The sequence below is a fragment of the Paenibacillus sp. 7523-1 genome (assembly GCF_002276415.1).
GTDB classification, from domain to species: domain Bacteria; phylum Bacillota; class Bacilli; order Paenibacillales; family Paenibacillaceae; genus Paenibacillus; species Paenibacillus illinoisensis_A.
On record NZ_NPBR01000024.1, the window covers coordinates 1 to 115,343 of the forward strand.

Annotated in this window: 100 protein-coding genes and 1 riboswitch (1 of these 101 running past the window's edge); of the genes, 22 read left to right on the forward strand and 78 right to left on the reverse strand. The window is 43.5% G+C overall.

Going from position 1 to position 115,343, the window contains the following annotated elements; genetic code table 11:
* Positions 1 to 485: 485 nt before the first annotated feature.
* From CHH60_RS23620 to CHH60_RS23705, 18 genes are all read right to left on the reverse strand, one after another.
* Positions 486 to 1,703, reverse strand: coding sequence for a TraB/GumN family protein (locus CHH60_RS23620; protein WP_095361445.1), 1,218 nt, complete (start codon positions 1,701 to 1,703; stop codon positions 486 to 488).
* A gap of 135 nt (positions 1,704 to 1,838) precedes the next feature.
* Positions 1,839 to 2,021, reverse strand: coding sequence for a hypothetical protein (locus CHH60_RS23625; RefSeq protein WP_095361446.1), 183 nt, complete (start codon positions 2,019 to 2,021; stop codon positions 1,839 to 1,841).
* Between the two features lie 1,600 nt (positions 2,022 to 3,621).
* The gene (locus CHH60_RS30400) at positions 3,622 to 3,957 is read right to left on the reverse strand and encodes a tyrosine-type recombinase/integrase (RefSeq protein WP_369680203.1); all 336 of its coding nucleotides are present in this window, start codon (positions 3,955 to 3,957) and stop codon (positions 3,622 to 3,624) included.
* A 193-nt stretch (positions 3,958 to 4,150) separates the two neighbouring features.
* Complete coding sequence (locus CHH60_RS23635) at positions 4,151 to 4,615, reverse strand: GDSL-type esterase/lipase family protein (RefSeq protein ID WP_095361447.1); 465 nt, start codon at positions 4,613 to 4,615, stop codon at positions 4,151 to 4,153.
* 772 nt (positions 4,616 to 5,387) lie between these two features.
* A complete protein-coding gene (locus CHH60_RS23640; protein ID WP_095361448.1) occupies positions 5,388 to 5,609 on the reverse strand; it encodes a hypothetical protein in 222 nt (73 codons plus the stop codon).
* 101 nt (positions 5,610 to 5,710) lie between these two features.
* The gene (locus CHH60_RS23645) at positions 5,711 to 7,495 is read right to left on the reverse strand and encodes an ABC transporter ATP-binding protein (protein ID WP_095361449.1); all 1,785 of its coding nucleotides are present in this window, start codon (positions 7,493 to 7,495) and stop codon (positions 5,711 to 5,713) included.
* The gene (locus CHH60_RS23650) at positions 7,496 to 9,253 is read right to left on the reverse strand and encodes an ABC transporter ATP-binding protein (protein ID WP_095361450.1); all 1,758 of its coding nucleotides are present in this window, start codon (positions 9,251 to 9,253) and stop codon (positions 7,496 to 7,498) included.
* Between the two features lie 93 nt (positions 9,254 to 9,346).
* Positions 9,347 to 10,402 (reverse strand): sensor histidine kinase, encoded by a 1,056-nt coding sequence (locus tag CHH60_RS23655; RefSeq protein ID WP_095361451.1) that lies wholly within the window; start codon positions 10,400 to 10,402, stop codon positions 9,347 to 9,349.
* Positions 10,392 to 11,072, reverse strand: coding sequence for a response regulator transcription factor (locus CHH60_RS23660; protein ID WP_095361452.1), 681 nt, complete (start codon positions 11,070 to 11,072; stop codon positions 10,392 to 10,394). The genes CHH60_RS23655 and CHH60_RS23660 overlap by 11 nt, the downstream gene beginning before the upstream one ends.
* 202 nt (positions 11,073 to 11,274) lie before the next feature.
* Entirely contained in the window at positions 11,275 to 12,600 is a 1,326-nt protein-coding gene (locus CHH60_RS23665; protein ID WP_095361453.1) for an MFS transporter, read from the reverse strand.
* 252 nt (positions 12,601 to 12,852) lie between these two features.
* On the reverse strand, positions 12,853 to 15,309 hold the full coding sequence (locus tag CHH60_RS23670; protein ID WP_095361454.1) for a glycoside hydrolase family 2 TIM barrel-domain containing protein: 2,457 nt from the start codon (positions 15,307 to 15,309) through the stop codon (positions 12,853 to 12,855).
* A gap of 306 nt (positions 15,310 to 15,615) precedes the next feature.
* Positions 15,616 to 15,861: a ferredoxin gene (locus tag CHH60_RS23675; protein WP_095361455.1), complete on the reverse strand. Its 246-nt coding sequence runs from the start codon at positions 15,859 to 15,861 to the stop codon at positions 15,616 to 15,618.
* 23 nt (positions 15,862 to 15,884) lie between these two features.
* Complete coding sequence (locus CHH60_RS23680; RefSeq protein WP_095361456.1) at positions 15,885 to 16,874, reverse strand: NAD(P)/FAD-dependent oxidoreductase; 990 nt, start codon at positions 16,872 to 16,874, stop codon at positions 15,885 to 15,887.
* Between the two features lie 52 nt (positions 16,875 to 16,926).
* Entirely contained in the window at positions 16,927 to 18,171 is a 1,245-nt protein-coding gene (locus CHH60_RS23685) for a cytochrome P450 (RefSeq protein WP_095361457.1), read from the reverse strand.
* 64 nt (positions 18,172 to 18,235) lie between these two features.
* Positions 18,236 to 18,997 (reverse strand): SDR family oxidoreductase, encoded by a 762-nt coding sequence (locus CHH60_RS23690; RefSeq protein WP_255248067.1) that lies wholly within the window; start codon positions 18,995 to 18,997, stop codon positions 18,236 to 18,238.
* 222 nt (positions 18,998 to 19,219) lie between these two features.
* Entirely contained in the window at positions 19,220 to 21,643 is a 2,424-nt protein-coding gene (locus tag CHH60_RS23695; protein WP_095361459.1) for a glycoside hydrolase family 3 N-terminal domain-containing protein, read from the reverse strand.
* Between the two features lie 63 nt (positions 21,644 to 21,706).
* Positions 21,707 to 24,124 carry a glycoside hydrolase family 3 N-terminal domain-containing protein gene (locus CHH60_RS23700; protein ID WP_095361460.1) on the reverse strand — a complete coding sequence of 806 codons (2,418 nt, stop codon included), beginning with the start codon at positions 24,122 to 24,124 and terminating at the stop codon, positions 21,707 to 21,709.
* Positions 24,125 to 24,158: 34 nt separating this feature from the next.
* Positions 24,159 to 26,483 carry a glycoside hydrolase family 3 N-terminal domain-containing protein gene (locus CHH60_RS23705; protein WP_176476184.1) on the reverse strand — a complete coding sequence of 775 codons (2,325 nt, stop codon included), beginning with the start codon at positions 26,481 to 26,483 and terminating at the stop codon, positions 24,159 to 24,161.
* Between the two features lie 387 nt (positions 26,484 to 26,870).
* On the opposite strand from CHH60_RS23705, the gene CHH60_RS23710 reads away from it, so the two are divergent.
* Positions 26,871 to 27,782, forward strand: a complete 912-nt coding sequence (locus CHH60_RS23710) for a helix-turn-helix domain-containing protein (protein ID WP_095361462.1) — start codon at positions 26,871 to 26,873, stop codon at positions 27,780 to 27,782.
* Between the two features lie 88 nt (positions 27,783 to 27,870).
* Here the strand turns inward: CHH60_RS23710 and CHH60_RS23715 are convergent, their stop codons facing one another.
* From CHH60_RS23715 to CHH60_RS23750, 9 genes are all read right to left on the reverse strand, one after another.
* Positions 27,871 to 28,728, reverse strand: coding sequence for a tyrosine-type recombinase/integrase (locus CHH60_RS23715; protein ID WP_095361463.1), 858 nt, complete (start codon positions 28,726 to 28,728; stop codon positions 27,871 to 27,873).
* A 177-nt stretch (positions 28,729 to 28,905) separates the two neighbouring features.
* Complete coding sequence (locus CHH60_RS23720; RefSeq protein ID WP_095361464.1) at positions 28,906 to 30,048, reverse strand: AI-2E family transporter; 1,143 nt, start codon at positions 30,046 to 30,048, stop codon at positions 28,906 to 28,908.
* A gap of 1,441 nt (positions 30,049 to 31,489) precedes the next feature.
* Entirely contained in the window at positions 31,490 to 31,654 is a 165-nt protein-coding gene (locus CHH60_RS29960) for a hypothetical protein (protein WP_176476185.1), read from the reverse strand.
* Between the two features lie 482 nt (positions 31,655 to 32,136).
* Entirely contained in the window at positions 32,137 to 33,168 is a 1,032-nt protein-coding gene (locus CHH60_RS23725; protein WP_095361465.1) for a TniB family NTP-binding protein, read from the reverse strand.
* A complete protein-coding gene (locus CHH60_RS23730) occupies positions 33,168 to 35,258 on the reverse strand; it encodes a DDE-type integrase/transposase/recombinase (RefSeq protein ID WP_095361466.1) in 2,091 nt (696 codons plus the stop codon). Before CHH60_RS23730 ends, CHH60_RS23725 begins: the two co-directional genes overlap by 1 nt.
* 6 nt (positions 35,259 to 35,264) lie before the next feature.
* Positions 35,265 to 35,903, reverse strand: a complete 639-nt coding sequence (locus CHH60_RS23735) for a TnsA endonuclease N-terminal domain-containing protein (RefSeq protein WP_095361467.1) — start codon at positions 35,901 to 35,903, stop codon at positions 35,265 to 35,267.
* Between the two features lie 64 nt (positions 35,904 to 35,967).
* Complete coding sequence (locus CHH60_RS23740; protein WP_095361468.1) at positions 35,968 to 37,536, reverse strand: TniQ family protein; 1,569 nt, start codon at positions 37,534 to 37,536, stop codon at positions 35,968 to 35,970.
* 132 nt (positions 37,537 to 37,668) lie between these two features.
* Complete coding sequence (locus CHH60_RS23745) at positions 37,669 to 39,429, reverse strand: TniQ family protein (RefSeq protein WP_369680204.1); 1,761 nt, start codon at positions 39,427 to 39,429, stop codon at positions 37,669 to 37,671.
* A gap of 21 nt (positions 39,430 to 39,450) precedes the next feature.
* The gene (locus CHH60_RS23750; RefSeq protein ID WP_255248068.1) at positions 39,451 to 40,413 is read right to left on the reverse strand and encodes a DGQHR domain-containing protein; all 963 of its coding nucleotides are present in this window, start codon (positions 40,411 to 40,413) and stop codon (positions 39,451 to 39,453) included.
* 169 nt (positions 40,414 to 40,582) lie between these two features.
* Between CHH60_RS23750 and CHH60_RS23755 the strand changes: the two genes are divergently transcribed.
* Positions 40,583 to 40,927 (forward strand): helix-turn-helix domain-containing protein, encoded by a 345-nt coding sequence (locus CHH60_RS23755; protein WP_095361471.1) that lies wholly within the window; start codon positions 40,583 to 40,585, stop codon positions 40,925 to 40,927.
* A gap of 287 nt (positions 40,928 to 41,214) precedes the next feature.
* Here CHH60_RS23755 and CHH60_RS23760 read toward each other — a convergent pair whose 3' ends face one another.
* The 20 genes from CHH60_RS23760 to CHH60_RS23855 all read right to left on the reverse strand — a co-directional run bounded on the left by CHH60_RS23760 (position 41,215) and on the right by CHH60_RS23855 (position 61,772).
* The gene (locus CHH60_RS23760) at positions 41,215 to 42,291 is read right to left on the reverse strand and encodes a DUF3298 and DUF4163 domain-containing protein (protein ID WP_095361472.1); all 1,077 of its coding nucleotides are present in this window, start codon (positions 42,289 to 42,291) and stop codon (positions 41,215 to 41,217) included.
* Positions 42,292 to 42,393: 102 nt separating this feature from the next.
* Entirely contained in the window at positions 42,394 to 43,023 is a 630-nt protein-coding gene (locus tag CHH60_RS23765) for a copper amine oxidase N-terminal domain-containing protein (protein WP_095361473.1), read from the reverse strand.
* A gap of 323 nt (positions 43,024 to 43,346) precedes the next feature.
* On the reverse strand, positions 43,347 to 45,185 hold the full coding sequence (locus CHH60_RS23770; RefSeq protein ID WP_255248069.1) for a UvrD-helicase domain-containing protein: 1,839 nt from the start codon (positions 45,183 to 45,185) through the stop codon (positions 43,347 to 43,349).
* A gap of 5 nt (positions 45,186 to 45,190) precedes the next feature.
* A complete protein-coding gene (locus CHH60_RS23775; RefSeq protein ID WP_095361475.1) occupies positions 45,191 to 47,224 on the reverse strand; it encodes an ATP-dependent nuclease in 2,034 nt (677 codons plus the stop codon).
* A 471-nt stretch (positions 47,225 to 47,695) separates the two neighbouring features.
* Entirely contained in the window at positions 47,696 to 48,916 is a 1,221-nt protein-coding gene (locus CHH60_RS23780; RefSeq protein ID WP_095361476.1) for a TraB/GumN family protein, read from the reverse strand.
* Positions 48,917 to 49,047: 131 nt separating this feature from the next.
* Positions 49,048 to 49,230 carry a hypothetical protein gene (locus CHH60_RS23785; protein ID WP_095361477.1) on the reverse strand — a complete coding sequence of 61 codons (183 nt, stop codon included), beginning with the start codon at positions 49,228 to 49,230 and terminating at the stop codon, positions 49,048 to 49,050.
* Positions 49,231 to 49,448: 218 nt separating this feature from the next.
* Positions 49,449 to 50,747: an ABC transporter permease gene (locus CHH60_RS23790; RefSeq protein WP_095361478.1), complete on the reverse strand. Its 1,299-nt coding sequence runs from the start codon at positions 50,745 to 50,747 to the stop codon at positions 49,449 to 49,451.
* Positions 50,740 to 51,642: an ABC transporter ATP-binding protein gene (locus CHH60_RS23795; RefSeq protein WP_095291910.1), complete on the reverse strand. Its 903-nt coding sequence runs from the start codon at positions 51,640 to 51,642 to the stop codon at positions 50,740 to 50,742. Before CHH60_RS23795 ends, CHH60_RS23790 begins: the two co-directional genes overlap by 8 nt.
* Positions 51,643 to 51,662: 20 nt before the next feature.
* Entirely contained in the window at positions 51,663 to 52,556 is an 894-nt protein-coding gene (locus tag CHH60_RS23800; RefSeq protein ID WP_095361479.1) for an ATP-binding cassette domain-containing protein, read from the reverse strand.
* Positions 52,557 to 52,562: 6 nt separating this feature from the next.
* Positions 52,563 to 52,961: a GntR family transcriptional regulator gene (locus CHH60_RS23805; protein ID WP_095361480.1), complete on the reverse strand. Its 399-nt coding sequence runs from the start codon at positions 52,959 to 52,961 to the stop codon at positions 52,563 to 52,565.
* An 87-nt stretch (positions 52,962 to 53,048) separates the two neighbouring features.
* On the reverse strand, positions 53,049 to 53,762 hold the full coding sequence (locus CHH60_RS23810; RefSeq protein WP_095361481.1) for a hypothetical protein: 714 nt from the start codon (positions 53,760 to 53,762) through the stop codon (positions 53,049 to 53,051).
* Positions 53,763 to 54,111: 349 nt separating this feature from the next.
* A complete protein-coding gene (locus CHH60_RS23815) occupies positions 54,112 to 54,483 on the reverse strand; it encodes a hypothetical protein (RefSeq protein WP_095291899.1) in 372 nt (123 codons plus the stop codon).
* A gap of 112 nt (positions 54,484 to 54,595) precedes the next feature.
* The gene (locus CHH60_RS23820; RefSeq protein ID WP_095361482.1) at positions 54,596 to 55,060 is read right to left on the reverse strand and encodes a DUF420 domain-containing protein; all 465 of its coding nucleotides are present in this window, start codon (positions 55,058 to 55,060) and stop codon (positions 54,596 to 54,598) included.
* Positions 55,061 to 55,096: 36 nt separating this feature from the next.
* Positions 55,097 to 56,017: a cytochrome c oxidase assembly factor CtaG gene (gene ctaG, locus CHH60_RS23825; protein WP_095361483.1), complete on the reverse strand. Its 921-nt coding sequence runs from the start codon at positions 56,015 to 56,017 to the stop codon at positions 55,097 to 55,099.
* Positions 56,018 to 56,124: 107 nt separating this feature from the next.
* Positions 56,125 to 56,445 carry a cytochrome C oxidase subunit IV family protein gene (locus CHH60_RS23830; protein WP_095291893.1) on the reverse strand — a complete coding sequence of 107 codons (321 nt, stop codon included), beginning with the start codon at positions 56,443 to 56,445 and terminating at the stop codon, positions 56,125 to 56,127.
* A gap of 3 nt (positions 56,446 to 56,448) precedes the next feature.
* On the reverse strand, positions 56,449 to 57,075 hold the full coding sequence (locus CHH60_RS23835; RefSeq protein ID WP_095291892.1) for a cytochrome (ubi)quinol oxidase subunit III: 627 nt from the start codon (positions 57,073 to 57,075) through the stop codon (positions 56,449 to 56,451).
* A complete protein-coding gene (gene ctaD / locus CHH60_RS23840; RefSeq protein WP_426643393.1) occupies positions 57,072 to 58,922 on the reverse strand; it encodes a cytochrome c oxidase subunit I in 1,851 nt (616 codons plus the stop codon). The genes CHH60_RS23835 and ctaD overlap by 4 nt, the downstream gene beginning before the upstream one ends.
* Positions 58,923 to 58,993: 71 nt before the next feature.
* Entirely contained in the window at positions 58,994 to 60,046 is a 1,053-nt protein-coding gene (coxB, locus tag CHH60_RS23845; protein WP_095361485.1) for a cytochrome c oxidase subunit II, read from the reverse strand.
* A gap of 583 nt (positions 60,047 to 60,629) precedes the next feature.
* Positions 60,630 to 61,391, reverse strand: a complete 762-nt coding sequence (gene map / locus CHH60_RS23850) for a type I methionyl aminopeptidase (RefSeq protein WP_095361486.1) — start codon at positions 61,389 to 61,391, stop codon at positions 60,630 to 60,632.
* A gap of 192 nt (positions 61,392 to 61,583) precedes the next feature.
* The gene (locus CHH60_RS23855) at positions 61,584 to 61,772 is read right to left on the reverse strand and encodes a hypothetical protein (protein WP_017690840.1); all 189 of its coding nucleotides are present in this window, start codon (positions 61,770 to 61,772) and stop codon (positions 61,584 to 61,586) included.
* 397 nt (positions 61,773 to 62,169) lie between these two features.
* Here CHH60_RS23855 and CHH60_RS23860 point away from each other — a divergent pair, with 397 nt between their 5' ends.
* The gene (locus CHH60_RS23860) at positions 62,170 to 62,451 is read left to right on the forward strand and encodes a transposase (RefSeq protein ID WP_095361487.1); all 282 of its coding nucleotides are present in this window, start codon (positions 62,170 to 62,172) and stop codon (positions 62,449 to 62,451) included.
* 243 nt (positions 62,452 to 62,694) lie between these two features.
* Positions 62,695 to 63,033, forward strand: coding sequence for a DUF4870 domain-containing protein (locus tag CHH60_RS23865; protein WP_095361488.1), 339 nt, complete (start codon positions 62,695 to 62,697; stop codon positions 63,031 to 63,033).
* A gap of 193 nt (positions 63,034 to 63,226) precedes the next feature.
* On the opposite strand, the gene CHH60_RS23870 is transcribed toward CHH60_RS23865, so the two are convergent.
* Positions 63,227 to 64,588, reverse strand: a complete 1,362-nt coding sequence (locus tag CHH60_RS23870; RefSeq protein WP_095361489.1) for a nucleobase:cation symporter-2 family protein — start codon at positions 64,586 to 64,588, stop codon at positions 63,227 to 63,229.
* A gap of 1 nt (position 64,589) precedes the next feature.
* Positions 64,590 to 65,177: a xanthine phosphoribosyltransferase gene (locus tag CHH60_RS23875; RefSeq protein ID WP_095361490.1), complete on the reverse strand. Its 588-nt coding sequence runs from the start codon at positions 65,175 to 65,177 to the stop codon at positions 64,590 to 64,592.
* Between the two features lie 250 nt (positions 65,178 to 65,427).
* A riboswitch (purine riboswitch) is annotated at positions 65,428 to 65,527 on the reverse strand.
* Between the two features lie 245 nt (positions 65,528 to 65,772).
* Between CHH60_RS23875 and mscL the strand changes: the two genes are divergently transcribed.
* Positions 65,773 to 66,267 carry a large conductance mechanosensitive channel protein MscL gene (mscL, locus tag CHH60_RS23880; protein ID WP_095291881.1) on the forward strand — a complete coding sequence of 165 codons (495 nt, stop codon included), beginning with the start codon at positions 65,773 to 65,775 and terminating at the stop codon, positions 66,265 to 66,267.
* A gap of 153 nt (positions 66,268 to 66,420) precedes the next feature.
* On the opposite strand, the gene CHH60_RS23885 is transcribed toward mscL, so the two are convergent.
* Positions 66,421 to 66,723, reverse strand: coding sequence for a hypothetical protein (locus CHH60_RS23885; RefSeq protein WP_095291879.1), 303 nt, complete (start codon positions 66,721 to 66,723; stop codon positions 66,421 to 66,423).
* 80 nt (positions 66,724 to 66,803) lie between these two features.
* Here CHH60_RS23885 and CHH60_RS23890 point away from each other — a divergent pair, with 80 nt between their 5' ends.
* A complete protein-coding gene (locus CHH60_RS23890; protein ID WP_095361491.1) occupies positions 66,804 to 67,463 on the forward strand; it encodes an NUDIX hydrolase in 660 nt (219 codons plus the stop codon).
* Between the two features lie 228 nt (positions 67,464 to 67,691).
* Here the strand turns inward: CHH60_RS23890 and CHH60_RS23895 are convergent, their stop codons facing one another.
* Positions 67,692 to 68,495 (reverse strand): TrmB family transcriptional regulator, encoded by an 804-nt coding sequence (locus CHH60_RS23895; protein ID WP_095361492.1) that lies wholly within the window; start codon positions 68,493 to 68,495, stop codon positions 67,692 to 67,694.
* 67 nt (positions 68,496 to 68,562) lie between these two features.
* Positions 68,563 to 69,357: a zinc ribbon domain-containing protein gene (locus CHH60_RS23900; protein ID WP_095361493.1), complete on the reverse strand. Its 795-nt coding sequence runs from the start codon at positions 69,355 to 69,357 to the stop codon at positions 68,563 to 68,565.
* A 338-nt stretch (positions 69,358 to 69,695) separates the two neighbouring features.
* Between CHH60_RS23900 and CHH60_RS23905 the strand changes: the two genes are divergently transcribed.
* The 3 genes from CHH60_RS23905 (at position 69,696) to CHH60_RS23915 (ending at position 73,252) form a co-directional block, all read left to right on the forward strand.
* Positions 69,696 to 72,272: a UvrD-helicase domain-containing protein gene (locus CHH60_RS23905; protein ID WP_095361494.1), complete on the forward strand. Its 2,577-nt coding sequence runs from the start codon at positions 69,696 to 69,698 to the stop codon at positions 72,270 to 72,272.
* Between the two features lie 199 nt (positions 72,273 to 72,471).
* Entirely contained in the window at positions 72,472 to 72,789 is a 318-nt protein-coding gene (locus CHH60_RS23910) for a hypothetical protein (RefSeq protein ID WP_095361495.1), read from the forward strand.
* A gap of 94 nt (positions 72,790 to 72,883) precedes the next feature.
* The gene (locus CHH60_RS23915) at positions 72,884 to 73,252 is read left to right on the forward strand and encodes a hypothetical protein (RefSeq protein ID WP_095361496.1); all 369 of its coding nucleotides are present in this window, start codon (positions 72,884 to 72,886) and stop codon (positions 73,250 to 73,252) included.
* 85 nt (positions 73,253 to 73,337) lie between these two features.
* Here CHH60_RS23915 and CHH60_RS23920 read toward each other — a convergent pair whose 3' ends face one another.
* Both CHH60_RS23920 and CHH60_RS23925 read right to left on the reverse strand, forming a co-directional pair.
* Complete coding sequence (locus tag CHH60_RS23920) at positions 73,338 to 74,408, reverse strand: Gfo/Idh/MocA family protein (RefSeq protein ID WP_095361497.1); 1,071 nt, start codon at positions 74,406 to 74,408, stop codon at positions 73,338 to 73,340.
* Between the two features lie 41 nt (positions 74,409 to 74,449).
* On the reverse strand, positions 74,450 to 74,926 hold the full coding sequence (locus CHH60_RS23925; RefSeq protein ID WP_095361661.1) for a GNAT family N-acetyltransferase: 477 nt from the start codon (positions 74,924 to 74,926) through the stop codon (positions 74,450 to 74,452).
* A gap of 280 nt (positions 74,927 to 75,206) precedes the next feature.
* Between CHH60_RS23925 and CHH60_RS23930 the strand changes: the two genes are divergently transcribed.
* Positions 75,207 to 76,283, forward strand: coding sequence for a copper amine oxidase N-terminal domain-containing protein (locus CHH60_RS23930; RefSeq protein ID WP_095361498.1), 1,077 nt, complete (start codon positions 75,207 to 75,209; stop codon positions 76,281 to 76,283).
* A gap of 138 nt (positions 76,284 to 76,421) precedes the next feature.
* On the opposite strand, the gene CHH60_RS23935 is transcribed toward CHH60_RS23930, so the two are convergent.
* The 4 genes from CHH60_RS23935 to CHH60_RS29970 form a co-directional block, all read right to left on the reverse strand.
* The gene (locus CHH60_RS23935) at positions 76,422 to 76,823 is read right to left on the reverse strand and encodes a RidA family protein (protein ID WP_095291863.1); all 402 of its coding nucleotides are present in this window, start codon (positions 76,821 to 76,823) and stop codon (positions 76,422 to 76,424) included.
* Between the two features lie 216 nt (positions 76,824 to 77,039).
* Positions 77,040 to 78,005, reverse strand: a complete 966-nt coding sequence (locus CHH60_RS23940; RefSeq protein ID WP_095361499.1) for a M15 family metallopeptidase — start codon at positions 78,003 to 78,005, stop codon at positions 77,040 to 77,042.
* An 80-nt stretch (positions 78,006 to 78,085) separates the two neighbouring features.
* Positions 78,086 to 78,259 carry a hypothetical protein gene (locus CHH60_RS29965; RefSeq protein WP_176476187.1) on the reverse strand — a complete coding sequence of 58 codons (174 nt, stop codon included), beginning with the start codon at positions 78,257 to 78,259 and terminating at the stop codon, positions 78,086 to 78,088.
* A 12-nt stretch (positions 78,260 to 78,271) separates the two neighbouring features.
* Positions 78,272 to 78,556: a hypothetical protein gene (locus tag CHH60_RS29970; RefSeq protein ID WP_176476188.1), complete on the reverse strand. Its 285-nt coding sequence runs from the start codon at positions 78,554 to 78,556 to the stop codon at positions 78,272 to 78,274.
* Positions 78,557 to 78,632: 76 nt separating this feature from the next.
* On the opposite strand from CHH60_RS29970, the gene CHH60_RS29975 reads away from it, so the two are divergent.
* Complete coding sequence (locus CHH60_RS29975; protein WP_176476189.1) at positions 78,633 to 78,962, forward strand: hypothetical protein; 330 nt, start codon at positions 78,633 to 78,635, stop codon at positions 78,960 to 78,962.
* Positions 78,963 to 79,139: 177 nt separating this feature from the next.
* Here CHH60_RS29975 and CHH60_RS23950 read toward each other — a convergent pair whose 3' ends face one another.
* Both CHH60_RS23950 and CHH60_RS23955 read right to left on the reverse strand, forming a co-directional pair.
* The gene (locus tag CHH60_RS23950) at positions 79,140 to 82,340 is read right to left on the reverse strand and encodes a DEAD/DEAH box helicase (RefSeq protein ID WP_095361501.1); all 3,201 of its coding nucleotides are present in this window, start codon (positions 82,338 to 82,340) and stop codon (positions 79,140 to 79,142) included.
* A 230-nt stretch (positions 82,341 to 82,570) separates the two neighbouring features.
* Positions 82,571 to 83,014 (reverse strand): chemotaxis protein CheW, encoded by a 444-nt coding sequence (locus tag CHH60_RS23955; protein WP_176476190.1) that lies wholly within the window; start codon positions 83,012 to 83,014, stop codon positions 82,571 to 82,573.
* Positions 83,015 to 83,312: 298 nt separating this feature from the next.
* Here CHH60_RS23955 and CHH60_RS23960 point away from each other — a divergent pair, with 298 nt between their 5' ends.
* Positions 83,313 to 85,292 (forward strand): methyl-accepting chemotaxis protein, encoded by a 1,980-nt coding sequence (locus CHH60_RS23960; protein WP_095361503.1) that lies wholly within the window; start codon positions 83,313 to 83,315, stop codon positions 85,290 to 85,292.
* Positions 85,293 to 85,643: 351 nt separating this feature from the next.
* On the opposite strand, the gene CHH60_RS23965 is transcribed toward CHH60_RS23960, so the two are convergent.
* The 6 genes from CHH60_RS23965 to CHH60_RS23990 form a co-directional block, all read right to left on the reverse strand.
* On the reverse strand, positions 85,644 to 86,591 hold the full coding sequence (locus CHH60_RS23965) for an aminopeptidase (RefSeq protein WP_095361504.1): 948 nt from the start codon (positions 86,589 to 86,591) through the stop codon (positions 85,644 to 85,646).
* A 117-nt stretch (positions 86,592 to 86,708) separates the two neighbouring features.
* Positions 86,709 to 88,676, reverse strand: a complete 1,968-nt coding sequence (locus CHH60_RS23970; protein ID WP_095361505.1) for an alpha/beta fold hydrolase — start codon at positions 88,674 to 88,676, stop codon at positions 86,709 to 86,711.
* 60 nt (positions 88,677 to 88,736) lie between these two features.
* Positions 88,737 to 89,357, reverse strand: coding sequence for a TetR/AcrR family transcriptional regulator (locus CHH60_RS23975; protein WP_095361506.1), 621 nt, complete (start codon positions 89,355 to 89,357; stop codon positions 88,737 to 88,739).
* A 406-nt stretch (positions 89,358 to 89,763) separates the two neighbouring features.
* Positions 89,764 to 91,065, reverse strand: coding sequence for an ABC transporter substrate-binding protein (locus CHH60_RS23980; protein WP_095361507.1), 1,302 nt, complete (start codon positions 91,063 to 91,065; stop codon positions 89,764 to 89,766).
* 311 nt (positions 91,066 to 91,376) lie between these two features.
* On the reverse strand, positions 91,377 to 92,213 hold the full coding sequence (locus CHH60_RS23985) for a carbohydrate ABC transporter permease (RefSeq protein WP_095361508.1): 837 nt from the start codon (positions 92,211 to 92,213) through the stop codon (positions 91,377 to 91,379).
* Positions 92,214 to 93,095, reverse strand: coding sequence for a carbohydrate ABC transporter permease (locus CHH60_RS23990; RefSeq protein ID WP_095361509.1), 882 nt, complete (start codon positions 93,093 to 93,095; stop codon positions 92,214 to 92,216).
* A 143-nt stretch (positions 93,096 to 93,238) separates the two neighbouring features.
* On the opposite strand from CHH60_RS23990, the gene CHH60_RS23995 reads away from it, so the two are divergent.
* From CHH60_RS23995 to CHH60_RS24005, 3 genes are read left to right on the forward strand one after another with little or no spacing between them, the layout of a single operon-like run.
* The gene (locus CHH60_RS23995; protein WP_095361510.1) at positions 93,239 to 95,068 is read left to right on the forward strand and encodes a cache domain-containing sensor histidine kinase; all 1,830 of its coding nucleotides are present in this window, start codon (positions 93,239 to 93,241) and stop codon (positions 95,066 to 95,068) included.
* Between the two features lie 5 nt (positions 95,069 to 95,073).
* Positions 95,074 to 96,708, forward strand: a complete 1,635-nt coding sequence (locus CHH60_RS24000; RefSeq protein ID WP_095361511.1) for a response regulator — start codon at positions 95,074 to 95,076, stop codon at positions 96,706 to 96,708.
* A 4-nt stretch (positions 96,709 to 96,712) separates the two neighbouring features.
* On the forward strand, positions 96,713 to 97,198 hold the full coding sequence (locus CHH60_RS24005) for an AAA family ATPase (RefSeq protein ID WP_095361512.1): 486 nt from the start codon (positions 96,713 to 96,715) through the stop codon (positions 97,196 to 97,198).
* Positions 97,199 to 97,207: 9 nt separating this feature from the next.
* Here the strand turns inward: CHH60_RS24005 and CHH60_RS24010 are convergent, their stop codons facing one another.
* On the reverse strand, positions 97,208 to 98,155 hold the full coding sequence (locus CHH60_RS24010) for an arsenic resistance protein (protein ID WP_176476197.1): 948 nt from the start codon (positions 98,153 to 98,155) through the stop codon (positions 97,208 to 97,210).
* Positions 98,156 to 98,380: 225 nt separating this feature from the next.
* Between CHH60_RS24010 and CHH60_RS24015 the strand changes: the two genes are divergently transcribed.
* Positions 98,381 to 99,139: a tryptophan-rich sensory protein gene (locus CHH60_RS24015; protein WP_095361514.1), complete on the forward strand. Its 759-nt coding sequence runs from the start codon at positions 98,381 to 98,383 to the stop codon at positions 99,137 to 99,139.
* Positions 99,140 to 99,232: 93 nt separating this feature from the next.
* Here CHH60_RS24015 and CHH60_RS24020 read toward each other — a convergent pair whose 3' ends face one another.
* The 4 genes from CHH60_RS24020 to CHH60_RS24035 all read right to left on the reverse strand — a co-directional run bounded on the left by CHH60_RS24020 (position 99,233) and on the right by CHH60_RS24035 (position 103,167).
* Positions 99,233 to 99,607, reverse strand: coding sequence for a RidA family protein (locus tag CHH60_RS24020; RefSeq protein ID WP_095291831.1), 375 nt, complete (start codon positions 99,605 to 99,607; stop codon positions 99,233 to 99,235).
* Positions 99,608 to 99,679: 72 nt separating this feature from the next.
* Positions 99,680 to 100,366 carry an oxidoreductase gene (locus CHH60_RS24025; RefSeq protein ID WP_255248070.1) on the reverse strand — a complete coding sequence of 229 codons (687 nt, stop codon included), beginning with the start codon at positions 100,364 to 100,366 and terminating at the stop codon, positions 99,680 to 99,682.
* Between the two features lie 19 nt (positions 100,367 to 100,385).
* Positions 100,386 to 101,660: an MFS transporter gene (locus tag CHH60_RS24030; RefSeq protein ID WP_095361516.1), complete on the reverse strand. Its 1,275-nt coding sequence runs from the start codon at positions 101,658 to 101,660 to the stop codon at positions 100,386 to 100,388.
* Positions 101,661 to 101,751: 91 nt separating this feature from the next.
* On the reverse strand, positions 101,752 to 103,167 hold the full coding sequence (locus CHH60_RS24035; RefSeq protein ID WP_095361517.1) for a sensor histidine kinase: 1,416 nt from the start codon (positions 103,165 to 103,167) through the stop codon (positions 101,752 to 101,754).
* Positions 103,168 to 103,399: 232 nt separating this feature from the next.
* Here CHH60_RS24035 and CHH60_RS24040 point away from each other — a divergent pair, with 232 nt between their 5' ends.
* Positions 103,400 to 104,053 (forward strand): phosphatase PAP2 family protein, encoded by a 654-nt coding sequence (locus tag CHH60_RS24040; RefSeq protein ID WP_095361518.1) that lies wholly within the window; start codon positions 103,400 to 103,402, stop codon positions 104,051 to 104,053.
* Here the strand turns inward: CHH60_RS24040 and CHH60_RS24045 are convergent.
* From CHH60_RS24045 to CHH60_RS30120, 6 genes are all read right to left on the reverse strand, one after another.
* Entirely contained in the window at positions 104,046 to 105,569 is a 1,524-nt protein-coding gene (locus tag CHH60_RS24045; RefSeq protein ID WP_095361519.1) for an HD-GYP domain-containing protein, read from the reverse strand. The genes CHH60_RS24040 and CHH60_RS24045 overlap by 8 nt on opposite strands.
* A 231-nt stretch (positions 105,570 to 105,800) precedes the next feature.
* Positions 105,801 to 106,784, reverse strand: coding sequence for an anti-sigma factor (locus tag CHH60_RS24050; protein WP_095361520.1), 984 nt, complete (start codon positions 106,782 to 106,784; stop codon positions 105,801 to 105,803).
* Entirely contained in the window at positions 106,781 to 107,377 is a 597-nt protein-coding gene (locus tag CHH60_RS24055) for an RNA polymerase sigma factor (protein ID WP_095361521.1), read from the reverse strand. The genes CHH60_RS24050 and CHH60_RS24055 overlap by 4 nt, the downstream gene beginning before the upstream one ends.
* Before the next feature lie 518 nt (positions 107,378 to 107,895).
* Positions 107,896 to 108,213, reverse strand: coding sequence for a hypothetical protein (locus CHH60_RS30620; protein WP_095361522.1), 318 nt, complete (start codon positions 108,211 to 108,213; stop codon positions 107,896 to 107,898).
* A gap of 232 nt (positions 108,214 to 108,445) precedes the next feature.
* Positions 108,446 to 108,550, reverse strand: coding sequence for a YjcZ family sporulation protein (locus CHH60_RS30115; RefSeq protein WP_212677023.1), 105 nt, complete (start codon positions 108,548 to 108,550; stop codon positions 108,446 to 108,448).
* A 50-nt stretch (positions 108,551 to 108,600) separates the two neighbouring features.
* Positions 108,601 to 108,705, reverse strand: coding sequence for a sporulation protein YjcZ (locus CHH60_RS30120; RefSeq protein ID WP_192262833.1), 105 nt, complete (start codon positions 108,703 to 108,705; stop codon positions 108,601 to 108,603).
* 391 nt (positions 108,706 to 109,096) lie between these two features.
* On the opposite strand from CHH60_RS30120, the gene CHH60_RS24065 reads away from it, so the two are divergent.
* The 3 genes from CHH60_RS24065 (at position 109,097) to CHH60_RS24075 (ending at position 111,498) form a co-directional block, all read left to right on the forward strand.
* Positions 109,097 to 109,498 carry a helix-turn-helix domain-containing protein gene (locus CHH60_RS24065; RefSeq protein ID WP_095361523.1) on the forward strand — a complete coding sequence of 134 codons (402 nt, stop codon included), beginning with the start codon at positions 109,097 to 109,099 and terminating at the stop codon, positions 109,496 to 109,498.
* A 47-nt stretch (positions 109,499 to 109,545) separates the two neighbouring features.
* Positions 109,546 to 110,658 carry a PsbP-related protein gene (locus tag CHH60_RS24070; RefSeq protein ID WP_095361524.1) on the forward strand — a complete coding sequence of 371 codons (1,113 nt, stop codon included), beginning with the start codon at positions 109,546 to 109,548 and terminating at the stop codon, positions 110,656 to 110,658.
* A gap of 318 nt (positions 110,659 to 110,976) precedes the next feature.
* Positions 110,977 to 111,498, forward strand: a complete 522-nt coding sequence (locus tag CHH60_RS24075; RefSeq protein ID WP_249281219.1) for a stalk domain-containing protein — start codon at positions 110,977 to 110,979, stop codon at positions 111,496 to 111,498.
* 145 nt (positions 111,499 to 111,643) lie between these two features.
* Here CHH60_RS24075 and CHH60_RS24080 read toward each other — a convergent pair whose 3' ends face one another.
* Positions 111,644 to 111,970 carry an MTH1187 family thiamine-binding protein gene (locus CHH60_RS24080; protein ID WP_095291795.1) on the reverse strand — a complete coding sequence of 109 codons (327 nt, stop codon included), beginning with the start codon at positions 111,968 to 111,970 and terminating at the stop codon, positions 111,644 to 111,646.
* 750 nt (positions 111,971 to 112,720) lie between these two features.
* Here CHH60_RS24080 and CHH60_RS24085 point away from each other — a divergent pair.
* Together CHH60_RS24085 and CHH60_RS24090 are read left to right on the forward strand one after the other, a co-directional pair.
* Positions 112,721 to 115,054 carry a ribonucleoside-diphosphate reductase subunit alpha gene (locus CHH60_RS24085; protein WP_095361525.1) on the forward strand — a complete coding sequence of 778 codons (2,334 nt, stop codon included), beginning with the start codon at positions 112,721 to 112,723 and terminating at the stop codon, positions 115,052 to 115,054.
* Positions 115,055 to 115,209: 155 nt separating this feature from the next.
* Positions 115,210 to 115,343, forward strand: the 5' end (the start) of a protein-coding gene (locus CHH60_RS24090; RefSeq protein ID WP_095361526.1) for a ribonucleotide-diphosphate reductase subunit beta. 898 nt of this gene lie beyond the right edge of the window; only the first 134 of its 1,032 coding nucleotides appear in the window; its start codon is at positions 115,210 to 115,212; its stop codon lies off the right edge, out of view.

A 115,343-nucleotide genomic window follows, 5' to 3' on the forward strand; every position in this document is an offset into this window, starting at 1 on the left:
GATTAAAAATCTCATTTTCGCTTCAAAATCATACAGTCAGATGACTTGTACCGATTTTTCAGCATCGATCTTACAAAGTAAGATCGTTACTCACTCGTTGTTCAGTTTTCAAAGATCAAACTTGTTTGCATCCGAGTGTTGTTCTCTTCAGCAACTCTTATATATTATCACGTCCGAACCAATTTAGCAAGCATTTTTTTAAGTTTCTTTCGAAGCTTTTCAGTTTGCTTACCGCACCGTGTTTCTCGTGTTTTCTTGGCCGGAAAATTAATATATCATATATCAAAACATCTTGTAAAGTCTTTTTATAAAAATAATTTGTATATTAGATATCCTGTTGTTATTCAAAGTTCCACATTTTTTTAATAACTTGGGACACGAGCATGTATCAGCCCTCCATATATCTTGTCTTTCTTCTATATAAAGATAACAACCCTCCGCTTCTACTCAGAAGTGAGAGGGTTGTATCTTATAATGATATAATGTTATTTACGTTCTACAGTATAACCCTTGTCTTCAAGCAGCTTGACGATGCCGTGCTCACCTAGGTAGTGGGCAGCACCTACAACGATAAAGTACTCCTCTTTCTTATCACTCTTCAGGTATCCATCAATTTTGTCGGCCATGCCGATGTTACGGTCGATCAGCATTGCTTTGTTGTACTCCTCGTTATCAGAGAAGTTATTGGTCAGATCAAGCAACTGCTCATCATTACCCGTTTTCCACATCTCAGCCATTTGGTTCACACTATCATCAAGAACATCGAAGTTGTCTAATGTTGCTTTCAATGTTTCCTCTTGCAGCTCTTTGGAGAAGTCGTTAAACATGCCCAGTTGGGACTCGTACGATTCTAGCTCGATAATAGGCAGTTTGCTTTCAATAGCCTTTTGAATGAAATACAAATCCACGCCCGCCGATGCTTCATATCCAGCCGTCGTAGACTTCAGGCTAGCAAGCGTACTCTCTGCAACCCAAGGCTTGAATGCGTCCAGCGCATTAGGCTCCAGTCCGTTTTTCTTCAGGATATCCCCCAACTTGCTATAAGTCTCGCTTGAGACATGGTCCTTCAGCGTACTTCCATCCTGGTAAGATCCCAGATCCAGTATCAACTTCTGTTGTGCCTCATCAGCCGCTTTACTGATGTCGATCTCAACACCCAGGTAATCCGCTTCAGCAAAAGCTTCTTCAAATTCCTCGCGCAATGGGTAGAAACTATCATCAGCAATATGCATGGAGCCTACCAGATATACCGTGTTTCCGTTGCTCTCCACTTCCCACATGAAGCCGCGGCCACCTGTTTGTGCAGCTGTTTCCGCTCCCTTGGAGACAAGCAAAACGGTACGTGTCTTCGCATCCCAGTTTACTTCATAACCTGCAGCGTCCCCAACAATACGAATCGGTGCATAGGTTACGCCATTAATGCGTGTAAGCTTGCTTTTGAGTGTAATCGTTTTGCCGTCCACCACAGCCGTAATTGTATCATCTGTCGCAGTCGTCAGCTTCACGTCCATTGCTTCAAGCGTGGAGCGAAGCGGAACCAATGTTGTTCCCTTGTTATTCATTGGCGCCCCTACAGTGTACTCTACTGTCTGGTCATTGACTTTAATGGAAGTCTCTTGAGGCGCAGCCATAGCCGGTACCGCTGAAGCGAGCAAACCAACCGAGATGGTGAGAGACAAGAGCATGCGTTTCCAGTTTTTCATATTATGTATTCTCCTTTAGATATAAAGTAGGGTGAATCTATTCGTTCAAAGAATGAACATCCATCATTTTTACGATAATAGACTGAGAAGGGTTCCGCCTTTTTCCTGAGATGGCCCCCTTCTCCCTTTTGATAGTTACTTCTTACTTCCAGCCATCCACAGCCCTGCAACAGCAATAACAGCTCCAGCACCCATCAGAAACCCCTGCACAGCATCCTTTATGGAAGATCCTTCTGCACTTACTAGCGATCCTAGCAAAAGTACGGCTGCACCAACACTTAACATCATGAATGATTTTGAATCTATGCTTTTAATCATGCTCAACGCCTCCAGTGATTTATTATTAAGTTGGACCATTTCTTTTCTAAAGCAGTAGTAGTATAGTAGTGTGTGGTGTCATAATTAGTGAGAGAAACGATTGATAAGGGCAAGTAAATCAAGACATTTTTTCATATTTACTGAGAGGAGTTTTACGCTAACGTTATAAAATATCCTTCTTTTTCACAAATACTGAGAAAAACAGCAAATCCCCATTTGTATATTTATGCATGAAATTGGTGACGAACTAACACGGATAATCCTAGGGCATCAATAGCAAAAAACCGCTCTCTTTTAACTCTAAGAAGCGGTCTTTTGCTATTGTTTTAACTTTAACTTTAACTGTTTATTTCAATAACTGTCTCTCTTATTGCGTTATAATACTGAGAATTTTGATTCTCATAGTATGATCGAGTAAATCTTATTCAAGAAAAACTAATTTGAACATGCAATTCTACTATCCGTAAAAACCTCTAGAAACACATTATGTAATTGTTAACATTCGATCTCTTCAAAATAAAGTGCAATCCTTCTATACTGCTAGGATCTATTAGAAAGGCAATTCATGAAATATTGCTTACTTCTATTACCTATTTAAAAAGTAGTTTTCTAATATGACAGAATACTCTTTAGTAGATCCTTTTCATTTATTTAAACTTATACGAAGGAATTACACTGTGAATTCTCTGCACGAAAACAACGAATATAAAAACGCCGCTAAAATGGCGATCTTCAATAGGAGCACATTCTTGTCCCCTCACAGATCGGGACCCAATATCCGCACCAATATTAGTAATCTTAAAGTTATTCTCTAGCCTTATTCCGCTTCGTTCTCAACTCTGAGATATACTGATCCAAACATAGGAATCATAAATTGTTTAGTCTTGTCATTGACTTGATTTAATTGGCGAGCTATTTCAGATTCTTTGAAAACTGTCTACTTTTCCGCCCATCGAAAAGTTCCATTCCCTGTTATATCCTACCTTTAAATCTGAAAGTATCTGGATCTAAATGTAAACTTAGATCCGAATCTTGCACTATTACTGCTATTAGTACGAAGATTACTAATTGAATTCATTTTATCCGTTTTAGGTTATAATACTGAAGTTATCTGATGAGACAGACCATCGTGTTGATCAACAATAAATTTATAGGCTGTGTCATTCCAGATATCATCATCATTAATACAAAAACATTAAAAATTGTTTTTACCATAATACCTTCCCCATCGTATGGCCCCATACAATAAATTATTTCCACTAAATCATAATATATTCATCATTCAGTCCCATTTTTATATAAATAAATGAGAAAATTGAATTTTATTCATATCAGTAAGACTAAGAATAAATAAAAACCGTCCTATTGAGTTGGATTTATTGGCTTACAATCTAAAAAAATCGCCAGTATAGTTCTCTACGTCGTTCACCGCGTAGTTGAGCATAGATTTGTGTGGTCGATGCTTTTTCATGTCCTAACATACCTTGGATAAAACTATTGGTGCACCATTATCGAGCAACTGACATGCATAGGTATGACGAAAACGGTGAGGATACACATTTGCAGCAACCGCCCCGCGCGATGCTAGTCGCTTTAATGCCTATCTCAGTGTCGGTATTGCCATACGTTTCACTGGATTGGTATCTGTTACAAATAAGGCTTTACACGAGTCTTCGCGACTGTCTAAATACTTCTTCAACCATACTTTGCACTCCGTCGTGAAGTAAACCTCCCTTTGCTTTGCCCCCTTGCCGTTTACAATAGCCGAGCAGTTTTCCCAGTTCAAGTCCTCAATGTTTAACTTCTCCACCTCACCTATACGACATCCTGTACAATATAGAAATTCAAGAAGACCTCTTTCCCGTAAGGTCTGACAAGAGATCTTTAAATGAATCACATCTTCTTCCATCAAAAACTTAGGTACCCGCTTCTCCATTTTTGGCTCACGCAGTTTGATAGAAGGATTGCTAGATAGATAGGTTTCTTCATATGCAAAACGAAATAAGGAATGTACAAAAAGGATACGGTACCCTACTAAGCTGCTTAGTTTTAGACGATTCGTTTGCTTTGCTAAGTTCCTTCAGGAGATTTAAAGTTATCTGTGCGTATGTCTTCATTGTTACGGTATCCTACCATATATGACTGGCTTTATGATTACTTCTGTTATTGACCGGGTAGATTGATTGAACAAGGATTTCAGTATCCGGTAACTTTTTCTTTATTTCTTTACATATTGCTTCGATCCGGTTAACAATTCTCACCTTGTTTTCAAGTAAATCATTAATACCAATTAAGAGTATGACCCGTGAAGGTTCCAAGTCGTAAACGATATCCTGAAGATTCTGAAGTAATCCTTGATTCATGTCGCCTGCTATCCCTCGATTGTAGATAGGTTTGATGCCATAATACATTTCGTAAAGCGGAAACCCTTCCATTATGGAATCTCCGATAAAAACAATGCCCTCTTTTTTTGCAAGTCGATTCACCCCTTTAAAAGTTGCTACTCTTTTTTTCCTATTATTATCTGCTGACTGCTTTCCCATTTCAAATAACAAGGTTTGCACTTCTTTAGGAAATTGCCCAAAGGCCTGCATTCACATACCACCATCCGTCCTAATCATGCTTAATTTGAGATGGAGCCTATCAATTATGAATCCGCTACTCTAGAGCAGCCATTACATAGCCTTCTAACTTAACCAAGTAAAATATAAACTTATTACGATAATAAAAATAGGTTTTAATTATTTAAAACATAGTTACATTTAATAATTCTTCTCAAAAAGTACCACGAATACTCCTATAATTCCTCAATTTTGTCTCTCATCAATCACAAATAGAATAGCTATTTCTAGTTGCATTATACTTTTCTCCTTCAAACTCTTCCTGCATTATTATGTCTATTTATCACCCATGTCTCTAGTGATTTCATAACTTCAAAAGAGGTGCACGAATGGCGTATACCTTCTCTCTCTTCATGTACACCTCCAGCTCAATTCTTATTGAACATCTTTTCATAATGAAGCAGTATTCCAGATTGAAAACTAACTGTAATAAAAATAATGACAGTAATTGCTAGAAGTATAAAAGACAATATTTTTAAAAATTTCAAAGAAGACCTCCATTCCGAAAGGTAACTTGGTGCTCGTAAATTTAAAAAATTAATTTGTATTAGTGAACAGTTGACATGTATCTATACCAACTGATCTACCTTGGTAAAATAAGTTGCATTCAAAGTTATCCTTCAGCGTACTTAACCATAGTAAATAAAGAAATAGCTATCCTTGTAAATTAAGTTCAGGAGAACAATATGCTATATATCTTAGATCTATCTACTTAAAAGAACTCATTCGTCTCGGAAAAAATTACTTACTCTGGTGATGATATTGGCCAGTTCCATTGACCACCAGCATCCCCATTCATGACATTTAAGTAAAAGGCCTGCCCTGTTGGCTCGAGAACGCATAAGTGTACTGTTTCCCTGTCTATAACTTCCATAATAATCGCAGCAAAGGTTTGTCTGTTTCCTTCAGCGTCCCATGAGCTATAGCTGTGGTAACGCACAATACTTCCTACTAATGGTTTCTGCATATCTGTGCCTCCAAATGATTAAAGAGTAAAATAATTGAGCCCCGATTTAAAATTGCTCTGATAGTGTATAAGAAGCAGAATATGCTGTTTTTTTGTAAGAATCATGAAACTTCTTTAAACTGACTGTTATACAAGTCTGCATAGAATCCGTTCTTTGCCAACAACTCCGTATGACTCCCTTTTTCTAATATGTCCCCGTCTTTGAGTACAAGAATGACATCAGCATTCCGTATGGTTGAAAGTCTATGAGCAATAACAAAGGACGTTCGTTCCTCCATCAGATTATCCATAGCTTCCTGAATTAAAAGTTCAGTCCGTGTGTCAACAGAGCTTGTTGCTTCATCAAGAATAAGCATTGGAGCTTTTTTCAGCATGGCCCGCGCAATGGTAACTTGTTGTTTTTGACCAACCGACAATTTGATTTTGTCATTTAAGATCGTGTCGTAACCTAAGTAAAGGGATTGAATAAAATTATGAAGTCCAACTGCTCTGCAAACTTCCTCGATGTCTTGATCTGTAATATTTTGCTGATTATAAACTAGATTTTCCTTAATAGTTCCTTCGAAAATCCAAGTTTCTTGGAGGACCATACAAAACAAGTCATGAACATTATCTCTAGTTAAACTGCTAATCGGAACGTCATCGATATAAATCTCTCCGCTGTTTAACTCATTGAACTTCATAAGTAAATTGACTAAGGTTGTTTTACCTGCCCCCGTTGGACCAACGATAGCAATTTTTTGACCAGGCTTTACTTCGGTAGAAAAATCTTTAATTATGGGTTTACTTGAACTTTCGTATCCAAATTGAACATGGTCAAAGGTGACTTTACCCTCTGCAGTCTCTAGGATGGTTTCTTTGTTATGCTCCTCTTCCATTTCATTTTCGTCCAACAATTCAAATACACGTTTGGCTGCTGCACTTGCGGATTGCAAACTTTGTGCAGCCTGCGCTATTTGAGACAGAGGTTGAGTGAAGTAACGAATATACAGCATAAAAGCTACAATAACTCCAATCGAAATGGAGCCATTAACTACTAGAACTGCACCAACAATACAGACAACGACATATCCTAAATTCCCTATAAAAGTCATCAGTGGCATCATAAGCCCTGAAAGAAACTGCGCCTTGTATCCACTTTCTTTCAGCATTTCATTGTATAAGTCAAACACTTTCCTTGTTTGATCTTCTCCGTTATAAGCTTTCACAACAGTATGACCAGAATATATCTCCTCCACATGGCCATTTATTCTGCCTAAATACTCTTGTTGCTCCTGAAAGTATTTTTGTGATTTTTTTATGATTTGTTTGATTAAAACAAGTCCTAAAATAGTTGCAAGAATCGCTGAAAGCGTCATAATTCCATTTGTTTTAAACATCATCATCAAGGAACCCACAAAAAAAGCTACTGCGGTTACCAAAGAACCTATGCTTTGATTCATTGCTTGCCCAAGCGTATCTATATCATTTGTGACCCGAGACAAAATATCACCTGTTGTTGATTTGTTATAGTAGGACAATGGAAGTTTATTTATTTTTCTTGAAAGATCTTTTCTTAAATTTTTGGATACTTTTTGTGTAACAACCGACATAATTAAACCTTGCCCGAGTGATAAAGCGTAACTTATGACGTAAATGGAAATTAGAAATAAGCCAATTTTCACAATGCTATCAAGGTCAATGTTGTTAAGGATGCCTTGTGCTATCTTATCCGTCATTTCAGAAATTCTTCCAGGACCCAATAAAGTTAGTAGTGTACCAGCGGCAGCACTTATCAATGCAAGCAAGATCATAGGAATGAATGATCGACAATAAATCAGCAATCTTGTCCACGTGTTTTGTGTGTCTGGTATTTTCAATTTTTTTGAGTTTTTGTCATCTACCATTTATGTAATCTCCTCCTTAGATAGTTGTGAATAGGCAATTTCTTGGTACACATCACATGTCTTCAACAAATCATCATGAGTTCCTAAACCAGCCATTCGTCCAGCATCAAGAACGATAATTTGATCTGCTTCCTTAATAGTAGAAATTCGCTGGGCAACTATAATTTTTGTCATTTCCTTAGAATCCTTTTTCAGTGCGTTTCGCAAATTGCGATCTGTTTTGTAATCAAGTGCGGAAAAGGAATCATCAAAAATAAGCACTTCAGGACGCCGGGCTATAGCCCTTGCGATTGAAATCCTCTGTTTTTGACCGCCGGATAAGTTAGTCCCACCTTGCGATATATCTGCCTCATAGTTATTGTTCATACTCTCCACGAAGTCTGCAGCTTGTGCTGTGTATACGGAATCAACAACGTCCGAAACCAAAATGTCCCCTTTACCGTTGCTACCAAAAGCTATATTGGATGTGATAGTTCCACCAAATAACACAGCGTTTTGAGAGACATATCCCAAGTTGTTTCGAAGCACGCGTAAGTCGTACTCTTTTACATTTATACCGTTCATTAGTACTTCTCCAGATGTGACATCATAAAAACGAGGGATTAGATTTACCAATGTGCTTTTTCCTGAGCCTATAGATCCAATTATGGCAATCGTTTCTCCTTTTTTCGCAGTGAAACTTATATCTTGCAATACACGTTCTTCTGCATCGGGATATGTGAAACTGACGTTTTTAAACTCAATCTCTCCCGATCTTTCTGAAGGCCATTTCGTTTGAGACCCATCCTTGAGTTGAGGTACTGTTTCCAGCACTTCGTTAATTCTATTAGCTGATACTTGAGCACGTGGTATCATAATGAAGATCATGATAAGCATCATAAAAGCCATTACAACTTGTATTGCGTAAGAAGAAAAGACAATCATATCTGAAAATAACGTCATCTTGACCCCTGAATCAGCATATTGAATAATGAATGCGCCAATCCAGTAAATTGCTAAGCTTAATCCGCTCATAATCAGCGTTATAGTAGGCATAAGGGTAGCGAGCACATTATTCGCAAACAAGTTAGTGCTTGTGAATTCATCATTTGCGTTATTAAACTTGGATTCTTGATATGGTTCGGCGTTATACGCACGCACGACACGTAGACCAGTAAGATTCTCACGTGTTACTCGATTCAAGTTATCCATTAATCGCTGAAGCTTTTGAAACTTCGGTAATACAAGAACAATACAAATTCCAACTATTAGAATTAGGAGCCCAATAGCAAGACCAGTAGTAAGTGACCAATGCCAATCCTTATCCATAATTTTCATTAAGGCCCAAACAGCTAAAATTGGTGCTTTAATTAAAAGTTGAAGTCCAATCACGATAAGCATTTGGATCTGTATTACGTCGTTAGTTGAACGTGTGATGAGACTGGGCTTTGAAAAGCTGTTGATTTCCTCCAGGGAAAAAGATTGAATTTTATTGAATAATTTGGAACGTACATCAAAAGAGAAATTTGCCGCAATTCTAGCAGCTATTCCCGCTACAAATACAGAAGTACTAAAACTGGCTAGTGCACAGAGAAGCATCCAGCTTCCGACAAGCAAAATATCGTTCATTTCACTCGTAGGGGATTGTATAAGGTAAGTAATGTCACCCATGAAATCTGGTATTTTAAGATCAAGCCATACTTGTATCACTATAAAGATCAGACTTAAAGCAAGTAAATATCTGTCTTTTTGATTAAAATTCTTAAGTATTTTCAGCATGAGACTGCTCCTTTAATTGTTTGTACGCCTATATTAAAAGAGAAAAATTAACTGAACATTAACAAAAAACCTTAATTAAGCCCCTAGGCTTAATTAAGGTTTTTTAGAAAAAGTAGAAGGTAACGAAATGATAAAGACTGTACCTTCCGTCGCCTTACTATAGCAATTAATCTCACCTTTATGGAGATCAAGAATCTTTCTTACAATTGTAAGACCGAGTCCGTTTCCTACTGTTGTGTGAGAAATATCTTGCTGATAGAATTTATCAAATACTTTAGGAATATCTTCTTGAGGGATACCACAACCACTGTCCTTGAAGCAAAAAATGTTACTACTCCCTTGTTTTTTCAATGAAATTTCAATTGTCCCTCCCGGCGGAGTAAACTTAATCGCATTATCAAGTATATTTAGCCAAACTTGATTTAACATTTCTTTGTTACCAGAGATATGCTCATCTTTAATATCAAGATCCAAGCTGATTTTCTTGTTCTCAATTTCAGAGTGCATTAGAAGGATGCATTGACGGATTTGTTCTCCTACATTATAAACTTGAGTTTCCGCCAAAATCATTTGTGATTCAATTTTGGAAAGATGAAGAACGTTGAAAGCTAGACTAGATAGTCGAGAAGATTCTTTTATAATGATATCTAAATATTGGTTCCTTTCCTCTATAGTAAGATCATCGTACTTCAATACCTCTGCGAATCCTTTAATAGAGACAATTGGAGTTTTGAACTCGTGAGAGAAATTGTTAATAAAGTCACTTCGTAAGATTTCAATACTCTCTAACTCTTCTGCCATTCGATTAAAGTTATCGGAAAGCGTTTTTAATTCTGGTGGGTTTTTCAAATGAATACGTTTTGAAAAATCACCGTTAGCAAGATGATTAGTTACTAGTACAAATTTATTAATAATTTTAGTCAACCATCTGCTGGTGAAAATTGAAATGATCGTTCCAATAATCGTGCATGAAAAGAGAGTTATCAAGATAAGGACTGTTTGATTTTGTAGTATCTTCTCACTGAATAGTTCCAGCAAATAAGCTAAATACAAAAACAGCCCGGTAATCGTCACAGTGATAATAAAAATGATAAATAATGTTATCGAGGCATAGATGGAAAAATTCAGTTTGACTCTTCTAGACTTCATTTGTTTTAACCACCTTATACCCCAGTCCTCTAACAGAAACAATTTCAAATTCCGGGTATGATTCAAAGCGTTTCCTTAAACGATTAATATGAACATTCACTGTCGTATCTGAAGTTTCACTTTCCATACCCCATATCTCATCCATTAGTTGAATACGAGTAAATATACGTTCAGGGTATGAAAGAAGCTTATAAAGCAAGTAAAACTCTTTTTGGGGTAGTGTCTGTTTATCCAGATCGCGGGTTACTGTCAGTGTGTCATAGTCCAAATTCACTCTACCTAGGACTATCTTACGAGCATCGGCAATATGAGCACGTCTTAGAATCGCACGCATTCGAAGGAGCATCTCTTCAGTATCTAGGGGTTTAGTCATATAATCATCTATTCCAAGACGAAATCCTCTTTTTTTCTCTTCAGGAAGATGTTTGGCTGTTGCCATAAGGATAGGTGTCATTATATTTACATCTCTAAGTTCCTTAACAAATTCAAATCCGTCCATGTTTGGCATCATAATATCTAAAATAATTAGATCAATAAATTGTACTTTAAGAATTTCAAGAGCTTCTACCCCATCTTCAGCTTGATATACATTGTAACCTTCTCTTGTTAAAACAGTGTCTAAAAGTTTCCTTACATGTTTCTCGTCCTCTACAACAAGAATGCTATTCATCTTCATATCACTCCAAAATCTTAACTCAATTCATCTTGAATTAAAGTTAGTTATCTTCTTACCGTACCAAAATACAAAAAAACGAAGCAACTGCTTCCCATAGCTTGCCTGAGAAACAGTTGCAACCGTAGTCAATTAAAACTAAATGGTATTACAAACTAATTGTAGATTCATAAAAATCATTTCAAAGTTCTAATGTTATTTAGATAACTTCTAAATCATTTGTATGAGTATTACCATTACCTTTTTCTTCATTTTTCTCACGTGACAAATCGGGAATAGGCATACAAGTAAAGGCTGCAATTAATCCACATACTGCTAAGACGCAATAAATAAAAGACCAACTTCCTATCCCTAAAAGCACTGGTACAATTAAGGGTACAATTGTTTGTGGAATTGTACGTGCTATGTTCATTATTCCCATATCCTTAGCTGCGTCTTCTTTCCTCGGCAGGATTCGTGCTACCATCGCAAGATCTACGCCTACATAAAGTCCATAACCAAATTGTAAAATTATATTGGCTACTAATACAGTAGCAAAACCAGGTGCAAAAGCAAATATGACAAGAGCCGAGCCAGCAATAATTGACGATAGGATGATAAACACTTTTTGTCTTCTTAACTTGTCAGAAAGGATTCCTCCAACAATACAAGCAACCATCATCGCAGGAATACCTGCAAAAGATACAATTGCAGTCAATTGTGTGGTATCTTCGGGTGAATATCCAAAACGCTCAATAAACATCATAGCGTTATATGTCGTGCTCATTGCTGCTATTGATAAAAAAAGCCTTGTTAACATTGCCCAAGTGAATACTGGATACTTGCGAGGACTAGGATAGATACCTGAAATAACTTTAGCTATTTGAACCTTTCCCTCGTTCGACTTGATTAGATTTCTTCGTTCAGCCGGTGTATCTTTGATCAGTATACATGCAATAATTGTTCCAATAATCAGAATAACACTCAGGGAACCATATTTTTCTATGTTCGACGAGTTCGTCATTACGGCCATGAGAGTCAGTCCTATCAGCATGCCTAACATACCCAATACCCCTAGTATACCTGAGATTGAGCCACGTTTTGCTTCTGGAACCTGGTCTACTAATAACGCCGAATATCCAGCCTGAGTCATGTTTAAACCAATGCACACCACGCAATTGAAAAAACTCAACATTAACAAGTTGGTTGAAAGAGCAATACCCATAAGTGCTACTATGCCCATTAAAACCCCAATCACAATAATTGTTTTTCTTTTGCCGAATTTTAAACGGATGCGATCACTTATATAGCCTCCAATTGGCATCGCGAAGATCGCTGTTAATGATCCAATTCCAGCAATTAGACCGTAAGAATTAATAGCATTCTGAGGATCAATCTCCTTCACTCTTAATGTTAATAAGATTGAGCCGAGTGTCAACAAGGCAATATATACCCCAAGATCACCTATGATCAAAGCAGGAACTAGTCTCTTCATTGGAGTAGCTGTATTTTTTATCGTTGAGGAGTTTACTGTATCCGCACTCATTTTTATCCTCCTTATTTGCTACCTAATACGATAGAAACGTAATATATTGAGATAGCGTGGTACTTTTAAGCGCTTACATGAGATCGACTTTTTAAAAAAACCCATCTATTGTAGATGGGAATAAAATTTGTATAATCCCAGCTAAGCAGACTTAACACTTCTAATTAACTGGGTGACAATCATATTTTTTAAAAAAAACATCTTGTTATGGAAGATATTTCTCTATAATTTAAAAGAGCAACTTAACTGTCCTTAAATGATGGGGATGTCTACTTTGATTGTTTCTAATCCTTCTGAAGAAACCGTTAATTGTGCAACTCCTGTTTCCTCAGTTCCACGAATTACGGTAAGCATTCTTCCATAGTAAGTCTCATGTGAAAGATCAAAAAAGTTTGCTGTTGTCTTAGATCTTCCAGTTCCACTGCCCATAATACTTGCAGGCCCCTCAATACTTATTGTTACTTTCCTGTCTTCTGCTGTATTCAATATTCCATTCTCATCCACCAACTCAATATTGATATAACAAAGATCATTCGAACCTGCACGAAGGCTTTCGCATTCTTTTGTTACCTTCAATTTTGGAGTAGCAGCAGAGCTGAGGCTAAATCGTCCTACTTCCTTACCTTTTATATATGCAACCGCCTCTATCATTCCTGGTTCATACACCGTATCCCATTCGCAATAAAACTTCTTGGATGCAGTCCCAACATTTTTCTTACCTCTTGATTTCCCGTTTATTATTAAATCTACTTCTTCTGCATCTGAATACACTTCTACTACAACACCTTTACCTTCATAACCTGGGTGCGTCCAACTACTAATAGATTCTGTCCAGCTCCACTGGCTATATGTTACCTTTTGTCCATAACGATCTGGTTTCTGTACTGCGATATAGGGAATATGATTGCGTCCCCCCCACACGATTTCTCTCCAATAAGAAATTGGTAATCTGTGTCCTGTTATATCGAAATCTCCCGTTTGCGCTGTAATATATGGAAATGGTGCATATACCGAGAGACGCGGCTCTTCCTCATATCCGTATCTTCCAATTCCAACTTCACCAAGATAATCCCAAGCTGTCCAGGCGAAATCACCTAATACATAGCTATTGTTCGTAACGATCTCCCAGTTTTTATCTAATTGTGGAGGGTTTGTCTCAGTTCCTACAAATGTTTTATGAGGAGATTTCTGATGTTCAATAACATATTTATCTGGTGAATAATTATATCCATCAATATCCAACAACCCAAAAGCTTCTTCGACTAACTCTTGAATCACGCTTGACTCTGTAAGTTCATTCATCATTGGGCCAATTGCGTTCATAACTTCATTAATTTCGCCGCTCGCCATTGCTTCCAAATTATCCATACCGAGATCATCAGCAAGATCCTCTAATTGATCTAAGGCTGGCATTAATAAATTCACAGCATTAGTGATGTACCGTGTATCGTCTAGAGAACGAATCTTACTAACAATTTTTCGTCCCAAACTATTTCCATGAGGCGTACCGTTTTCAAGAAGCTCATTACCTATTGAGTACATAATGACACATGGATGGTTGTAGTTTTTACGAATCATGTGTTCAACATCTTTTTCCCATGTGGTAGTAAAAATAGCCGCATAATCAAATGCCTGCTTGGCATGTGTCCAGGCATCTGCTAGTTCGTCCATAACTAGTATTCCATATCGATCACAGGCATCAAGGAGCGCTCGGCTAATTGGATTATGTGCAGAACGTATAGCATTGTAGCCTGCTTCTTTTAATTTTCTAATCCGTCTCTCCTCAGCAACCTCAAATGTGGCTGCCCCAATGACACCATTATCATGATGAATACAACCGCCCTTTAGTTTCACTGTCTTTCCGTTGATCCGCAATCCATTCACACTGTCGAGTTGTAGCTTACGGATACCAAAGGTACTAATATCTGTATCCAACACTTTATTGTTGATTTGTATCACTGTTTCGCACGTATATAAATATGGATTATCGATGTCCCACAATTGAGGATATTGTAATGTAATTCTCTGTCTAGCTGTGATCTGTTCACCCGTCTTAATACTAAACTTTGTAGAATGTTCACTCACAATTCGCCCTTCTGCATCCCTGATTTTAGTTGAAACATAACCAGTATGAAGACCCATATTTTCATTCTTTATTTCCATATCAATTTTAAGAACAGCAAGTTCCGAATCTGCATCTATCGTTGTTATCTGGACACCGTCTGGAACAATGTATATTGGCTCTGCTTTCATAAAGTTTACATTTCTATATATGCCGGATCCTGAGTACCAACGTGCATTGGGTTGTGAACTATTTTGTACAATGACTTTCAGCTCATTCTCTTTGCCATAACGAACAAAATCATTGATCTGAACATAAAAATTTGAGTAACCGTAAAAATACTTACAAGCTAAACTTCCATTAATATAAACGTAAGCGTTCATATATACTCCCTCGAATTCCAGGAATAAAACTTTACCCTGATCTTCTTGAGGTACTACGAATTTTTTCACATATTGGTATGTCCCACCTTGAAAATATCCACCACCAGGCCCAAGCGGGCTATCCTCAGTCCGTTCGGTTAGAATCATTGCATCATGAGGCAAAAAAACTTCTTTCGGTTTGTCATTGTTTCCCGTAAATACAGCTTCCAGTTTGCTTATCTGTTTACCCAATGTCCATCCTTTATTAAAACTTTCTTTAAGCATGCAGATCCCTCCGGTATAGTTCTCTTGAAGTTGCAGAGTGTTTTGTATACGGTTTCAATTTATTTCTCATCTACACTTTATTTATATCACTGTTGTTTCTCATTTACTTCTCAAAAATCACCAATCGCACTCTCATTTATGTTCAATTTTCTTTATAACGATTAAAGTGAATGATACATCATAGTTAGATATGAGAATTGTTAGTGCTAAAAAGCCTTGATATGGAGAAAACTCCATATCAAGGCTTTTAGCTAGCCCTTGCACCCAAGTGGCCCTAAAAACGGGTAGCGTGAGTACTAACAAAAATCATTCATTCGTATTGAATGGAGCTTCTTGTATTTTTATGGACTCAGTAGGACAACTATCTGCAGCTTCGATAAGGTCGTCTATGAGATCTTCATCTTGGATAGGGGTAATTCCTTGATTACGATCGTTCTTATAACTTACCTCAGAAAATCCCTCATCATCGTAATCAAAAATATCAGGAGCTGAAGCCCCACAAGCACCGCAGGCGATGCAGGTTTCTTTATCTACATATGTGTATTTGGTCATAGACTCCTCCTAATAAATATATACTATTTGAGTAATTTCATATGGCTACTGTGTCCTGGAGAGAGTTTAGCAAGAGGATCAATATATGTCATTGCATTATTGACTGCTGTAGCAACCTCTCCAAAACCTACAGTAATCAGTTTCACCTTTCCCTTGTACCGAGCAATATCACCAGCTGCATATACCCCTGGCAAGCTTGTCTCCATATTACTGTTTACCAATATGGAATTTTTTTCTATATCTAGTCCCCATTTTTGAATCGGGCCCAGAGAAGATATGAAACCGTAATTTATAATAACTTCATCAACAGAAAGTTGTTTTATTTCTGACGTATTAACGTGTTTAAGTCTAACATCGTTAATACGTTCGTTTCCTTCAAGAGAATAGATTTCCCATGGAGTCTGTACTTGAACAGATGAATTATATAGTTGCTTAACACTGTGCTCGTGTGCACGAAATTTATCTCTACGGTGAACTAAAGTTATACTCTTCGCAACGCCTTCTAACATTAAAGCCCAATCGACTGCAGAATCGCCCCCCCCACTAATCAGTATATTTTTATCTTTAAAACGTTCCATTTCAAGCACAGAATAATGAAGGTTAGTGTTTTCGTATTGATCTGAATTCGGTAAATCCAATCGTTTTGGCTGAAAAGCCCCTGCCCCAGCTGCTAAGATGACCGACTTGCAATAATGTTGTCCTTTGTCTGTAATTACTTTAAACCACTGTTCATCTAGTTTAACTATGTTAAGGACTTGCTGATTTAGAATAACTTCATTTGGGAACTGCTTAGTTTGTTCAGTTAAGCGATTAATTAATTCCTGAGCAGTAACCTTAGGAAATCCAGCAATATCATAAATATATTTCTCAGGATAAAGTGCAGAAAGTTGGCCCCCTAATTGAGGCATACTGTCTATGATCTTTACACTAGCATTACGCATTCCACTATAGAAACATCCGAACAAACCTACGGGGCCGCCCCCTATTATCAATAAATCAGTCCATTCTTTCATGATTTCCTCCTTGTCTAGACAAGCTACCCTACCCTCCTTTTCATCATTCTATTTAACGAATAACGTGCAGTGGCAGACGAATGAGGCTTTGTCCCGGAGCAGATGGCGCTAAATTTTCCTCTAAAGTAAATGATGGCTCTTGGCGTATTTCTGAAAAACGTTCAATGAAAGTGGAAAAGGCAATTTTTGCTTCCATTCTTGCTAAAGGTGCTCCTAAGCAAAAATGTGGGCCGATTCCAAAAGTCAGATTCTTTTTATTGTTCTTACGAGTAATATCTAGTTTATAAGAATTTTCAAAGACTTCTCCATCTACGTTAGCAGCACTCATCCATGCAATGACGAGATCGCCTTTCTTCATTTTCACCCCCAGTACATCGTTATCTTCCTTAACGTTCCGATGTCTCTTGGAGATATGAAAGCGATAACGCAACATTTCCTCTACCATGTTATCTACCAATTCTGGATCTTGCTTAAGTTGTTGGTATATGGAAGTATCTTCGTATAACATGGAGTAGAAAGCACTTGATATTAGATGACTTGTTGTTTCAATTCCAGCCCCTAACAACTGCATTGTTGTTCTAACGACTTCATCGTCAGTAAATTTTTCATTTTCTACTTCTGCAGATATCAAATCAGAAATAATGTCATCTCCTGGGTTTAGTCTTTTACGTTCAACAATGGGGTAGATGTGTTGATAATATTCTTTGGCAGCGTTTTGCTTCTGGATCTGAACTTCTTCTTCATTTTCTTTGTTGAATGGCTGAAATAGAATGTCTACCCAATTTTTAAAAAGATGACTGTCCTCTACAGGTACTCCCATAATGTCGGCCATTACCATGGAAGGTAAAGGACCTGCATAAGATTCTACAATATCAATCATTGAGTGATTTGTAGCTTTATCTTCAATCTTATTGACTAATTCAGTTATTACTTGTTGTATACGAGGTTCCCAACTAGTTAGACTACGTGGTGTAAATGCTGCCGAAACAAGGGAACGATACTTTTGATGTTGTGGTGGATCCATATCTAAAAACCTGAGTTTTTTCGGTACAGAGCCTTCTTTATTATTCGCACCTACTTGAACAATCGTTCTATTGCCACCAGAAGAAAATAATTTGTGATCACTCAATACTTTTTTCACATGATTATATCCAAAAACATTCCAGCTATTCGTTTCCTCGTGATAGAAAACGGGGTTTTCTTCAAGCATATTTCTGTACCATTGAATAGGGAAGAATTCCTCAGATTTTGTTTTAAAATTCGGAATCGCCGCAGCGGAGACAACTTCAACGTTCATATCCTTGCACCTCCATAATTTTATTTACAAAATGAAAAAAGAATATATTTAAATTTCCAGAACATTAATAGGCTAAATTTCCAGCGTCGGCTGTAATTACTGTGCCATTAACAAAGCTGGATTCATCTGATGCTAAAAACAATGCAATTTTAGCAACCTCTTCTGGTTCACCTAACCGTATACCAATTCCAGATCCGGCCATCACATTTTCAGCACCAAATGAATTAGGATTTGTCAGAGATGTACCTATATTCGTGTTTACTCCACCTGGTGCTACTGCATTGCATCGAATGCCCAATTTGGCGTATTGAAAACCTACATTCTTCGTAATTCCGATTAGAGCATGCTTCGATGCTGTGTAGGCCACACCTGCACGAGAACCAGCTAGCCCCCCGACCGAAGCAATATTAACGATTACACCTGCTTTTTTCTCCGTGAATATAGGTATTACTTTTCGAATGGTTCTCATACATCCTGTTGTATTAACTGCGAGAACCTTATCCCATAACTCATCGCTTACATCTTCCACAGGTTCAAAATTATCCATGATTCCAGCATTATTGATCAGGATATCTACTGTTCCAAAATGTTTTATTGCATCTTCTATTAATCTATCTACGTCCTGCTCAACGGCAACATTAGCTGAATGGGCAATAGCGCAACCACCTTTTTCGGTGATCTCATGAACTACTTTAGCTGCATCATCTAGGTTTATGTCTGAAACAATAACATTTGATCCTTCTGCAGCAAATAGTTTAGCAATTGACTTGCCCATACCCGATGCTGCTCCAGTAACAACTGCTACTTTTCCTGATAGTTTTCTCAAAATCATTACCTCCTTAACATTCTCTAAGTGTCTACGCATCAACTTAAAAATTCTTAAACTAACCTTCTTTTCAAATAGTTTTTTATTTCAGTTGTGAACGTAATTTCAGCCTCCTTAACTTGGTATATACTGAGAAGAATCCAAGCTATCGGGTAGATACCCTCATTAAAGTAGTATGTGACTCGATAGCTTAAATGTAGTAGTGAACAAAATTTATATCTATTAAAAAGTAATTGATTTGGCAAAGAAGCCACGTTTGTGTCCAACTATTCTTGCTGTATTAGTTATTCGGAATTTCCCTTCCAACCTTAAATCAGCTGAAGAACTACCTAACCTTACGGTCATATCCCCTTCTTCTACAATCCATTCCATTTCCTTGCTCAAAAATGCAAACTGATCTGCTCTCATTTCAAACTGAACTGTCTTTTCTTGACCCGCTGCTAGAAATACTCGAGCAAATCCAGCAAGTTCTTTTGCAGGTCGAATCATTGAAGCCAGTTCATCCGTAACATAAACCTGGACAACTTCTTCTCCGTTCATTTCTCCTACATTTTTAAGTTTACAACTCACTGTAACAGTACCGTCGGAAGTTGTTTCACTATCAATCTGAATGTCACTGTATTCAAATTTTGTATAACTAAGCCCGTGTCCAAAGTGAAAAAGAGGTTCTTTTGTGCTATCCACATATTTGTTAAGGATAATCTTTGTATTTTGGTAACCGTTACCTTGGTATTGTCCGGAAAATACCGGAATTTGCCCAGTATGACGAGCCGCTGTAACAGGCAGTCTTCCTGCAGGATTATATTCACCAAAGAGGATATTAGCTAAAGCGCTCCCACCTGTCGTGCCTGGGAACCAATATTCAATAACTGCGGAGAAGTTTTCCGCAATAAACTCGCTACTTAATGGTCGAGCATCCATATGAACCATTACGGCAGGTGTACCGGTAGCAACAACTTCTTTTGCCAGTTCTTCCTGGATACCCGTCAATCCGATGTCGTCACTGTCTATCCCTTCGCCAATGGTACAGCTTCCACCCCAACCATATTTACCGCCAAGTGTTAAAATTACAACATCTGCTTCTTTTGCAATATCAATGGCCTCCTCAAACATGCTGCGATCATTGCCCGCAATGTCGCAACCTTTAGCATAAATCACCTCTGCTTCTGGGCACTTCTCCTGAATTGCGGCTAGAATAGTTGGTGTGACTGAACCATATAGTGCTTGAATTGCCTCCATTGCATCTGGATGCTCGCGAAGAACACTACTACCAGGGAATGGGTCAGCCGGTACAAAGTTATCTTCCGGACCATCAAAATTTGAAAGTTCATCTCCAAACCCAGCATCTTGAGCTAGACCAGCCATATCTCCCATCGACCGAGAAATCATCATCTCTAAACCAGCAGGCCTTGTATAGCCGCCAAACATCAATCTAACACTATTTCCATGTGGTCCGATGACAGCAATTTTTGAGGTTGCTTTAGATAATGGAAGAAGTCCATCATTCTTAAGCAGAATAGTCGATTCAAGAGCTGCTTTTAGGCTGTGTTGCTCGTTAGCCGGGTTATAATATGCAGAATCCTGCTTTTCAACTCGCGGGTGTGGATCCTCAAATAGTCCCAGCTTGAATTTCGTTGATAATACTCGTCGAACTGCCCTGTCAATTACAGTTTCATCAAGTTCTCCTCTCTCAATGGCTTCAACTAAGTTGTTCACCGTATAAGCCTGTGGGTAAGGACATTCCACATCCAAGCCAGCTTTTAACGCGGTCACTCCAGCTTTTGACATGCTTGGTTCTAGGTAGCGATCCACTAAATGTTCAATGGATGTATAATCCGACACGACCACGCCATCAAAGGCCATTTCATCTCGAAGTAAATCGTTTAGGACATGCTCCGAACCAACAATCATTTCGCCATCAATTACCCCATAAGAGTTCATGATAGATTGAAGACCGGCTTCACTAATCGCTGCCTGAAAAGGCTTAGCATAAACTTCGCGTAATTCTCTTGCCGGGATAGGATTAGTAGTCATGTTAAGTCCACCCTCAGAGAGGCCATATCCAAGGAAGTGTTTACCCGTAGCGGCAACTCCGTTTCTTAGATCATCACTTTGTAGTCCTTTCGTGAATGCAACACTCATTGCCGCAGCTAACGTTGGATCTTCACCATAAGTTTCTCCAATCCGTCCCCACCTTGGATCTCTACATATGTCCATGACTGGAGACAGCGCCTGTCTGTACCCTACCGCCATCATCTGTTCACGAATAATATCAGCCATTTTTTGCACCGTTTCGGGGTTAAAAGTAGCACCCAGTCCAATGGCTGAAGGGAAGATAGTCGCATCCGGTGCGCTCAAGCCCGTAATCGCTTCATTATGAATGATTGGCGGGATCTCTAAATCATTTGCCATAAAAGCATTAATAATAGATTGATTTTCTTCTGCTACTTCTTTCGCATTCACACCCTTAGTAAATGCTGCAACCTCTCCAATCCCATTTGGGAAAGAGGTTATTGGGAGAACTGGCTCGGATCCAGCTGCAATTGTACATTGAAGTTGTGCAATTTTTTGCTCTAAAGTCATTTTTGAAAGTAGATTTTCAACACGTGCCTCAACAGTAAGTTCAGTATCCTTGTAATTACTCATTTTCCCCTCCGCTTTGTTCGTGATAAAATAGTATTTATAAACATTTATATTATAGAAAAGGCATTATTCTACAACAGTTGCTAAAGCATAGAAACCTCTAGTTTTCGGATCTATTTTGCAAGTATCCTCTATCTCAAACACACCTCTCAGCCGAATATCCTCTGATGAGGCTCCGATGCCCACACTCATTCTGCCAGCTTCTACAATCCATTTCATATCTTTATTAATAAAGGCAAACTGATCTGCCTTCATTTCAAAAACAATCTTCTTTGTTACACCAGCAGGAATTGACACTCGCTTAAATCCTGCTAGCTCTTTATTTGGTCTAAGCATACTTGAATGTTCATCCGTCACATACAACTGGACCACTTCTTCACCGTCGCGTTCTCCTGTATTGGACACTTTACAAGAAACTACTATAGTGCCTTGTGAACTTACGGTTTTACTAATTTCAATATCGGAATACGAGAAGGTGGTGTAACTTAGTCCCTCGCCAAAATAATGTAGTGGCGTTTTGGCACCCTGAACGTATTTACTTAATACATTTCCCTTGGCTCCCGCATAACCGCTTCCGTATCTTTGCGAAGCGTATATAGGGATCTGACCAGCATTTCTTGCTACGGTCATCGGCAACCGTCCAGCAGGGTTGTAATCACCAAACAATACATCAGCTAGTGCTTGGCCTCCCGTTTCACCAGGGAACCAACTCTCAATAATTGCTGGATAATGAGTGCTAATGTACTCGCTGGATAACGGCTTGGCATCCATATGAACAAGTATAGAAGGAGTACCCGTCTCGTATATCCTTTTCGCAAATTCTTCTTGAATACCGGTCAAGCCTATAATATCTGTATCGATGCCTTCTCCCGTGGTGCAGTTCGTTCCCCAGCCATATTTTCCTCCAAGTGTGAGTATGACTACATCAGCTTCCTGTGCAGCTTGGACCGCAGCCTGAAATCCGTCCCGATTCGTTCCAGCGATATCGCAGCCTTTCTCATAAATGACTTGTGCATTTGGACATTTTGCTTGAATAGCAGATACAATAGTTGGAACCTTATCTCTGTACATTCGATCAAGTGTTTGTATTAATTCAGGAGAATCTTGTCGTACTGTACTTCCTTCATAGTATGGTACTCTGTTATTCAACGATTGACCGTTATTATCTAGATTATCTAGTCCAGCCATATCTGTCATACTTCCACTTATAAACATGTCGAGCATCGCTGGATAAGTATAGCAGCCAAATAAGAGACGGATAGAATCAGCGTGTGGACCGACTACAGCTATTTTTTTGAGATCTTTTCTTAATGGCAGAACATTATTGTTTTTGACAAGTACGATAGATTCACGTGCTGCCCTGAGACTAAGTGGTTTTGTAATTGCTACGTCATACGCCTCTAGAAGTAGCTCCTCTGCGGGATACGGATTATCAAATAAACCCAACTTAAATTTAGCTGCTAATACTCTACGTACAGCTCTATTGATATAATCCTCTTTCAACAAACCGGTTTTAACCTCTTCTAACAATTCCTCTGTATATCCATATGGAGTTGGAAGTTCAACATCCATTCCAGCTATTAATGTATCAATTGCTGCAGTTACGGGTGTTTCGTGAGTGTGCCACTCTACTGCTTTATCAATAGACATATAATCAGAAACAGTTAATCCATCGAATCCCATCTCGTCACGTAATAACTCATCTAAAATATGTTTAGAAGTAATAATGAGTTCCCCATCTATTGAACCGTAGGAATTCATGACAGAAGCTAAGTTTGCTTCGGTGATGGCAGCCTGGAAAGGTTTTGCATAAACTTCGCGTAGCTCTCGAGGAGGGATGGGATTGGCACTCATATTTAATCCACCCTCGCTAAGTCCGTATCCTAAGAAGTGCTTTGCAGTTGCTATTGCTCCTCTCTTGAGATCATCACTTTGAAGTCCTTTAGTAAACGCTACACTCATAGCGGCACAAAGAGTGGGATCTTCACCGTAACTTTCACCAACTCTACCCCATCTTGGATCACGTGCCACGTCCATAACAGGGGACAAGGCTTGGCGAATTCCTACAGACACCATTTGTTTCCGAATCAAATCAGCCATCTTCTCAACTGTCTCAGGGTTCCACATTGCTCCTAGACCAATTGCTGAAGGGAATATTGTTGCCTGTGCAAGATTGGCCCCTGTGATCGATTCACAATGGAGCAGTATAGGAATCTGCAGTTCATTCTTATTCAATGCTATATTTTGAATCTGACTTACAAACCGAACATTCTCTTCTGGACTAGGTTTACCGTTCATTGAGGTAGCATGTCCCAATGAATGAGGGAAATATTTTTCCAGTGAGTCATCATTTTCTACCATTCCTACAAATGAACATTGTAGCTGTGCTAATTTTTGCTCCAACGTCATTCTCATGAGCAAATCCTCAACGCGTTCTGAAACAGACTGATTAGGATCTTGATAGATAGGGTTTGCGGTGTTCATTTCTAATCTCCTTTCAGCTACTACGCATTAGCGGTCATTGCGGGATTGAAAGCGAACTAATTTCTCTTGTCTCGGCAAAAAATCCACGTTTGGTATAATCTACTTCGATGTTGTTTTCTAAGTTATACTCAACCTCATAAACTGCGTCATTGCTTCCTTTCCCAATAAAGAAGGAAAACAGTCCCTTTTCAACAACCCATTTCTTATCTCGATTCTGAAAAGCAAGTTGGTCAATTCGGAACGTTAGTTCCACCTTCTTAGTTTCACCTGCTTTTAATGTAATTCTCTTAAACCCAATTAACTCTTTTTGGGGTCTAACGACAGAAGCAATTTTATCTATCCCATACAACTGCACAACTTCATCGCCATCCATGTCACCAATATTGGCAACATTTATTGAGATCGTAAGATGAGGTATCCCTTCCATAGAATACGCTTCTAATTTACCGTCAGAGTACTCAAACTCCGTATAGGAAAGTCCATAACCAAACGGTAACTGAGAGGCACAGGTTTCAGTTCCATAACCGTTTGGATTAATTGACTTCATTAGTGCATCTGAACGGCTTCCATTAGGTTGATAAAAATACACAGGAGTTTGGCCTACATGCCTTGGCACATCTACAGGTAATTTTCCTCCGGGATTGGTGATTCCCGAGATAGCCTTAGCAATTGCATTCCCCCCAAAAGGTCCAGGTAACCAGCCCTCTAAAATAGCAGGGACGTTTTCATAAATAAATGGATCCACAAGAGGTTTATTATCTGTATGGATTACAATCATATTCTTGTTCACAGCGAACACTTCACGGACTAACTCAGCCTGGCGTCCTGGTAAGGTAATATCGACATTGTCCCTACCCTCCCCTGCTGAGCATTCCACCATCATTCCTATTTTCCCTCCAACAGTCATGATCACAATATCAGCAGCAGCTGCTGCTTCAACAGCTGTTTTAAAATCGTATTCACGATTATCAATCACGTGGCATCCCTTAACATAAGAAATGTTGGAGTATATTTTTTGTAAGGCTTCAAAAATAGTTTGTGCTCCCGGGTGCTGTTCTTTAATTTCATTATCTACAGCTAATGTATAATCACGTTTGGAGTGTGACCCATCCTCAGAAGGCACAAAACTTTCTAGATTAACGCCTTCCATTCCAATTTTTCCAGATCCCATAAGTTCCATAAACATTTCTGAGTTAGCAGGGTAGGAATATGCTCCGTTCAACATTAGGAGATTGTCTCCTGTAGGACCTATCACAGCGATTGAAATATCTTTATTCATCAAAGGAAGTATCCCCGTGTTTTTTGTCAGGGTTAAAACTTTATCTGAGATGTATGCTGACTGCTTGTCATGTTCGGAATTATCCATTTCCATAAACTTCCCATATGGATTATCAAAGAGACCCAATTCAAATTTTAGTCTGAGCATCCTCTCTAAAGAACGATCGATATAGTACTCATCAATTTTCCCTTCAAGTACAGCTTCTCTTAAGTTAGCACCATATCCATACTGAGTAGGTAACTCAACATCCAAACCAGCAGTAAGACACTGAATTGCAGCATCTGTAGGATCTTCTGCCGTAGCAAATTTCTCAACTAGATTATTTATAGACGTATAATCACTAACGACCACACCATCAAAACCAAGATCGTCTCGTAATAAATCAGTGAGCAATTCCTTAGAGGCACATATTGGTTGGCCATTGTATTCAGAATATGAATTCATAACCGATTTTAAATTTGATTTTCGTATTGCAGCCTCAAACGGTCTTGAGAAGTTTTCTCGTATATCCTTCCAGTCTGTTTGAGTTCGTGTACCGTTAAGTCCACCTTCAGTCATGGAATACCCTATAAAATGCTTAGCAGTTGCAGCTACACCTTCCCTCAAATCTTGTCCCTGAAGTCCAGAAACAAATGCACACGCCATAGCTGAAACTAAAGTAGGATCATTTCCGTAATCCTCACTTGTTCGCCCAAATCGGAAATCTCTTGCAAGATCCAATACAGGAGAGAGTGCTTGACGTATGCCCAAATTGACCATTTGTTTTCGTATCCTATCGGCCATATCCTCGACTAACTCTGGAGAAAATGTTGCACCTAAGCTGATTGAAGTTGGAAATACTGCACATTCGGAAACCATTGCACCGCTTAACGCTTCCGCATGAATGAGTGCAGGTATTGAAAACTCCGTCTGAGACATTACGTCATCTTGAATACTACGAATCATGGCTGCAACCTCGCGTGCTGGAGCTGAGCCCGAAAACACAATAATTTCACCAATACCATCTTCAAAAACCCTTTTGTCTGTCTCCCCAGCAACCAAAGTGCTTGTTAATTGGCGGACTTTTTGGTTCAATGTCATTCGTTTCATTAGATCACGTACACGTTGTTCTATCGGCAAAGATTTATCTTGGTATGGATATCGAATCATTTGAATGCCCCTTCCGTTTATCTTTTGGATACGTTTTCATTTTTAATTCAACAGCATATTCAATTTATACCATTGATTTTTCTTGTATTCTTCTCAAAAAGCTTCAATTACACTCCTATAATGTTCATTTCAAAACGTGAGTATTTTGTTATCTTCCCTATACGCAAGCTATTTCATTATTGGGTGACCACAAATCATGTATATTTTAGGAGTAAATTCGATAAACTAAATTCTTAATAGTATAATAATAATAACTTGGTTAATAAGTTGACTTCTTAACACGTAGAGACTCAACTTTCAGAAAGAAGGTGTGATTTTATGGTTAGACCAGAATTGGAGTATATTGTTTACTCTAGTGAAGCACCAATGAAATGTAGAGTAATATCAATGGAGAATTCCAGTCCACATTGGCATAATGAATATGAAGTTTTTTTTATGCTACGAGGATCACTAACTTTAAATGTTGAAGGAGAATCTTATAGATTAGAAAAGGGAGATATCGTTCTTATTAATTCATGCGAGTTACACTCTATGAATTCACCAGAAAAAGGAAACATCTGCCTCACGCTACAGTTCAGTCCTGAACTCATATCTGAAGTTTATAAAGACTTATATCATTTTAATTTGAACACAAAACTAGACCTACCTTCAAAAACAAGCGTAATTTTAGACATTCGTACTATCCTTGCAGAAATTGGTTTGCTGTTGTTTGAGAAACCTGGTGGATACCCATTTATGATTAAGAGTTCACTCTATAAATTCATTGGTTTACTGTTTCGCCATATTCATTTTTCAAAAAACAAAAAAGAAACCACATTGTCCAATGCAGATCTAGATGAATTCGATCGTGTACAACAGTATATAAAAATGAACTTTAGACAAGAACTTAAACAAGGGCAGATATGCAAGGCATTAGGGCTCAGCCGATCAAAGTTGTATCGACTCTTGAAGGCTTCAGGTTCTGTTTCCACCACAGAATTGACAAACTTTCACAGAATTGAACATGCTAAAACACAATTATTAAACACTAAATGGCATATTTTGGACATTGCTGCTGAAAGCGGATTTGAGAGTGAATCTTCTTTCTATAGAGTTTTCAAAGATTTGACTGGCGTGTCACCGAATCAGTACCGGGAATCACCCATTCCTCAGAAAGCACCTTTTGGGATCCAAGGCTATGTTGATTATCCAATACCAGATGCTATCACTCTTCTCCAAAAATATATCTAGACAGAATCACCATTAGATATACTCCAAAAAAAAAAGTGATATTAATTATAGTAGATGTTAACTATTTTCACCGATTAAGAAACGGGGATTAGTTAACATAGCGCTGGATCATGGCTGGATTTGGTTCACCGTTCTTTTTATACAATCCCATCAGTTTTGCAATTGTCTGATGCTCGTAACCTGCCAAAACCAGTTCTCGGGCGAATGTATTCCTTAAAACTTGGCAGTTTAAATGCTCTAGGTCCGCCAGCTTTTGATACTTTTTTATTATATGTTGGATTCCACGTATAGAAATGGCGCTAGACCGTTCGGAATTGAAGACATTTGTAAAATGATCTCTTCCACGAGAGTACAAATAACTATGCAACGCAGAATAGAGTTGAGGGTGAAGAGGGATATATCTCCCTCCCTTACCATTTCCTTTAACAAAAATAAACCCTGATTTTGGGTTTATAAAAAGATCAGTTTCATGGAGTTGGCAAATCTCGTGCACCTTTAAACCTGCGAATAACATTAATAGAATAATTGTATATTCCTTCTCATTAATGTATTCTTGCAATACAATCATTAATAATTTTTGTTCTTCTTTTGTAAGCCACCTAGGGTGATTTTTTTTTGTTGAACTCATTTTCACTAAACTAACTGGGTTTTCAGTTATGAATTGCATGGTTGTGAAATACTTAAAGATTCGATTTAATTGTACAAAAGTAAGATTTAATGTGTTTGGTTTAATAGCTCCTCCTCTCTTTCCACCGTATTTCTCCAAATATTCTTTGAACATTCGGATATCCTTTTCATTTGCTAAGCTCGGATTCTTAGGCAAGCAACCCGAACTTACTCCCCATTTTCTGAATTTATCCCAAGTTGTCCTATAATTATTAATTGTCCGAACTGAAATGTTCGAATGTTCAAGATGTTTTATAAATAAATTAAATATTTCTTCCATCAATAGGCTCCTCTCGCTTTTAAATCATTCATTGTAAAAAGAGTATGTTTAGAAGATAAACTGAAAATAAACTATAAATTTTTTTTCATAACTCCATTCACTTGATATAAATCAAAAATAAAAAACCAACACAAATTTTTGTATTGGCTTTTTTATAAATCACGCAATATGTTCATTTTATGAGTTATAGAGACCCGATCTATCTTTGAAGCTTTCGAACGCATGGGTAACACAAACCTTTATCACAGCATAACCTGGGACAGCAAACAATACTCCAGTAATTCCAAAAAGGTTCCCCGCAGTTAATATGACAAAAATAATGGTGATTGGATGGATTTGAAGTGTCCGGCCCATAATCTGTGGTGATATAAATTTCCCTTCAGTGAGCTGTACTACAGTCCATACGATAATCATCTTAAGAAGCATAATTGGTGACGTAACCAAAGCCACAATTAATGCAGGTATTATCGCTATAGCTGGCCCGATATAGGGCACGACATTAGTCAAAGATGCAAAGATTGCCAAAGCAAGCGGATAATCTAGACCAATTATTATATATCCTAAGTACAGCATTAGACCAATACAAAAACTAATAAAAATCTGGCCACGGATAAAGGAGCTTATCTGATGGTTGATATCAACTAGAACATTCATGAATCTTGATCGAAGGTTTATTGGTAAAAAGGATAGTATTTTGTCAGGTAGTTTCCTCCCATCCTTCAGCAAGTAAAACAGGATGAATGGCACCGTTATAATAGATATAATTTTTTCCACAAAGCTGCCTATCGTACCTATAACCCCTAAAACCCCAGTAAAAATACTATCCAGAAATTTTCCAGCCTCTGTAGTTAAAGTGTCCAATGTTTTCTGCGAATAGAAATCTCCTGTGACCTGAAGTTGACTTAAAATTGAGCTGTTAAACCATTTTTCAAACTTAGAAAAAAAACGGTCAGATAAAGACGGAAAATTGTTTATTAAACCTGTTATTTGATTTTGCAATATAGGGCTAATTTTCATAACAACGATAGCAATGAATCCAACGATGGCTAAATATACAATGAGGATCCCCCATGTACGACTAATCTTATATTTTTCTAATTGATTAATAATTGGGTTGAGTAAGTAAAATGCTATTCCTGATAGGATTAGCGGCAAAACTATTGTCTTCATCAATATTACAAAAGGCGTAAAAACATAAGAAACATTATGAATTACAAAAATATTAAGCCCGATTAACAATGTAATTAGTAAAAGTAGAACCAATCTTTTTCTTAGGAAGAATAATTTAGTCCTTTCACAACGTATCTGTTCATGTTCCATCAGTATTTGTCCCTCTCTTTGAAGATTTATATTATTCATATGACTTTACTAGAAACTGATAAAGTTGAGGTCATCATATATAAATATTTCTCTAGAAGACTTTTTCCCTTTCCTTTATACGCACTAAGATTATTTACTTGAATTAAGCGAAAATTCTTAATATGCTTGCATTAGATATTTTTAGTGATATTCCTCAGTGATTGCTTATTTCCTAGATCAAACACTATAGCCAAGTATAATTGTAACTTTTCAATCTTTACTGCATCTAAATTCAATCTAAAGATATTCTAAATTGAATCGAAAATTATGGGTTATAATTTTTAAATCCACACTTTGTTACTATTCATGGTCTCTTTGATATGCAGGAGTCTCTCTTCCAGTTAGTTCTTACAACTTGATCACACTGAGCTCAGGCATAAAAATATGAACACTGTGAGCTCTAGCTACCTATTCCCGAACAGTTTGCTCGAAATTCTCTCATGCACGAGAAGTTCAGATTTTCTTTATTTAATACGACTATATTGCTCTACGATCGGTTACCCACTGAGTGGTTGATTCGCGTTCATCGCATGGTTAACCTTAGTGAATTTACATATAATAGATATTTAACAGACCTGTAAGAATGTATGCGTAAAACTTAATAAGTCATAAAAATAGCCCACCAAATAAATAATCCTTAGGTGGGCTTCAGATAATATATTCATTTTTTTTCATAGGCTACATTTGAACCCGGTTTTAAAGTACAACGCCAGTGGGAATTACGAACTTTACTATTGGCAGGATCGTGGAGTTGTATTTGACAACTTTGGTAATGAGTAAGAGCACCAGAACGAGGGGTGCGCGTGCTGATCTTATTCTCATAAATGGTAATCCGACCACTAATATTTCTGATACCTTATCAATCAAATCCGTGTGGTTCAATCGTTCGCAACAACTAGGTTAAATTTTCAGTAGCGATGTCCAGATCAATGTTCCTCCAAGAACAATCTAACCTATTTATTTCATTGGAATATACAACTTAGTCATTGTTTGAAAAACCTGCTACTTCAGGTTAATTGCCCGCTGATTTCGTGATGTTTGAACTAAAGGCCTCCTTATTTTAGCTTTCTGCTCTATATCTCTTTTTTATTTGACAGGAGCATATGCCCTGCGGGTTTGAAGCATGGACTAAACCATTTTAATAAGGTGAATTGTTGATAATAAATTATAAACTAACCTGCTCGTTAGTTGAATAAAAGCAGCCGATCTTATGGAATCAGCTGCTTTCTTGGTAACACTGAGTTATCGTATGTACGTTAGCGTAATCCAAATCATTGGCAATTCCTAAGACCAGTGCTACAAGTCTCAAGATTTTTTATTCTGACACTTTAATTACGATCTTACCAAATCCATCGCTTCCCAAGTATTCTACATTTAAGCGCTGGATTTATTATAAATTGTTTTATTTAACTTTAAGGAATGACGGCATACCATAATTCGCTTTTCGCTGGTAAACAACGGTTACTTCACGATCAGGACCACCATTAACCGAAGGAGCCATGAGTTTCACTTTTGAGAGGTCATCAGCTTGCTTTTGTTTAATAAACTCCTCATTCGTTTTACTCATCTTAATCACCCCCAAAGAAATAATCTAATGTGGTACGTTGTCTTGATTTCTTCAATGTAAACTCTCTTCCTGATCACGGATATGATACAATACTTTACCCGAAAGATAACACAATATATATTCAAGCGCAAATATGGCTCTGCCATAAAAAATGTGATGCCTAAATTCATATTCAATAATAAAAAAGCTAGTTTTATCTTTACACTTGGCCACGGACATTTTAAGCAGTTGAGACTGTGTTAAACTTACATTATATGTAGTTTGCATTTCTCATTTTTAATACCAATTCCTAATAAGGCAGTCAATTATATCGTTATGATTATAATCCTCGTTTCTTATTACTCAATAAAAAAGAACACTGCTTCATTCCAAAGATTAGCGGTGTTCTCGTTTAGGCAACTTGTTCGCCATTTTAGGCCAATCAAAAATTTGCCTAGTGTAGTGGAATTAATAATATTTAGTTAGTGAATTCAATTATTAATTCATACTTTATTACGTGAACGCCGCTTCATAGTAGTAGTGTTTAGTTTTAGTTTTTCTTCTTGTGCCGATTCTTTGGCTAATTCATCAATCAAATTAAAGTCGTCTCTATTAAAAGGATTTACTCTGAATGGTCTAGTGATTTGTTTTAATTTTCTTAGCGCTTGCTGCAGATGTAGCTCTGTTAATTTATCTTCTCCCTTTTTCGACGCATCTTCTGTAGCAAACTCTAATACTTTCATTACATAGAAAGGGACACCTAGTGATATATAAAAAAATTTATCAGCCATTTGAACATTAGCTAGGTTTATATTGGAAGGATCAGCGAAAGGAAGGTCATCTTCTATTTTGTTAAGAAAAGCTCGGAAAAGGATCTTTTCTTCTGCAGTTGAATATTTAAAAGGCTCCATCCATATTTTATATGAATATCTACGATCAAGTTGTTCTTCCTTCGCGAAAATTTTAACTGAATTCGGCATTCCACAAAGTACAATCGGAATACCACTTTCTTCTGAAAATGTCTTCACCCAATTTGCAGCTGTTGTAAGTACGTGATCTGTATCCGCATCAATCAAGTGTTGAAACTCATCTAATACAATCATCCTGATCTCCAATTCTCGGATGTAATGATGGATTCGGCGAGTTAATAAAATTTCAGTACCACTACTATATAGAACATCTCCCATTTTCTCTAGCATTTTTGCTGCTAATGACTTAGGTGTTGCTTTGGGTGGAACTCGCAAATATAAAACGGGGATTTTTTTGAATTTCCTAGTTGTCGTTTCCACTTCAAAAGAAGGGTATCGTTTAGTAAATTCCTTCGTTACAGTACTTTTCCCCATTCCTGTTGGTCCATAAATAAATAACTGTTCAGGGGACACTGAGCCATCACTCATATACAGTATATCTTCAAGTTGTTGCAATATTTCATCATATTGAGGGTGGTGTATTATTATCTTTTTGACATGTTCTGTTCGAAGTTTTACTTCTTCTCTGCATGCCGCTATTCCTCCAAGTCGCTTAAATCCATTCATTATTTAGACTTCCTTCCAACACTCCATTTAGAGTTAATTTTTTTAAAATCAATCTCCTCTGCTGCAATTAAGGATGAAAGTTCTGTGGCATCTGTATGAATATCATTGTCAGGAGTATGATCCAGCTTACCGCTTTCCAATGCCACAACGGGCAACTCCGAATCAATTATAATAATATTTGGATTGTCCGGAATATTGAATGCTCGATTTTGGAAACTACTAACGGCACTTGGAATGTTACTGTTAAGAGCTTCTTTTCTATTCCTACTACGTTTGATTTGAGCATACTCTTTCCTTCCTTGAATCACGATCTGCTCTAGAACCTTTAAGGCGTGTGTTACATTCTCCTGTTCTTCCAAAAATGAGTAATTATCCCTGTTGTTCTTATTACAAAGATAAGTGAGGTGATCAATATGAACTGGAAACCTTTGATCAATCCGATATCGTTTTGTTCGAGCGCTTTGCTTTAAAAAAGCCATCAGATACCGCTTATTAGATTCGTCATAAACATAGATATGTCTCATATCAATTCCATAACGAACACGGACTTTTCGAGATCTCCCTTCATTCTTAATTTTTATACGCAATTGATTGACTTCTTCACTGTAAAAAAATTCGCCCTTGAGTTCTATGCCCGTTGGCTTGAGTACTCGATAACCTGATTCAGAAGCTAATAAAAGTTCAATGTAATCCCTCTGTTGCGGCATTTTCCTTAGAACTTTAGCATTATTTAAACCTTCACGCCAAATTTGCTCAGGAATGCCTCCTATGCCTCGGTTGTATTTGTTTGCAACTAATTCGACTAACACAATATGAATCATGTGATGTAATCCATTAATATCTACACATGCCTTTTCTCTTGAATTATAATTCCCTCGCTCTTCATTATTGGAGAATGTTGTACCTGGATAAGCATGAAATATTCGATTAATATTACCCAGTGCGTTCTCAACAGTCCCCTTTTGATGTCCAGAACCCTTTTCGTTAAAAATAAATCCTATACCTAAGATTCCGCATACTTCTTCAATTTCTTCGCAATCATTTACTGAGGCATTGTCTAAGATAATGTTTTCTGGTTTCCCAAAACCCGACCAATCACTCATAACCATAGGATATAACTCTTTGATCCCTGTCTTTGGTGTCATAACTTGAAGTAACAATTGCTTCCAATCCCCAGCATTTGGTTGTGCTTTGAAAATAATAATGTAGCCTAAAGGCATATCAGAAAATTTATCGACCGCATGCATTACAATAGGCCTAAAAGTTTCATCCGTATCAAAATTAACGATGATATAGTCAATTGGCGTCCAGTCCAATTCAACATACTGTAGTGGCCTTTCTGCTATTATTGACCCACGAACACCGTTGGCTTCCAAATCTGCATGAGCGAGCCCCATGATTTGAATATTCCTCGGTCTTGGATCATGCATTTCTTTATAGACTCTACGAAATGTTGATTCTTTGATTAGCGGAAGTTGTTGATTCTTAAGAGCAAACAAATTATCATTTTTAATTTCATCTCGATAAAGAAGCCACTTATTTCTTATGGTCTGATTTTCCGCTTTTTTATCCCTTTGTTTGATAAAAGCTCGGAGTTTTTCTAGTTCGAAGTCTTTGAGCTGCCTACCTTTCGGTCCTCTGCTTAGGGGAAATAAGCCAACTTTTCCGTATTTATTATACCGGTTCACCCAACGATAAAATGTCGCTAGGGAAAGTTTCGGAGTTGATTTGGGAAGTAGTTCATTAGAGTAATTTTCCAAATAGGTCTGCACGTCTTTCAACAAACCTGAGATGTATGGTTCTATTACCGCGTACCTTCTCTCCATATCATGTATTTGTTCTAATGTATATAATTCAAGGTCCCACTTAGCAGGCTCTGCATAGGGATCTTTTTCATCAATGTTAAATAATAACTTTCTTGATTTGTTTTTTTCGTTATACGCTATTTTTATCTCATCAAGACCAATTACTTCTATCGTGTCATAAGATAAGTTATACACTTCAAACTCTTCTGACCCATTTACTTTTTTAATCTCATACTCTTGGACACCGATGCGAAAACGAGTACCCACTTTTAAAGTGACAAACATTATTGATCACTCCTTAGACCAAATTCTAGAGTTTCCTGTAATGGAATATAGGATCATATCGCAATGAACTTCTTGGAAATAAATTAATTGATAAATTGACCGATAGTATTCTTCTTCGGATAGCTCAGAACACATTTTTTGCAACTCTTTAATTGAGCATTCTTCAATTTTTGCGAGATGTGTTAAGACAATATCCAATATTGAAGTCTCAACCTCTTCAATTCCGAGTCCTCGTAGCAGATCTAGGTTATCTTGTAGATAACCTGGGCGAATATCCTCTTCCGTCATGACGAGGTAGGTCCATCCCCTTTCTTCACAATAAGCTCTCCCTGCCAAAAACTTAATTTGATTTTCCTCTTTATGTACAAATGCCGTCGGTTTAACTTCAACTATCCATACGAGATTATCGTCAGTCACTACTTTAAAATCAGGATAATGCTCGTGGAGCTTCCCGTTGTAAAGATACGTAATCTTTACATTTTGTGCATATATGTCTTCAACACATAAATCAAAGTCTGCAAGTCGAATAAAGTCTCTCTCCAAAAAACTGTCCCAAGGAATCATAACCCCTGTAGTCAAAAATGGCTCTTTACCACGAAATCCTTTTGTCTTTGGTTTAATTTTCCTTACTGGTTGATCAAACAAATCAAACACCTCTAACGAAGTTTATTGTATAATCAGTCATTTAGTTGATAGCTAAATGCAAATCTTAATCTATAGAATGAAAATGGTCAAAAAATTGTTTTAGCTCTTCTTTCTTAAGAAAATATCGATTAAAGCCCGCCTCTCCATTACGATAAAGTTTAGACTTTTCAGTAATTAAGTATTTTAAGACATCAATGTAGGAGTAATGTTTTTTAGACTTTCTATCACCATATAATTGAAGAACCATAAATGCTGATTCCTTTAATGGAAGATATCCAATAATACTATCTATAAATTCTGCCTTCCTATCTAATAGGGACAACAATTTATAAACTGATGACTTGTTGAACGATGCTCCTCTTTCTTTAGAAACCTCTCCCTGTATCATTCCCTCATTTAATAGCTGCAGTATAAATATAGGATTTGTTTTTAGGATATCCTGTAATTCCACCATGGAAATACTGTTTATTTTGTTATCTAGGTAATCCTCCATATCTGTTCGTTTAATTGCTATATGCTCATTATTTCCAACTTTTTGTACCAACGCTTTTAACTTTCCTATATTAATTAATTGATGAATTCCCTCTACATTCTCTCCTAATAGCTCCGATGCCTCTGGTATCGTCAGTAGATCCGAATCATTTTTTATTCTTTTACCTTTAATATGGAGCCGTCTTTTTAGCATTTCAAATGCATAAGTATTTAAGGCATCCTCCAAAAAGGTAAATGATTTTTCTTTTAAGAACGTATTTAAGCCATAACGTAACGTTGCAAATTGCGTAATTTTGTGCCCACTCCTCGTTCTCTTTTCAAATCGATCATAGTTATCTAAAAAGGAATTAAAGTTACTAGGCCAATTTAAAAACATGTTAACAACTTGATGCATTAATTCATGTATTAGTTGATTACTAGTTGTTGATGAGAGAATATTCGGAATATGGTATGTCTTTTTATTCATTTCAAAGAATCTTCCCATAAATAAGAATAGCTTTATCAAATCTGTTATACTTAACTTTTCTATCGGCCAGTTTTCGAAAACATACTCAAAACGAGGATTTATTTTTGAATAAATCACCTTCGAAAGTACACATTCATTCAAGGGTACATTAATGACGGGCAACTCCCTAAATTTTAAACCACAGTTACAACCCAGGAAACTTTGTCTGAAGATGGGGATATATTTACCACATGCCGGACATTGGTCTACTAACTTACAATGATGCAGAGGGCATACAGTTACTAAGGTCAGGCTCCATTCTTTTTTTAAATATTCGTTCTCCGTGAAACATTGTGGGCATATTTTCAACTTAAGTGTTTGAATTCCTAAATGAATCATGTTTACTTCTGGGCGGTCCCCATTATTGAAAGATAACATCGACTTAAGGAGGTTGACTGGAGTCCCAATTAGCTTAGAAATAATCAGCAATTTTTCTTTACTAACATTATAAATGTTATATTCTTCTGCTTTAGCTAGGTAACCTATGATTGTGATCAATCTCCTAAGTGTCATACAATTAGCCTCAGCTGTCCTGGCTATAAAACTATAAAAGCTCTCATCGTCATATGGTATTAATTGAATTAGTATTTTCTTCAGAGAAATCCCCTTCCGTTCGCAAATTAACTCTACTGTCATTCGTTATCATTCGTTAAATACCCAGGAATTTCATACAAGGTTACATATACCTTTTTTAACCCCCTCTCAACAATCTAGTTAAAATCTATTATTTCCATTTATCTTGATGCTAAACAAAAAAAGCAGCCAAGTTTATGAACTTGGCTGCTTTTTTTGTTTATTACCATTTCTATACTTCTTAATGCTTTGCGATACGTGTTCTGTAACTTCCGGATATACACTTAACATATAGGAATGACTCACGCGAAGATATTCATAAACATCCTTTGACTTGAGATTGCGTCCTTTTTGTGACAACAGAAATTCATTTATCTGTGTTTTGAAATGCACTTTGCGTTGCTCTAGAACCTCTACGTTTTGTTGCATTTTTGCATTCAAATATATATTATACCCCTGTTCCCATAACCTAAGAGTTCCAGTAGACATACCTATTTTATTTGCGAGGAAACTTAAAGTAATAATTTCATTCTTGGGTAACTGTTCTTCAATACATTTGTTTAGTTCAATTAACTTAGCATTATAGTCTATACGCTTCTTACTATTCCTTTTCTTAAATTGCTGACTTCTTAGCACTTCTACATGATATCTATACATTAGATATTGATCTTCTGATACCCAACAATTCCATTTCTTTATTTGATTTAAACCAATATTACTTTGAATCGCATAAACAAATCTATTTAACAAGTTTATATCAATTGATGCTTTGTTCTGCGAGGGAAGTCTTGATTGGAAGTAAGCTTTTATTTCCTTTGCTTTTGGAATTAATATATCAGTATGGGTATTTGGGCAGAGTTTCCTCACTTCAAAATCATAGAATCCCTGCAAAAATCCATCTCTTTCTATTTGTCTTCCAGCTGAATTGAAAAAATAAGTGCAGCCACACTGAGAACAAAATAAGTACTTCTTCCGGACTCCCCCATCTTTAAGTTTTTTGTAATTAGTGCCTGTTTCTACTAAATGATCTTTTAGTTGATAGGAAGAACACCACGGAGCAATACATACAGCCTCAATATAATCGGTAAATTCATTTGTAACATATTGATTTAAAAATTGTTCTGTAGGTTTAGTAGTTAATAATACTTCCAGATCAACGTCCAACTTAATCATAAAACTCAATAAGATAGATAAATGAGTACTTCGTCTTATACCCTGAGTATTACGTGCGGACTGCATAAGGCCCTGATAGTCTACGCCTAAATTCTCACAAGATTCGCGCAATATACTACTAGGCTTCCTATCGTAGATCAAAAAGGCTATTTTCTGAGCCACTTCTTGTGGTGTATAACGAATCGAATTGGCGCTCAGTAATATACTCCATTGGTTGTATAACCACTGTTGGCTAGCAATATGATCTTCATCTTCTACCTTTTTATATGATGGATCCCCCAAAAACACATTGCAATGAGAACAACAATTTTTATAACCAAGATCTTGAAAACTATTTCGGTTGTTGCAATTCTGACAAGCTGAAACTAGATAACATCGATGTTCTAAACATATATCTATGTCACTTAACTTCCAATAAAGACGAATGTAATTATTATTAAAAAGACATTGGGGACAATAATATGCTTGATGACGAATTAAACCCTTCATTAATCTAGAATCCGAATTCTTTTCACTATGACTAAATTTATAGTGTGCATAGTAAAACGTCATCTGAAGAATTCCCTCTGCTTGCAATTGTGTACGTTTTGTAAGCAAGTCCAGATTTAATACAGATTCTGGATAGATGTCAACGAGATAAATTCGATCAGTTCGTAAATTATAATCTTTATTTTTCACTTCTTTCAGTAGTTCAATTAATGAGGTTTTATTGGCTGCAGCAGTTCGATTCAGATAACTCAACAACGACTCGTTTGGGTAGGGACTCAAGCGTATTAGATACAACCATATTCCCCCAGTCTAAATTCATTTTGTAGGAATAACCTCCGAAATCAAATCTTGAGCAAGCATTCTGGATCCACTAATTCCTTTCAAATACTTTAATGGTCCTTCTGCAGACCATTCTGTATTCCTCATCTTTTTGACACTCTTCTCGATGAAAGAGTAATCCATCTTTCCCTTTGATCGGCTTATGGCTTCATTCAGAATCTCTGCCCCAGCAATAGCCAAGGCATTGAGACAAACGATATGCGTTAAACGGTATTCTTTATAGCTAAGCCATTCCGTATTGAACTGTTCCTTAATTGCATTAAAGTAAACCAAACCTAGCGTTAGTTTTGTTTCTTTATTCAAGTTGTTAACGGCCTCTGACTTTGTAAGCAGCTCAATAACCTTATACAAATTCTGAAGGGTAACATGACGATCAGAGCTGCGTTTCCCGGTTAATGTCCCAATAAAATGGAATGCACTATCTCCTCTAGTAATCAGTTGCGTGGCAATCCAGCTATGTTCATCCGTATTACGATGAAGGTACTTACTAAGTGATGTTCCAATTCCCTTAGCCTTTGTATTGATCGTGTCAAACAAATGAATCTCTTCATCTTCATCCAGATAATGAAAAGCCAGGAACGGCACATTGATTTCCGAGTTTGTATCCTGCGTGTACCTTTTGATACCTCCTACCCGGTGTTGGCCATCCATTAATGATGCTTTTCCTCTACATAGCAATCGGCCTAAGTTCGGTCTTGATTTGTCATAAGCAACGAATTCCCAATGAGATTCAGCATTCAACATAATTGGTGCAAAGAGTGCATCCTCTCCTTTCGAGAGATACAAAGCAAAGTCATTACACCGCTTGCTATCCACAGGTCGTTGATACCCTTTTCCAGATGGGTGGTCATAGGGCTTTACATAGGTTAGTTGTAATACCGATGTGGCAGTGAAATTTCCAAGATAGGAAACTTTCCCTCGCATTTTATATTGCAGCACGTTCTCGATTACATGTTGTTGGGTCATGGATGTCATTGAGATTCTCCTTAGGATTTAAATATCACTTCCATTTTAGAATATATATATTCTATTTTCAATTGGGATTATATAGTTAAACAATCTTCAATCCAATGGGAAAGTTGCCTACTCTAAAATAGAGGTGGCATTGATGTCCAACATTTATCTCCAAGTGGGTAAGAAGATTCGACTTTATCGAAAAGCAAGGAAATTGACCCAAGAGGAATTAGGGGAACAGTTACAGATTGCTCAGACATACCTGGGCAGAATTGAACGTGGAGAGGTTAACATCACAATAGAAACTCTAGCTAAAATCGCAGATGCTCTAAGAGTTAAACCTTCACAACTTATAGAAGATGAAAAAAATGTTTTACTGGATAATACGAAGAACGAAATCATGGATAAAATCGATATAACGCTCCTATCTCTATCAGCTAGAGAACTTGAAGCAATACATCGAATAATTAAAGATGCTCTTGTACTGAGAGATATCTAGTTTAAGGTATATCAACAGAAATGCACCCTCCTGTCTCAAGTTTTGAGTGTAGGAGGGTGCATCTCATTTAATTGAATACACTTAGCAAAAACATTAACTTTAAACATCCCGTGAAGACAGTAACGGTTAATTTGTGAGAACGGCCTACATCCTTTGCTCTTCTCGTGGTAAACCCTCAATTTACATATTGAACAAAAAAAGACCGAGATTCACATCTCGATCTTTTAAAGCGGTGCTTCCGCTTATACATATATCTTACACAAATATGGAATATTTATCGATTGAATCTATCGTTTTGATATCATAATCCCATTAATGGTTTCGGTATCATCATATGAATCTGAGGTGAATTCAATAAAAACACCCCCAACTTTATAGGAAATCAAGGTATCCCCTTCATAATTCGAGCTTTCATATCGTTTTGTTTTGCCTAAGATCTGTTCAACATCCTTGAAGGTTTTCATAGGAAAGGCTTTTGCCCCAAGGTATATATCTCTGAGTTGGTCTAAATTACTATCATCATCAAAATTAAATGATGCATAGCTTAGATCTTTCAAAATCCAAAACAGCCCACCACTCTCGTAGTACGACTCTTTTGTATTACTATTCAAAATCCGAGTAACCTCTGCCTTGGTTTGTCCAAATCGCACACCATTGAATCCTGGTATTATTCCTTGGCTCAGTGTTTCGAGAGTAGCCTTATTCAACTTGAAAATAGGTTCATCGGAGGCATGATTGATTTTTTTAAAGGGCACCTTGACTTCTATGAAGCCAGCGGCATAAGGTCCTACTTCGTAAGGGTTAAACACCACTACAACTCCATCATTATAGAAATAAAAACTGGATTTATTCATCAATGGAAAGTTCTGTAGAACATCCGGAAAGGCTTTTTTATTCACTTTTAAGCTGGCTTCAATGCTATCGAATAGATTGTATTTTTGTTGATCGTTTTCGGCGATATTATTTAGAAATAGTTGTTTCCCAGTCTTTAGATCAAAGTTATACGTTGTTGCTATTTCATTACTATGGGCCCCGCCACTATACAGCGAGTTTTCATATACCACTGATAACTTTTCTGGCGATGTATATTTTGTCTTGGCGGTTGAATTCAGGTAGTAATGTTTTTGTATTTTCTTTACTTCAGCATTACTTTTAGCTGCTGCTACAGCATGAAGCTTCAAGGTTTTATTTATTTTTTCAGATATCTTTTTATCCCCCCCAATGATTTGAACATATTGTTGACCCTTGTATGTGTAGACTTTTGTTTTTATTGAAGCTGAACTAGCTGCATTAATACTAGGATTGGGTATAAGCAAAACAAACAAAAAAACTAAAACAATACTCACAATCGACTTACCTTTCATTCCTTTGATCTCCTCAATAATTTGAATTGTTATATAAATTTATGTTTTTCTTACTCAACAAATGCAGAAAAGAGTCATTCTCTATATCTACCCACCACTGTCTTAGATCTGGATGTCCAGTATGTTATTACTTGAGTCAAATTTCATAGTTGCACCGAGGCCTTTTATGGACTGTACTGGGATGTATGTAATGCCGTTAATGACTTTTGGAGCTACGCTTAATGTGCTACTATCTCCATTATAAAATGCTTTTTTGCTTCCTAATGTTAGCGTAACCTTGTGTTTATCTTTTGTAATGCCAATCGTCCCACTTTCAGGGTAGTAAGCAAACGTCGCTTTCAATGCTCCTGCAATATCACGTAAAGGAACTAGATTACTCTCCTCATATTGTAAAGGCTTATTCGAAAAATCCACTTTCTTATCATTGATATACACTTTTAAATTCGATTGTGTATATTTTGATTTTGACTCTTTAGGTTTTGTAGTTTTTGTAGTGGATGAAGAACTCGAGCTATTGGACGAAGAACTACTCGAAGATTTGGTAGAACTTGATGAAGAACCCCCTCCATTATGGTAGTGATACTCGCCATACTCCAATCCCCACTTTGCACAATTAGTCCAGCAAGTGTGGCCACCATTTGCATCTGTTCTACCTGGGTGAGCCAAAGCAGTTGTTGCATTTAACAGAAGAGACACTGAGACCAAAGTAGTGAAAACCGTCTTTTTCTTCACTATAACATCCTCCTAAGGAACTATTTACCTTATACTATCATAAGGTTTCTGTTAATTAAACATCCAAATTAAATTAAGAAACTATAAAAGAAAAACCCGTCAGAACCTAACGGATTTTGAAAGAATAATATGGTCAACTATGTAACCTATAACAATTTTAGTATTGACAATTGTAAAAGGTGGCGGTTACTTGATTAGCTATACAATCGCATTCCCTTAAATTCAAATTATCGTTTCATGTTAAATTTCAAAATTGCAAACTTCTCTTAGCATGAGAGATAATTCCAATACTTGATCGTATCTAAGTCATTAAAGTATATAAATCAATCGGTATCTAGATATTTCTCCTCAACTACACCAGACTCTCTTAGCATTTTATATAAGATTGAAATATTAGAGTTGGTACGCCTTCTTCCAAAACGATTTTCTGAAAATGTAAAATATAAATGTCTTTTTGAACGCGACAAACCTACAAAAAATGTACATTTATCTTCATCCTCTTGATTAGCAAAACTCCAAAAAGAATTATCATCAAAACCTACAAAAAACACTGCATCGAACTCAAGTCCCTTACTTTTATGAATTGTCATTATTGGAATTGAGTCAGCACCTTGAAAGGAATGTATAGCACCCATCCAATCACCATTATTTTGCTGGAGATATTCATATAAATAATCAGTAAAGTTCTGAAGTGAATTATTTAAATGCTCTCCTTGTGAGTATTGAGGAAAATGTCTCTTTATTTTGTCAATCTCGTAAAAATTCATAATATCTGAAATCAATAAACCTAATTCATCTTTAAGAGTAACCTTTTGTAATTCTTTCTTTATATTAATCAACTTTTTCCTAACGCTTTTTCTGATTTCATTAACTTGATTTACTGTACCAGACTTACCCTCAAAAAAGATCTTTGCCTCCCAAATAAATGACCAAGCGTCACTATCCCTGTTATCAAGAGCAGATTTAAAAGTAAAGATAATGAGCATCACTATATCTTCTTTCAGTAAATCTTGAAATTCCGCCTCATTTCTAGCTTGTATACTTGATTTTCCTAAAATTTTAATAACTTCCTTACTAAATTGATTAACACTTTGTTTTACTATAATACATATATCTCTAAACGGTATTTGCTGATCATTAACTAATTCAATTATTTTATGGGCAATATGCTCTGCTTCGATTACAGAGTTTTTAAAATACCATATTTCCGCAACTCCCTCATCCTCATTCCATTTTGGATTTGCAAGAGGCGAGAACGGCACCTCTTGTAAATAATTATTAACTATCTTTTGTATTTCAAGTAGTCTTGGAGCTGATCTATGGTTCATTAGTAATGTATATTTAATCGAATTAAAATCCTTCTTATAAGCATCAAATACATCAACTTTTGCTCCTGCCCATAACATAATTCTTTGTCTGTTATCTCCAACGGCTGTGAGAGAAACATCGGAGTTATAAAAACATACCTTCACTAAAGCATATTGCACGCCTGTGGTATCCTGAAATTCATCTAAAAACACATGGGAATAGGTTTTCCTTAGAGAATTTAAGATTAATGGATTAGTTTCTAAAATATATATGGCTAAAATAGAAATCATCCCAAAACTCAAGGTTGGTTGAATTTCGCTATCTCCTTTAAGCAATTTATGCCAAACGCTTTTAAAAACCCCTGTTACATTCTCCAATCTTTTTTTAGTTAAATAGTTAATGTGTCTCTTTCTATCATTAGCGTTACTTAAGTTTAGTCCTAATTTCGAGAATGCCCTCACAAATTCATTATCATTTCCAGCTATTTTATAGTTGGGATCAGGCCTAAATTCCTCAGGTAACGAATATAAAAATCTATCTAAAATACTTTTTGCAAATGAATCGAATGTTTGAGATATGAATCTAGATCCTAAGTCCTTAGGCAGCCTTTTTTTCACTCTCTCCTTTAAGTTTAATGCTGCATCTTTTTTGAAACTTATCGCTAATATTTTTCTTGGGTTTACACACATATTCGTCTCTAACAAAAAACTCGCCTTTTGAGCTAATAATTCGGTCTTTCCAGCTCCTGGCCCTGCAATAACTAAAGAATTATCTAAATCCCTAACAGCTTCCATTGCATTCGGCTCTAGTGTTAAACCACCACTTGGTTTCCATTCGCTCATTAATGTCGCCATATTGTTCATTCCTCTTTATTTAGTAATAGCTTGATTTTCTCAGCTATGTTAATAAACACTTCTGGAATTTTTTCAAGTAAAACATCTTCATCTATATAGTTTATTGCTTGCAAATGTGTCACGGGCTTACCTCTTGTTAAAAAGAAATAACCGTACCATACCATTAGTTCCTTTTGTTCTTTAGTATACGTCTTGCCATCTCCACCGTTCTTCTTTAAAGCTCTTCTTACGTCACTATTTACCCGCTCTTGATAAGCTGTGCTTTTCTTATCATCTTCACTTAACTCATTAACTCTTTTTTGTTTCTCACCTTCCGTTATTTTGATCAGTGGCCCCTCATTTTTTTCTAGAGTTGCTAAATAAGCATCCAAATAGTTTTCAAGCATCAAAAAATCCACATCTAGAGGATTTGAAAAATAAACATTTTGTAGTTCAAGTACTTTAATCCACCCATCAATAAGGTCATTTGTCTCCCAATTATGCATATTATCCAAGTCATGTACTGAAAGAACACTTCCATCTTCGAGTTTTAATAAATCCTCTCTGGTTGAACCATTTTCAAGAAGTTGTTTTAAAGCATATTTAATCCTTCCCCAGCCACCACCATCCCTTTCTCTATCTAAATCTAACAAGGTAATGTATGGAATATTTAATTGATTTAAAAGTTTCCAAAAGTGATTCACATGTCGACCACCTAAAGGAACAACAGAAATATCTACATCATCTAATTCTTCCATATACAAACCTAAAAATTTTGGTATTAATATCTCTTCACTGTCGCCCTCTCCTAATAAAACTAAAGATGCAAAATATAATTCTGGATATGCTTTAATCGCTTCTTTTACATATTTATATGACTCATCTATTTTTTTAGGAAGCAAAATCTCGTTAACAATAGTTTTACCATTTTCTATCCTTAAGTGACGGATTTCGGTGGGGTCTACACGTTTAATAATTGATGGGCTATGTGATGTTATAAGCACTTGCGAGTTGTTTTTGCTACGTATGTTATTCAAATTCTTTATAACCTTACCTAGTAAATGCGGACTTACGTGATTTTCTGGTTCTTCGACTAAAATGAGAGTTAGAGCTGGCGGATCAATATTTAAAACTCGCTCTTCTTGAACTATTTTATTCTTAATTTCTGTTATAGCCTCATTTTCTAGTTCAAGAAGAGAATCTATTAATGTTAAGTAAAATAATGACTTTAACCCATCCCCTAGGTCATTCACTTTGAAGGATTTTTCCGTATGTGAAGGTGTGAATTCTACTTCTAGCTTTTGAAGAATACTATCTAAATCACTACTGCCGAATTTTATATTGGCCTCATTGTATCTAGAATCACTATGATAATTTCTCCATTGAGAAGAAACTACTTTCCTAACTTGACTTATTCCAGATTGTTCAGCAACTTGTTTATCCAACTCATCAATTTTATTGTTTATCAATTCTTTATCTGAATCTTTCCAATTAATCTGATTTAAAATTCTCCATAGTATAGTTCCAGTAGCATTCTTTAGTTGTTCGGATGGATTCCTCACTGCTGGAATATATAAAACTTGAATTTTGTCTCTATCATTTGCAGAAATGGGTTTTAGGCCGTTTTCTCCTTTATTCACTACGTAATAATATTTACAATCTATTATCCCTTCAGGTGAACTTCCTTTTTTAAAACTTGCATCTAGACGTATAACAATATATGGATTCCCCCCTGGTTGGTCTACTATAAAATTTTCGAAATACTGAGCTATCCCATAATCATCCTCATCTTCACCTTCACTATCTTCATCAAAGAAATCAAAATAAGATTCTATGTAAAAATTACTTTCAACTATCTCATCTGAGGTTTTATCTAACGGAATATGAAAATCAGATTTATTAATTCTCGAATTCCCGAACAACTTTTGAAGTGCGCTTAGTATTGTAGTTTTTCCGGAACTATTATGCCCGACAAAAGCTGTAAGATCAGTAATATTGATTGTTGTATCATTTGGCCCAAAACTACGATAATTATTCAATACTAATTTAGTTAATTTCATATTCAAGTCCCTTTCTTTCTTCTATTTATTAGCTTCATGGTGAAACAAAGATAACCTATAATATCTTATCTGTCTGGAATCTTAAATTATCTGGCAAAGACGATTTTATTCCCTTAAGTGAAACCAAAATCCATCCATGCTTGACTTCTGCTGAACTTGTAACACCATGATAACGTACCAATCATATTAGTATCCCTCCAGAAAACAAATGAATTAAAAAAACCTAATTTCAAAATTCTAGTCAACGCATAACTGATTGTGAATAGCTGCCCTCTATAATCTCAATGCTAGCATAAAATTCCTACATGTTCAGTCACTGTTCCTATTTTTTTAAAAAATAAATTATCCTTACAAAGTTATTTTTTATAAAATAAAAAGATCGAGATTGACTTCTCGATCTTTCTTTCATGACATACACCTTTAAATTGTCTTATTTATAAACAATGGACCATCAGCTTGACAGTAAATAATTTATTTACGTGCCACTGCATACCCCTTATTTTCTAACAACTTCACAATCCCATGTTCCCCCAGGTAGTGAGCTGCACCAACTACAATGAAATACTCCTCGCCTTTGCCGTTTTTCAAATAACCATCAATCTTGTCAGCCATGCCGACATTACGGTCGATCAACATTGCTTTGTTGTATTCTTCATCATCGGAGAAGCTGTTTGTCAGCTCCAACAGTTGCTCGTCATTACCCGTTATCCACATTTTGGCCATATGATCCACGCTGTCATTTAACACATCGAAATTATCTAAGGTCGCTTTAAGCGTTTTCTCTTGCAGCTCTTTCGAGAAGTTATTGAACATTCCTAATTGGGATTCATACGATTCCAACTCGATGACCGGAATTTTGCTCTCTATTGCCTTCTGGATGAAGTACAGATCTACTCCGGCAGAAGCATCATATCCTGCTTTCATAGATTTCAGGCTAGCCAACGTACTCTCTACCACCCAAGGCTTGAAGGTATCAAGGGCATTCGCTTCCAATCCATTCTTCTTCAAAATGTCTCCTACCTGAGTATACGTCTCGCTGGAAATGTGATCTTTCAGGGTGGTGCCATCCTGGTACGTGCCCAGATCCAGTACAATCTTTTGTTGCGCTTCATCTGCCGCTTTGCTTATATCGATCTCTACACCAAGGTAATCCGACTCGGCAAAAGCTTCCTCAAACTCCTTGCGCAATGGATAGAAGCTATCATTAGCGATATGCATCGAACCTACCAGGTAAACTGTGTTGCCATTACTTTCGACTTCCCACATGAAGCCGCGTCCACCGGTTTGAACGGTTTCTGTCTCTCCACCTTTAGATACCAGCAATACTGTACGCGTAACAGCATCCCAACGAACCTCATAACCAGCGGCATCACCGACAATACGGATCGGCGCGTACGTTACGCCATTGATGCGAGTAAGTTTACTTTTCAGCGTAATCGTCTTGCCGTTAACCACTGCTCTAATCGTATCATCTGTTGCTGTCGTCAGTTTCACGTCCATGGCGTCCAGTGTGGAGCGCAGCGGCACAAGGGTTGTTCCTTTATCGTTAATCGGTGCGCCCACCATGTATTGAACCGTTTCGTCATTCACTTTTACGGATGTCTGTTGCGGAGCAGCCATTGCCGGCACTGCCGATGCTAGCAAACCTACGGAGATCGTCAGGGACAAGAGCATACGTTTCCAGTTTTTCATAGTATGTACTCTCCTTTAAGTAAAATAATAGTTTGAAACCTGTTAGTATAAAAGAAGACACAACCTAAATGAATAGGATCAAGTTGGGGATCGGTGCCACCCCGAATCCAGTGCAGCACCTCCCTCGTCATTTACTTCTTACTTCCAGCGAGCCATAAACCAGCTACAGCAATCACAGCACCAGCACCCATCAGGGCACCTTGAAAAGCATCTTTTAGTGCAGATCCTTCCGTATTCCCCATCGATCCTAACAATAGAATGATTGCGGCTACACTTAACATCATGAATGATTTTGAACTCATGTTTCTAATCATGTTCAACGCCTCCATATATTCAGTAAAAACCTCAAGGAATTTTGCTACTATAGGTCCATTAAATCATCAAAACAACTTATAAAACGGAATTCCATCAAATTAACTGAATGTTATTGCATAAATATACATTTCTCAGTAATTATGCAAAAGCTATCTCAGTAATTATGAAAACATTCTCACTATTTATGACACCGCACAAGTAGTAGCCTGCTTGAGACTTAAATTTTGTAAGCTTTCATCGCCTTGAACAATTCCTTGAAAGTTGGGCGCTTACCATACATCAACACACCCGTGCGATAGATTTTGGCAGCCAGCCAGCCGAAGATAAAGATCGATACGACCAGAATGGCCAAAGACACTAGGATCTCCCATGTTGGAGCAACCCCTGCCCCGATTCGCACCAAGATAGCCGTAGGTGAGGTAAACGGTATGAAACTGGCCACTTTTAATAGCAGAATGTTCGGTGTTGCGATACTGAAGATTGCAATATAGAAGGAAACGAGTGAAAGCATCGTAATCGGCAGCACCGCTTGACCCAGTTCTTCTGTACGGCTAACCATCGAACCAATTGCAGCAAACATCACTGCGTATAGGAAGTAACCCAGGATATAGAAGATTAGTCCGTATACAATAACGGCGATGTTTACATCACTTAGGTTCAAACTGAAATCACTCAGGACGTCACGGTTGTGAGGAAGCAGCACATTCCCTGCAACCACTGCACCGAAGATACCGATCTGAAGCATACCTACCATAAATATCCCGATGATTTTACCAAACATCTGACTCAGTGGAGACACGCTGGTAATCAAAATCTCCATAATGCGGGAACTCTTCTCCGCTGTGATTTCGGATGCGATCATATTACCTGTCATCATAGTAGATGTGAACAGAAGGATGATCAGCAGGTATACCACAATATAGTTAATCGGGCTCATGCCATTCTCTGACTCTGCCCCAGCTCCTGCTTCTTCAGTACTCAAGCTTTGCTCACTAACCTTAACAGGTGTATTAATCAATTCCTTTTGTTCAGCCGTGAGTACGTCCTTCACAACGACATCCAGCTTCACACTTTGCAGCGCTGCTTCTATAGAAGCAATAATCTGAGGGGACACCTCTTCTGTTGAATACAGGATCGGCTGTGGGAACTCCTGTCCTTGGACCGTTTCAAATTTCAGATACCCATTAGTAAGTCCGGATTCCGCGTCTGCTTTCAGCGCAGCTTCATCTTTAGTACCATCAGCAATGAATCGGTACGCCTGATCTCCTTGTGCGGACGAGAACTTCTCCAGCTTCTCCGATACTTCCGGCTGTCCCGCACTTAGAAGCCCAATATTTACAGGATGGTCTCCTGCAGCTCCACCTCCGATTGATCCACCGTTAAACAGAGTAATGAAATAAGGTACATTAAGTCCGATTGAAATTAAAAGTGCGAGCACAATGGTCGTAACTACAAATGATTTCGTTTTGACTTTGTTTTTGAACGTAAATCCGATGATTGTTCCCATTTTATTCATTCGACTCACCCACCTCACGAATAAAGATTTGGTTAAGCGTTGGTTCTTTGATCTCAAAATGCTCTACAGTCGTCTGATTCATTGCATGCTTCAATATCTCCTGGGCAGCCTCAACCTGCGCAATATGAATAAGATATCCACGCTCATTCCGCTCCACCTTATTCACACCGGCCAATTGATCCAAACCATCCACATTGCCAGTGGTATTCAGGAAAACCTGTTCACGCGGATAGCGGTTCTTGATCTCCTTGATCTCTCCCTGAACTACGGTATTGGAGCGATGTAGAATTGTTATCTGACGACAAAGCTCTTCAACATGCTCCATGCGATGTGTCGAGAACAGGATAGCCGTTCCTTCATCACGCAATTCCTTAACAGTGGATTTGAGCAATTCTACGTTTACTGGATCTAAGCCGCTAAACGCCTCGTCAAGAATAAGAATCTGAGGACGGTGCACCACCGCAGCGATAAAGCCCATCTTTTGCTGGTTACCCTTCGATAACTCCTCGATCTTTTTGTCGTAATACTCAGGGACCTCGAATCGATCCAGCCAGTATCTTAGGCTTTTGTCTGCATCCTTGCCATTCATGCCGCGAAGGCGGGCCAAATAATTGATCTGGTCACTGACCTTTACCTTGGGATACAATCCGCGTTCTTCCGGAAGATAACCCATGATCTGCTGCAGCTCGGTACTATACGGCTTGCCATTGTATCGAATCTCTCCACCATCGGGATGAATCAGACCAAGTACCATGCGCATCGTTGTTGTTTTACCCGCACCATTGGCACCCAGCAATCCATAGATTTCTCCTTCTTCCACATTAAGCGTGACACCATTAACAGCCGTCTTATCTGCATATTGCTTGACTACCTGCTTTAGTTCCAATCTGTTCATCATCTATCATCCTCCTTCGTTTATCTCCACAGTGTCGGAGCGTACCCTGCAATCCAATATTGCAGCACTTCGTCCAGCTCCAGGTTTCGGATTTTCATGATGCGGTTACCCGCAAGCTCCAGCCTCTCCTGTGCTTCAACTACCCGGGTCGTAATCACCCGTATGGCTCCAGCCTCCTGCTTCGACTCAACAGCTCCTGGTATACTTTCCGGTCTTAGATCGCCTTCGTACCAGATTTCTCTCCATTGATCGAGCACGACATCTTTTTCCGCCATTCCAAGTGATTGGCCCCGGTGCATCAGTACAATGTAATCCGCCAGACGCTTCACTTCATCTGCTATATGTGTTGCTATTAAAATGGTGGTATCCCCATCCGCCATGAAATTGCGGAACTGCTCGACCATGACCTTCCAGGCAAATGGATCAAGCCCAGAAGAAGGCTCATCCAGCAGGAGCAATCTCGGCCGTGCAGCAAGCGCAGCCGCTATTTCGAATTTGCGACGCTCTCCTTTGGACAACTTCTTCAGTTTCACATCATAGGGAACATCCATATCATCCATTAGCTGGTTGAACAGCTTCGCATCCCAACGGGTATACCAATGTGCCCGGAATCTGGCAGCTTCAACAGCGGTTATATTGTCTTCTTCCGAACCTCCACCGTCTGCAACAAAACCAATATGCTCTCTAAGCTCTGTAGGAAGTTCACCTTCGTGGTGCTGTCCAAACCACATGATCTGACCGGAATCCGGTAGTACTACCCGCTGAAGCATATTCAGCAGCGTGCTTTTGCCCGAACCGTTATGACCCAATATGGCAACCACGTATCCCTCGGGAATGACGAGATCAATAGGGCCAATGATTCTACGCTTGCGCATTTTGGATACACCGTTTAGCTGAACCGCAATTGGTTCCATGTTTGGTCACCCCTTATTCGGATAGTAGATTGACTGCAAAATCTCTTGAAACAATCCTGCCATTTCCTCTTCACTGCATCCAACGGATTTACCAGACTGCACGGCTGCTTGCAACGCTTCTCTTGCTGCTGTCAATTTGTAGTTCTCCCGATCTCCTGCCTCAACCTTGGCTACAAACGTGCCCGTACCCTGCTTCGTTCGAAGCAAGCCTTCATTCTCCAGATCCTGGTAAACCCGGCGAACAGTAATCACGCTGCAATTCAACGAACCTGCAAATTCGCGAATGGATGGCAAATGCGTCCCCTCCCCCAATTGACCCGTTATAATTAAAGATCTTAGCTGGTTTTCAATTTGGTGATATAAAGGTTCAGCACTATTTTCATTAATTTGAATCGGTATATTCAAGCCCTGCACCTCACCCTCGCGTACACTTCAGTTCACTTGCACGATAGTGCCGGTCATCCTCGATGTCGTTCTATATTTGACTTACCATTAACTTAAATCCCGTTTCGATAACTTCCTTAGTGTTAAGCGACTAAGCAACCATAACACCGCAAATCCCAATATTAGCGAACCCCACATAAATGGTGATAACAATCCCCAGGTTTTGCTGATTTCTACGGCATATTGCAATCCGTTTCCACCCATGATTCGAATGAAGAGCGCAATGAGGACAATTACGGGTACAAACAGCATGCTGATTAACAAATACTTTTTGCCCGTGTGTAGAAATTCCCCAAAGATATAGAATCCTGTAATCAGTATCCCGTATCCTGTGCACGTTAGGGCAAAGGCTAGATACTGATCCCATCGAAACCCTTCCAGATGCATCACCGAGACATACAACGCGCCATAGTAGAATATGCCATTAAAGATGAAGGCCAGCAAAGCCTGCTGAATGCGTCCCCACATGACGGTCTCTGCCGAGATGGGAAGTCTGCGATAGTAGGTCAGCATCTGTGTATACGAATCTTCCTGTATGTAGCGGAAAGAGCGTCTGGAGAAGATAAATCCCTGAAATGGAATCATAAGCAAGAAGTAGGAATCGGAAATGATGTTAAGCGCACTTTCCTCCCTCTGTCCATATAACATGACACCACCCATAGCTCCAACATAGATCATAAACATCGCAGACCATAACCATTGATACCGGTCCTTGCTCCATTCGCTGCGGGTTAGCCACCAAGCTTGCTTCCAATCATTCATAACATTGCCTGCCTTTCCATCTCACACTTTTACTATGCAAGCTGTGTTCACTGTGTTTACTGTATATATCAATATACACAGTATACAGACCTCCACTTCGTACCGTCAACCCTTTTTTTCCTGAATCAGGAATATAGCAGGAATTTATTCCCTTGGACATTGAAATGATGCAGTATGAAAGGCTGGCTTAGGGCAGTTACCACAATGTACGTTTAACAACTGTTTCGAACTAAAGGCCTGCAGACAAAAAGCAGGCAAAAAAAGAGAGCTGACTCCGATATTGTGCGAACACAAAACGGAATCAACTCTTTCAATTTTCCGGCACCTGTATGCAGAAGAGGTCAAACTTTTACACCAAATTGTAGCCGCTTGGCAAACTGCGATTACTGCGGATGGCACGAATTTCGGCTAGTGTCAGCCGTTGATTGGTGGAGATCAGGGATTCTACATCATTTCCCCGGATCAGATCATCCAGATCTCTCAGATTGGTATTGCCACGATAGACGCGGAATCCACCCTGAAAGTTCGGTCTCGTAAACACAACCAGCGTTGCATTGGAACTTGTCGAGAAAAAGCGCAGGCTCTCTACCCCATCCAGAATGTTATCCAGATTGCGCAGACCCGTGTTACCACGGTAAATCCGGCTTCTCCCTCTGTAGTTCTCTTCTGAATACACCGTGAGACGTGGATACGTTTGACTGACTTGGACTGTTTTTTTCACTTGTTGTTTCCCCCTCTCGATCTCATTCTATGTAAGGATGAGAGAGAAGGTATGGACGATTGAACGAATCCATTCATCCATTTTCATATTTTCAAAGAATTTGTTTACTGTTCTACACCCCGAGGATGACTTCCCATACAGGGCGCGTATGCCCGCCAGGATAAAGGAGATATAACAGGACATATACGATGACGCCTGTAAGTGCGCTGCTGAACCAGATCATGGATGTAAACCGTCCCCAGCGACGATGTGTAGCAAATTTCTTCTTAAAGCCCAGCACTAGGGTAGAGATACCGAAGACCGCAGCTGCTGTGGCGAGAATAATATGAAAGATTAGAAAGATTCGATAGAAGATCTCCATCTCCGGATCACCGCCCCAAGCGGTATTTCCTACAAATATAGTCCGGGACATGTAGATGATAAAGAATAGCAGAGCCGCCACAGCTCCTGCTATCATCATGGACTGATGAGCCTCCTTTTTGCCGCGAACGATTAACACCCACCCGATCCCAACCAGTACAGCGCTAATCACAATGAAAGAAGTACTGATCGTAGGTAGCAAAAAATGCATATCCATCGTGTGTTCCCCCTCTTGTCTGAACATAACTAAGGCTTATTTCGCAGGATTGAGCGGTCCACCTGAACGTTCTACAGGATACGGATCATCATCATCTTCGCGTTTTTCCTTGCGGTACCATTGAAAGAAAACATATGCCAGCATGGATACGAAGATACCCTCCTGAATAAACTTCATCAAAATACCACCCACCTGCTGATCTTCTTTGGCAGAAGACAGGAAGTTAAAGAAACCCGGACCTCCGAATGTACGCAATAATGCCGAGGAGTCCCCTGACACGCAATATCTCATTGCTTCCGCCCATACGGCAGGATTGCTATACGTTGCATATAATGGCTCGGACGCAAAAATGATCAGGCCGCAGGCTGGTGTTAGCAGCACCATATTAAGAAAGATAAATCCAATCTTCGACAGTCCTGACGCCTGTCTTGCCTCCGGCAGCGGATTAAGAAGTGTCCACCACATGAGCATAGAGGTAATAAAGAGAACCAAGTAATACAGTCGGTGAACCGTAAAATTCAGCATGACATAGTCATGGACAACGGGCAGATGATACAGCGAAAATAAACCATTAAAGAGTAATGCCGCGACAATCGGATGAGCTAAAAAGGATAACTGCCGCGCTGGCAGCCACTGAATGATCTTTCGCCACAACCAGAGGGGCAGCCCTTTCATCAATAAAGGTGGAGCAACCAGATAAGACAGAGCCATGCTTACCATGTGAAAGCTGAACATGACGTGCCCCAGCAAATTAAATGGTCCAGCCTGGGCAAGATAGAACACGGCCAGACCCGTAATAAACATGATTTTCTGTGCAGCGTTAGCAGGTTCTGCATCAGTAACCCTTTCACTTAACGGACCTACGACAAACAGATACACAGCTGCAATGAGCAAAAATAACGCAAGAATGAAGGGACTCCATAAATCGTTGAAACTGAAGTATTGCAACCCGAGCATACGGGAAACCTCCCGGTGACCTGATTTGGTTGTAGCCTTAAACCATCTTTTTCATTCCATCGCCTAAAAGGGGAAAAGACGGCGGCACTGCGCCGCCGCCATCTCATTTACCACCAAACCCAATAGAGTGCCATGATGATGCACGTGAATGCTACGAAAAATCCGAAAGCCATAAACAGGATGGGCATCAGATGGCCTTTATCCTTCATGTGCATCCAGTATCCCAGCTGGACAAACACCTGAAGAATGGCCATAACCACCAATAGAATGATGGTAAAGGATGTATTGACGCCCCCTGCCTTAACGGCTGCAAACGCTATGAGTGTCAGGATGATGGAGAATATAAACACAACGACATGCTTCTGCGGTCCTTCTGTCCGGTGACGATGTTTCACAGGTTGTTGATCACTCTTATCCTGTACCGACATGTGTTAACCCACCTTTCCGAGCAGGTAGACGACCGTAAAGATAAACACCCAGACCACGTCAATAAAGTGCCAGTACATTGCGGAGACGTATACCTTTGGTGCAGTTACGACCGTTAATCCTTTTCTGAACAGCTGCCCGATAATAAGTCCGATCCACAGAATACCGAATGCAACGTGGGCTCCATGGAATCCAACCAGCGTGTAAAAAGCGGAGCTGAATGCACTGGTGGTCATCCCGAACTCTTTGTGCACCACATATTCATAGAACTCATAAATTTCAATACCAAGGAATCCAAGGCCCAGCACTACCGTAATTCCGAGCCAAAGTGCCAATGCACTTCGGTTACCCCGATGCATGGCCTGGATCGCAAATACACTTGTCAGACTGCTGACGAGGAGTATGAAGGTCGCTGCTGCCACAAGCGGCAGATGGAACAGTTCATTCGCCGATGGCCCTTCATTTGTCTGGCCACGAAGCGCCAGGAAAGTTGCGAAGAGTGTACCGAACAATACCGTCTCGCCGCCAAGGAACAACCAGAAGCCAATGAGCTTGTTGCGTCCCTCCAGCGTTGCTTTCTCCGGTTCATGCGGCAGTTGGCCACTTACCGGTTCGGCATGTGAAGTTGTCATGTTCTAACCCCCTTCTCATCCTGATCCTCGGGCTCGATATGCCAGCCATGGTCATCATAAAGTGAACGCATTGCCATCGCTCCGAATGTAATCAGAAGGCCGATAATGACCACAATATAATTATTGAAGAGTCCGTTCATAAAAGCATTGCCAAAATCGTCTTTGCTGAACATCAGGCCCAGTCCGGCAATGAAAATACCGACAGACATGATAAACGGCAGCGGTGTTGCAGATGGCATATGAATCGAACCTACCGGTTCAGCAGGAGTCATCTCCGTGTGTCCTGCCATCTTTTCCTTCCAATATGCATCGATTCCGCGAACAAGCGGAGTCTGCTTGAAGTTATATTCCGGCGGCGGAGACGGGATGGACCATTCCAACGTACGGCCATCTTCCCACGGATCATTTGGCGCATTCACCGGTTTTCTTGTTGTAATGACGATGTTCACGAGGAACATAATCACACCTACACCCATCAGGAATGCTCCAACGGAGCTGACCAGGTTAAGCAGGTCAAAGTCCTGATTCGGCAAGTATGTAACGATCCGGCGTTGCATCCCCATGAGACCGAGGAAATGCTGCACGAAGAACGTTAATTGGAAACCGATCATGAATGTCCAGAATGTCCATTTCCCAAGTGTTTCGCTCAAAATGCGACCGAACATCTTCGGCCACCAGTAATGCAGGCCCGAGAACAATCCAAGAACCAAACCACCAACGATTACATAGTGGAAGTGGGCTACGACAAAGTACGTATCATGAAACTGGAAATCAGCTGGTGCAGAAGCAAGCATGACACCAGTGACACCACCCATGACGAAGGTTGGAACGAATCCTACAGCAAACAGGTTCGCAGCCGTAAAACGGATCTGTCCACCCCACATCGTAAAGAGCCAGTTAAATATTTTGATCCCTGTCGGTACGGCAATTAGCATGGTTGAGATTGAAAAGAGTGCGTTGGCCACATTGCCGAGACCCGTTGTAAACATGTGGTGTGCCCATACCATGAATCCCAGGAAGGCAATCAGGATGGTTGCAAACACCATGGAACTGTAACCAAACAATCTCTTACGGGCAAAGGTCGGAATAACTTCCGAGATAATTCCAAACGCCGGCAAGATGAGTATGTACACTTCCGGATGTCCGAAGATCCAGAAAATGTGCTGCCAGAGTACAGGGTTACCACCATTTGCGACATCGAAGAAGTTGGCTCCCAGAATACGATCAAACGTCAACAGTACGAGTCCTACCGTAATGGCAGGGAATGCAAAAAGGATAATGGCTGAAGTAATAAATGTTGTCCATGTAAACATCGGCATCCGCATATAGGACATGCCGGGTGCTCGCATCGTAATGATCGTGGCGAGAAAGTTAATGCCACCGATGAGTGTTCCTAGACCAGCTATCTGTAGACCAATCGTATAGAAGTCCACACCATGGGTTCCGCTGTACTCACTACTGGAGAGCGGCGTGTATGACGTCCAGCCTGCATCAGGCGCCCCGCCCATGATCCAGCTCAGGTTCAGCAGCAGTCCGCCAAACAGGAACGTCCAGAATCCTAGTGCATTAATAAATGGAAAGGCGACGTCCCGGGCACCAATCTGCAAAGGAACGACAGCATTCATGATGGCAAATATGATTGGCATGACACCAAGGAAGATCATCGTTGTTCCGTGCATCGTAATCAATTCGTTGAAGACCTGAGCCGTCACAAAACTATTCATCGGCTTCATCAGCTGAATTCGGATTAAGATGGCTTCAATACCGCCAATACCGAAGAAAAATCCACCTGCAATTAAATAAAGAATAGCAATCTTTTTGTGATCGACGGTGGTGATCCAATCCATCAAGCCCCTGTACCGCTTGACGCTATGAGCATGAGCCAAGGTAGTGTACCCCCTTCTTCGTCCTTGCTGTTCTATTCATAGTCCAATTTGTAGTTGGCTAGATATTCGGCAATTCCGTCGATTTCTTCATCCGTAAGGCCAAGATCTTTTGGATTCGGCATCGTATTGCCCGGCTTCACGGATTGTGGATCATGGAGCCATTGTTTCATGTTATCCAGCACCGGATTGCCTTCTTCCTGTCCCTCACGCTGGTTCAGCAAAATACCTGCGACAGCTTCCTTGCCGCCGATTCCTGTGAGATTCGGGGCAACTGGTCCGCCTTGATCGCCAACTGCGTGGCAAGACAGGCAGTTCGTTTTGAACTTTTCAGCAAGCTGTGTATCTTCCGGCAGCACTGCCGGTGCCTTCATCTCATTGACCCATCTGTCAAAGGATTCCTGGCTGACTGCTTTTACTTTGAATTCCATAAAGGCATGCGACCTTCCGCATAGCTCCGCACATTTCCCGCGGTAAACGCCTTCATTAGGTGCTGAGAAACTAAATCTGTTCACTGTTCCATCCGGGTTTGTGTCCATTTTACCCGCAAGTGACGGCACCCAGAAGGAGTGAAGCACGTCTGCGGTTTTTAATTCGAATGCGATTTTTTTGCCGGTCGGGATGATAAGATCTTGAGAGGTGGTAACATCATATTGAGGATAAGTGAATTCCCACCAATACTGATGTGAGGTAACTTTGACCTGAATTGCATTTTTGTCCTTGGACAAATCTTCGCCTTGGGCAAAGATCGTCTGAACTGTCGGTACAGCCAGTACAATAACCAGCAAAAGCGGAATGGCTGTCCAAATCACTTCCAGCTTGAAATTGCCTTCAACCTGTTCGGGAACTTCATTCTGCCCGGCACGTCTGCGAAACCGGATCAGCACATACGCAGCAATGGCAAATACAATGATGAGCACTACGATCATAATCGCAATGGACAGCTTCATCAGATCATATTGGCCTTGTGCCACAGGACCCTGAGGTTTCATTACCGACAAGTCTTCCCGCCCGCATGCGGATAGCAGCAAAGAGAACACCGCCAGCAAGGGGAGAATTCGCTTTGCAACCTGCCACTGTTTCATCATTGATCTACCCCACTTTTTTAACATTTTCGTAGACTACCGTTATCGTTCGAAGTTTAGCCTGATAAGGTCACTTCAGCCCGATCCGCATAATCCTGTCCGTCATACAGAACGCTTCCAAAAATAACGCTTCCAGAACCCCCTTCATTTCCTTCAAAGGGCATGTCTGCGCATTCTTCCAATTCATTCTATATGGTTCAATCACTTATTAAATATAAGTTGAGGGTATGATTTTGTCAATCTTTGGACACATGTTCACAAAATGTTCACTTATGTATAAAAACCGCACCACAACTTAGTTTGCAAACGATTTCAGTTATAAATGTAAACCTCATAATTTGAAAATATTTGCCATATTTCGGCGATTTATCGTGAATTTTCAGTGACTTTTCTCACGCAAAAAACATGCAGTATTATGCAAAAGAATAAGAGCTTTTCTCAGCTTCCCTTTTTCCAGCTTCTACAGGGCCAAATCCTACACTCTGTTCTATTCACATCGATGAACTGGCTTTGGCGTCTGACCCTGCATGTTGGCTTCACTCCTAAACGATCATTTGAACAAACCTAACCAGCCTAGTCAAAGGACTTACGTTCCATCGGTTAGTATAAGCGGTCCATCTCGGGTTATCGCAATCGTATGTTCATACTGGACTCCCCATGTTCCGTCGACCGTTCGGACAGTCCATCCATCTTCATCCCAAAACACGGCTCCTGAACTGCCTCTCGTAAATATGGGCTCAATTGTAATAACCATGCCTTCCGTAAGCATCATGCCGGTCCTGCGTTTACCATAAGGCAGTACGTTGGGTGGTTCATGAATATACTGACCAATCCCATGACCGATGAGCGGCTTAACAATGCCATAGCGGTACAATCTCGCAGTCCGTTCAATCGCGTTGCCGATATCCCCCAGCGTATTTCCTGGTACAGCCTGTGCTATAGCCCGGTGGAGGGCCCTTTCTGTGCGTTTCATCAGCTTGCGAATGGATCTGCGTTGTTCGCCAATTCCGTAAGTCCATGCCGAGTCAGCAAGCCAGCCATCCTTGTTTACCACCATATCAATGGTCACAACATCCCCTGCAACCAACTCCCGTTCATCCGGGAAGCCGTGACAGACAACCTCATTCACTGAAGCACAAGTCGCATACGGATAGCCTTTATATCCCTTTTGCTCCGGAGTGGCCCCTCGTTCGGCCAGAAATGCCTCTACCCGTCTGTCAATCTCACCTGTGGTTATGCCAGGGGTAAGCCATTGTTCAATATGCTCGTGGCAGCTTCGCAGAATCCGGCCTGCTTCCCGCATGTAGCCAATCTCTTCTCTCGTTTTCAAAATAGGGTCCACATGCATTCATCCTTCCTGCCTATGTGTACTTCCATGTATATGCAAAAGAAATGCCACACAGCCCAAAAGTGATGCAATGCTTCATGTCCTTTCATTTCAAGAGTAAATCCCAGGACAGCAAAAAAAACCGTCTGCCGGAGCATATCGCCCGGGAGACGGTTCTATTCATATCGGAACAGTATAATTCAATGATGTGTTTCAGGACACGGAAGAATCCATCTTGACAAGCTCGTGCTCGACCACAGAAGTCAATTCTTCCTCATATCCACCCGTAATCCGGTATTTTCTCACGTACTCCTTCACGAATTTTTTTGGATCCTTAGGACGGAAAATCCGAGTCATTTCCCTCAAACTTTCTTTGACCTCATTGTGACCTTTCGTTGCCATTGTAATTCCCTCCCAAAACGTTGAAAGTGAATGCTCCGTTTAGAGAACGCCGAATAAGTCTTAAATGCCATCCATGAAGTTGTGTGCGCGGCTTAAAGCAAGCTTAGGTCGGGAACCTCGCTGAAAGCAAGTACCTGACACTATAAATACCCGATATGATTCAGTTTGAATCATAATCTTATTGTAGCATATTCGGGAGTATGTTACGACTTGACGATTTTGCTTATTATTTATAACGGTTTTTACGCCCAAAAAGTTTAATCCCGAATCATATTTTATGAATATGTCCCTTCTGTACGGAATTAATTCTATCCAGCATAACACGGAACTATTCGGGGGATATTATCACGGACAACCCATACAGTTAAATTATTGGTATCAAAGGAGGCGCTGTTTCATGGACCGCGAAGAACAGGATATGCTGCCCCTTTCGCATGAAAAGGTGGAAGTCGACGGAGTTTACATCAATGAAGCGGGTCGCGAGGAACATCTGCACCGTGGTCAACATTTCCCTGCTGATCCGGTTCTGGGCAAATCGGAATGGAAGCTGACGGAGTTCATGTTTGAGAATCATCACGAAGGCCGCACGGACGAACGTCTGGTACCCAAAGAGAACGATACCGATAAAATCGGCAAAGTGACTTCTCCACGCAGAAACTTTCAACGAAAAGATCTTTAGATTCGTTTAAGCCTGTTGAATATCTCGCAAACATGACCGGGGCACATCACGCCATTAACTATGGCTGGTGCGCCCTTGTTTTCCATATGAGTCGATTGCACAGTCTAACCCGCTTTTCCTCCTAGGGCGTCCATAAGTTTCCGTATCTTATGCTTTATCTCATAACATTCGTTATTAAACCCGGTTCAGTTCTGTCCACCTTCTTCATAATGTATAGAAAAAGGACAAAGGAGGCTGGACCGGATGTCCCCCATGAAATCCTCAAGCGGTCTGGATGAGAATATCGCCGGCATGCTCTGTTATCTGTTTACCTTTGTAGGTGGAATCGTCTTCCTGGCAGTGGAGAAACGCAGCCGGTTTGTACTGTTTCACGCTCTTCAATCCGTCACGGTCTTTGGCATTATTATGATCGGTCATGTTTTGTCGGCATTTCTGCCTCTATTCGGACCTCTGGTCGCATCCTTGTTATCGTTGCTGGGAATCGTCGTCTGGATTATCATGGTCGTCACCAGCTTGCAGGGAAAATGGCTGAAACTGCCTTGGGTAGGGGATTTTGCTGAAAAACAGATGAGACATCTGTAGCATCCACTCCTAAAATAAAACAAAAAAACATCCGAATCACTGCTCTCGTGCAGCGATTCGGATGTTAAGGTGGTATATCATTTATTCCGTGAATTAATCATGTCATTAACTTCATTCATTCATCACGTGACTTATTCATCTTGTGAGTTAACATAGCATCCATTCCGGATACCACCTAACCACATTTACATATTTATGCTGATTTCTCCGTCTCTCCAAGAATCGCATCTGCCTGCTTCTCAGCCATTTTCGCAGCTGTCGCCTTCGTACCAAGGCCATTAAACAGCAAATTCATGAAGATGGCGGTGAAGCTGCCGGCAATGATTCCGTTACCCAGCATAATTTGTGCCCAGTCCGGTGCACCCGCGAACAGTTCAGGTACTACGGTAACTCCCAAGCCCATGCCTACGGAACAAGCAATGATAAACAGGTTCTCATGCCGATTCAGATCGACCTGACTGCCAATGATGCGAATACCGGATGAAACAACCATCCCGAACAGCGCAACCATCGCTCCGCCCAGTACAGAACCAGGTACAAGCTGTGCGAGTGCTGCAATTTTCGGCACGAATCCGATTACGACCAGCAAGCCACCTGCTACCACGATGACATCCCGTGTTTTAACACGAGTCATCTGTACAAGCCCTACATTTTGTGAATAGGTGGTATATGGGAACGAGTTGAAAATCCCTCCAAGTACGATTGCGAGCCCTTCCGCTCGATACCCCCGGGCCAAATCCTTGGAGGACAGATCCTTGTCCAGAATTTTGCCGAGAGCCATAAATACACCTGTCGATTCAGCTACGCTCACAATGGCCACCAGGATCATCGTCAATATGGGAACAATCTCGAACGTTGGCGTACCGAAATAAAATGGCTTCACCACGTGGAACCAGCTTGCTTCACGAATCGGAGCAAAATTAACCTCACCCATAAACCCGGCTGCTACCGTACCCGCAAGAAGACCGACCAGAACGGCGATTGAACGGATAAATCCTTTCGTAAAACGAGTCATAAGAATAATAAACACCAATACGCCAAAGCCGAGCAGAAGATTCGTCCCGCTGCCGAAATCTGGTTCATTCTGACCGCCTCCCAGATCTCTGAATGCTACAGGAATCAGTGTCAGACCAATAATGGTCACAACCGAACCTGTCACAACCGGTGGAAACAGACGGATCAGTTTGCCGAACAGCCCCGAGAATAACACTACAAAAATTCCTGACGCAATGACCGCCCCGTAAATGGCAGACACCCCGCTGTTCAGACCAATCAAGATCATTGGAGATACTGCTTGGAACGCACAGCCGAGCATAACTGGCAGCCCAACTCCAAAATAACGATTCCCCCATACTTGGAGGAGTGTTGCTACACCACAGGCAAGCAGGTCAATCGCAATAAGATATGTCAGCTGTTCCTGAGTGAAGCCCAATGCATTACTAACAATAAGTGGTACGACTACCGCTCCCGCGTACATCGCAAGGACATGCTGCAGACCAAGCGAGAACGTTTTGATGGGATGCCGGTGCCGCTGGAAAATGCGCTCGCGTGCCATATTAGTCCAAGCCCTCCTCATCCGCAAATGTGACCTGTCCATTCGACAGAGCCCCAATGCGAACCAGCGATTCCACGCGGTATCCTGCTTCTTGCAGCAAGCGACCTCCCGGCTGGAATGCCTTCTCAATGACGATTCCGATACCGACCACTTCAGCTCCGACCTGCTCAACGATGCGCGCCAGACCAAAGGCCGCTTCACCATTTGCCAGAAAATCATCAATAATCAGCACACGATCACCAGGCTGCATGAACTTCTTGGCTACCGTAATTTCATTCGTTTCCTGCTTCGTGAATGAGTACACCTTCTCAACCAGAATATCTTCTGTGAGTGTGAGCGACTTCTGCTTCCGTGCAAAAATCAGCGGCACATTCAGTTCCAGTGCAGTCATGATCCCCGGTGCAATCCCGGACGATTCAATGGTAAGCACCCGTGTAATGTTCTCTCCTTCAAAGCGGCGGATGAATTCCTTGCCCACTTCCTTCATGAGAACCGGGTCCATCTGGTGATTCAGGAATGAATCCACTTTGAGTACTTGCTCTGACAGGACGATTCCTTCCTGTCTTACTTTGTCTTTTAACAATTGCATTGAGATTCTTCCCCCTGTGTGCCCTCTATACAGCCTGCCAGCATGTCCTTCTCCGATGGTAAAAAAGCAAAAAGCCCGCCTTTTCACACGCTGCGGAAAAACCGGAGACGGGAAAAGACGGACTTGTACTTATCAGGACAAGCCGTATAAAATGCTGCATGTGCGCATGGATATAATGGACATCCGAATATGGTAACCTCTAGGCTTACACCTTCAGGGTCATTGCCTGTATAGGTAGCCCAACCATAGCGATCATGCAGATCTTTCCCGTAGTCCGATCATTCCGGTGATCGGGTAGAGACATGCAGGCCTATTCCTGCACATATACGAGTAACGGCATATTCAATTCATTTTTGGCTCCAAGATTCGTTACAATATATGATCGCGAACCTGAATATAAAAGTGTAAACGTAACTGACAATGTTAGAAGTATACCGAATCGGCGGCGTGAAATAAAGAAGTATTTTCATGGAAATTGTGAAAACATGTCTTAATTTGTAGACAGGGGGGTGATTGGAGCGTGTTTTTTTTGTACAATATGATAACGGATGCGCGGCCTACACTATGAATTTATTGGTTAAAGGAGATTGCAGAGATGAAAGGCATACTTAAGGAGTTTAAGGAATTCGCCGTACGCGGCAACGTGATAGACCTGGCAGTCGGTGTCATCATCGGGGCTGCTTTTGGTAAAATCGTCACATCCCTCGTGAATGATATCATCATGCCCCCTGTCGGGAAGCTGCTTGGAGGCATTGATTTCAGTCAAAAAATCATTAATCTGGATCGGGATATGACTACTGCGAGCGGTCAGGAAATTACAACATTGGCTCAAGCCAATGAGGCAGGCGCTACAGTCATCGCCTATGGTCAATTTATCAACATCCTCATTGATTTTCTGATCGTTGCATTTTGCATTTTCATGCTCGTCAAGGGCGTCAATTATATTAAAAGTAAAGAGCACAAAAAGCCCGAGCCGAAAAAAACAACCAAGGCTTGCAAGTACTGTTTATCCGAAATACCGGCTGCAGCTACCCGCTGTTCACACTGTACTTCAGAGCTGGAGGCAGAAGGCAGCGGCGCTCCCGCATAATCAACAGGTTTACTCCTGTTTAGACCCTTTTTATGTAAGGAAACCGCTCCGACATGAAAGGTCTCACCCTAGAGGTGGGGCCTTTTTTTCATTATGACTAAGAGCAAATGAAGGCTGCAGGAACTTATACTCTCTTATTACATTCCTTATGGACTAGAATCGGCGCGGCAGCAGATGCTCCAGAATCGACTTCAGATCCTTATCTTCCTTGTATACTTCTTCCCCGGTATCGAGTTCGGTTACCCGAATATATTCAAAGTTGGCCGAAGCATCCACTGGTTTAAACAGTAATTGCGCTTCATCTTCGAGACGTACATTGAATCCCATATCCTTAAACATGGTCGTCAACTGGTTGTTGGCCGGTTCCTGACCTTGCCCGACAAATATAAGTCCTCTTAGACTTTTACGTTCCTGTGGTTGCGGATAGATAACCTGAAAGTGTACAATGCATTCCATACGTTCGTTCCCCTTTCATTTAAAAACATACTTTGTGAAATTTTGAACTTTAAAACTTGCTATATAAGGAGATACGTATCATGACCCCAGAACGTTTCGACATTTATGATGATCAGCAAAATTGGATCGGCACAGAGCTCCGCAGTGTGGTACATGCCAAAGGCTATTGGCACCGTTCATTCCATTGCTGGATCGTGCGTGATGACGTTGATCAGCGGATGGTTCTTTTTCAGCGTCGCCGTGATATCAAGGATACCTTCCCGGGTTGTTACGACATTACAGCAGCGGGACATCTCACTGCGGGTGAGCAGCTTGAGGAGGCAAGTCGTGAACTGGAGGAAGAACTGGGCGTACACGCTCCATTTGAATCCCTGTCTTATCTACTTACTGCCAAACAGCAGCTGCAAGGCGAGGTTCGAGGTGTACCATTTATGGACCGGGAATTCAGCTCGGTATACGGCCTATGTCTTAACCAGCCACTCGAGGCGTACACCCTGCAGGCCAGTGAAGTGCACAGCCTATATGAAGCACCTCTGTATGATCTGCTCGCCTTGTTTCGTGGTGAAACGGATGCGATTCAGGCCACTGGAGTTTATGCGGAACAGGCTTCTACCCTGGATTCTTCTTCTCCCATTCCGGAACGTCATACTCGCTCAATCCATGCTTCCGAGTTCGTCCCTCATGGGACAGAGTATTACACTGGCGTACTCGAAGCTCTGTATCACGTGCCCAAAGGCTGATTCAGCATCTACTCAAATCGAGTGCTGTACTTATAACTCCAGTTTCTCAAAATTAGTATAACTTCATACCTTAACTCTAACTCAACAGGACAGCGGTGCCGTGATGAACATCACTGATTTGCTTCAAAACACAAAACAGGCGACTGCCCAAAGGCAGCGCCTGCACTATTTTAGTCTCCGATTCTTACGCTGTTCCAGCTTGCCAGGCCAGATTCTAGCAACCTTTGCTCAGCCCTGATCGCCTGCCGCAGGAACAGACCAATAACGAGCGGACAGCTGTTCAAAACGGCGTCCATAGCGGGACTCCAGCTCCTCACTCATATCCTGTTCCAGCTCGTACAGTACCAATTCCTGTGCAAAATGATTCAGCAGCAAACCTGTCATGACGGGATGTTCTGTTACAACAGCCTGAGTTGCACAGGATTCCCCGCGCATCCCAAGCATGCACCAGCGCCGATCAACAACAATGGAGAACTTTCTCCCGTTCCCTTTACCGTACAGAGGATGCCCTGGCCACGGTGCAGGCTGATCCAATATCCCCTCGCCACCATCACATGACCATAACAGCCTAACTCCCCGATCCTCTGCCTTTTTCAGGAGGTCATGCAGCAACTCGGCTTCCTCACGCCAAATGTCCACGACAATCTCATGCTTGGCCTCGGCCAGTTCACGGCTAAGGTTATCGAATACGTTTTTATCACCCTCGATATTATAGAAGGCCGGTTTCTCAGGTTCATGCTGTGGCATGCTGCTCTGTACATAATCAAGAGAAGCACGCATCTGCCCGGAGATCATTTGAGTCATCTCCTCAGGCTTCAGCACACTGTACTTCGCAGGTTCTCCGGCACTGCAGCGCAGAAATCCACGCTGAGAGAGCCGCTGCAAGGTGGAATACACATTGGAACGGGACACGCCAAGGCGCTTCGCAACCTCATAGCCTGAGGCTGAACCTTGGCGCGCGAGTTCCACCATAATTTTGGATTCCATCTCGGTAAACCCTAGATGATTCAGATGATGCAGCAGTTGGTCCATATTCCCGTCCCCCCATGCTGTCAGCAACCACACTGCCCTATCTTACTGCGGCAGTGGTCCTACTACATCAGATCTGTTCCGCACCACAGCGTGGGCACCATTTGGAGCCTTTGGGCAGCTCGGATGTACAAATCTGGCATTTCACCATCTCCCGCGGTACTTCAGTCTGTACGTCAACCGTGTTTACGATCGGATTATTCTCTTTCCAGTAACGGATACGCTCATCGAGTTCCTGCTGCCGTTCCCGTTCGCGCAGCATCTCTTCTTCCCGGCGGCGTTCCCATTCTGCATCAAACGCCTCCTTCTCCTCCTGCGTGAATTCGGTACTGTTATATTCGGATTCGGTCTCCAGATCTGCGATGGACGGAATTACCGTATGATAAGGTTCAGTTTCATCCACTTCATCTTGAATTGTTGTCGTTTCCTCATAGAAAGGACGTTCCGCACTTTGAGCCACTGCCGCTTCTTGCCGTACAGATGCAGGACCTGCAGTTGATGCTGCAGACTTGAATTCACCCAGTTTACGTCCGCACTTCGGGCAAAAGTTCGCATCCAGTGAAGCAACGTGGCCGCATTCGCACAACCGCTCATTTTTGAGTTCGGCAATTTTGCTGCGTAAACCATCAATCTCATCCTGCAGTTCATCGCACAGGTGTGACAGATCAACCATTTCCTTTTCGGCGCGCGTCATATCCTGTGCACGGTAACCCTCATAGAAGATGCGACCCATATCTGTAAAATGGACTTCCTGTTCCTGCTGCAAGCCCACGATTTGATTGTTTAATTTCCCAATCTCAACAGCATGCTGTGCACGCTCCGTTGCTTTGTTCGCTCCGTTCTTGATTCGTTGAAGCAATTTCATGACATCTCCTCCTCTGTCCCGTCAGACGTTGAACTCTTCTGGTTCAACTGCAATTTGTTCTTTAATTTTCAATTTTCATAGTATATATCTTATACGATATCATGCCAAAAAGTTGCGCATACGCGCGTGAGTGCCCGTTTTCTGCCGATGCTGGATGAATTCGGGGGCTTTCGTCAGGACCATACGTTCGGGTATAATGAAGCTTTGGCCCGACATAATCGCCGATGTAGGCGACTAACTCTATCATACCAATTTACATTGTGATTGTGAAAAGGGCAAATGGTTTACTTTTAAGCGGGATAGTCCTATCCCTGAATGCATACAGAGGTGGATGAAACATGTTAAGTCCGAACTCAACGTTCTACGCCCGTCCGCTCGGTGTCACTCCGGCGGCATCCCTGCCCCAGTCCCCGTCTGCTCCGCTGGAAACCAGTCGGCAGCTCGTGGGCGATGATCATCAGGATGCGCCTTATTTCCGCTCACTGGAAGAAGCAGGCATCCGTCTGAACGGGCCACAAATATCAGCCGTCCGTCACGGCAAAGGTCCACTGCTCACGCTCGCCGGAGCCGGGTGCGGCAAAACGACCGTACTGGCGGCCAGAGCTGGTTATCTCATGGAAGTCAGCGGCGTTCATGCAGGCAGTATCCTGCTCGTGACGTTTACCAACAAGGCCGCTGCCGAGATGAAAGACCGGATCGCATCACTGCCAGGTATTCGTCCTGCATCCGCACGAGCGGTACAGGCTCGCACATTCCATTCCTTCGCCCTGACACTGCTGCGTCATTACGGTGTACAGGAAGAGATCTTTGGGGAACCACGTGCCCAGCATACCGTTATCAAAATGCTTCTGCGGCAATACGGCATGAGTGAGGCCTTCCAGCCCGAAAGTCTGCTGTCCATGCTCTCTGCATGGAAGATGCAGGGCTCCGAAACGACCGATCTTCCCGAAAAATCGCAGGAGGAACGTGATGCCAAACGGGTCCTCCTCGGTTACGAGAACTGGAAACGTGAGCGTAACAAGATGGATTTCGACGATATCTTGCTGCGGGCTGCAGCCCTGCTTCGTGATCCCGCCGTGCTGAAGCCGCTGCAGCAGCGCTTTCAGTACATCATGGTCGATGAGTTCCAGGATACGAATAAACTGCAATATGAAATTGTGCAAAAGCTCGCTTCAGCCCATCGCAACCTGATGGTTGTGGGTGATGACGATCAGACGATCTATACGTTCAATGGAGCGCGCCAGGAATCCATTCTTGAATTCGATAAAGTTTACCCCGGGGCACGCATCGTGACGCTGGATATCAATTATCGCAGTGATGCACGCATCCTCGGACTGGGCAGTGAACTGGTCGCCCGCAACAAGCGAAGACGGGATAAGCGGCTGCGTGCAGCTGGTCATCGCGGAGACGCACCACGCTTCGCCACGCCTTCAAACGCAGAGGAGGAAGCAGCCTGGGTCGTGAACCAGATCTGTCAGCAGGTTGAGGAAGGATTGCACACTTATCGCGATATAGCGATCCTGCACCGAACAGCCAGCAGCAGCCGGGCCGTATTTGAGCAGCTGGTATTGAAAGATGTTCCGTTTGTTCAGCATGGGGCTTCCCCAGTATTCTACGACCAGTCCCTCATCAGGCCCCTGATGGATCATATGCGCCTTTCCCTGGATCCACGCGCTGTAGATGCTCTCCCAAGTGCACTTGGACCACTATACGTATCCCGTGATGCCGGGCTGGAGTGGATTCAGCGCAGCGAACAGCAGCAAGCCAAAAAGTATCCGCTGATCCATCTGGCCAAATGGGACAAGCTCAAGCCCTTCCAGCAGGAGCAGGTCAAGGAACGCATCAAGCTGATCAAGTCGCTGCACAAAATGAAACCGGTCATCGCCATCCAGGAGATGCGCCGCCAGTTCTACGACAAATATATGGAAAGCGGTGATCCCAGCATCTTCACCCACTACAAGGAAACGATGCTGGAGACACTGGACGAATTCGAAGCCGCAGCCAAAAAGTTCGAAACAGTAGAAGAGTTTATAGCGTTTGCCGATGAGCTCTCCCGCAGACACCGTGAAATGGAATCCCTGCGCCGCTCCCAGGACAGTGATGCAGTGCAGCTGATGACCATACACCGGGCCAAGGGACTTGAATTCCCATGCGTATACTGGATCGGTGCCAGCGAGGGCATTGTGCCTCACAGTACAGCCCTGCGGCAGGATATCCCTGAAGATCAAAAGGCAGCTCTTGCAGTTCAGCAGACCGATACGGAGCTGGATATGGCTCTGGAAGAAGAACGACGGCTCGCTTATGTTGCGATTACAAGGGCGAAAAAGTACTTATACGTCACTTCACCGGCCAGTCATCACGGGAAACCGGCAGACGTATCCCGCTTTTTGCTCGAAGCCTTCGGGCTGGAGGTTCCAGACAAACGTAAAGAGCGCGACGATAGCCGAACAGGCCATTCAGCTTCATATGGCAAAGGCAATGGACAATCTGCCCGCTCTGGTACTCGTTCCGAGGGACGGGATGTGGTACATCGTCGTGCAATCAGCTACAGCGATCGTGACCATGACGTGCACAACGAACGTGACGAGGATCGCCTCAGTGAACGTCGCGGCAGCGGACAAATTCGCAACCATAAGGCGTTCAGCACGACAGGTGTCCGTCAGGGAAGTCAGGTTGCCTCAGCTTCATCCAGTTTAGGGTCATCGTCCTCAGGACGTTCCGAACGAACAGAGACGGTAGCGATCTGGAAATGCAGTTCATCTACCTGTAAGGCATGGCTTCGTCAGAAACCCGCCGTACCTTCTGCAAAGGCAGCCAAACGGGCTGCAGCAGGACCGCCGCCATGCCCCCTGTGTTCAGGATCCATGGAAGCCGGAACACGCGAGGTGCCTGTGACTGGGCGGACAGGACGATAATCAACACTAGGTGGAATATATTCTCTAAAAAAGCCAGATTGGCAAGTAGCCTATCCTCAATACTTTATTGATGGATAGGCTTTTTATGTAATGATGACAAGATTAAATTTTTTCTAGATTGGAACAATCGTGTCCCAAGAAGTGTTTCTACAATATATTCTTAACGATATACAACCATTTGAAACGAATGAGGTGTCTTATGGAATTGGAGATTGCAATTAGAGAGCGGATCCAGGAGCGCTATGATATTTTACATGAGCTTTATGATATCTGGTTTACGGAAAACCCAGCCCATATCACAACCAAGGACAGATTTTACCAACAAGCACATATTGAGAAACATAGAGCATTTACCTATCTGTTGGACAAAGGATACATTGTTGTCACACCCGTAGAAAATGAACCTGAGCAGGTTGCCGTTTGCATTACTGTAGACGGGATTGATTTTTTCGAACGAGGCCGTTTGGAGGGCAAAGGTAATGGATGGTCGATTGTGACCGAATACTCTGATGAATAGGCACGGTTGAACGGCTGTGCTCGTTTCAGGGCGCTCACTGCTGTTTATTAACAGTAGAAGCGTCTTTTTTCCATTTTAGAATGGAGGTTGGATTATGCAGGACAGTAAAACGCACTATTTTGTATCCGTAACCCATAACCTCATTGAACAGACTCAGAATGAATCAACACCATTTGAAGTCGTGGTGGATGATGAACAGTTAAATCGGCTGAAAGACTTGATGAAAGTGCTGGAGGACGACGATGCCTATACGTTACAGCGCGCGCCTGTACCCTACAAATCAGCAGATCACGACGAAGCAACCGAACAGTTTTCGGATGGTATGACCTTGCTGTACAGTTTCCTGTACGACCACGGAACTCCTGATACCCAGCAAGCGATTGAGAGCATGAATGTGCTGCCAAGGCTGCAGGATACAGATTACGACGACCCCGGGTATGAGAACTCTCCAATGAACAAATGACACAGTCAAAAGCATGCGATGCCGCACGATGCGGAACCGCATGCTTTTGTGTGATCGGAACACTTCAGCAAACTCTGCGATAAAATTAATCCAGACGAATCTCCTGCCCTTTCTCAGCAGACTCATAGATTCCGCATAACATCTTGGTCGAAGCTACCCCGTCTGCAATCGGGCTAATCGGTCCGGTACCGTTTAAGCAGCAGTCCACAAAGTGATCAATCTGATTCTGGAATGCACTATGAATATGCAGCCCCGTATGATCTGTCTGCGGCTCGATATTCAGGATGGTGTTGTGTTTTTCCGTAACAATCAATGTCTCAGGTTCGAGCTCGAAGCCGCCGCGTTCACCGTACAATTTGACATAGGATTCCTCCCCGCAAGCATGCAAAGTAAAGCTCACATCCACAGCGAGCGAAGCTCCATTCTCGAAGCGAATTAGTGCGTTAGCCATATCTTCTACGTTATTCACGGCAGAACTGTAATCCGCTGCCTTGTAGAACGAAAGGTCTTCGATATGAGCACGATTACCCAGCTTCCGATAAGTGTTCCCACTTACCGTAACAGGTTTCGGCCGGCCCATGAGATACCAGCATTGGTCGATGATATGTACGCCCAGATCAATAAGAGGACCTCCACCAGAGCGGTTCTTGTCCGCGAACCAGCCTCCGGGATTGCCCAGACGGCGAAGTATGGATGCCTTGGCATAATACAATTGACCAAACTCCCCTGCATCAATAAATTTCCGAAGCATCTGCATATTGTTGTCGTAGCGCCGCACAAATCCAACGATGAAAGTACAGCCGCTTTTCTTCACGGCCTCTTCAATTCGCAATGCATCTTTCACATTTGTTGCCACAGGCTTCTCCAGCAGCACATGCTTGCCCGCCTCCAGGGCTGCGATGGCAAATTCGGCATGCGTATTATTCCATGTACAGATGCTGACTGCATCCACATGAGGGTCCTTTAGCATTTCCCTATAATCGGTGTAGACGGACTGTGCATCATATTTCTGAGCTGCGGCTGTTGCGCGCTGTTCGTTCAGATCACAGATGGCATAGATGACAGCGTTCTCGTTTTTGGCATAACACCTCATATGCAGATCTGAGATGGATCCGGTGCCGATCATTCCGATGTGCAGCATTTTGCTTGTACTCATCTTCGTCCTCCCTTCCTTTTTCCGGAAGCTTCATGATCTCTCTAGTCTGCCCGCAGCATGCCTCTGTAAATACCCGGTGTTGAATTTTCGATCTTCACGGCACCCAGCGTCCGGGCATAAAAATCCACTGGCCCTGCTGATCCAATGATCGCATAGCCATAACCATCCGCCTTCATGGCGTGCATGCAAGCCAGCAGCAGAGCTGTACCCACACCTTTGCCCCGCGCCTCCTGGCTCACTCCTGTTGGACCGAAGAAGTTGCGGCAGGTCGCTTCATAACAGGCGAAGCCTATTATTTTCCCGTGTTCGAGGGCAATATAACAGGATACGGGCTGGCGCGCAAAGGATACATCACACTCATCCACCCAAGGCTGGCTAAAATGCGATCTAACCCAATCCAGCACAAGCTGTTTCTCCGGAGCAATGGCTCTTCGAATTACGATCGAGGACTGCTCCAGTCTTTTCAATCCACTCTCCTGCTCCGGCAAATGATAGAGCGCTACCAACATATCACTCATCTGATCCATTCCTCTCCTCATTGAATGTTATGGCGTTTTTCTCGAACTTCCAAGCGAACAGGAACGGAGCAAAGGTTGTACCACTCATCTGAAATTAACCGTATCCCGCTGCCTGTAACCCGGAAATTCTCACATCGGGCAAATAATAATCTGACACGCCACTCACATGACTCATCGTTCATCTGCAACAATTGGATGGTTTGTTCCGTCTATGAGAATGAACGCGGCCTTAATTAGGAGTTTACCGCGAACTATCCAAGATTAGAAGGGAAGATCAACAATGAACAACAACATGAAAAAAGTAAGTGCCCTAATGGTCCTGTCCATGGCCCTAAGTGGAGGAGCAGCATATGCTGCGACACTGGAAACGACCCAGTCTAGCAGCCCAACCTCCGTAGCTGTAGATAGTGCTTTGTCTGAATCCGTAAACGTAACTGTCAATGGCACAGCGATCACGGACGGCTATTGGAACAAAGATGGCAAGGAAGCCATGATCGCACTGCGCGATCTTACGGATGCACTCGGCATTGAGCTGAAGTGGAATAAAGAGAATAAGTCGGCCGAGCTGACTAAAGGCAATTTCTGGACACTAGTCATGGCAGACAAAGATCAATATTCGTTCAATAAAATGTTGATTACGCTGGGAACTGCACCTCAAATCACCGATGGCAAAATGTTCGTACCGGCTTCATTTGCAGACAAGGTGCTACATACCCAGGTAACAACAACCGGCAATAAAGTCACGATTTCTAGCGAAGAGGACGTGAAAAACGTTACTGAGCGCGGCGTCATTACAGGAATTAACCCGGATACTAAATATCCTTCCATTCATATTGGTGGCGCGGGCACTGAAGGTCTGGTGCTCAATCTGGGTGAGGATACCGTTATCAAATCTGCAGACGGCAAGGAGATTGCACTTACCGATCTGACCATTGGCATGACTGTAGAAGCTGTACACGCACCAATCATGACCATGAGCCTTCCACCGCAAACACCGACCTACGAAGTGACTGTTGTGGATACCGTTGCTAAGGAATCCGTTACGAAATCGGAAGATGTTCTGGGTACTTCGGGTACCATTGAAAATGTAAGAACAACCAAGGATCAAGGGACCCAGATCGAGATCTCTGGTTTCCGTTTGACCGAAACATCGCCTGACCATGTCATTCTCAACATTTCGGAAGATACCAAGCTGGTCAACCAAAAGGGTGAGGCCATCAAAGCAGAGGAACTGACGAAAGACGCAAAAGTCATTGGATTCTATAGTCCGATGCTGACTCGCAGCCTGCCTCCAATCGGGAATGCCTGGAAAGTGGTCGTGGATACTTCGGGTGCAGAGATTGTACCGTTTCAATAAACAGGAGTTATCACAGGTTTATTAAATTAGACCGATTTAACCTATAACGTTCCAATTGCAAAAAATAACCTTACCCGGTCTGTTCTTTTACAGACGTGGGATAAGGTTATTTTTCCATTCCAGCTATGTGGCCTTTGTTTATTCGGCTTCTGGATCACTTTCAATTATGGCTTCTGCTTCAATCTCAACCATTAACAGGGGATCAATGAGTGCACTTACTTCAACCATTGTGGCTACAGGCTGGATCTGCCCAAAGAATTCGCCGTGGGCCTTGCCAACTTCCTCCCAGCGGGAGATATCCGTCACGAACATGCGGGTTCTTATCACGTCCGACAAGTCTGCACCTAATTCATTGAGCGCCTTCTCAATCGTCTGCAAAACAAATCTGGTTTGGGCGTATGGATCCCCCGCTCCCACTACAACGCCGTCCTGCATGGCTGTCGTTCCTGCCACCTCTATCCGGTTTCCTACCCGGATGGCCCGGCAATAGCCCACAAGCGGTTCCCATGGGGAACCAGTAAATACCTGCTGTTTACTCATTGTGTCCTCCCTCGCTCTGCTTGTCTTTTATTGGATAATCTCTGCATTATAACAGGCCGGATTCAATCTAGGTACCAGAAATTAGGTAATCGAAAGTTATAAATCTACTAAAAAAAGTCCCATGTACGTAACCAGCTGCTGTGCAACCAGACACGTTTACAGGACTTTTTTTTCATTTAGGTATTCAAGCACAAACTAAATACGCTGCCAATCGGCTTACAGTTTAATATTGGCCTCATCAAAGTATTCTTCAAGGGTCAATCCGCTTTTCGCAATATCGGGTGCCAGATCGGTTCCGACATATCGGATGTGCCAAGGCTCGTAGACGTAACCCGTAATGTCTTCCTCACCCTTAAGGTAGCGGATAACGAAGCCATAGTCTGCAGCATGTTCTGCCAGCCACTCGCCTTCTTTCGAGGTGCCAAACACTTCTTCCAGGGCATTACCTACACTCGGGCTGGATACGTCGATCGCAAGACCCGTCTGATGTTCACTTCTGCCCGGCTTAGAGCTCACACGATCTGTATATTCTTGTCCTTTGGTCTGCACATTGTTGTTATAGATGGAAACCTGGCGTTCATATGAACGGTATCCAGACACCGCGCGCAGCTCAATGCCGTCTGCCTCAGCTCCTGCAAACAGCTTCTCCAGCGCTTCTGCGGCTTCCTTCCGCATGTGGCGCTTCTCGTGAGGACCATCGAAGGAAAATGGCACATTCGGCTCTACCAAATCGTCTGGCTCATAGCCTTCCGGCAGGCTGCGCTGCTTGTTCACGATAACCGTCATGGACTCTGCATTGGTAACAACGGATTGACTGTCAATCGTATTTTGCATCGCACTAATGCTTCGCTTCTCCAGCAGAGGGTCACCCGCATTTGTCTCATTGCCAGCATCTGAAGAGTCCTGCTCTTCACCCGCAGAAGCATTGCCGGAATCCCCGTTCTCACCAGATGATGGCTGATCTGTCTCGCTGCTGTTTGTCTTGTCGCCGTCATCCCCTGTGTCCTCGGTTAAATGAACGGTAGTTCCGTCTGTTTCCTGCTGCGTATTGCCTGCTGCGTTCAGATCCTGACTTTCCTCTGATCCCGAGCCATCCTGGCAGGCGGACAGCAATGCTCCGCATATCATAAGCGAGGACAGCAATACCGCTATATGGCGCTGTCTTCCTGTTCGTGATTTCATCTAAAAAACTCCTATCGCAATATAAGTATGAAAAAAATAAAATACGCTCCGGGGCATTTCATCCCCTGCGACAGTATACATCAAATTGCAGTGAAGCTCCACCGCTCCAAGCTTACTGGCAGGGAATAGCCATCATGTGAAAAGGGTCGCACGGCATATACGGCTATTTTTCGGACTTTTAGGGCATCATCCCAACGTTTAATCAGCAGATCCAGATTAAAGTCCGGGTTGATATCCTTTCCAATCTTGCTCACCATAAGGCCATCTTACACAGACAAATAAGCGAGGGTGATCCAAGATCTCCCCCGCTTCATGCCTGCTATGATTTGGTTGCCGGGCTGTCCTTCTTCTTCTGGACAGCCTGCCAGATCCGCGCTGCTACACGTTCGCGGATCATGGTCAGACCTGCTGCCACGGGTACTCCCGGCAGCAGCGCGGCCAGTTCCGGCGTTGCCGGAGGCTTGCCCGGCTGCGCCAGCCGCACCTGCACCGCGCCGAAGCCAGGGCCTGGCTGGTGCATGGCGCCATCTGCGGCAGCCTCGGCGATCCACTCGCCGACGGCAGCGCCGCCTTCGCCGCCCCGCGCCTGCGGGCGGCCCGCCGTTTCCGCGGCGCGGCCCGCGCTGCTTGGATCATGGGCCAGTTCCTCTGCCCATGATCCAAGCACACCGGCAAGCAGCGCTTCGCGCGGCAGGCCGGCGTGCGCCAGCTGCAGCAGCGGCTCCGCCGCGAAGCGCGCAGCGATGGCGTGCTCCGCAGCCGAAGCATGCGCGCAGTCTGCGCGGCCGCAGGAGCATGCCGCAACGGCCGGCGCAGCGGGCAGCAGCCCCGCGAGCTCCGCTGGGGCAGGGCCGCCGCGAAGCAGCGCGTACAGGGCCAGCGGCTGTTTGCGCAGCTGGACCAGCACGGCCTCGCGAGCTTCTTCGCTGGGCTGCGGCAGCGTACCTGTTACCGTGAACAGGCTGGCGGCTGTTCCAGCCTGCTCCGCGGCTACTGATGCGTTCTGACGCGCTTCAGCAGCCTCACTCACCCCTGCTGTCCATCCACCGGGGGACATATGCAGCTCCACATTCCATTTTTCGCTCATAACCTTCCCCCTTCTCATATGATCGCCCACCAATATACTTGTCAAGCTTATAACCACGTCTCACCCTGAAGCGAGATCAGCCCGCGCAATTCGTCATCCGACATTTCGGTCAGCCAGTTCTCCCCGGAACCAACCACCTGTTCGGAAAGTGCCTTCTTGCTCTCGATTAGCTCATCTATGCGTTCCTCCAGCGTACCCTGGCAGATCAATTTGTGAACCTGCACGTTGCGATTCTGCCCAATTCGGAACACCCGGTCTGTTGCCTGATTCTCCACCGCGGGATTCCACCACCGATCATAGTGGATGACATGGCTGGCACGCGTCAGGTTTAGACCTACCCCACCAGCCCGGAGGGATAGAACGAATAGTGATGGTCCCTCGCCCTTTTGGAATGTCTCCACCATCTCGTCCCTCTGTGCCTTGGACACGCCGCCGTGCAGGAAATACGGTTCTTCCTCATAACGCTGCGTTAGGCGCGATACCAACAGCTCGCCCATTGCCACATATTGAGTGAAGATGAGTGCCGATTCTCCGTTGTCACGGATCGCATCAACCAATTCCAGCAAGCGTTCCATTTTGCCGGATGCCTCCACTTTCGCATGATCCTTGCGGCTGCTGTCTGCCAGTACCGGATGGTCGCAGATTTGCTTCAGTTTGGTGAGTGACGATAATACAATCCCTTTGCGGGCAATGCCGTTTCTGCCATCCAGTCCACCCATCAGGTCATCCACTACACGTTGATATAGGATCGTCTGCTCTGGTGTCAGTGAGCAGTATGATTTCAGCTCCAGCTTCTCTGGCAGATCCTTGCGGATGTCCGGATCGCTTTTGAGCCTGCGCAGCATGAACGGCGAAACAAGCCGGTGTAGCTCCCGCAGGGACGTGCTGTTTTCTTCGGATGTCCCCATTCCGGTGTATCGCTGGCGGAACGATGAAGCTGTTCCAAGATATCCGGGATTGAGGAATTGGAAAATGGACCACAGCTCGCTCAAACGGTTTTCGACCGGTGTACCCGTCATCGCAATCCGGTGAGGCGCCGATAAGCGCATCACACTTTGTGCCTGCTTGGTACGATAGTTTTTGATATACTGCGCTTCATCAAGGACCACGGTTGACCAATGCAATGAGGCAAGGTCAGGTCCGTCCCGGCCAGCCAAATGATAGGTCGTCAGCACAATATCATGTGCCTGTGCCTCGGCCTGAAACGCAGTGCCATGAAGCCGCTGTCCCCCATGATGAATGTACAGAGACAGATTTGGCGCGAATCGCTTGAGCTCACGCTGCCAGTTGCCAAGCAGAGAAGTCGGGCAGACGATGAGTGCTGGCAAGTTGACGGCCTCTGCAGGTACAATCTCGCCAGACTCCGATGGATCAACCGAATCATACATTTCATTTTCACGCGCTTCTTCCGCCGCTGCCTGCTGTTCCTCATGTTTCTGGTCGAGCAGGCACGTGATCACCTGAATCGTCTTCCCGAGACCCATATCATCCGCGAGGCAAACTCCGAAGCCAAGCTCACGCATCGCAGACAACCATTGATAGCCGCGCTCCTGATATGGCCGGAGTTCCCCATGCAGCTCCGCGGGCACTTGACGTGGTTCGATACTGCGAAGCACCTGGCCGTCCAGCAGAAAGGAGAGCAGACCTTCGGATTCCGCACCAAAAACGGATAATCCCTTCCAGGCTGCATCCTCGCCTTCCTCCGCAGCCAGATGAAGCCATTCGGATAACGGCATATATTGTTCTTCTTCTTTTTTCATATAACGCAGAACCTGGCGAATCTCCTTCGTGTCGACTTCGATCCATTCGCCGCGGAACATCACATAAGGTACCGAAGCTTCGGCTAACGCAGCAAGCTCCTCTGCAGTAACAGGTTTGCCGTCCAGCATCGGTTCCGCCTTGAAGGCAACCAGTTGTTCCATCCCCAGTGCATTCGGAGCGCCAGGTGCCCGTTCCGTACCACGATTGAGCATCTGTAAACGCAGCCCAGCTCTACGCCGACCCGCACGACTCCAGCGGGATGGCATAAGTACGGTTATTCCTGCCTTCTGCAAACGCGGCACCGCATGAGTCAAAAACTCGAAAAAGGACTGCTGCTCCAATTTTATCCCTTCCGGGCGGGGTTGAAGCAGGGCTATTTCCAGTTCAGGTGCCAATTCACTGGCTTGACCGAGGGCCATGAGCAGCTGCTCCGCTGCGGATACGTAGCGCACCTTCCCCCGATCCAGGTCCCGATCCGGATGAGCCCAAATGGTTCGTGCAGGTAATCTCAGACCAGCCTCCTGTGCACTATCTACCCAAAAGGTGATGCCCCACAACGTTTCATGCTCGCCAAGAGGCGGTTCAAGCCGAAGCACCAGCTTCAGTTCCCCTTCGGCAGGGGCAGTTTCCTCACTGCCGATTACGGGCATCCCTGTGCCCCCTGCTTCCCGCAATGTCTCGATCAGCTCTGCCATTTCCTCCGTTGGCCCCTGTACAGTCACGGGACGGAACATCGAGATCAGGCTGTTCCACCACAGTTCGGCTGCTGGAGAAGATCCACGCCGAAACTGGGTGCGGTATCTTGACAATTCACTGTCCATCCCTTCCAGTTCTCCTGTCACAACAGCATGAATCATGCCGCTCATGAATGAAAACAGGACAGCAGCACCTGCCTCCTCCCGCGATTCCGGCTCGGATGAAGCGTATGCCCCAGGTGCAGACAAACCGATTGGCGGCATGGCTTCCGCCAGTTCGCGGAAACGTTCCACATCTGCTTCCTGAGATAGACGAGGTCGCCATACCCCTGTCAGCGTTTCTTGTCCCGTCCGTCGCCGCGCCCCAGTTTTGGCAGCAAATTCGGCAGAAGGAGCAATCTCTCCGCGCAGCAGCAGCTCCTGTGTGAACTGTGCTGCTTTTATCCAGTAGCGAATCTCCTCACCTGCCTGAATCCCTGCGGCCTTCAATATGCTGTCATCCCAATGGAGCAGCAGTTTAAATGTATCTTTGGGCGAGATCGCAAGCCCTTCCAGCGTCCGTCCAAGCAATTGGCGCCGCTTCGTACTCTTGGCTTCCGCAGCATTACGCATCGGATTGGGCCAGCGCAGCTCCGCAAGGCGAAGAGCGGCAGGCTGAAACAGACGACCTCCGTCGCCAAAATTCAGCCTCCTTACCACGTGGGTCCATGCATCCACACGCGGCTCCGATGTTTCACCGGAAAAACAAAAAAATACGTCACCAAGCCATACTCCATACAGCGATTGCATCATTACAGTCTCCCGTCATCCCTTCGCATTGTTACTCTCCATCATATACGAAAATGCCCGGATTTAAAAACCTTTACGCACAAAAATTGCTTTATTCATCTCTTGATACACTCCAGATACGTTCCTGATCACTTCAATCCGCATAAAAAAATGTTCCTTCTCCCCTGGATGGGATTAGGAACATTAAGATTGTGTGCAGGTCTTCACCTGCTGCTAAAATGACACCAAACGATTTATTCACCTAAGCTTGTCAGCAGGCCCAACATTACTTCCAGGTTCAAAATTCCCGCCGTATGATCCGGGGCATGTCCAATCTCTTTGAATACACCTGTCATGAAACGCTTATGCTCTTCTGCAGGTTCTTCAAACCGATCGTAGGTCACCACAGAATCCACTGTGTCCACAATTAGAGGCACATATCCTCCTTTATACGGTACGACAATAATACGCGTAGAAGCATCGTCATCTTTATCGGGCATGCCCAGCAGAACCCGCAGACTAACGACGGAAACCACCTTGCCGTACAAAGACCCAAAGCCCCTGATCTCCGGACTGCCGAACGGAACAGTTGTCACGGGAATCATTCTGATAATTTCATGTACTTCCTCAATGCGAAGCGCGAAAAACTGATCTCCAACCGTAAAATTAATGTATTGAACTTGAGCTTCCTCATTCATAGTTGTCCCCATACCCTCTCACTTTTAAAGGTTACTTGGTGTATCGGCTATTTTCCACGAAATATTTAGAGCTTCATTTAATTTAACAAGCTGTTTATTCCTTTCCAAACAACCGAAGCGAGGGCGGAAGAAGTCGTGAAGAGTTCTCTTTCATCTGAAGAAATATAACTTTCTATCATATAGTTCATTTTTCCTATAATCACTCTATAAAAAACGCGAAAAATGTCGATATACACTATAAGTTCTTTTTGAATCAATACTTGCTCTAACGATCATATTTTATGAAAAGAGGAAAAACATGACGCTAAAAGCCAAAGTCATTGTCATCGTCACCGCTATTTGTATTTTGCTCGCAGCCCCGCTAAGTTATATCGCCCTCCTCGTAATTGAAAAACAGGCTACGGAGTCTGTGGATAACCAACTGCAGAGTACGGTTCAATATGCTGCAGCCGAGGTCAATGGATGGGCCATAGCCCAAGCTAAAGTGATTGAGACACTCGGGAAGGTCATTGAAGATACCGTGCCTCTGAACGAGATCGGTATGGACCACCTCCAAGCTTTCCAACTGCCGTCTAATAAGGAGAATATCGCTACCATATATTTCGGGCTTGAGGACGGAACCTACATGGATGGAGCAGGCTTTATTCCTGATGCGTCCTTCGACGCCCGCGAACGCCCCTGGTACGTGCAAACCAAAGCCTCCAATGAGCTGACATATAGTGATGCTTACGTGACCAAAGCCGGTGTACAGTCCATATTCATTGGGGTGCCTCTCCATGATGCAGACGGGAATTTCCAAGGGGCGATCGCTGAAAATATTGCTCTGGATTCCATCAAGGATGAGATTAACTCCATTCAGACGGAGAACGGATTTACCTTTTTGCTGGACCAGGCCGGTGTAGTGCTCTCCCACCCCAATCAGGAGTTGTTGAATACCCCACTTGCGGATCAAAGTGACTATACCGATATTGTGGGCACGATGCTTAAGGAGCCAAGCGGATTATCCGAATATACCTACAATAATGATCGCCAATTAATCTATTATGAGAAAATTCCGAACACCAATTGGATTGTTGCCACATCCATCTCCAAGGCAGCTGCCCTGGCTGAGTTTACGAAGACAAGAACGTTGTATCTGGCCTTTATCGTTGTATTTACACTGATTTTGGCGGCTCTCGCCTATTTCTTTGCTCTAAAAACGATCAAGCCCTTACTTGCCATGAAAAATAGTGCCAAGCAGCTGGCAGCCGGAGATCTTACCGTGCAAGTTGCCGTGAAGGGAAAAGACGAGATTGCACAACTGGGTTCGTCATTTAATGAAATGTCTGCTTCACTACGCAGTTTGATCGGAAAGGTCGATCAATCGGCTCAGCAGGTTCAGGCCTCTTCCCAAACCATGTTCAAAGATGCTTCCGGCAGTAACGAAATTGCCGGGCAGATCTCGACAGTAATCGAGGAAATTGCCAAAGGTGCGGGAGAACAAGCTGAATCGATTCAAGCCGGAGCTGAAATGGTGTCCGGAATTAACGGAATCATTGATCAGATTACAGACGAAGCCCGGCAGGCTTCCGAAACGATATTGGACGTTAATCACGCGATGGAGAGCGGCCAAAGTGCAATCGCTCGTCAGTCAGATCTATCCCAGGCAGGACAGGAATCCACCAGTCGGGTCGAAACATCCAATGAACTGCTGCTGAGCAAAATTGGTGAAATATCCGCCATTACAGGCAGTATTCAGAACATTGCAGCACAGACCAATCTGCTTGCCCTGAATGCATCCATTGAAGCTGCACGTGCAGGAGAACATGGCAGAGGATTCGCCGTTGTTGCCGGGGAAGTTCGCAAGCTTGCCGAACAATCTTCCCACTCCGTTGCTGAGATCGATCAGTTATTGAACGACCTGAATGCAGCAGGCAAGCAAAGCGCAGCCGAACTGGAGCAGTTCCGCCTGAATAGCTCGGATCAATTGGATTCCATGGCAGAAACATCAGCTTCCTTTGATCTGATTCGTGGGTCCGTAGATGAAATCATACACAAAATTAGCTCGATCACTTCGGGTATGAATGAGATCAAATCAGGTGCTGCCCAGGTATCTGACGTTATTACAGGGCTCGCCGCTGTCGCTGAGGAGAGCGCTGCCTCTACCGAAGAAGCCGCATCTTCCACAATGGAACAATCCTTGTCGATCAGTAATATCTCGGAAACAGCCAAGGCGTTATCCGATCATGCAGATCAATTGCTGCGTGAAGTCAGTCGTTTCAATACGGAAGATAAATAAGAAAGATCGCTATAAAATAAACTAACGAATGTAAACTACATCAAAAAGACCAGAGATTGGCTATATGCCAAAACTCTGGTCTTTTTTGCACGTGATGCTGTGGATAACTATCCAGATTGGTTAAATAGAGTGAAATTCACACGAAAAAGTTTAAGTTATACCCTATATGTGGATAAGTTGTGCACATATTGCACACAGTTTGTGGATAAATGGGCATAAGTGTGTGGATATACAACAATTTGATGTGGACATGTTGTGTACTTGTTTGTAAATCTCACGTAAAAGCTTAATCATCTACTTCATTTATCCCTCATTGTGGACACACTGTGGATTGCAGCAGTCTTTATTCGTTTAATTAACCAGTTCGCCTTGTCTCATAATCAATTTGTCATCAATATAGACATCAGGCTTCTGCACTACTGCATCGATATGCACTCCTGCCGCAATCGTCCCTCCGAAGGTGTTGTTACTGCCAAAGGCAACGTGGATCGTTCCATACACCTTCTCATCTTCCAGAACGACTCCCGTAATTCTCGCCTTATTGTTGGTGCCAATACCAAATTCGCCGAGATAACGGCCATCCCCATCACCCAGCATCGTCAGCAGCTGTTGTCCATCCGGACCCTCAGCCGAGACCAGTCGGCCTTCTTCTACCTTCAAAGTCATCGGTTCACGGAGTGCTCCAATTCCCGCAACAGATCCATCTACGACAATGCTGCCTTCACCTATTCCTTCAAGCGGTGCAATGTAGGCTTCCCCTGAAGGCAAATTGCCCGATTCACCAGGGTTCAAATACATCCCTGTGCTGGGTACTCCGCTTCGATCCTTGATGGAGAAGGACAGACTGTGCCCTTCCTTTTCGATCCGGACCTGGCTTCCCCCAGTTAATAAAGCCGTGACCTTCTCGGTCAGTGCCTTCACCTGCGGATATTCGGCTGTAATGGCACCATTCATGAACATATCCTCTGTCATGCCAGGCATGGTTGCGACACGTGTACCCGATGCAGCGGCCTGTTTCCGAGCCTGTGTATGAGTTAAGGAGTATCTTGTCACACATACGGCTACATCGGCTTGGATCATGGCTTGTGCAATTGGTGCAGGCGGTTCTTCCCCGGATCTGCTGCGTTCCGCCATAATCATCAGCACGGATTCCGCTCCAAGTGCTTTCCCCGCTTCATAAATGGATTCTGCGAGTTCCCTTTTGGCATCGTCTGCCACAACCACGAGTTGTTCTCCCTTACGCAGCCCCAAGCATTCGGTTAATACATTTTTACTAATTTCCACACGCTGCTGATTCATTTCACTAATCTCTCCTGTCATTGGTAGAACCCTTTGTACTTCTTTGCGCTTGAATTGACCCTTTGGGTAATCTGTTGGGGGATCACGTACATTTCCACCTCGGACTGAAACCTGAAATCAATGTTTAGGTTCCGCCCATTTGACGAGAATCGCTGCCGTTTCCTGGTATTGAAAGACCGGAAAGTAGTGTCCATAAGGGACGTCGATTCGTTTACACTGTGGATTCATATCCTCTGGGTAGTGATATTCAATATCTTCGCCAGCCCATACCACCACTGTATTATTGGCAATGTCTGCCCGATTCCACGTGCTCCCCCCAGAAGTGAAGGTGCTGCCTTTTATTTTGCCGGAGTAAATCCATCGTAGCAAGTCGGCATGTGCTCCTGCTATTCGGGGGGACTGCAGACTGGACCTGACTCTTCCAGCCAGTGCAGATGCCGTAATGCTTCCTTCAGCTTGAGTGCTGTGTGGATTTAACAGGTGCCGCCAGCTTTTTTCCGACCTCCGGCTGAGAAGGGTACGCATTATTCCTCTGGGCAAGCGGGAAATCCACCGCAGCATGTTTGGATTCGTATTGTGAGCGACGGGCTGAAGCAAAGCAAGACGGATATCTGTTCGTCCGCTGCGCTGCAACGCCTCAGATGCAATCACAGCACCTATGGAATGGCCTACCAGCTTCATCGGACCTTCAAACTCGCCAATGGCTGTAACCAGTTCATCCACCTGACCGTCAAAGGCCCCCTCCCCTTGGTGCACAGCCGAACGTCCGAACCCTGCCAGATCGACAAGCCAAACCGGATTCCCAGTCAGCTGATGGAGCTCTTCTCCCAAAGGAACCATTTCATCTGCACAATTCAGCATTCCATGCACGATCAGCCACGGTTCACCTTCGCCCTCCCAGCCAAGCGCTGCTAGGTCCCCTATCCGGGTTCGGGTCCAACCGGAAGAGAGATTTTTGTAAGGTTTAAGGCTCAGGCGATAATCCAGATCCGCCGTAACGGACGGAAGCTGCTCCCGGATATCGGGCCATGTCTGACCCATGCGTTTAAATAAGTCTTCCGTCTCTTCCACATGCCATATTCTGTCTGTAATAAAGGAAACCGATTCCGCAGGGACACCGCTGATCCGCGCCCCTCCTGATCTCATTGCGAATTGCATCCAGGATAAGGGTACAGCCCATTTGGGCTTCGGTACGTCCAGCTGCTTCGCAAGAAGATGAAGAAGTTCCTTCATATTGGGACTGGTTTCCTTGCGTGCCAGAAGCGGATAGGTCCCGCCTGTTGGGAACGCCTCTTTGGTCAGGAAGACCAGAGTCCGCCCAACCACATCATTCTCCACTAACGGTAACCAATAAGACGAACCTCCGGGTACAACCGGCATAAGTCTTTTTTGCATCGCCTGGATGAGCAGCCCGATACCGCCTGTTTGCTCAGTCTCACCTGTGGGGCGCGGTCCAACGACTGTGCTTGGGTTTACAACAGAAAGTGGATATTGATTTTTTACAGCATGCTCACGGAGATACAGATCGGCGTGAAACTTCATTTCTTCATATGCACTTTCATTCGGGGCCACATTGCCAGTGGGTATGGCTTCTCCTTTCTCATTACGCAGGCCATAGGGACTCATGAATCCAACGACGTGAATGAAATGCCTCAGACCTTTAATCTGCTGAATCTCTTCAGCTAGCCCAGCAACCTCTCGCGCTCCATTCATGAATATCCGTTCCGCCACTTTGCGCCCCAGGGTAACATCCATCGTTCCTCCAGCATGAATAATGACGTCGGCTCCCAGCACGCGCCTGCGATCTGCTGCAGTAAGACCGAGTCCCTCCACCGATAAGTCTCCTTGTACAAATGTAATTCTGCTGAAATCCGATATTCCGTATGAAGTCAGGCCTTGTCTGGCTTTGGATTCTGAACGGACAAGCAGCAGCAATTGCAGATTTTCATCGACCAGCTGCTTCACTGCCTCCTTGCCAATAAATCCGGTGCTACCTGTCATAAAAATAATGGTTGCAGCCATTGAGTCCACCTTATGGGTAAGCGTCTGGTCAGTTGTTTTTAAGTATGTAGAAATTTCGTTCATTATTCTTTCCTCCTAATTAGAACTACATGGTACTAATCAAATCTAAAAAAAGAGCTTCGCTTAACGAAGCATCTGACAAAATGTACGTACGGATTGTTCTATAATCCCGGTATCCCGCGCAGTCTCAGCCAGAACCAGAGATCCTTCCAATGCAGCAACAAACAGCGAAGATACTGACCCTGCATCCATGCCTTCACGGAATTCTCCACTGTCCACTCCCTGCTGAAACAGCTTCTCGATCATAGGCTGCAATTCCCGGAAGAATCGGGAGATACTGGCCTTCACGTCGGGGGCACTTGCGGGTGTCTGCATATAGAGCGTTATAAAAGGACAACTGCCTTCGAAATTGCGCCCTTCAATGCCTGCCGATAACGTGGCTATAAACGAGTTAACGCGCTCTTCGACGCTTCTTTCTCGCTGACTGAGCAAAAAATAGACTTGTGACTCATACTGGGCGATCCAGTATTGTACCACTGCTTGAAGCAGTTCCTCCTTATTTTTAAAATGATAATAAATATTGGACTTGGACACCCCGCTCGCCCGCACAACTTCATCCATGCTGACATAGCTGTATCCCTGACGCAAAAATAACTGCGCTGCCACTTCGACCGCCTTGGTCCGGTTGACCGGATTGGCACTTCTCGGTTTGGCAGAACCTGAGCTTGATGTTTGATTTGTCATATTTAGAACTATATAGTACTAAAGACTTCGTTGCAAGTTTTCTTTTTGCAGAATTGGACACAAGCCCTGATTTATACAAAGCTCTCATCCATATGTAGACACTTATGCTCAAAGGATATCCACATATAGTATCCAGTACTAGGCTAAGTTTTAGCTTACCTATTCATAATCATTGTTGTTATCCACAATCGAAATACAGATAGCCATGTTATCCTTTCAGGATGGTTCTCAAAATAAAAAAAATAGGCCAACCAGAACGATATTCTGGCTGACCTATGGAATGAGTCATTGTAGTGAATTGTCGAACAGGATTAGATGGCCTGTGGATATTGTTTTCTGTGGATAACATTTAGTGATACTGGTCCATCTCCTATTCCACTTACGTATAAACGTCATTCTGAAATTTTTACTTTTTCAGACTGTCCCAGTTTTGCTGCAAAGCATCAAGCAATCCGGCTTTATCCGATTTGCCTGCCACATATGCTTGGATGGTGCTTCCATATTCCTGTGGAACACCTTCCGGGAAGCGGTTGAAGTTCCAGCTTAACGTTTTGTTTTCCTGACTGTACTTCATGATCTCTGTCGCCAGATCGCCCAAATCCTCTTCCGAGGCCTGGATGGAGCTGAACGCCGGGATAAATTTGAACTCTTTGGTCATGTACTGTTTCCCGATATCCGATGTCACGAGCCATTCCAGGAATTCCTTCGCTTCCGGCTTCACTTGCGAGTTTTTGTTTACAACCCAATAGTTAGGTACGCCTACAAACAATTTATCATTCGGTTCATTCGTAATTGGCATTGGCAGAATACCGAGATTCAGGTCGGGGTTGATTCCATCAATCTGCACTTGTGTCCAGTTCCCTTGCTGCATCATCGCTGCTTCCCCGCTTGCAAACAGGGTTACCTGTGTATTGTAGTCGGTAGTAAGCGGGTTTTTGTTGCTGTATTTCAGCGTTAAATCGAGCAGGTTCATCCAGTCTGTGAACACTTGGTTGCCCGGAATTTTCTCTGTACCTTCATTAAGGCCTTGAATGAATTTTACCGGATCTGCCTGATTCGCAAATGCAACGTTTACGTTATGATTGCCAAGCACCCACCACTCCTGATATCCGTTCGAAAACGGTGTAATGCCGGCTGCCTGAAGTTTCTGAGCTGCCTGATCCAACTGTTCCAATGTTGTTGGAATTTCAGTAATGCCTGCCTTTTCAAAAAGGTCTTTGTTATAAATGAATCCGTAGCCTTCCAGTGCCAGCGGCTGTCCATAGAGTTTACCATCTTTGGTCATTGGCTCTTTGGCTACCTCAAGCACGTCCTTCGTCCAAGCTTCATTTGACAGGTCTTCCAGATATTCAAGCCAAGTGTCCAGTTCGCGGTATCCGCCAACGTTGAAAATGTCCGGCTGTTCGCCTGCGGCAAACTTGGCTTTCAGTGCTGCACCGTAGTCACTGCCGCCACCAACGGTCTGAATATCCAGCTTGATGCCTGGATGCGAGGATTCATACTCTGCCTTAAGGCGGTTAAGCGCTTCCGCAATTTCGACTTTGAATTGAAAGATTTTGATGGTTTTGTCCCCTGCAGCAGCCTCTCCTCCGCCCGTTTGAGCATCTGTATTCACCGGACTACCGCTTTTGTCCCCGTTGCCACAACCTGCGAGCATTACCGAAAAAGCAATCAGCATGAGCAACGTCAACTTTGTCATTCTTTTCATATATACACTCTCCCTATAGTAGTTTCTGTTTGGCCGCTTCCTTACTCTTCATTTCATAATGTTCTCTTCTTGACCCTTGTCTTTCATAGCTTTTCTTACTTACGCTTGCCTCCGAGAAGGTGCCCAAGCCATGCGGGTGCCTTCTCCCCTGCACCTCCATGCGAGGTGGAGCGGAGGGAGCATGATGCGATGGAGAAGCGAAGCGTTCGCCTTTGATACCCGGTGGCTTCCTTGTCTCAATTTATCCTGGCCACCGGGGAGCAACAGCGATCGAAAGCGCAACATGGTCCCGGAGCGACCTACTCTCGCACCTACCCCTTAACTGATCCAGCAGTAATACCCTGAATAATGTACTTCTGCATCAGCAGGAAGAAGATAATTATTGGCATGATGCCCAGCACAAGGGCAGGCAGTGCCAGATCCCATTGCTTCGTATATTGACCGAATAGCGCAAAGGTCGCAATCGGGATCGTACGCAGGTTGGAGCTTTGCAAGATGAGGGACGGAAGCAGATAGTCATTCCAGATCCAGAGTGTGTTCAGGATAATGACCGTGACATACATCGGCTTCATCAGCGGGAATACAATCCGGAAGAACACTCCATATACAGAGCTGCCATCCACCCGGGCGGCTTCTTCAATCTCAACCGGGACCGATTTAACGAACCCGTGGAACAGGAACACCGACATGGGTGCACCAAATCCGAGATAACAGATGATTAATCCTCCCAGACTGTCGATCAGCCCAAGATTACTGGTTACCGTAACGAGCGGAATCATGATAGACTGGAACGGAATCACCATGGCGGCAATGAACATGCCGAACAGAATCCGGTTGAAGCGGGTATCACTGCGAACCATTCGGTATGCAGCCATCGAGCTGATCAGTACAAGCAGCAGGTTGCTGACTACTGTAACGATAAGTGAGTTCATCAGTGCCGAAGGAAAGTTGATTTTCTCCCAGGCGTTTGCATAGTTGCCCCATTGAAAGACTTCCGGCCATGCTGCCGAATTGGTAAGCAGGTCACCAAATGTTTTGACCGAATTGACAAACAGGAAGTAGAACGGAACCAGGAACAGCAGTCCAATCAGTACCATGATGATCTCGGTTATGATCGTACCGAAGCGATAGTTTTTCGTCGTTTCCATCTATGCCTCTACCTCCTTGCTCTTCGTCAGACGGACCTGAATCATCGTAATGATCGCAACGATTACGAAGAAAATGAGTGCTTTTGCCGTACCAATGCCGTAACGGTTGTTCACGAATGCCTCGTTGTAAATGTTGAGTGCAACGGACTCCGTTGATCCAAACGGTCCACCTTTGGTCAGTGACAGATTGAGATCAAACATTTTGAATGACCAGGAGATCGCCAGGAACAGACAGATCGTTACCCCAGGCATAATGAGCGGTAGAATGATGCTCCGCAGTACCTGCCAGCGGCTTGCTCCATCAATTTCAGCAGCTTCCAGCAGATCCGGCGACACATTGGTCAGGGACGAGATGTAGATGACCATCAGATAGCCTGCGGTCTGCCAGACAAATACAATGACGATTCCCCAGAAGGCGGTCGGCTCGTCTCCCAGCCAAGGGAGGTTGAAGAAGGACCAGCCGGTCACGTCACCAACTGCTGAAAACCCTTTCACAAATATGAACTGCCAGATAAAGCCGAGCAACAGTCCACCAATCACGTTAGGCATAAAAAAGATCGTGCGCAGAATGTTTCTCGTCTTAAGCGGTTTGGTCAGGAAGTACGCCAGGAAAAAACCGATGATATTGGTTAATACTACACCAACCACTGTAAAACGTACCGTGAACCAGAACGCTGTTTGGAACTTGGGATCATTCGCAAAAATATGAAGAAAGTTGTCGAACCCTACCCAATTGATATTCTCTGACACCCCGTTCCAATCTGTAAAGGAGTAATACATTCCCAGCAGGAAAGGGACCACGATGATGAGAATAAAGAACACGATGGAGGGACCCACGAACACCAGCTGCTGTAACAGCTGCGAAGATTTGCGATGCTTCATATCGTTCTCCCCTTCTATAGATGGATGGAATTGGTCTCTTTTTCTATTAAACCCCAATATTCCGGTTGGAAACACTGACCCTCGTGAACAGTTGGGTGTAAAATATTGTCCTCTCTTATCCTGCAACCAGAAGGGGTGTCCCGATGTCAAAATACTACAGCATTCGCACCAAGTTAATCGCTTTCATGCTCATAGCCACCACACTTCCCCTGCTGGCTTCCATCAGCATGTCATTCATCCAGACCAAAACAGCCCTGCGCGAGCAGGCCGTTGCCGAGAACAAACGTCTCATCTATCAGGCATCCACCAACCTCAACAACTATGTGGATAATGTGGCCCGAGCATCACTTGCCGTATACAGTGACCCTAATTTCCTGCGTAATCTGGCAAAAATCCCTGGGGATTATCGCGCTGTAGCCGAGGTGTATACAACGCTGCAGACCATTCGCTCAGCTGTACCGGATGTGTTCCAGCTCTATTTGCACTCGTTTGCAGCCAATCAATCTACCTTAATTATGAGTCCTTTTCCAAAGCGGGAGGAACGCAAACAGGCCTATTCCGACGCCCTCCATGGAAAAACAGGTGGTGAGAGTCCGGATATATGGGTAGAATCAGCGCATATGAGTCATACTTACGGCTTCAAGGCGGCTTCCGCCGATGATCCTGCACGAACAGTAATTACATTACATCGTGTAATCAAGGATGTGCCCTCAACCGAGCGCCTGGGGGTACTCGCCATAGACCTGAACATGAATACCATTGCAGCCATCTGCAGCAGGCTGTACGATCCGGAGAAGGAACAAATCTATGTCGTGGATGGTCAGAATCAGATCATATACCAAGGTCGTTCTGAGATCAGTGGAACAGATCAATTAAGGCAGGAAGCATCCAGGGAGCTTGATGCAGCACGGACCGGAACGGGAACAAGCAGCACCGCTGCAGGACATTTTGAACAAGAGCATTCCATGTATGTCTATCAACAAATGGGAAGCACCTTCGCCGACTGGACGATCATCAAACAAATTCCGAATGAGACGCTATATGCCAGGGCTACCACACTGACATGGAATAATGCCATGATTGCCATTGCAGCGCTTCTACTCGTTATCGTGGCTACCCTGTTCATCTCGATCCGCATTACCGGACCACTCAAGCAATTAATGCGGTATATGAATCAGATTCAGGCGGGACGTCTGCATGTGGACATTCGGCTTAAGAGCCAGGATGAGATTGGAGTACTTGCGCGTCATTTCCGGGATATGATGGATACGGTAAACAATCTGATTTTACGAGAATACCGACTGGAGATTGCCAACAAAACCAACCAGCTCAAAGCATTGCAGGCGCAGATCCATCCACATTTTCTATACAATACACTGCAGTCCATAGGCACACTCGCCCTCCAGCATCAAGGGCAGCGGGTGTACGTACTCCTCTCTTCCCTCTCCAAAATGCTGCGTTACAGCATGCGGGACCAAACTCGTGTCACCTTGCGAGAGGAAGCCGAGCATGCAAGGTTGTATCTGGAACTTCAACAGGAGCGGTTTGGCGACCGCCTTGAGGTACAGCTTGATTTTGCCGAAGATACGTTACGCACCGAACTGCCGAGAATGACCCTGCAGCCATTGATTGAGAATTATTTCAAGCATGGTGCGGATGTTCAGCCGGGTAAAGGATTCATTCGCATAAGCAGTCGCAGGACATCTGACCACTGGATTGAAATTCAACTGGAGAATAACGGACCTCCCATACCCGAGGGGAAGTTGTCCGAGATTCAGGGATGGCTAAGTCTGATTCACACCTCTTCCGGACTTGCCGCTCAGGATTCCGACCCATCGGAATCCATCGGCCTACGGAATGTGATGCGCAGGCTCCAACTGAACTCGCCGCCGGAGCATACGGCTACGCTGGAGATCAGCAATCTGGAACCACACGGTGTCATGATTAAGCTCAACATTTACGCGGGGGAGTGAACAACATGAAAGCACTTATTGTTGATGATGAAAAGCACGTCCGCGACGCGATCCGGCTGCTTGGGCATTGGGATGACCTGGGGATAGATACCCTCCTCGAAGCCGCAGACGGCCATGAAGCGGCAGCAGCGATCTCAGCCCACCAACCGGAGATTGTTCTTAGTGACATGCGCATGCCCGGTCAGGATGGCATGGCCCTGCTCGAATGGATATCGGTTCACGCTCCGCAGAGCAAGGTACTGGTTATCAGTGGGTATGACGATTTTGAGCTTGTCCGGCATGCGATTCGCTACGGGGGCATGGATTATCTGCTCAAGCCCGTAGAAGCGGATGAGCTGAATGCTTCCCTATCCAAAGCCGTGCGCGCCTGGCAGGAAGAAGAATCCGCTCGTATGCAGGCAGCACGCCAGTCCATTGTGGTTAACCGCATGCGACCCCACTATCATGACAGGCTGCTGACAGAGCTTGTCGCTGGACGCGGCAATGGTCAAGCTCAAATTCAGCGGCTGCGGGATGAGCTGAATCTTCCAGTGAAGGCTGGAAATTGCAATATTGCTGTCACCAGCCTGTCCCATTTGGACGCAGAATGTCTGGCCAAATACCGCAGCCATCCCGATCTGCTTGTATTCTCTGTTCTGAATATTTGCGCCGAGATGTTATCCACACCTGAGGAAGGCGTAGCATTCCGCCACTTGGATCAGCCTGATGAGATCGTAATATTGCACTGGGGAAGCTGTACTGCTCTTCGCCCTTTGCTTGAGAAGATAAACGATGGATTGCAGCAAACCATTCAGCGCCGGCTTCACTTTGGTGTCTCCGCGTGCGAATCCTATCCTTCCGGAATCGCGGCTGCCTATCATGAAGCCAGCCTTCGGTTATGGAGGCGCAATACGCTCCAGAACACTCAAAGATTCCACGATTCCCTAGAGACTTCCTCAGGGAGTAATAAAGGTTTACGTTTAAATGCTTATGAAGAATCCATGCGGCTTGCCTCAATGAGTGGGCGTGCTTCCAGTGTAACCACTGCTGTGGCAGAGTGGATCGAGCCCATAACGCAGCTTCAGATCATCTCCGCCGAACAGGTTCATCAGTGGATGGAAGAACTGGAATGGATCCTTGGGCGGTGGCTTGATGATGCGGCAGACTCTCCGCCAGCAAGCGATGAGGATGCGGTGGAGGAACAGTCTATCCCCTTTGCGGAATTACCACTGGATTCCGAAGGGCTGCTGTCCTTGCCTCTGCTTCGGTCTCTGCTGGAACAGCGACTGCTGGCAGCGGGGAAAGCTCTTACTTTTCAACCCAATACCCATTCTGATCCGATGACCGATATTGCGCGCTACACAGATGCCCATTATCAAGAGGATCTGTCCCTGCAGCAGATCGCTGCACGGTTCTATCTCAGCCGAGAGTATATATCTCGCAAATTCAAGCAGCAGTTCGGTTTGAACTGGTCCGAATATCTGGGGAAACTGCGAATCAACAATGCCAAACTGCTCCTCCAGAACCCTTCACTACGAATCGTAAAAATTTCAGAAATGGTTGGATACCAGGACGAGAAGTACTTCAGCAAAGTGTTTAAAAAGATGGAAGGCTTAACCCCCGGAGAATATCGTAAAACGTTAACGGAGGCGAATACCTAGTAAAATGAAAAGGCTGATTTTGATTACAGGAATGTCTGGTACGGGAAAGTCAACAGCTTTGGTCGAACTGGCCAGAAAAGGGTATCGTGTGGTGGACACCGATTATGGGGAATGGAGCGAGCACACAGATAGCACCGGTTGGTTATGGAATGAAGAACGGATCACGGCACTTCTTGCAGGGCATAACGAAGGAGCGCTATTTATTTCAGGTACAGTTTCTAACCAAGGCAAATTTTACCCCCTCTTTGATGCAATTGTCTTATTAAGTGCGCCACTTGAAGTTATCTTGGAACGAATATCTTCTCGTGAGAATAATCCTTACGGGAAGACCATGGCTGAACGAGAAGAAATTATTCATTATGTGCATACGGTAGAGCCACTGCTGCGTGCCGGATCTACGTTTGAGATCAACACGCGCAAATCCATAGAGGAAGTGACCGACGAGCTTGAGCGTATAGCTGCCTCACCTTGTAAGCGAAGCACAACCTAAATGATTATCTCATTTATCTTTAATGAAAAATGAAGGCACCAAACGAATGTAGATTAACTCTCCCGCTAATTCGACAATGGTTTGGGTTACGATGGCTGCAGCAGCAATTGTAGCCCATTCTTCCGGGAGTGCAAGCGCCAGCGGCAGCACGACGAGCGAATTGCGGGTGGCCGAGCTGAAGATCAGCGCACGTCCGGCACCGATGTCCAATCGGAACAGAAGCGCCACCAAGCGGGACAGAAATGGCATCAATATCAAAAAAGACACATATACAGGTATGGCATTCACGACAATAGCAAAGTCTGAGTACACCTTGCCAATCTGCGACGCAACCACCACAATTAACGCCAGTGCCATCATCGGAACTGGCAGCCAGGCTGCTGCACCCATCAGCTTTTCCCCAACTACTCTCCCCCTCGACAACACTTGAGTAAGGATTGCCAGGATTAATGGTATAACAATGAGCACCAGGAATGCTTCTACGAACGGCCCCACTTTCATCAGCTGGGCTGCCTCTTCCCCGGTCAGTAACCACAAATACAAAGGCAGTAATACCATTTGCACCACGAACAAGATTGGCGTTACAGCCAGCATAAGCTTTTCATTTCCGCGTCCAAGCTGGGTAAAAACAATGACATAATCGATGCATGGGGTTAGCAGCACCAGGTACACGCCGATAAGAACCGCAGGCGATTGTGGGAATATCCACGTCAGCAGCGATACGATCACAGGTACAATGACAAAATTGGCCGTTAGTACAGCACCGATAAACCTGAGGTTGGATAATGATTGTTTCAACTGCAAAAAAGGAATCTGTGTAAACATACTGTATAGCAAAATGGCCAGCACGGGTGAAACTGCGCCATGCAAAGCCGATCCCCATTCAGCGTTTCCCAGGCCAATGGCTGCACCAATAAGCAGTGCAACGATATAGAACCAGGTTTGTTGCTTCTCCATCGTCTCTCTTGTAAGCAAACTTCATCCTCCTTATTCGGGCATATTCCTCTTTCATTACGCGTACATTGGACAGAGCATGAATCAGGGAGTAGAAAATACTGCTCATCCATCACGCATCCTGTGAATTTTTTGCGGCCTCTTATTAGAATGTGGAAGAATTGGGTATATTCATTGTAGACTGACCCGCGGTTCATTTATTCTTTTGTAAACCAAGGAGGATGTACAATGTCTCGTAACAATCCGTACAAATGGTTAAATGCGATTGGCTTTATCGCAGTTATCGTTGTAAACTACCTGTCGAATTCTCTACCCATCGGCGGGAGGACCAACAAGGAAGTATCCGATATGTATCCCGTGCTGCTTACACCTTCAGGGTACGCCTTCTCCATCTGGGGATTGATCTATCTGCTGCTTGCAGGCTTCGTAGTTTATCAGTTTCTCCCGTCATCGTTTAAAAGGGATTCCATCACCCGGCTCGGTTACTGGTTTCTGGCAAGCTGCGTCTTTAACGTAGCTTGGATCTTCGCTTTTCAAAATCTTCAGACAGGCCTTGCCCTGCTTATTATTGTATTGCTTCTGCTGTGCCTGATCATGCTGTATCTCAAAACGCGTGCCATTACCCTCCCAACAACGGCAGAGATTTGGCTGGTTAAGTTGCCCTTCAGCATCTATCTCGGTTGGGTCAGTGTGGCGACCATTATTAACGCGGCTGTTCTATTATACAAAATCGGCTGGGATGGTTTCGGTATCAGCGAACCTACCTGGACGATCATCATGCTGATTGTAGGTCTTGTGCTAGCTGTACTGGTGAGCTTCCCTTATCGGGACAGCATCTACCCTCTTGTCTTTACATGGGCATACATTGCCATCGCCCTTAAACAGAAGGATGTTTCCTCTGTCTATTATACGGCGATTATCCTTGCAATCTTGCTTGCGATCTATGCCGTATATCTCTTCTTCGCCCGTAACCAAGACCGTGATTAATTGTAAACGTCGTTGAAAAAAAGCCGATTCCGGTCAACTCATTCGGAATCGGCTTTTTATGTATTGTAACACTCAGAAAAGGATGTTCCCGTTCTATTTCAGAGCGATAACTTCGATCTCCACAAGCGCATCCTTCGGCAAACGAGCTACTTCAACCGCACTGCGTGCCGGGTAAGGCTGTTCGAAAAATGTGCTGTATACCTCATTCACAGGAACAAAATCGTTCATGTCTTTCAGGAATACAGTCGTTTTTACGACTTTATCCATGCTTGTGCCTGCCGCTTCCAAAATTGCTTTTACGTTACTTAAGGACAAGCGGGTCTGTTCCTGAACATCTGCGCCAAACTCTCCCGTTTGGGGATTCAGGCCAAGCTGACCAGATGTGTAGACAAAATCACCTGCAGCAACAGCCTGGCTGTATGGACCGATAGCACCTGGAGCCTGATCTGTAGAAATTGGTTTTTTCATGGGCTGGTTCTCCTTCATGTTCTCAAGTTTTGAAGCCTATTATATCATGATCTTCTCTTGGCAAGAAACATCTCAGGAATTCTCTGTTCCAAGTGCATGAATCACTTCATTGGAGTAGACATGGTTGCCTTTGGCCCTGACAAGCGCAATATTAATCATAGCCCTGGCGATGGTTGAAGCATGTACCGCACGGTACTTGGCAGCTTTCCCCTTCAACCAGCGATCCATGAACGTCATCAGGTGGGCGGCAAGCTGTTCCCCAACACGTTTTTCACCGCGGTCACCCAAGATCAGAGATGGTCTGAAGATATGCAAAGAGCGGAAACCAACCGAGGATAGAGCTTGCTCCATCTCCCCTTTGGTTCGACTATAAAACACTCGCGAGGCCGCATTCGCCCCCATGGAGGAAATCACCAGCATCTGGGACACCCCTTGCTCGTTCGCAAGTTTGGCTGCTTCTACCGGATAGTGAAGATCGACCTTGCGGAAATTTTCCTGACTGCCTGCTTTTTTGATCGTCGTGCCCAAACAGCAGTATAAGTCATCCATATGGTGAAACAAATCCTTGACGTCCCCCAGTTGATCCCAATCCACCACATATTGTTCAAGCTTGGGATGCTCAAGTTCCAGTCGCTTCCTGACCAGAATACGAACTAATCCATATTCGGGTTGCCGAAGCAAACGATGGACGAGCAAGCTGCCCACCAGACCTGTGGCCCCGATCACAACGGCCTTTCGCCCGCTAATTTCCATACTCATCCCTCCATTTCACCTGTGATTACGATTTCAGAAGCACCCGGCGTCCCAGCGTAAAAGCAAGAAGCAGCATGGCGACACCAATACCTACCTGAAACCCATAGGCAGCCATCCAATTTAGCGTCTCCGGCCATTCTTCCATTTTCTCATACAACCAACCGCCAATCAGCGGTCCGAGGAACGACGTTACCCCCGTTAAGGCTGAGTAGACGGCGACGAACATCGGTCTTTCACTTTTGGGCGTATCTCCGATCGTAAAGTTGAAGGCCAGCTGGTTAAACCCTCCGACACCGATACCAAGAAAGATATGAGACATAAAGAGTGCAATCAAAACGGGCATAAACGACATTAAACCCCAGGACAGACAGGAGAGTGCGATGATCGGCAATGTCCAAAATAATAAGGTTTTGTTGCTGAATCGTGCGTTGAGATTACCCCAAATATAGAATCCGGCCATCATGACGATGGTCTGTACCACCGTAATGAGAGAAACCATCTGATAATTAATGTTAAGCAAGTCAAGCATCACATAAGAATACAGCGGAACAATCAGAGTCTGAATCCATAACCAAACCGCCAGAAATAGGGCAGCCTTCAGAAAAGACCGATCCTGAAACGGCTTCTTCAGCATCCGCCAGAAAATCGTCTCGGTCGAACGTTCAAAGGGAACATCCGGATAAAAGAAATAAATAACGATATTCGCTATCGCACAGATCCATACCGGAATAAACAGAATCAGGAACCCCATCTCGCCCGGAAAACGGTCCAAAACGATACCTCCCACAAACAAACATACGCTTCCAAGTGCATTCAGGATTGTATTCCGAATGCCGAAATAACGTCCCCTCACTTTGGCATGTACGATGTCCCCAATCAGAGAGGTCCAGATCATGCCCCCGATGGTATTGGATATGAATGCAACCGTGTACATTCCAACATAAACGCCTACCCACCACTCTTTGGGGAAGAGGAAGGGAATTAATCCGGTCGCACTCCACAATATGCGATGTAGCCCAACGAATAACAGCAGCATGCGTTTCCGACTGCGAATACGCTGCATCCAGAAGGCTGCTCCAATCTGGGCGATATTCACAAACGTGGTTATGGCGAGTACAAAACCAATGTGTCTTGACCCGGCCCCAAGATACAGCAGAAATCCCGTTAAGAATGGTCCACCCAGCAATGTTTGCAATATAATTGCCGGTACACCCTCCCATGTTGCGATCGATAAGTTGATGCGTTGTGTCGAACCCTTGCGACGTTTGCCAGCAAACGAGGGAGGGTTAACTTTGACCATCTTCTGTATGGGGATACACTCCTTAGACCGGGTTTTGACTGCCGGCCGATGCTAGTTATCACCACAAATTCTACTCCCAGCAAGATGGTTGTCAACTCATTTTTTCATGGTTTAGAGGAAGGTAAAGCCGGAAGGTACTTCCCTTGCCTTCAACACTTTCAAGCTGGATTGATCCGTCCAGCAAACGCGCCAAATCCCGACTGATGGACAGGCCAAGTCCTGTGCCGCCAAATTTGCGGCTGATCGACCCATCTGCTTGCTGGAAAGCTTCGAAAATGGAGTGGTGCTTATCTGCAGGAATGCCGATTCCCGTGTCTTTAACCGAGAAGACCAGCCATTTCCCCGAACGTTCAGGCTCGTCCCACTGTTCGGTGCTCACCGTCAAATGTACAGCTCCTTTATGCGTAAACTTGATAGCATTGGACATCAGATTACGCAAAATTTGCTGCACGCGCTGTGGGTCAGACCACATTGTGTCTGGTGCGTCAGGCGATTTCTCCATCAGCAGTTGAATTCCTTTTTTCTCAGCCACCAACTGGAAGTGACTCATTACGTCTTCAACGAGCTGCGACACACTAATATCCTCATATACGATATCAAGCCGCCCAGCCTCCACTTTTGACAAATCCAAAATATCGTTAATCAACGTAAGCAGTTCCTGGCCGGATTGGTCTATCATCGCTGCAAACCGAGCAATATCCTCCTGGTCCATCGTTTCGCTGTTTTCACTAATCATCTGGGCAAAGTTAATCACACTGTTGAGCGGTGTACGCAGCTCATGCGACATGTTGGCGAGAAATTCAGACTTGTACTGCGAAGCCAGCATCAACTGCTTGGCGCGCTCTTCCAGTACAATTTTGGCGCTCTGCAGCTCTTCCTTCTGCACAGACAATAAGCGGTTGGTACGTTGAATAAGCAGAATTCGATTCCGTTCATTCTGGAAGTCCCGCAGGATAAAAGCAAAAATAAGACTAAGTAAAATACCGGTAGGAAGCGTGTAGGGCATAATATGGGAGAAAAAATACGCTGGAGGAACGACACCAAGCAGGGCAATATTGATGCTGTTGACGACATTGACGATGACAATAACCAGCACACCCTTGATAATGAGTCTGTAATCACTGCGTCTCATCCATATATTTAACCCAGCACATACCACTCCAAGGATGGTCATGATACCCAGACCCGCGAGCGTAGCTTCATTAATACCAAAGGTCAATCGGGTCAAGCCGATCCCGACACCAATAATAATTAAACTATAGGACTGCCTGAAAGTCAGAACAGCAATGATTAATGGAACAAACCGGAGATCAAAAATCACTTCATCGGTTAACTGAAAGCCAAATACCGTACTAATCCAACCTGCGAAAATAAGAACCAGTACAGAGCTCCATTGTTTAAATCTGGAGGATGCACGTATCACAATGTATTTATAGAACACACTAGCCAGATAGGCTATGGTGATGAGCATCCCCATATTTAATACGAACATCTTAGAAAATTGCATTCACTCACTCCTGTTGCCCCGATTTGTTCGTAGACACACCATTTGTCCGTATGTACTTCTATCATATCATGCCCATACAGCCTTCGACATTCTTGGCACGTCAAAAAAATACACAAAAATACACAAATTCGGATTCAATTTGTGCTCGAAACATAGTAGAATATAGTGTTGTTTAATTTATCGCTGTGATCCACTTCCTTGACGGATTTGGATTGAAAGGAGAAACGTTGTAGTGCAAACGTTAAAAAGCAAATCCTACTGGCTGTCATTAAGCTTGATGCTTTCTCTGGCTGTCATGGGACTGTTATATGATGTTCTTAACAGCCCTGAGCGCGGATTCGCAGTGCTCAATTCACCGATCGATCGGCTCATTCCTTTCGTACCCGGAATGTCCCTTCCTTATCTGGGCTGGTACCCGTTTGTGTTCGGTGTATTGGCATACCTATGTGCCAAAGACAGACTTACCTATTATCGCGTACTGCTGTCCATGAACATCTGCGTCTGGATCTGTTATCTGATTTATTTCAACTTTCAGACCAGTGTTCCTAGACCAGAAATCACAGGTACGGGCCTCGGCGCATCCGTCCTGGGATGGCTCTATAGCCAGGATCGCCCTTATAATTGCTTCCCAAGCATTCATGCACTTCATTCCTATCTTGTTATGCGAGCAGTCCTCTCGGTGCAGAGCATTCGCCGTTATGTCAAACTACTCGTAGCAGCTGGGGCAACACTAATTGTTCTATCTACCCTGCTGATTAAGCAGCATGTGATCTATGATGCTCTGGGCGCAATCATCCTTGGTGAGTGCATCTTCACCATTATTACCGGGCTGTCCTTATACCGGCGGCGCCGGAAAGATTCAAAGTGGACCGAGGGGATCAACTGACCCCTCGCTCCGAAGAACCGTGGAGATGCTCTTTCCTTCTCCACTCTTCTATAAACAAGCCTGCAAAATAAGGGTCCCATTGGGTCCCTTTTCCTTCTTCCAGGATAGATAGCGCTTTCTCATGACTCATGCCGTTACGATATGGACGATCCGAGGTCATGGCATCAAAGGCATCCGCAACGGCAATAATCCGCCCGAAGAGCGGAATTTCGAGGCCTGCTTTGCCATCCGGATACCCTTTTCCATCGTAACGTTCATGATGAGACCGCACACCCGGCAAAAAATCAGCCATTGCATCCATCGGTTCGATCTGTAATAAAATGCTCTCGCCCAATACCGGGTGGGTCTGAATGATTGCGAATTCTTCCTCACTCAGTTTCCCATCCTTGAGCAAAACCTCATCAGGCACTCCGATTTTACCAATATCATGAAGAAGGGCAGATTTGTACAGCAAATCTGCTTGCTCCTCACTCATACCACTCAGTTTGCCGATCATGAGTGAATACTCGGCCACCCGCATGGAATGTCCGGCCGTATACTTATCCCTCGCATCCAGTGCAGCAGCCAGCGTGGAAAAATAACTCTGCAGCAGCTGCCGATTACGTTCCTGCCTCATCTCCAGCCGATTAATCATCATATTAAACCCGGAAATAAGTGCCGAAAATTCATCCGCATAAAGGTCGGGTGCTCTTCTGCCCAGGTCCCCTTCCTGAATTCGGTTCATCTCTTTTGTTAATTCTGCGACCGGATCACGCACATCCCGGATCAGCAACCAGCTGCCTACCAGGGCAAAGCCCGCCCCCAACACAACAACGATGATTCCCCACAGGATATACTCTTTCGCAAATTCCTGATCCATATACTGAAGCCTGATAAACGTAGCTAGGAAAAATAAACACAATGGAAATAGTCCAATGAGGGCTGTGCTCAGCTGAAATTTCCGTTGAATGGATACCAGCACACGTCCTCCCAATGACGGCTCGGTGCCATATTGCTGTTTACCTCGGCGGCGCGCCTCCATCAGAAGTGGTCTGATCGCCCGAACGGTCAGAAAATATTCAATTAACGCATGCATGATGGCAATCAACATGGCACAGGCCGCTGCTACAGCAACATAGTTTGTTGGGAAGTCCAACCAACCCACTGCAAGCATCCATAGGGTTAACCCGGCAGCTGGCAATGAAAATCCCAGCAGATGTGGTCCCATGATCCGGTAAATGGTTCGCCCCGGAAAATGGTGAATAACCTCATACATTTGGCTCAATTCAGCCCGCTCGTGATGCTCCCCAGCGAAAAATTGTCTAATTGGTCTAAGCTGAACCCGGAAAGCAATGCCTTCGGCAACGAGCATAAACAAAAGGGAAATGAACACAATCAGAATCAAACGCATATATTCAACATTTGGTATTTGCAGCGTAGAGACCATCACCACAGTACCAACAACAAATACGGCTGCGAGTGAGCCTACCAGATAATTGCGCACCAGACGAAAGATAAATGAACGGTATACCTCCACCCAAACCCCTCACTCTCTATGTGCAACCAGTTCTCCCGATAATGTAAGGGGGAGATTCAGGGCATTGCCTTTATTTTTTATCGGTCAAGCCACGTCAAAAAATTAATGATCTTCACAATCATTCATCTCCGGCATATTACAATATGTGCATATCTCCATTTGTAGTCATGCTCCCAGCAAAAAAAAGACTGTTTCCCGTTGGAAACAGCCTCGTATCATCACTTGTTCTATTTATCCTTCAATCTTGGCAGCCAGAATCATCGTCCCGCGAGGCTGGTCACCCATCGCATCCGGTTCCAGAGTAATGGCAACTGTGTCATAGTCATTGACTGAATCCAAAGTATAGTACACAGCACCCATGCCATCATGGCTTAGGAACGTTCCGGCATTCTGAGGCGTATCTCCCTTGATCAGCCAGACCTGGAATGCTTCGTTCCCTTCCAGATCAGGCAGGTTTTCTGCCTGCACAACCAGATGTGTACCCTTGTCGTCGATGACAATGGTCGCCAGTCCATTCGCCACGATGTCCTGTGCTGCAGGGCTAAGCTTCACGGCCTCGCCCATGCGCACGGAGCGCGAAGGCTCCTGCACAGCCGCAAGCTGCTGCTGCAGCTTTTCATTCTGCGCCTGTGCCTGTGCGAGCTGCTCCTGTGCAGCTGATGAGCCGGCAGCTTGCTGCGTGAGTGCATCGATTCGGCTCTGCAGCTGCGCAGCGTAGAAGCCGAGCACCAGCGCCGCCGCAGCAAGGCCGGCGCTGGCTACGCGCCAGGCGCGGCTGCTGCGTGCACGCGCGCGCCCTTGCGGCTGCCACGGCTGTGCCTGTGCAGCCTCTTCTGCCCGGGCTGTGGGCACCGCCGTGTTCGGCGGTATGCCTGGCCCGGGCTGCGCCGCATCTGCATGCTGCGGCGCCGGGATTGCCTGAAGCACCGCGGGTGCTTCAGGTTCCGCAGGAGCAGCCGCCGGCTTCGGCTCGGCGCTCTCCTGCGCGTGGCCGAGCACGTTGCCCAGCACACGTGCCCGCATACCCGGCGGCGGGGCAACTGGTTCCGCCGCGTGTGGCAGGAAGCCGGTAACTTCCTGCAATTCCTTCACTTCCTGGCGGCATGCTTCACACGTAGCCATATGTGCCTCAAATGCTTCCACTTCCTCGGCTTCCAGTCCGCCCAGCACATACATCGGTGCCAGATCAGACCACTCTTCATGTCGTTCTATCATAGATGTATGCCCTCCCTTCCCGCGTCTGGCTGCAATTCAGTATCGGCTAGCAGCTTCTGAAGCTGCTTCATTGCTAACCTGACCCGGCTCTTGACCGTACCCAGCGGTATCCCGAATCGGCTGGATACTTCCTGCTGCGTTAATCCCCCGTAATATATAGATTCAATAACCTGCTGCTGATCGCGATTCAATTGGGACAAGGCTTCCCTGATTCGGGTCCCTTCCCACTTCCGTTCCACTTCTTGTTCCGTATTGGTTTGTTCATCGGCATACGCTGCCAGAGATTCGTTCTCTAACGCTGTTGTCGCGGCACCTTTCGATTTGCGCCTCAGCATATCCACTGCAATGTTTCGCGTAATGGCAAACATCCATGTGGTTAGCTTCCCCTGGGAGGCCTCGTATCGTTCTGCGTTATTCCAGACCCGCAGGAACAGTTCCTGTACCGTTTCTTCTGCCGTCATTGGATCACCTACGATCCGGTAGGCAAACGAATACACTGCCCGCTCATAGCGGTCATATAAAAGCTCCAGTGCAGATGCATCCCTCTCTGCGATCTGTTGCATTAACCTGCTGTCCTCCATTGATTCAGTCATGCGAGGGCCCCTTTCTTGATCTCCCTCAACATTATAACCTACGAAAAAACATTTGAAGAGGATTACCTTAGGGAAGAAAAAATCTGAAAACCTTTCATGAATTTTCCTCGCAAAACACTTCACCCTTCCTTTATCTTGCAAAAAATTACAGACTGTGGTATACTCTTAAAGTTGGAATTAAACCTCAACTGATTTTCTATCTTCTTTTAACCCCGGAATATTTTCTTCATGCTGCGACCGCAGCGAATATGTACAACCAACCTATGGAGATTGAAGAACCTGAATCACATTAACCCGGTATAACAGAGTTTCACAAGATTTTCCCATTCACACTGGCGCGGTCATCGGAGCCGCAAGGACAAAAGAGAGGTAGGGCTTTTGTTGTTTTGGAAGTCACTTATTCTTGAGAAGATTGAAAACATACACAAACCAAGCACCCGGAATTGGGTTCCGGGTGCTTTTCCATGTCTGATTACATATTTTTTAATTTAATGATCCGATCTTCGAAAAGTTCTCAATTAGATGAACATGGTTTTGGAGATAATGACGAGCAGGATGAAAAGCACCAGAATGGTACCCATGGATCCCCAGCTTCCCCCACCGTGACCATAAGAAGTTCCACAGTCTTTGCTGTAACCATAACCGTGCACCATTGGAGCCTGGTTCGCGTGGTGTCCGTACCCGTATCCATATCCGTATCCAAGCGGCATTGTTCCACATCCGTAACCGTACATTTCGTGACCTGTGTATGGGTAACCCTGCATGTTTTCATGACCTCCCATATGTCCGTATACGTGTCCCTGTCCGTTCGGTGAATTCGGTTTAACTTCGCTCATTGTTCATTCCTCCTTAGCATTTGCCTACACCCCTAAGCTATGTATTTTGCCTACGGCTGGACCGGGCTATGGCCCTCATTTGCATAAAATGGGCACTTTTCGCCTTGGACTGGCGTGGATATTCACCTGTGTTTTTTTAATCTGTTTCTGTATGCTTCTTCTATCCCAGCACCTGTCCAGCTTGTCCACAGCCTAAAAAAACCCTGCCGGGTAACCGGCAGAGTTCGCTATATTACACCCAGAAAGATTTAGTGATGATGACGAGGAGAATGAACAGAACCAAGATGGCTCCAGTCGATGTCCAACCGCCGTATCCTACGCCTCCGACTTCGCTCATGGAGAACCCCCCTTTACCAGAGAATTCGTGTGTGGGGATAATAAATGCTATTATACCCAGAAAGATTTAGTGATGATGACCAACAAGATGAAGAGAACCAAAATGGCACCAGTCGATGTCCATGCTCCGCCGTATCCACCTACAACTCCACTCATGTAAAACCCTCCTTTGATTTGAGGTACAGTTCACTATATGCAGAAGTCCTTTCCCAGACCGGGCTCTAGACAAAAATGGGCTGGTGTCCACAGCCTTATAAGCACCTTAATTCATTTAACAACTACTTAGATACGGATCCCTGTTCTCTAAATTGCATATTTCAACAAACCATAGTTCTTTGGATGGATGCGCATGTTTGAGCTTAATTGTTTATATAGTGGCACTAACTCCATAAATCCATTTAAAATGGATGCACAAATATTGCCATAATGGTATTATTTATAGGTTGTTCTGTTGATTAATTGTTCCAAAATTACCTTTTTGGTAAATTTATATTCTCTTTTACTTAGTAATGTTATTATTTTACTATTCATGTGGAAAGGAGTCTTTATGCCTACTTTGGGTGAGCGCATTAAATATTTAAGAGAAATGAAGGGGTATTCACAGAAGGAATTGTCAGAAAAAACGGATCTCACCATAGTCCAATTGTCCCGGTATGAAACCAATCACAGAAAACCTGATCCTGAAGCTTTATGTTGTTTAGTAAAGACTTTGGACACCAGTGCAGATTATCTTATCGGTCTAACTCCCGAGTCGTCATTAGCATCTCCGATAAGGAATCTGAATCAAGAATTCATTTCATATCTGGATGATCCTGTACATGAGACCTTCTTAAAGAGTTTTCTTGATGCACCTGATCAGCTTAAAAACGAAACCCTGCAATTTTTCAACTTTATTATGAGTAACTACGAGAACTCAACTCTGGAGCACCGTAAACACACGATGACTTAAGAAAAAATCTCATCCGATGAGAAGCACATTAGGGGATATTAGAGATCATGAAAAAACTTATTACGATTCTGGCATTAACTGTATTGCTTAGTGCTTGCGGTAATTCAGAAACATCCAAAACAGCAGACACACAAACTACAGAAACAACAAGTACAAGTGCAACTGAAACTGTCTCTGCCGAGGCTAAGACTACCAAATACACTACATACAGTGGGGAAGGCTTCTCATTTTCTTATCCAGATCACTGGAAAAGCGTAGATACAAGTCAAATGAATGCAGCAGTTAAAGCAGCATTTTCAGACCAGTCAACATCATCACAATTTGCAGATAACATTAATTTCACCATTGAATCCAGCCCATCAGGTTCAATTAACCCTGAAGAGTTTGCCAATAATGTTGTAGACTATTACACACAAAACGGTGCATCTATCGGTATTTCCAATTATAAGAAAGTTAGTTACACCAATAAGCCCTACAAGGAATATAACGCAGGTGTTTTGGAAGGAAACTATACACACACTTCCGGCACCGATATAGTTCTCGTCCAGTACATGATCCCGACCAATAGTGAACTCTACACCATGACGATAACCTATTCCAAAGATTCCTATAATCAGGATACAGTTAACGAAATCATTAATTCCCTAAGCATCTCTGCTCCTTTGGAACAGACTGCTGGAAGCACGGTTGCTGAAAGCACAGCTGCAAATTTCTTCAATGATTTAACACCATTTATCACAGATAACACGGCTGTATTAGATCAGGCTTCTTATGATTTCATTGCCGGCAATAGCGATTTGTTCCCTGCGAGCACAGCGGATCTTCGCAAAAAGGCAAAAGGTCTTGTTGACTCCAAAGTTACAACCAGACATCTGAATAAAAACGTGGCTAACTATTATGAGGATTTCGTCAGTGTCAGTGGACAAGTCATTCAGGTTGAAGAGGATAACTCTCTCGGATCAACTTTTTCAATTGTTCTTGTTATGGATGATAACGGTAATTACGTTACAGCACTATACCCAGCAACAACTGGAGATTTACTTGATGGAGATTACGCTACCGTAATCGGTGCACCTATTGCCAACTACTCATTCCAAAATGTCGGAGGCGGTTTTACCAATTCCACGTTGATTGGAGCTTCACTGGTTATCGCTGAATAATTCCTTGCACAAATAAGAACTCAACCTAGGAGGTTGAGTTCTTTTCATCTCCCTGCCTCATTTAGTTATCATAAACACGAAATCACATAGTCCCCTCGTCATAATCAACACTTCATTAACACAAATCGTAAGAACCAATTTTACATTTCGATTATATATTTATGTTTATTTTTAAGTACAACTCCCGCGATAAATCGCATTCATAATGATTCGTAAGAAGTAAAAAAATAATATATTTCACCCGTGTCAATTATCCCCAATTAGGGTATTATTCTCAGGTATAACACATTTACATAGGAGTTGATGATAAAGGTGAAAATGAAAAAAGTTATTCTTGCTTTATCTATAGGAATGTTAGTTGGTTCTTCTTCCATGGCTGTGGCTGCAACCTCCCAAAAGGTGCAAGCAACGTTGGCGAACTTCAAAGTTATTGTTAATGGTCAGTCCAAATCGGTAACATCCGATCAATTATTGTATAAGGGCAATACATACCTACAACTTCGTGAAGCTGCCAAAATTCTTGGTTATGAAGTAAATTACGCAAGTGCGACCCGCTCTATCGAATTCTCTGCAAAGAGTCAAACTCAAGCAGACTGGATTACTCTAATTGATTTATCTGCCTCCAATGGATATGACGTTGCACTCAAGGGAGACTCAGCGGATGTCTATAATGTATCAAAAAATCTTAAAACCATTCTGAGTGTTAATGCGAATGGTCTTAAGGAAAACGAAGAAAAGGTGGTAGCAGATCCATCGGGTAAAACAATTCGTTACAAAAAATTGCAGGGTTCTCTGGTATTGAATCGCGGAGATCTGAAAAAAGCTGGTTTGATCAAGTAATCCACTTTAATAAAGAGCCTCGCCGGGTATGTCTCCTGCGAGGCTCTTTCCTGTGCTGTTCTTCTGTAAGAGATACCTGGTTACTGCAGAGAAAGGATATTCCCTGTCCGAAGAATAGGGAATTCGCCCAATCCCATCCTAACCCCTAATTCGGACGTACCTCACGGGATGCCAGCTTGTCCTGAACGGATTGCAGCTTCTGTATGCTGGAGGCATCCGGTTTATCCCGCCGATCGTCAATCTTGACGGATGTAGAGACCCGCTGGGCGCCCGATAGAAACGGAGCTTCATGCAGAGCCGCTATGGCTGTGAAGACCTCGTTCAGCGGTCCTTCGATAATAGTGCTCATTGAAGTCAGCTGATATGTAATGCCACGCTGGTTTTCCAATACGGCCTGCATGTCGGCCACATAACTGCTTAGACTGGTCGTTCCTGTTCCAATTGGAATTACGGTCACTTCTGCTATTGCCATCCTGCTCCGCCTCCCTTAGCTTCGTTGATTACCGTTGTCACTATATTTAGTGCAATTTTGACTATTTTTATTTTACCAGTTGAAGGCGTCACAATTCAAACTGACGTGAAGACGTCATTCCATTTGGACAAAAATTTTTTTTGAATAATCTTCAAATCTTCCAGTCCTTTTCCTTTGCGGATTCATGCCGTAAATGGTATACTCGGAATTACGTTTTAGTGTGCTGAACCTGTTTACAAACACAAGATGTTGGGTTAGAGTAGGATAACAGCAACAAAATGTAGTGACAAAGCGTTTCCCCACTTTTGAAAGTCATCTTCTGCAATCTCGCGAAAAACAGGATGGAATCACCTTCAAAGGCACGTCCCTGTAGGTGTAAATCGCTTTCTCGAAACAGAACTGACGCCGAGGTTAACGGGGCTGTTTGGACTGCACCCGGTTGCCTCTATGACAGTCGCAACTAGATATGGACACAACCTTACATAATAGCACCTCACGGTCGACATACCATTTGCGACTGTCAGGAAGCCAGTGCATTCATGGGCATTTTCAGGCCGTCAGGCGGGGAGTGCTTTTTATATGATCATGTTCTGAAGCTGCTCCTATGTTACGGGGTCTTTGCATGCGCAAGCTGTCACCACCGCAGTCCATTGGATGTATCTATTTTTTCTCACCGTAAGAAGACACTCAATTCTTTATATAAGAATTTCTCCAATTTATCTCTTAATCATGCGAAAGCGAGGAATATTCATGCCACAAGTTGTGATCAAGCCGAACAACCGCCAGCTTGCCTTTGACGATATGCGTATCTCGGTGTATGCCGATCGTATCCTGGAAGGACTGGACATGCTGGACAAGGAACGTTTGGTACGCGGGGTTAACAGCAAACTTCGTCGTGACGAAGTAACCGGAGACGAGATCAGTAACGCTTTTATGATGAGCGCACTGGAACTGGTAACCAAAGAGGAGCCGAACTGGAAATTCGCAGCGGCACGCTCACTGCTTACTTCCCTTTACAAAAAAGCGGCTACCAACCGTAGATACAAATCTTATCCGGACGAGCCTTACGGTGCATTCCATCCTCTCCTTGTAGACCTTGTGAAAAAAGGCATCTACCGTGAAGAACTATTGGAATGCTACACCAAAGAACAAATTGACGAACTGGCGGAATGCATTGATTACCGCAACGATTTGCTCTTTGACTACATTGGCTTGCTCACACTGGCAGAACGCTATCTCGCACACGACTTTGACGGCAAAGTAATGGAGCTGCCTCAAGAGCGCTACATGGTTATCGCCATGTACCTGATGCACCAGGAGCCTGCAGAGAACCGCATGCACCTGGTTAAGGAAGCTTATTGGGCGATGAGCAACATGTATATGACGGCTGCCACGCCGACCATGTCCAATGCAGGTAAAAAAGTGGCTGGCCAACTCTCCAGCTGCTTCATCGATACAGTGGATGACTCCCTTGAAGGCATCTTCGATTCCAATACGGATGTAGCTAGACTTAGCAAAATGGGCGGCGGTATCGGTGTGTACCTCGGTAAAGTCAGAGCCCGTGGTTCGGACATCCGTGGTCACAAAAACACAAGCTCCGGTGTAATCCCATGGATTCGCCAATTGAATAATACAGCAGTTAGCGTAGATCAACTGGGAACACGCAAAGGTGCAATTGCCGTTTACCTGGACGTCTTCCATAAAGACATTCTGGCCTTCTTGGATCTGAAGCTGAACAATGGTGACGAGCGGATGCGTGCACATGACGTATTCCACGGCGTATGTCTGCCTGACCTGTTCATGGAACGTGTAGCCAGCCGCGGTGAGTGGAGCCTGTTCTGCCCGCATGAAACGAAAAAGGTCATGGGCTGGAAAGACGAAAACGGCCGCGCACTCGGCTTGGAAGATTTCTATGACGAGTCCTTTGGCGAAGGCACATTCCGCCAAAAGTATGAAGAAGCGGTAAACCACCCGCTGTTGTCCCGTATTACGGTACAAGCCATCGATATTATGAAACGTGTGATGAAATCACAGCTTGAAACAGGTACGCCTTATATGTTCTATCGCGATACGGTTAACCGTTCCAACCCGAACAGTGCCCACGGCATGGTTTACTCTTCCAACCTCTGTACCGAAATCATGCAGAACCAGTCTGCAACGGTAGTAGAAAAAGAAGAGCTTGTAACCAAAGATGGTCAAACACGCATCGTGATTTCCAAAGTGCCTGGCGACTTCGTGGTCTGTAACCTGAACTCCATTCACTTGGCACGTGCCGTGCCTCATAACGTACTGGAGCGTCTGGTACCGATTCAGGTTCGCATGCTGGATAACGTCATTGACATTAACAACATTGAAGTACTGCAAGCCCAATATACCAACAGCCAATACCGTGCCGTAGGTTTAGGTACATTCGGACTTCACCACCTGCTTGCTCTTGAGGGCATCCGTTGGGAATCCGATGAGGCTGTAACCTACAACGATAACTTGTACGAAAAAATAAACTACCTGCTCGTCAAAGCCAGCATGGAACTGTCCAAGGAAAAAGGACACTATCCGAAATTCAAAGGTTCCGACTGGGAGAGCGGCAAATACTTCGAGCAGCGTGATTACACAACGGGTGAGCGCGTAGGCGAATTCGTAACGACCGAACAGTGGAAAGAGCTGCAGGCTGAAGTTCAGCAAAACGGTGTACGTAACGCATGGTTGTTCGCGATCGCACCTAATGGTTCAACATCCATCATTGCCGGATCTACTGCAAGTATCGACCCGCTCTATGAGTTGTTGTCCTATGAAGAGAAAACAACGTACAAGATTGCCAACCCGGCACCAGACCTGTCGGACAAAACCATCTGGTACTATAAAACGGCCTTCCTGGTGGATCAGCATGCTTCCATCAACATGGCTTCTGCCCGTCAACGTCACGTCGATCAGGGACAAAGCTTCAACCTGTATGTCCGTCCTGATATCAAAGCAACGGAGTTCCTTGAACTGCATCTGCATGCCTGGAGAGCGGGTCTGAAATCGACCTATTATGTTCGCAGCCGTGCATTGACGATTGAAGAATGTGACTCCTGCGCAAGCTGATCGATAGATTATTAGATTCACGATGACCACCAGGGCATCCTGTTTTGATTGCAAAATGGCGCTGCCCTGGTACTTTTTTGCCCAAATTACGATCACAGCATCCCAGGGATGTTGATATAGATGCCTAAAAGTTTGAATTAAGGAGTGAACGGATTATGCAAGTACAGAAAATTTTCAATACAGAAGCACCTAACCAATCGACTCGAATTATTGAAGGTGAATGCTCCGGGATTCTGAACTGGAACGACATTCGCATGCCTCATATGTACAAGCTGTACAAAGTACTGCT

Excerpts from the sequence above, each read along its gene's own strand:
- CHH60_RS24080 (WP_095291795.1), bottom strand. The coding sequence starts at position 111,970 with ATGGCAATAGCAGAAGTGACCGTAATTCCAATTGGAACAGGAACGACC.
- CHH60_RS23725 (WP_095361465.1), bottom strand. The coding sequence starts at position 33,168 with ATGAATGGATTTAAGCGACTTGGAGGAATAGCGGCATGCAGAGAAGAA.
- CHH60_RS24020 (WP_095291831.1), bottom strand. The coding sequence starts at position 99,607 with ATGAAAAAACCAATTTCTACAGATCAGGCTCCAGGTGCTATCGGTCCA.
- CHH60_RS24035 (WP_095361517.1), bottom strand. The coding sequence starts at position 103,167 with ATGCAATTTTCTAAGATGTTCGTATTAAATATGGGGATGCTCATCACC.
- CHH60_RS30115 (WP_212677023.1), bottom strand. The coding sequence starts at position 108,550 with ATGAGCGAAGTCGGAGGCGTAGGATACGGCGGTTGGACATCGACTGGA.
- CHH60_RS23830 (WP_095291893.1), bottom strand. The coding sequence starts at position 56,445 with ATGTCGGTACAGGATAAGAGTGATCAACAACCTGTGAAACATCGTCAC.
- CHH60_RS30120 (WP_192262833.1), bottom strand. The coding sequence starts at position 108,705 with ATGAGTGGAGTTGTAGGTGGATACGGCGGAGCATGGACATCGACTGGT.
- CHH60_RS23940 (WP_095361499.1), bottom strand. The coding sequence starts at position 78,005 with ATGAAATCACGAACAGGAAGACAGCGCCATATAGCGGTATTGCTGTCC.
- CHH60_RS24070 (WP_095361524.1), top strand. The coding sequence starts at position 109,546 with ATGAAAAAACTTATTACGATTCTGGCATTAACTGTATTGCTTAGTGCT.
- CHH60_RS23715 (WP_095361463.1), bottom strand. The coding sequence starts at position 28,728 with ATGGAAGAAATATTTAATTTATTTATAAAACATCTTGAACATTCGAAC.
- map (WP_095361486.1), bottom strand. The coding sequence starts at position 61,391 with ATGCATGTGGACCCTATTTTGAAAACGAGAGAAGAGATTGGCTACATG.
- CHH60_RS23820 (WP_095361482.1), bottom strand. The coding sequence starts at position 55,060 with ATGGATATGCATTTTTTGCTACCTACGATCAGTACTTCTTTCATTGTG.
- CHH60_RS23705 (WP_176476184.1), bottom strand. The coding sequence starts at position 26,483 with ATGACATTGAACCAAAAAGTCCGCCAATTAACAAGCACTTTGGTTGCT.
- CHH60_RS23985 (WP_095361508.1), bottom strand. The coding sequence starts at position 92,213 with ATGGAAACGACGAAAAACTATCGCTTCGGTACGATCATAACCGAGATC.
- CHH60_RS23835 (WP_095291892.1), bottom strand. The coding sequence starts at position 57,075 with ATGACAACTTCACATGCCGAACCGGTAAGTGGCCAACTGCCGCATGAA.
- CHH60_RS30400 (WP_369680203.1), bottom strand. The coding sequence starts at position 3,957 with ATGGAGAAGCGGGTACCTAAGTTTTTGATGGAAGAAGATGTGATTCAT.
- CHH60_RS23995 (WP_095361510.1), top strand. The coding sequence starts at position 93,239 with ATGTCAAAATACTACAGCATTCGCACCAAGTTAATCGCTTTCATGCTC.
- CHH60_RS23655 (WP_095361451.1), bottom strand. The coding sequence starts at position 10,402 with ATGAAGTCTAGAAGAGTCAAACTGAATTTTTCCATCTATGCCTCGATA.
- CHH60_RS24085 (WP_095361525.1), top strand. The coding sequence starts at position 112,721 with ATGCCACAAGTTGTGATCAAGCCGAACAACCGCCAGCTTGCCTTTGAC.
- CHH60_RS29960 (WP_176476185.1), bottom strand. The coding sequence starts at position 31,654 with ATGAGTAAAACGAATGAGGAGTTTATTAAACAAAAGCAAGCTGATGAC.
- CHH60_RS23870 (WP_095361489.1), bottom strand. The coding sequence starts at position 64,588 with ATGGCACGCGAGCGCATTTTCCAGCGGCACCGGCATCCCATCAAAACG.
- CHH60_RS23855 (WP_017690840.1), bottom strand. The coding sequence starts at position 61,772 with ATGGCAACGAAAGGTCACAATGAGGTCAAAGAAAGTTTGAGGGAAATG.
- CHH60_RS23965 (WP_095361504.1), bottom strand. The coding sequence starts at position 86,591 with ATGAATCAGCAGCGTGTGGAAATTAGTAAAAATGTATTAACCGAATGC.
- CHH60_RS23990 (WP_095361509.1), bottom strand. The coding sequence starts at position 93,095 with ATGAAGCATCGCAAATCTTCGCAGCTGTTACAGCAGCTGGTGTTCGTG.
- CHH60_RS24025 (WP_255248070.1), bottom strand. The coding sequence starts at position 100,366 with ATGAGTATGGAAATTAGCGGGCGAAAGGCCGTTGTGATCGGGGCCACA.
- CHH60_RS23915 (WP_095361496.1), top strand. The coding sequence starts at position 72,884 with ATGCAGGACAGTAAAACGCACTATTTTGTATCCGTAACCCATAACCTC.
- CHH60_RS23680 (WP_095361456.1), bottom strand. The coding sequence starts at position 16,874 with ATGAAAGAATGGACTGATTTATTGATAATAGGGGGCGGCCCCGTAGGT.
- coxB (WP_095361485.1), bottom strand. The coding sequence starts at position 60,046 with ATGATGAAACAGTGGCAGGTTGCAAAGCGAATTCTCCCCTTGCTGGCG.
- CHH60_RS23625 (WP_095361446.1), bottom strand. The coding sequence starts at position 2,021 with ATGATTAAAAGCATAGATTCAAAATCATTCATGATGTTAAGTGTTGGT.
- CHH60_RS23905 (WP_095361494.1), top strand. The coding sequence starts at position 69,696 with ATGTTAAGTCCGAACTCAACGTTCTACGCCCGTCCGCTCGGTGTCACT.
- CHH60_RS23960 (WP_095361503.1), top strand. The coding sequence starts at position 83,313 with ATGACGCTAAAAGCCAAAGTCATTGTCATCGTCACCGCTATTTGTATT.
- CHH60_RS23675 (WP_095361455.1), bottom strand. The coding sequence starts at position 15,861 with ATGACCAAATACACATATGTAGATAAAGAAACCTGCATCGCCTGCGGT.
- mscL (WP_095291881.1), top strand. The coding sequence starts at position 65,773 with ATGAAAGGCATACTTAAGGAGTTTAAGGAATTCGCCGTACGCGGCAAC.
- CHH60_RS24015 (WP_095361514.1), top strand. The coding sequence starts at position 98,381 with ATGTCTCGTAACAATCCGTACAAATGGTTAAATGCGATTGGCTTTATC.
- CHH60_RS24010 (WP_176476197.1), bottom strand. The coding sequence starts at position 98,155 with ATGGAGAAGCAACAAACCTGGTTCTATATCGTTGCACTGCTTATTGGT.
- CHH60_RS23760 (WP_095361472.1), bottom strand. The coding sequence starts at position 42,291 with ATGAAAGGTAAGTCGATTGTGAGTATTGTTTTAGTTTTTTTGTTTGTT.
- CHH60_RS23790 (WP_095361478.1), bottom strand. The coding sequence starts at position 50,747 with ATGAATAAAATGGGAACAATCATCGGATTTACGTTCAAAAACAAAGTC.
- CHH60_RS23930 (WP_095361498.1), top strand. The coding sequence starts at position 75,207 with ATGAACAACAACATGAAAAAAGTAAGTGCCCTAATGGTCCTGTCCATG.
- CHH60_RS23780 (WP_095361476.1), bottom strand. The coding sequence starts at position 48,916 with ATGAAAAACTGGAAACGTATGCTCTTGTCCCTGACGATCTCCGTAGGT.
- CHH60_RS23665 (WP_095361453.1), bottom strand. The coding sequence starts at position 12,600 with ATGAGTGCGGATACAGTAAACTCCTCAACGATAAAAAATACAGCTACT.
- CHH60_RS23670 (WP_095361454.1), bottom strand. The coding sequence starts at position 15,309 with ATGCTTAAAGAAAGTTTTAATAAAGGATGGACATTGGGTAAACAGATA.
- CHH60_RS24050 (WP_095361520.1), bottom strand. The coding sequence starts at position 106,784 with ATGATAGAACGACATGAAGAGTGGTCTGATCTGGCACCGATGTATGTG.
- CHH60_RS23955 (WP_176476190.1), bottom strand. The coding sequence starts at position 83,014 with ATGAATGAGGAAGCTCAAGTTCAATACATTAATTTTACGGTTGGAGAT.
- CHH60_RS23925 (WP_095361661.1), bottom strand. The coding sequence starts at position 74,926 with ATGAGTGATATGTTGGTAGCGCTCTATCATTTGCCGGAGCAGGAGAGT.
- CHH60_RS23695 (WP_095361459.1), bottom strand. The coding sequence starts at position 21,643 with ATGAGTAATTACAAGGATACTGAACTTACTGTTGAGGCACGTGTTGAA.
- CHH60_RS23730 (WP_095361466.1), bottom strand. The coding sequence starts at position 35,258 with ATGTTTGTCACTTTAAAAGTGGGTACTCGTTTTCGCATCGGTGTCCAA.
- CHH60_RS23970 (WP_095361505.1), bottom strand. The coding sequence starts at position 88,676 with ATGAACGAAATTTCTACATACTTAAAAACAACTGACCAGACGCTTACC.
- CHH60_RS23860 (WP_095361487.1), top strand. The coding sequence starts at position 62,170 with ATGGACCGCGAAGAACAGGATATGCTGCCCCTTTCGCATGAAAAGGTG.
- CHH60_RS23740 (WP_095361468.1), bottom strand. The coding sequence starts at position 37,536 with ATGACAGTAGAGTTAATTTGCGAACGGAAGGGGATTTCTCTGAAGAAA.
- CHH60_RS24055 (WP_095361521.1), bottom strand. The coding sequence starts at position 107,377 with ATGACTGAATCAATGGAGGACAGCAGGTTAATGCAACAGATCGCAGAG.
- CHH60_RS23910 (WP_095361495.1), top strand. The coding sequence starts at position 72,472 with ATGGAATTGGAGATTGCAATTAGAGAGCGGATCCAGGAGCGCTATGAT.
- ctaG (WP_095361483.1), bottom strand. The coding sequence starts at position 56,017 with ATGCTCGGGTTGCAATACTTCAGTTTCAACGATTTATGGAGTCCCTTC.
- CHH60_RS23710 (WP_095361462.1), top strand. The coding sequence starts at position 26,871 with ATGGTTAGACCAGAATTGGAGTATATTGTTTACTCTAGTGAAGCACCA.
- CHH60_RS23890 (WP_095361491.1), top strand. The coding sequence starts at position 66,804 with ATGACCCCAGAACGTTTCGACATTTATGATGATCAGCAAAATTGGATC.
- CHH60_RS23920 (WP_095361497.1), bottom strand. The coding sequence starts at position 74,408 with ATGAGTACAAGCAAAATGCTGCACATCGGAATGATCGGCACCGGATCC.
- CHH60_RS23660 (WP_095361452.1), bottom strand. The coding sequence starts at position 11,072 with ATGAATAGCATTCTTGTTGTAGAGGACGAGAAACATGTAAGGAAACTT.
- CHH60_RS23785 (WP_095361477.1), bottom strand. The coding sequence starts at position 49,230 with ATGATTAGAAACATGAGTTCAAAATCATTCATGATGTTAAGTGTAGCC.
- CHH60_RS23720 (WP_095361464.1), bottom strand. The coding sequence starts at position 30,048 with ATGGAACATGAACAGATACGTTGTGAAAGGACTAAATTATTCTTCCTA.
- CHH60_RS24005 (WP_095361512.1), top strand. The coding sequence starts at position 96,713 with ATGAAAAGGCTGATTTTGATTACAGGAATGTCTGGTACGGGAAAGTCA.
- CHH60_RS24030 (WP_095361516.1), bottom strand. The coding sequence starts at position 101,660 with ATGGTCAAAGTTAACCCTCCCTCGTTTGCTGGCAAACGTCGCAAGGGT.
- CHH60_RS23795 (WP_095291910.1), bottom strand. The coding sequence starts at position 51,642 with ATGAACAGATTGGAACTAAAGCAGGTAGTCAAGCAATATGCAGATAAG.
- ctaD (WP_426643393.1), bottom strand. The coding sequence starts at position 58,922 with ATGGATTGGATCACCACCGTCGATCACAAAAAGATTGCTATTCTTTAT.
- CHH60_RS23865 (WP_095361488.1), top strand. The coding sequence starts at position 62,695 with ATGTCCCCCATGAAATCCTCAAGCGGTCTGGATGAGAATATCGCCGGC.
- CHH60_RS24075 (WP_249281219.1), top strand. The coding sequence starts at position 110,977 with ATGAAAAAAGTTATTCTTGCTTTATCTATAGGAATGTTAGTTGGTTCT.
- CHH60_RS23895 (WP_095361492.1), bottom strand. The coding sequence starts at position 68,495 with ATGGACCAACTGCTGCATCATCTGAATCATCTAGGGTTTACCGAGATG.
- CHH60_RS24065 (WP_095361523.1), top strand. The coding sequence starts at position 109,097 with ATGCCTACTTTGGGTGAGCGCATTAAATATTTAAGAGAAATGAAGGGG.
- CHH60_RS23950 (WP_095361501.1), bottom strand. The coding sequence starts at position 82,340 with ATGATGCAATCGCTGTATGGAGTATGGCTTGGTGACGTATTTTTTTGT.
- CHH60_RS23755 (WP_095361471.1), top strand. The coding sequence starts at position 40,583 with ATGTCCAACATTTATCTCCAAGTGGGTAAGAAGATTCGACTTTATCGA.
- CHH60_RS23980 (WP_095361507.1), bottom strand. The coding sequence starts at position 91,065 with ATGAAAAGAATGACAAAGTTGACGTTGCTCATGCTGATTGCTTTTTCG.
- CHH60_RS23810 (WP_095361481.1), bottom strand. The coding sequence starts at position 53,762 with ATGAATGATTGGAAGCAAGCTTGGTGGCTAACCCGCAGCGAATGGAGC.
- CHH60_RS23935 (WP_095291863.1), bottom strand. The coding sequence starts at position 76,823 with ATGAGTAAACAGCAGGTATTTACTGGTTCCCCATGGGAACCGCTTGTG.
- CHH60_RS23770 (WP_255248069.1), bottom strand. The coding sequence starts at position 45,185 with ATGGCGACATTAATGAGCGAATGGAAACCAAGTGGTGGTTTAACACTA.
- CHH60_RS23700 (WP_095361460.1), bottom strand. The coding sequence starts at position 24,124 with ATGAACACCGCAAACCCTATCTATCAAGATCCTAATCAGTCTGTTTCA.
- CHH60_RS30620 (WP_095361522.1), bottom strand. The coding sequence starts at position 108,213 with ATGAGCGAAGTTAAACCGAATTCACCGAACGGACAGGGACACGTATAC.
- CHH60_RS23975 (WP_095361506.1), bottom strand. The coding sequence starts at position 89,357 with ATGACAAATCAAACATCAAGCTCAGGTTCTGCCAAACCGAGAAGTGCC.
- CHH60_RS23900 (WP_095361493.1), bottom strand. The coding sequence starts at position 69,357 with ATGAAATTGCTTCAACGAATCAAGAACGGAGCGAACAAAGCAACGGAG.
- CHH60_RS23635 (WP_095361447.1), bottom strand. The coding sequence starts at position 4,615 with ATGCAGGCCTTTGGGCAATTTCCTAAAGAAGTGCAAACCTTGTTATTT.
- CHH60_RS23875 (WP_095361490.1), bottom strand. The coding sequence starts at position 65,177 with ATGCAATTGTTAAAAGACAAAGTAAGACAGGAAGGAATCGTCCTGTCA.
- CHH60_RS23800 (WP_095361479.1), bottom strand. The coding sequence starts at position 52,556 with ATGGAACCAATTGCGGTTCAGCTAAACGGTGTATCCAAAATGCGCAAG.
- CHH60_RS23650 (WP_095361450.1), bottom strand. The coding sequence starts at position 9,253 with ATGCTGAAAATACTTAAGAATTTTAATCAAAAAGACAGATATTTACTT.
- CHH60_RS23640 (WP_095361448.1), bottom strand. The coding sequence starts at position 5,609 with ATGCAGAAACCATTAGTAGGAAGTATTGTGCGTTACCACAGCTATAGC.
- CHH60_RS23885 (WP_095291879.1), bottom strand. The coding sequence starts at position 66,723 with ATGGAATGCATTGTACACTTTCAGGTTATCTATCCGCAACCACAGGAA.
- CHH60_RS23620 (WP_095361445.1), bottom strand. The coding sequence starts at position 1,703 with ATGAAAAACTGGAAACGCATGCTCTTGTCTCTCACCATCTCGGTTGGT.
- CHH60_RS23775 (WP_095361475.1), bottom strand. The coding sequence starts at position 47,224 with ATGAAATTAACTAAATTAGTATTGAATAATTATCGTAGTTTTGGGCCA.
- CHH60_RS23685 (WP_095361457.1), bottom strand. The coding sequence starts at position 18,171 with ATGAACGTTGAAGTTGTCTCCGCTGCGGCGATTCCGAATTTTAAAACA.
- CHH60_RS23645 (WP_095361449.1), bottom strand. The coding sequence starts at position 7,495 with ATGGTAGATGACAAAAACTCAAAAAAATTGAAAATACCAGACACACAA.
- CHH60_RS24000 (WP_095361511.1), top strand. The coding sequence starts at position 95,074 with ATGAAAGCACTTATTGTTGATGATGAAAAGCACGTCCGCGACGCGATC.